Below are 115343 nucleotides of genomic sequence, written 5' to 3'. Positions count from 1 at the left end.
TCGACCCCCGCGTAAAGCTGGGGTAGCTGTGGGAAGGTGATAGGAATGTGGGAAGTCGTCAGAACGTCATGCTGAGCTTGTCGAAGCATCTCTACCGCTTCGTTGGATTACGACTGCAACGAAGCGGTAGAGATGCTTCGACAAGCTCAGCATGACGTTCTGACGACTTTAGGTATTTCCCAAACAGCTCCACATTTCGCCCACATTCCTATCACATTTCCCACATTCCAAGACCATGCGGCTATATCTGATTGGCATGCCCGGGGCGGGCAAGACCACCCTGGGCCGGGCACTGGCTACGGCCTACGAGGTGCCGTTTCTGGATCTGGATGAGGAAATTGTGCGCCGGGAGCAGCGGAGCGTATCGGAAATATTCGCGCAGGACGGGGAGGAGTATTTCCGCCAGCGCGAGGCCGATGTGCTGCGCGACGTGGTGGCTCAATACCCGCGCGTGGTACTGGCTACCGGCGGCGGCACGCCCTGCTTTCACCACAACCTGGAAGTTTTGCTTGAAACCGGCCTGACGCTTTACCTGGCCGTGCCGGTGGCGGAGCTGGTGCGCCGCTTACTGGCCGTGGCCGCCAGTCGGCCCCTGCTAGCCGCCCTGCCCGATGCTGCCGCGCTAGAAAGCCGTCTGCGTGAAACCTTAGCGGCCCGCCAGCAGTTCTACGACCGCGCGCCGCTGTGCTGCGCGGCCCCTACCTGTTCCCTGGAAGCCGTGCAGCAGCTGGTGGCCCGCTACCACCTCACCGCGTAATATATGAGGCTGCTGGCCCGGCATTTGCGCAAGCATCCGTATTTTTGCGCCTTCATCATCCCTGTATTGGTATGAATACCACTTCTGAAGCTCTGGAACCTGCCGTTAAAGTGACGGCGGTCAAAACCCCTGATGCCATCAAACCCAAGCATAAGGGCTCGGCCCGCCTGTTCGAAAACCCCGTGCTGGAGCGCCTTACGCACACGCACATTGCGGCCCCGCTGACCATCTTTTTTGCCGTGGCCGGCGTGAGTCTGTATTACGGTTTGAGCCAGGGTCTGCTTACCGGCCTCTCCGCCTTTGGCCTGTTTTTGGGCGGCTGGCTACTGTTTACGCTGGCCGAGTACCTGATGCACCGCTTCGTGTACCACATGGATGCTGATACGCCGCGCAAGGCCAAGTTCCAGTACACCATGCACGGCGTCCACCACGAGTTTCCGAAGGACGAAACCCGACTGGCTATGCCGCCCATCCTGACGGTGTTCGTCACGTCCCTGCTGTTTTTCATCTTCCGCTTCACGCTGGGCAATGCCGGCCTGGGCGTGCTGGCGGGCTTCGTATTCGGCTACGCGCTGTACCTGTTCGTGCATTACGCCATTCACGTATACGCGCCGCCGAAGAACTTCCTGAAGTTCTGGTGGCACCACCACGCCCAGCACCACTACCGCCAGGATGAAATTGCCTTCGGCGTGAGCACCACCCTCTGGGACCACATTGTAGGCACCATGCCGAAGAAAAAATAGTCGGCCCCGGTCTTCCTGAAAGTGAAAAAGCCTGCTTCGGATATCCGGAGCAGGCTTTTTATATGGTTTGAACCGGGCTAGGGCCGGCGGAAGCGGTTCACTACAAACCAGATCAGCAGCACCAGCAGGAACACGCCCACGATACCCGTCCAGGCTCCGGCTTTGAAGATGGTACCAATGGCGTCGCAGCTGCTCAGCGAGAAGGTCAGCAGCACCAGCAGGGCCGCGAAGAGGGGAAAACGGACGGTATTCATGGCGGGGAGAGAGTGTAAAATCGGGGCTCCCGGTTATTCGGGGCTTATTGGCGTGTACTGTGCCCGTTCGGAAAAGGTTGACAGGCGGCGTTTTTCACGCGCATACCACAAACGTTTACAGAGTTTATTTTCGGGAATAGTTCCGGAAAAGCGTGCCGGCCGGGCCGGGAGGAATCTATATTTGGTGCCGTCAGGGCCGCCATTCAGCGGCCATTCGGGTTCTGCCGAAACTGGAGCGGCCCTGTCGAACTACTGCCGTTTCCGGTTGCGGCCGGTGCCTGCCCGGACCGGCCGCCTGTCTGCCCACCTTCTAACTTCCCACCCTTGCTATTCCCCAAAAACGCCTCCGCTTTTTCCCGGCTGTCGGCCGTGGCCATGTTGCCCGCCGTTCTGTTCAGTGCCTGCCAGAGCAAGGCTCCCGCAACGGAAACTGCCGCTACCGAAGCTGCCGCGCCAGCCGCCGATTCTACCGGCCGCAAGTACCTGGCCCAGCCGCTGGTTAAGGACATCTATACCGCCGACCCCTCGGCCCATGTCTTCAACGGCAAAATCTACATCTACCCCTCCCACGACATTGAGACGGGGATGCCGGAGAATGACAACGGTGACCATTTCGCCATGCGCGACTACCATATCCTGTCGATGGACAGCATCGGCGGCAAGGTCACGGACCACGGCGTGGCCCTCGATACCAAGGATATTCCCTGGGCCGGCCGCCAGCTCTGGGCCCCGGACGCGGCCTACAAAAACGGCACCTACTACCTGTATTTCCCCCTCAAGGATAAGCAGGACGTATTCCGCATCGGGGTAGCCACCAGCAAGTCGCCCACCGGTCCGTTCAAGGCCGAGGCCAAGCCGATGGAAGGCAGCCTCAGCATCGACCCGGCCGTGTTTACCGATACCGACGGCAAAACGTACATGTACATGGGCGGCATCTGGGGCGGGCAGCTGCAGCGCTGGCGCACCGGTAAGTACGACGCCAGCAACCCCAAAATGCAGGAACCCGGCGCGCAAAAAACGGCCCTGGGACCCAAAATGGCCCGCCTCAGCGACAATATGCTGAGCTTCGCGGAGCCCGTGAAGGAAGTGCAGATTCTGGGTCAGGACGGCAAGCCCTTCCTCTCCGGCGACAACACCCACCGCTTCTTCGAGGGTGGCTGGCTGCACAAGTACAACGGCAAGTACTACTTCTCCTATTCCACCGGCGACACCCATTTGCTGGTGTACGCCACCGGCACGTCGCCCTACGGCCCCTTCACCTACCAGGGCGTCATCATGAACCCGGTGGAAGGCTGGACCACCCACCACTCCATTGTGGAAGTCGGCGGCAAGTGGTACATCTTCTACCACGACACCCAGCTTTCGGGCAAAACCTGGCTGCGCAACGTGAAGGTCACCGAGCTCAAGCGCACCCCCGACGGCCGCATCGAAACCATCAATCCGTAGGTTAGCGGCTATTTCTTCGTAACTACTGACGCGGTCCTTCCGGTCCGGCGGCTGCAAGCCGTCGGGCCGGTTGTCGTTCGGGCCTTACGCCCGATGACGCAACAACGTCAGCCAGCACTCAAATGTCCAGCTTGAAGAACTCGGCGTGGGCGAGCTGGGACTTGCCTTTCAGGGATGATTGGCGAATAACCAGGTCGCCGGTAATGACGAAGGTGCGGGGCTGGAAGGCTTCCTTTTGCTGCACCTGCTCCAGAAACAGCCGCGCCGCCTGCTGCCCGATGCGGTAGGGGTGGAGGTTCACGGTAGTCAGGCCGGGCTCAATCATGGAAGCCATGAATTCGTCGCCGAACCCGACCACGGCCACGTCCTCGGGCACCCGGATGTGGCGGGCTTTCAGGGCTACCAGCAGGTCGAAAGCGTTGGTATAGTTGACGGCAAAAATGGCGTCGGGCGGCTCGGGTAGGGCCAGCCAGGCATCCAGGGCCGCCACCGCCGACTCGGGCCGGAAGTTGATGTGGGCGCGCAGCTCGTTGCGCAGCGGCAGGTTGTGCTTGAGCAAGGCACTGCGGTAGCCCGCCAGTCGGTTCTGGCTGATGAGCAGCCCCTCGGGGCCGGCCAGGATGGCAATGCGCTGCGCGCCCTGCTCGATGAGGTGCTCGGTTACGTTGAAGGCCCCGTTCCAGTCGTCGAGAATTACCTTGGCCGAATCCACTTCGTTGCACACCCGATCAAAGTGGACGATGGGAATGCCGCGCGTGGCGGCCGGTTTTACGTGGTCGAAGTTCTCGGTTTCGCGGGAGTGGCAGATCAGCAGGCCATCCACCCGACTCCCGATGAGGGCCTGCACATTGCTGACTTCGATTTCGTAGGATTCCTTCGATTGGCAGATCATTACCCGGTAACCGGCCTCGCCCACCACCTGCTGAATGCCGCTGACGGCAGTGGCAAAAAACGGCCGCTCAATGTCCGGAATCACCACCCCGATGGTTTTGGTTTCGCTGCTTTTCAGGCTCTGGGCCAGCAGGTTGGGCTGGTAATCGAGCTGGCGCGCCACCTCCATAATGGCCCGGCGGGTGTTGATATTGATATCGGAATGGCCGTTGAGCGCCCTTGATACGGTAGAAGGAGCCACGCCCAGTTCCCGCGCCACGTCGCTGATGGTGGTTTGCCGCCGCTTTTTCTCCGGCACTACCACGCCCTTATCGTCGGTGAAATGGTAGTTGCAGGCTTTGCAGTGGTAGCGCTGACGCCCCCGGATGAAGCCCGCCCGCATGACCGAATCGGCCAGGTGGCATTTGGTGCATTTGATCATAACCAGGAATTGAATTATTCCAAAGGTGAGCACATACTCGCTAAAACCCAAGGCCCTACCGGTTTTTTGTTCTACTGGATAATCTACGGAAAATATTTTGCTGAAACTACCGCTGTACTGACCTACCGGAAACGTTTTCGAAAACGTTTCCGGTATTTTTTCTTGTAATGCAATGATTTGAAGGCCTTTTTTGGCTTTCACCTATCGGGTAGGTTCTGCTATCTTCGGGAGTAAGTACTTGCTAACCGCCGCTAGGCCCTGCGCAACGAAAACGACGGGCCAGCTAATAGAGTTGGTTAGGTAATTGAACTTTTACAATCCAAACTCCTGCGTTTGCCATGCTGCACACCATGCGCTGGTTCGGGCCCCACGACCCGGTTTCGCTTCACTCCCTCCGCCAGGCCGGCTGCGCCGGCGTGGTTACGGCTTTGCACCAGCTGCCCGTGGGCGCGGTGTGGCCCCAGGAGGAAATCCGGGCGCGCCAGCAGCTGATTGAGGCCGATAACGCGCAGTACGCGCCCCTGCACTGGGCCGTGGTGGAAAGCCTGCCGGTGCACGAGGATATCAAAAAGGGCCGCCCCGAACGGGCGCAGTACATTGCCAACTATAAGGAGTCGGTGCGCAATCTGGCGGCCTGCGGGATTCGCACGGTGTGCTACAATTTTATGCCGGTGCTGGATTGGTCGCGCACCAACCTGAGCTACCAGCTGCCCGACGGCTCCCGCGCGTTGCGCTTCGTGTGGCAGGATTTCGCGGTGTTCGACCTGTGCATTCTGCGCCGCCCCGGTGCGGAGGCCGATTATGAGACCGACGTAGCTACCGCTGCCCGCGCCCAGTTCGCGGCCATGTCGGCGGAAGAAGTGGCCTGCCTCACCAATAACGTGCTGCTGGGGTTGCCTGGCTCAGAGGAAACCTTTGCGCTGGCCGATTTTCAGCGGGTGCTGGACGAGTACGCCACCATCGATGCCGAGGCGTTGCGCGAAAACCTCTACCACTTCCTGCGGGAAGTGGGGCCGGTGGCCGAGGAAGTGGGCGTGAACCTGTGCATCCACCCCGATGACCCGCCGTTTCCGCTGCTGGGCCTGCCCCGCATCGTGAGCACCGAGGCCGATCTGCTGGGCCTGCTCCAAGCCTACGACTCGCCCGCCAACGGCCTCACGTTCTGCACCGGTTCGTTGGGCGTGCGCCCCGATAACGACCTGGCCGGCATTGTGCGGCGGCTGGGCCACCGCATCCACTTTGTGCACCTGCGGGCCACCAAGCGCGAGGAAAACCCGCGCAACTTCCATGAGGCCGACCACCTGACCGGCGACGTGGATATGTACGCCGTGGTGCAGGCGCTGGTGCAGGAAGAGCTGCGCCGGGCTGCCAGTGGCGAGGGCCACGCTAGCCTGCCCATGCGCCCCGACCACGGCCACCAGATGCTCGACGACCTCGAAAAACGCACTTATCCCGGCTACTCTGCCATCGGAAGGCTGCGGGGTCTGGCCGAGCTGCGGGGCCTGGAGCTGGGCATCCGCCGGGCCTTGGCCGAAGCGCCAACCGCCGCCGCCGACTACCGGGATATGACCGCCACCCGCTTCGTTTAATTGCTCCTTCCGCTCCGCCCTCTGCCTTTCCCACCCATGCTGCTTCGGTCCTTGCTCTTGCTATTGCTGGTTATCGGGCTCCATAACGGGGCGCGGGCTGATGATGGCTACCGCCTGTGGCTGAAGTATGACCAGCTGCCGGAAGCGGGACTGCGCAAGGCGTGGCTGGCGCGGGCCAAAAACATCAACGTCGATAAAAATGGGGGACCCACCCTGCAAACCGCCGCCAAGGAGCTGCAACTCGGGCTGCAAGGTTTGCTGGGACGCCCGGTGCCGTTAGGGGCGGCACCGGGCGGCAGGGGTTCCATTAGTCTGCGCGTAACCGCCGCGCCCGAGCTGGGCCGGGAAGGCTACCGCATCAGCAGCCAGAACGGCAAGCTGGAAATTACCGGCGCTAGTGAGGTGGGCGTGCTCTACGGCTGCTTTGCGTTGCTGCGGCAGGTGCAAACTGGCCAGCTGCCCGATCAACTCAACCTCAGCAGCCAGCCCCGCATTCAGTACCGGATGCTGAATCACTGGGACAACCCCAACGGCACCGTGGAACGCGGCTATGCGGGCTCCAGCATCTGGAAGTGGCTGGAACTGCCCGAACGCATCGACCCGCGCTACCAGGATTACGCCCGCGCCAACGCCTCCATCGGCCTCAATGGGGTGGTGCTCAACAACGTCAACGCTTCGGCCCGCTACCTCACGCCCGAGTACCTGCGCAAGGTAGCGGCCGTGGCCGGCGTGCTGCGCCCCTACGGCCAGCGGGTATACCTCTCGGTGCTCTGGGCCGCGCCCAAGGTGATTGGGGGCCTGAAAACCTCCGACCCGCTCGACCCGCAGGTGAAAGCCTGGTGGCAGGCCCGTACCGGCGAAATCTATAAAGCCATTCCCGACTTCGGCGGCTTTCTGGTGAAGGCCAACTCCGAGGGCGAGCCCGGCCCCCAGGACTACGGCCGCAACCACGCCGACGGGGCCAACATGCTGGCCCAGGCCCTGGGCGGGCACGACGGCATTGTGATGTGGCGCGCCTTCGTGTACAAAGCCGGCAGCGGCGACCGGTTCCGGCAGGCCTACGAGGAGTTCCAGCCGCTGGATGGCAAGTTTGCCGATAAAGTGCTGGTGCAAGTGAAAAACGGCCCGATTGACTTTCAGGCCCGGGAGCCGTTTCACCCGCTGTTCGGGGCCATGCCGCGCACCCCGCTGGTGCTGGAAGTGCAGCTCACCCAGGAGTACCTGGGCTTTGCCACCCACCTCGTGTACCTCGGCCCGCTCATCAAGGAGTGCCTGGAAGCCGACACGCACAGCCAGGGCCCCGGCTCCACGGTGGCGAAAGTGGTGGATGGCTCCCTCGAAAAGCATAGCCTCAGCGGCATTGCGGGCGTGGCCAACATCGGCTCCGACCGCAACTGGACCGGCCACCTCGTGGGGCAGGCCAACTGGTACGCCTTCGGGCGGCTGGCCTGGGACCACTCGCTGCGCTCCGAGGACGTTGCCCGGGAGTGGGCCAGTATGACCCTCACCCGGGAGCCCGCCGCGCTGGCCGCCGTGCTGCCGGTGCTCAATCAGTCGCGCAGCATTTACGTGCGCTACACCACGCCGCTGGGCCTACACCATATCATGGGCCAGGATATTCACTACGGCCCCGAGCCCTGGCTGGCCCGCAGCGCCCGCCCCGACTGGACGGCCGTGTACTACCACAAGGCCGATGCCGCCGGTCTGGGTTTCGACCGCACCGCCGCCGGCTCCGATGCCCTGGCGCTGTACGCGCCCGGCGCGCGGCAGCGCTGGGCCAACCCCGCCACCTGCCCGCCCGACTACCTGCTCTGGTTTCATCACGTGGGCTGGGGGCAGCAGTTGAGCACCGGCCGCACCCTCTGGGACGAGCTGACCACCCGCTACTACACCGGCACCGACTCGGTGCAGTGGATGCAGCGGCAGTGGGAGCAGGCCAAACCGGCCCTCGACCCAGCCCTGCACGCCGACGTGGCCGCCCGCCTGTGCATCCAGCACCGTGAGGCCCAGTGGTGGCGCGACGCCTGCGTGCTCTACTTCCAGACGTTTGCCCGGCGCCCGTTGCCGCCCGGGCTGGCCCCGCCCACCCGCACCCTCCCCGAAATCAAAACCCTGGTGGATATCTACCAGCTCCGCTAACTCCCCGCCGCTTTTCCGCTTTCCGCATGGCTTCCTCTGATTCCCTTCTTTCCGCTGCTCACCCGCAGGCCGCGCTGTCTGCGGCCAACCCGTTTTCCCTGGAAGGCAAGCTGGCCCTGGTCACGGGCGGCGGCACCGGCATCGGCCTCGAAATTGCCCGCTGCCTGAGCGTGGCCGGCGCGACGGTGGTTATCACCGGCCGCCGCGAGGCCGTGCTGCAGGAAGCCGTAGCCGACCTCGGTCCCTCGGTACACTACCTCACCAACGACGTGGGCGACCTGGCCCAGCTGGAGGAGCTGGTGGCCCATATCGAAACCACGTTTGGGCCGCTGGATATTCTGGTGAACAACGCCGGCATCAACATGAAGAAACCAGCGCTGGAAGTGACGGATGAGGACTTCAGCCGCATTCTGCACACCAATCTGAACGCCGTGTTTGCCCTCACCCGCGCCTGCGCCCGGCGCATGGTGGCCCGCAAAAGCGGCGTGATTCTGATGATTTCCTCGATGGCGGCCTACTATGGCATCGATAGGGTAGTGGCCTACGCCGCGTCCAAGTCGGCGGTGGAGGGCATGGTGAAGGTGCTGGCCTCGGAGTTTTCCAAGGACAACGTGCGCATCAACGCTATTGCCCCCGGCTTCATTGAAACGGAGATGAGCCGCACGGCCATGAACTCCGACCCCGAGCGGCGCGACCGGGCCATGCGCCGCACGCCCATGGGCCGGTTTGGCCAGCCCCAGGACATCGGCCACGCCGCCGTGTTCCTGGCCTCCGACGCGGCCCGCTACGTCACCGGGGCGTCGCTGCCCGTGGATGGCGGCAACTCGATTGGCTTTTAAGGTCCGCTCCCACCGGGCCACCTGCATACTTCCCACAGTTCCAATTCCCCATCTCCATGTTCACACCACTACGCAAAACGGCCCTGGGCCTGAGCTGGCCGCTCCTGACGGCCGTTGGCTTTTCCCTCGCCAGCTCGCTGCTGCCCACCAGCAGTGCGTTTGCCCAAACGGGGCAGACGATTTCCGGTAAGATCACCAGTCTGGATACCGGAGAAGGTCTGCCGGGCGTGACCATTATTCAGAAGGGAACTACCAATGGCGTTTCTACCGGAGCCGACGGCAGCTTCACGCTGACCGCGCCCCAGGGCAGCACGCTGGTGATTAGTGCCATCGGCTTCAACAGCCAGGAAGTGCAGGTGTCGGGTAGCTCGCTGAATGTCCGGCTGGCTACCAATACCACGGCGCTCAGCGAGGTGCAGGTGGTGGGCTATGGCACGCAGAAGAAAAGCCAGGTAACGGGCGCTATTTCCTCAGTGAATGAGCAGGCCCTGCGCGACGTGCCGGTGGCCAACATCGGGCAGGCCCTGCAGGGCCGCGCGGCCGGTGTTAACATCAGCAGCGCCAACACCACGCCCGGGCAGGCCCCGGTTATCCGCATACGGGGCAACCGCTCCTTTGCCGGCTCCAACGACCCGCTGCTGGTGGTGGACGGCGTGCCCTTCGACGGCAGTCTGAACGACCTGAACCCCGATGATATTACCTCGCTGGAAGTACTGAAAGACGCTTCCTCGACGGCCATTTACGGTGCCCGCGGCGCCAACGGCGTTATCCTCATTACCACCAAGCGCGGCAAGGCCGGTGCCCCGCGCGCTACGTACAGCGCCTACTACGGTACCAAGCGCGCCTACGGCCAGTACGACCTGCAGAACGGGCAGGAGTACTTCAACTTCCGCTCGGAGGCCTACCGGGCCGCCGGTCTGGACCCAAACACGGCCGCCGGCTTCCTCACCGACGACGAGAAGGCCAACCTCGCCGCGGGCCGCGACTTCGACTATCAGGACTTGCTGTACCAGAACGGCCGCATCCAGAACCACGCGCTGGGCCTGAGCGGCGGCACCGAGCAGACCCAGTACTCGGCTTCGCTGGGCTACTACGATGAAACGGCTATTGTGCCGGTGCAGGGCATTAAGCGCTACTCGTTGCGCGGCACCCTGGACCAGCAGATTGGCAAGCGGGTGAAGGCGGGCCTGAACACGCTCAATACCTTCACCCAGCAGAAAGACCCGGGTCTGAACAATATGTACAACATATTGACCTCGAGCCCGCTGGCTACGCCTTACAATGCCGACGGTACGCCCAAGCTTTACCCGGTAGACGGCGAAACCGCATATGCGAACCCGCTGACCAACTACATTCCCAACGGCCGCCTGGACCAGCGTCGGCGCATCCGCACGTTCAATAGCCTGTACGCGCAGGTGAACCTGCTCAAGGGCCTCGACTACCGCTTCAACCTGGGCCTGGACGCCCGCGCCGAGTTCAATGAGAACTTTGGCGCTAACGGCACCACCATCCGTGGCAACCAGCAAAGCGCCGCAGGGCGCTCCACCAATACGGCCTTCAACCTGCTGGCCGAAAACCTGCTGCTCTACAACCGCACGTTTGCCGAAAAGCACGACGTGAGCTTCACCGGTCTCTACAGCTGGCAGGGTTTCCGCAACGATGGTTTCGGCACCGGCGCTCAGAACCTGCTGGCCAACTACCAGCTGGCCTCTAACCTGGGTACCGGTACGCCCACTTCGGCCACCAGCTTTGAGGGGAAATGGGACATCATTTCCTACATGGGCCGCCTGAACTACGCCTACGACAACCGCTACTCCATCACGGCCACGGTGCGCGTGGATGGCTCCTCGCGCCTGTCGAGCAACATTTACCGGGCTTTCCCCTCGGCGGCCGTGGCCTGGAATCTGGCCAATGAGTCGTTTATGCAAAGCCAGAGCTGGATCAGCGGCCTGAAGCTGCGCGCCAGCTACGGCCGCACCGGCAGCACCGCCGTGAACCCCTACCAGACGCTGGGCTCCCTTGGCACCGGCCTGGGCAACGGCTACTACAACTTCGGGGCTACCGGGGTGGCGGGCGTGCGCCCGGCCAGCATTCCGAACCCCAACCTGGGCTGGGAATACACCGGCACCACCAACTTTGGCCTCGATTTCGGCTTCTTTGACAACCGCGTGAGCGGCTCGATTGAAGCGTATCAGCAGCGCACCAACGACCTGCTGCTGCCCGACGCGCTGCCTACTGCCAGCGGCTACGGCTCGTTTACGCGCAACATCGGCAAAACCCAGAACCGCGGCCTGGAAATAAGCCTGACCACGGTGAACGTGCGCACGGCCAGCGGCTTCGAGTGGTCGTCGGATTGGAACTTCACCCGCAACCGCGAGGAAGTGCTGGACCTGGGCCTGGGCAAGGATGAGAACGGCAACCAGCGCAGCGACATCAGCAACCAGCGCTTTATCGGGGAGCCCCTCTACGTGTTCTACGACTACAAGTACGACGGCATCTGGCAGGCCAACGAGGCTGCCGGAGCTACCAAAGCCGGCACCAAAGTCGGGCAGGTGAAGATTCAGGACCTGAACGGCAACGGCTTGGTAGACGCCGGCGACCGGCAGATTATCGGCTCGCGCCAGCCTAAGTTTGAGGCCGGTACCACGCAACGCTTCCGCTTCAAGGGCTTCGATCTGAACGCCGTGGCCCTCACCCGGGTGGGCGCTACCATCATCGACCCGGTGCTGTACTCGCCCGCCTACTTCACCACCTACAGTGGCCGCCGCAACCAGGTGAACCTGCCGTACTGGACGCCCGCTACGCCGGGCAACCGCTACCCGCAGCCCAACCAGAGCTATTTCGGTGACTTTGTGCCCAACGCGCAGTCGTTGGCCTACCTGAGCGGCACCTTCATCAAGGTGCGCAGCATCGACTTGGGCTACACCCTGCCGAAGAGCCTCGTGAGCCGTGCCAAGATGAGCACGGCCCGCATTTACGTGCAGGTGCAGAACCCGCTGATCTGGTCGCCGGAAGAGTACTTCAAAAACAACAAAGCCATCGACCCCGATGCACTGTCGTACTCCACGCGCTTCAGCGGCAGCACTTCCGTCAACAACGGCGTAGCCTTCGCCGAGGGCGACCTGAACAGCGGCGTGAACAACGGCCTGGCTGGCCGGGGCGTGAACTACCCCACCACCCGCGCCTTCATTGTGGGCGTCAACGTGGGCTTCTAATTTCTTCCCTTAACTCTTCCGGCGCTCCGGCGCCTCTTTTCCTATGAAAAAGCTACTACTTACCGGTACGGCCCTGGCGTTGCTGCTGGCGGCTACCAGCTGCGACAAGGACACCCTGGTGGAAGACCCCCGCTCGGTACTGGTACCCGGCTTCTTTGGCACCCCCGACGGCATTCAGGCCGGTCTGATAGGCGTGTACTCGGGTTTGCGCAACGTCACCGCCGACCAGGGCGGCTCGAACTTCATGTCGCAGGGCACCGATGAGTTCATGCGCGGCTTCGGTGCTTCCGATGGCTACGAGGACTACAACGCGGGCCAGATGAGCTCCACCAACGGTACGGCTACCAACCTCTGGAACGCCTTCTACGGCAACATCAACACGGCCAATGGCGTGCTGCAGTACGCCGGTACGGTGCAGGGTCTGGCCCCCGCCGCCGTGAACCAGATTGTGGCCGAAACCAAGGTGCTGCGCGCCTGGAACTACTTCTACCTGGTGCAGTCTTTCGGTGATGTGCCGCTGATGCTCAAGTTTGTGGATACGCCCACCAAGGACATTGCGCGGGTCCCGTTGGCCGATGTGTACAGCGCCATTATCACAGACCTGAACGATGCCCTGAACCCCACCACCGGCATTTCCAACACGGCGGCCCAGCCCGGCCGCGTGACGCGCGCCACGGCCCTGCACCTGCTGGCCAAAGTGCACCTGACCCGCGCCACCTCCACGGCCCGCGCCGCCGACGACTACGCCAAGGCCGCCCAGTTTGCTGAGGAGCTGATCCGGGACGCCTCTAAGTACGGCAAGGGCCTGGAAACCGATCCGGCCCTGGTATTCGCTGAAGGCAACGAGAACGGCAAGGAGGTACTGATGAACGTGCAATTCAACGCCGACCCCGTGTTCACGGGCATTTCCGACAACGGGGCGGGCGGTGCCGGCCAGAACCAGACCAACTTCCTGTTCCGCGTCCGCTACGACCTGCTGCCGAACATGACCCGCAGCATCCTGTACGGCCGTCCTTTCGGCCGCCTGGGCTCCACGCCCTACCTGCTCGACTCCTACAAGCTGGCCTCGGAAACTACCCCGCGCCAGTGGCGCACCACCGATACCCGCTACGCCAAGTGGTTTTCCACGCTGTGGCTGGTAAACTCGCCCGGTGGCAACGGCGGCACGGCTTTTAACCCCCGCGCCGTGGTAGGGGATACGGCCGCCTGGTACGCTGGCCGCGAGCTGACGGCCGCCGAGCAGGCCCGCATCAACAGCCGCCCCAACGGCCGCTACGTGGTGGGTACGCCCAGCACCTACACCACCAACTTCTCGCCCTACATCAACAAGTACGACGACGCCACCCGCCCGGCTCTCAACAATAGCTCCGACCGCCCGCTGATTTTCTACCGCTTGTCCGAAACCTACCTGATTGCGGCCGAAGCCAACATGTACCTGGGCCGGACGACCGAGGCGGCTAACCAAATCAACGTTATCCGCCGCCGCGCCGCCGCCCCCGGTCGCACCGCCCAGATGGAAATTACGGCCGCGCAGCTGAACATCGACTTCATTCTGGAAGAGCGTACCCGCGAGCTGGCCGGCGAGTTTACCCGCTGGTACGACCTGGTACGCACCGGCAAGCTGGTGGAGCGCGTAAAGCGCTACGTACCGGCCTACGTGGGCTCCAAACCCTCGCCCATCCCCGGCGGCACCGACCAGTACGGCTCGAACGCGGCCCTCAACATCCAGGCCTTCCACGTGCTGCGCCCCATTCCGCAGCAGGAAATTGACCGCACCAGCGGCAAAATCACCCAGAATACCGGCTACTAAATCCGGTCCGGAAGGGGCCTCCTTTCCGCCGGGAAGGAGGCCCCAGGCCGTACCACGGCTGTTGCTTCTTCGTTTTACCTGCTTCCCGCCCTCCGATGCCCCACCCGCTCCTGCTTCCCACCTTGTTCCGTTCCGCGCTGCTGACGGCGGGCCTCTTGGTCGCTGTCAATGGGGCCACGGCCCAGGTGCGCCTGCCGCGCTTGGTAAGCAGTGGCATGGTGCTTCAGCGCGACCAACCGGTGCGCGTGTGGGGCTGGGCCAAGCCCGCGGAGGCCGTTACGGTGAGCTTTCTGGGCAACACCTACCGCGCCACCACCGGCCCCGATGGCCAGTGGCGCGTGACGCTGCCCGCTACGAAGGCGGGCGGCCCGTTCACGATGAGCATCAAGGCCAGTAACCAGTTGGAGCTGACCGATATTCTGGTGGGTGACGTGTGGCTGCTCTCGGGCCAGTCGAACATGGAAACGCCCATGAGCCGGCTGCGCGACAAGTACCCGGCCGTTATTGCCGGGGCCGCCAACCCACAGATCCGCCAGTTTGAGGTGCCCCTGACCTACGCCTTCCAGAAGCCCCGCGCCGATGTGACGGGCGGCAAGTGGGTGGCAGCCGACCCGCAGACGGTGCTGCAATTCTCGGGCGTGGGCTACTTTTTCGCCAAGGAAATCAATGCCAAGTACCAGGTGCCGGTGGGCCTGATCAAGGACGCCGTGGGCGGCTCGCCCGCCGAAGCCTGGCTGAGCGCCGCCGCCCTGCGCCAGTTCCCGACCTACGAGCAGCAGGGCGCGAAATACAAAGACAGCCTGTTGGTAGCCAGCACCAAGCAGCGCGAAAACGCCGCCGTGGCCGACTGGTACAAGAAGCTTTACCAAACCGACCAGGGCGAGGCCCCGGGCCAGCCGAAATGGTCGGCTCCCGGCTACGATGCCAGCGCCTGGGCCACCATGAACGTGCCCGGCTACTGGGCCGGCCAGACGCCCCTCGGCCCCGTGAACGGCGTGGTGTGGTTCCGCAAGGAAGTGGACGTGCCCGCCGCTATGGTGGGCCAGCCCACCCGCCTGGAGTTGGGTACGCTGGTCGATGCCGATTCTACCTACATCAACGGGCAGCTGGTGGGCACTACCGGCTACCAGTATCCGCCCCGCAAGTATGAGGTGAAGCCCGGCGTGCTGAAAGCCGGCAAAAACGTAGTTATGGTGCGCCTCATCAGCAACGGCGGGCGCGGCGGCTTCACGATGGATAAGAGCTACCAGCTCACGGCCGGCGGCCAGACCCTGGATCTGCGCGGCCCCTGGCAGTACAAGCTGGGCGCTACCATGCCACCCACGCCCGGCACCACCACGTTTCAGTACCAGCCCGGCGGCCTCTTCAACGGCATGATTGCACCCGTGCTGCCCTACGCCATCAAGGGCGTGCTCTGGTACCAGGGCGAAAGCAACACCGGCCGGCCCCAGGACTACCAGGCCCTCATGACCAGCCTGATTGCCGATTGGCGCACTCATTTCCAGCAGCCCAAGTTGCCCTTCCTGTACGTGCAGCTGGCCAACTTCATGGCCACAAAGCCGGAGCCCGGCGAGAGTGGCTGGGCCGCCGTGCGCGACGCCCAGCGCCGCACCCTGGCCGTGCCCCACACTGGCATGGCCGTAATTACCGACGCCGGCGAGTGGAACGACATTCACCCCCTGGATAAGCAGACGCCCGGCCACCGTTTGGCCCTGGCCGCCCAGAAAGTAGCCTACGGCGACGCCAAAGTGGTTTCCTCGGGGCCGTTATATCAGGAAATGCAGGTAACCGGCAACAAAGCCACGCTTAGCTTCGGCAGCCTCGGAGGCGGTTTGGTAGCCCGGGGCGGCGGCCCGCTCAAGGGTTTCGCCGTGGCCGGTCCCGACAAGAAATTCGTGTGGGCCGAGGCCCGGATCGAGGGTAAAAAAGTGGTGGTCTGGAGTGACAAAGTGCCCGTGCCCGCCGTGGTGCGCTACGCCTGGGCCGACAACCCCGAGGGAGCCAACCTCTACAACCAAGAAGGTCTGCCGGCCTCACCTTTCTCCACCGAGCCCGACGCGGCAGCCGGAGCTACCGGCCGCCGGTAAGCCCGTCCCGATTCACAACCGCTACTTCTCACCGAACATGCAATACCTTCTCGGCTACGATATCGGTAGCTCTTCCATCAAAGCCTCTTTGCTCGACGCGGCCACCGGCCGCTGCGTGGCGGCGGCTACCACGCCCACCACCGAAATGGGCATGGACGTGCCCCAGCCGGGCTGGGCCGAGCAGCGCCCCGAGCGGTGGTGGCAGGAAATCATCAACGCCACCCGCCAGCTCCAGGATACCTACGGTTTCGAGGGGGCGCAGGTGGCCGCCATCGGCATCACCTACCAAATGCACGGTTTGGTGCTGATAGATGCCCAGGGCCAGGTGCTGCGCCCGGCCATCATCTGGTGCGACAGCCGGGCCGTGGAGCTGGGCAACCAGGCCTTTGCCGAGCTGGGCGAAGCGCACTGCCTGGAGAATTTCCTGAACTCGCCCGGCAACTTCACGGCCTCCAAGCTCAAGTGGGTGCAGGACAACGAGCCGGCGGTGTACGCCCAGATCCACAAAATTCAGCTGCCCGGCGACTACATTGCCTTCAAGCTGACTGGTGAGCTGCAAACTACCGTGTCGGGGCTGTCGGAGGGTGTGTTCTGGGACTTTAAGAACCAGGCCCTGGCCCAGGAGCTGCTCGATTACTACGGCATCAGCCCCGAGCTGCTGCCCGAGGTGGTGGACACGTTTTCGGTGCAGGGCCGCCTGAGCGAGGACGCGGCCCGCACGCTGGGCCTGGCGGCCGGTACGCCCATCAGCTACCGCGCCGGCGACCAGCCCAACAACGCCTTTTCCCTGAACGTGCTGCAGCCCGGCGAAATAGCCGCTACGGCCGGCACCTCGGGCGTCATCTACGGCATTACGGAAGCCCCGGCGTCCGATGCCCAGTCGCGGGTGAATGCCTTTGTGCACGTGAACAGCACCCCCGGGCAGCCCCGCAACGGCGTGCTCATGTGCATGAACGGCACCGGCATCCTCAACAGCTGGCTGCGCCGCATGGTGGGCGAGCTGCCCTACGACGAAATGAACCGGCTGGCCGCCGAAGCGCCGGTAGGAGCGGAGGGGCTGGTGTTCCTGCCCTTTGGCAACGGGGCCGAGCGGATTCTAGCCAACCAGCCCGCCGAGGCCGCCCTGCTGGGCCTGAACCTGAACGTGCATTCCCGCGCCCACCTGCTGCGCGCCGCCCAGGAGGGCATCGTGTTTGCCCTCATGTACGGCCTGGGCATTATGCGCGACATGGGCGTGGCGGTGCACACCGTACGCGCCGGCAACGCCAACATGTTCCTGAGCCCGGTGTTCCGCGAAGCTTTCGTGAATACCGGCAACCTCACCCTGGAACTCTACAACACCGACGCGGCCCAGGGCGCGGCCCGCGGGGCCGGCGTGGGCGCGGGCATCTACGCCTCGGTAGCCGAAGCCTTCGGCGGGCTCGAATGCCTGCTCACCGAAACGCCCGACCCGGCCCTGCAGCCGCAGTACGAGGCCGCCTACGCCCGCTGGCAGCAGGCGCTCCGGCACTAACTCAACGCAATATCTACTTCACCCTCAAGCATCCCGACGCATGTCACGCAACACGCTTTCTAAAACCGAATTCTTCACCGGTATCAGCCCTATTCAGTACGAAGGCCGCGAATCGGACAACCCACTGGCGTTTAAGTGGTACGACAAGAACCGCGTGGTAGCCGGCAAAACCATGGAGGAGCATTTGCGCTTCGCCGTGTCGTACTGGCACACGTTCACCGGCACTGGCGGCGACCCGTTCGGCCCCGGCACCAAGCAGTTTGCCTGGGATGCCCAGGGCGACATTCTGGGCCGCGCCCAGGACAAAATGGACGCCGCCTTCGAGTTCTTCACCAAGCTGGGCACGCCCTACTACTGCTTCCACGACATCGATTTGGTGGACGAAGGCAGCTCTTTGAATGAGTACGAGCGTAACCTGCGCTCTATTGTGGAATACGCTAAGCAGCACCAGCAGGAAAGCGGCGTGAAGCTGCTCTGGGGTACGGCCAACGTGTTTTCGAACCCGCGCTACATGAACGGCGCCAGCACCAACCCCGACTTCCAGGTACTGGCCCACGCCGGCACCCAGGTGCTGAACGCCATGGACGCCACCATTGCCCTGAACGGCGAGAACTACGTGTTCTGGGGTGGCCGGGAAGGCTACATGACCCTGCTCAACACCAACATGAAGCGCGAGCTGGAGCACATGGGCCGCTTCCTGACGATGGCCCGCGACTACGCCCGCAAGCAGGGCTTCACGGGCAAGTTCTTCATCGAGCCCAAGCCCGCCGAGCCCACCAAGCACCAGTACGATTTCGACGCGGCCACCGTCATCGGCTTCCTGAAGGAATACGGCCTGCAGGACGACTTCATGCTGAACCTGGAAGTAAACCACGCCACTTTGGCCGGCCACACCTTCCAGCACGAGCTGCAGGTAGCCGCCGACGCCAACATGCTGGGCTCCATGGACGCCAACCGCGGCGACTACCAGAACGGCTGGGACACCGACCAGTTCCCCAACAACCTCAACGAGCTGACCGAGTCGATGCTCATCATCCTGGAGCACGGCGGCATCAAGCCCGGCGGCATCAACTTCGACGCCAAAACCCGCCGCAACTCCACCGACCTGGAGGACATCTTCATTGCCCACATTGCCGGCATGGACACCTTCGCCCGCGCCCTGGTAACGGCCGATAACATCCTGGAGAAATCCGCCTACCGCAAGTTCCGCACCGAGCGCTACGCCTCCTTCGACAGCGGCGCGGGCGCGGCCTTCGAGAAGGGCCAGCTCACCCTGGAAGATCTGCGCCGCCTGGCCCACGAAGCCGGCGAGCCAACCCAGCGCAGCGGTAAGCAAGAGTGGCTGGAGGCTATTATCAACCAGTACATCTAGGGGAAATCAAGAACGTCATGCTTCGGCAAGCGGAAGCCAGATCAAGCATGACGTTCTTGATTTCGCCCAACTGATACAAACAAACCCGGCTGGTCTGGCGAAGGGCGTGGGAACCCGGGGCGAAAGATCAGTCGGGAATGTTTGTTGGCTGTTTCTCAGGCCGTAGCTTGGAGGCAGTATTTCCCCCGTTTCCCACTTGTGGCCCTCGGGCCAGTCTGCAACCCGTTTCAATGGAACACCAACTCGCGACTCTCGATTACGTCGTCTTTTTCACCTATTTCCTGATTGTCTCAGGATATGGTATCTGGATTTATCGCCGCAAAACCGGCCACGACGGCACGGCCGAGGGCGACTCCAAAGACTATTTCCTGGCCGAAGGCTCGCTCACGTGGTGGGCCATCGGCTCCTCGCTGATTGCCTCCAACATCTCGGCCGAGCAGTTCGTGGGCATGTCGGGCTCGGGCTTCAAGATGGGACTGGCCATTGCTACCTACGAGTGGATGGCGGCTCTGACGCTCATCATCGTGGCCGTGTTCTTCATTCCGGTGTATTTGAAGAACAAAATCTTCACGATGCCGCAGTTTCTGAGTCAGCGCTACAACGGCACCGTGGCCATGATTATGGCCGTGTTCTGGCTGGCCTTGTACATCGTCGTCAACCTGACTTCCATTCTCTACCTCGGGGCCATTGCCATCAGCAGCATTGCCGGCCTCAACCTGGAGTTCTGCCTCTACGCCCTGGCCTTGTTCGCGGTGATTATCACGCTGGGCGGCATGAAGGTAATCGGCTTCACCGACGTAATTCAGGTTTTTTTCCTGATTCTGGGCGGTTTGGCTACCACATATCTGGCCCTGAACATGGTGGCCGACCACTACGGCCAATCGGGCGTGCTGGCGGGCTTCAACCTGATGACCGACCAGGCCGGGGACCATTTTCAGATGATTTTTAAGCGCGACAACGAGAACTACATCGACCTGCCCGGCCTCACGGTGCTGCTGGGCGGCATGTGGATTGTGAACCTGAACTACTGGGGCTGCAACCAGTACATCACCCAGCGCGCCCTCGGGGCCGATTTGCCCACCGCCCGCGGCGGGCTGCTGTTTGCTGCCTTCCTCAAATTGCTGATGCCCCTTATCGTAGTGTTGCCCGGCATTGCGGCCTACGTGCTTTTCAAGGCTGATGTGTTCGGGGCCGCCGAGTTCGGCTCGGGCGCTGATCTGAACCCTGACCGCGCTTACCCCGTGCTGCTCAACATTCTGCCAGTGGGCCTGAAAGGTTTATCGTTTGCCGCCCTCACGGCGGCCGTGGTGGCCTCGCTGGCCGGTAAGGCCAACAGCATTGCCACCATCTTCACCCTCGATATCTACCAGAAAGTCCTGAACCCCGGGGCTTCGGAGAAGAAGCTGGTGAACGTGGGCAAGCTGGCCGTGGTAGTGGCCATGATTCTGGGCGTGCTGATTGCGCCCCACCTGGGCATCGACAAAAAAGGCGGCTTCCAGTACATTCAAGAGTACACCGGTTTTGTGTCGCCGGGCATTTTTGCCATGTTCATTCTGGGCTTCTTCTGGAAGAAAACGACCTCCACGGCGGCCCTGTTCGCCACCATCGGCGGCTTCTTGCTGTCGGTGCTGCTCAAGTTCCTGCCCACTTTCGCCAACCTTGCGTTCCTGGCTCCCTTCGGGTTTGCCGTGCCCAATGCGGCCGGCGTCTACGAAATCCCCTTCCTCGACCGGATGGGCTTCGTGTTCATCATCTGCGTAGCCATGATGGTGCTGATTAGTCTGTTCGAAACCAGCCGCGGGGTAAAAACCAACGGCTTGGAAGTAGACCGGAGTATGTTCAAAACCACCCGCGGCTTTGCCATCGGGGCCATGACCATCATGGTTCTACTCACTGTGCTGTATACCGTGTACTGGTAGCCGGTACGGGATCTGGGCCCAGCGGGCTAACTCCTTTCCATTGTGAATATTTTCTTTGCTTCCCGGCACAGACTGGCTACGGCCGGTTTGTTGCTGGCGGGCGTTGCCGTGCTCAGCAGCCAGCAAACCGCCGCGCCCAAAAAAGGCCTTAAAGACTACTATAAGGACTATTTTCCGATAGGTGTGGCCGTAGGCCGGGCCCAGCTACAAGGCCCCGAGGCCACGCTGATTAAGCAGCAGTTCAACAGCGTGACGCCGGAAAACGCCATGAAAATGGGCCCGATTCATCCGGAAGAAAACCGCTACTTCTGGGCCGATGCCGACGCCATTGTGAACTTCGCCCAGGCCAATAAGCTGCGCGTGCGGGGCCACAACCTGCTCTGGCACGAGCAGACGCCCAAGTGGCTGTTCAAAAACGCCGACGGCACCACCGTGAGCAAGGACGTGCTGCTCAAGCGCCTGCACGACCATATTTTCACGGTGGTGAAGCGCTACCAGGGCAAGATTTACGCCTGGGACGTAGTGAACGAAGCCATTGCCGATAACCCCCAGGAGTTTCTGCGCAACTCGGAGTGGTACCAGATCTGCGGTGACGAGTTTATTGCCAAAGCCTTCGAGTACGCCCACGAGGCCGACCCGAAAGCCCAGCTGTTCTACAACGACTACAACACCGAGCGGCCCGAAAAGCGGGAGCGAATCTACAAGTTGCTCAAGCAGCTCAAGGATGCCAAGGTGCCGATTGATGGCGTGGGCTTGCAGGGCCACTGGTCGTTGCAGGAGCCCACCGAGCCGGAGCTGCGCGCCGCCCTCGACCAGTACGCCTCCTTGGGCCTGAAAGTGCAGATTACCGAGCTGGACGTGTCCATCTACCCCTGGGAAAAGGACCGCCGCGCCAAGCGCCCCGACGAGTCGGATGCCTACACGCCGGAGTTGGCCCGGCAGCAGGCGGCCCAGTACAAGATGTTCTTCCGCGTGTTCCGCGACTACAAGAAAGTGCTTACCGGCGTCACGTTCTGGAATGTGTCGGACAAGTACTCCTGGCTGGATACCTACCCCGTGGCCGGCCGCAAAAACTACCCGTTGCTCTTCGACCAGAACCAGCAGCCCAAGCAGGCTTTTTGGGAAGTCGTGCAGTTCTAGTCGCCTCATCTACCTGTCATCCTGAGCTTGCGAAGGACCTTATAGTAATCGACCGATAGTCGTCAGTACGGCTAGTTCCAGCGTGATAAGGTCCTTCGCAAGCTCAGGATGACAAGCTGAACCCACCCGCCCCATGCCCATTCCCTTCCACCGTTCCGCGCTGCTGAGCCTGTTGCTGCTTCTGCTGCTGACGGGCACCGTTGCCGCCCAGCCCGCCGCCTACATTTCCGCCAAAAAGAGCAGCGGGAGCTTTCCGCTGGCCGGGGCCGGCAAAGCGGCCTCGCTCTACGCCAGCGCCCAGGACTGGCCCGGCGTGCTGCGCGCCGCCCGGGATTTGCAGGCCGATATCAACCGCGTAACCCAACTTACGCCCACGCTCACAATCGATAAAGTGCCCTCCGGCCAAGAGGTCGTGCTGATAGGTACCATCGGCAAAAGCCCGCTGATTGATGGGCTGGTGCAGGCCGGCAAGCTGGATGCAGCGGGCGTGGCCGGCAAGTGGGAAACCTTCGTGGTGCAGGTGGTGGAAAAGCCGCTGCCGGGCGTGACGAGGGCCTTGGTTATTGCGGGCAGCGACAAGAGGGGCACTATCTACGGCATCTACGATGTGTCGCAGCAGATGGGGGTGTCGCCGTGGTACTGGTGGGCCGATGTGCCGGTGAAGCCGCAAACGGCGCTGCACGTGGCCGCTGGTCGCCACAGCCAGGGTGAGCCGCAGGTGAAATACCGCGGCATCTTCCTCAACGATGAGGCCCCGGCCCTCAGCGGCTGGGCTAAGGAGAAGTTCGGTGGCATCAACTCCAAGATGTACGTGCATGTGTTTGAGCTGCTGCTGCGGCTCAAGGGCAACTACCTCTGGCCCGCCATGTGGGGCAACGCCTTCAACGACGACGACAAGCAAAGCCCGGTGCTGGCCGACGAGTACGGCATCGTGATGGGGACTTCCCACCACGAGCCCATGCTGCGCGCCCAGCAGGAGTGGAAGCGCTTCGGCAAAGGCCCCTGGAACTACCAGACCAACGAAAAAACGCTCCAGGACTTCTGGCGGCAGGGCATCGTGAACATGGGCACCCACGAAAGCATCGTGACGGTGGGCATGCGCGGCGACGGTGACGAGCCCATGAGCGAGGACAGCAACATTGCCCTGCTGGAAAAGATTGTGGCCGACCAGCGCCGCATCATCGGGGAAGTAACCGGCCAGCCCGCCGCCCAGACGCCTCAGCTCTGGGCCCTCTACAAGGAAGTGCAGGACTACTACGACCGGGGCATGCGCGTGCCCGACGACGTGACCCTGCTGCTCTGCGACGACAACTGGGGCAACCTGCGCAAGCTGCCCAAAGTGGGGGAGAAGCCCCGGGCCGGCGGCTACGGCATCTACTACCACTTCGACTACGTGGGCGGGCCGCGCAACTATAAGTGGCTTAACACCAATCCGCTGCCCCGCATCTGGGAGCAGATGCACCTGGCCCACGAGTACGGGGCCAACCAGATCTGGATTGTGAACGTGGGCGACCTGAAGCCAATGGAGCTGCCCATCAGCTTCTTCCTCGATTACGCCTGGAACCCCGGCCGCATCAGCGCCGACCAGGTGGCCTCCTACACCCGGCAGTGGGCCGCCCGGCAGTTTGGTGAGAAGCACGCCTCGGATATTGCCGACATTCTGGCTAAATACGCCAAGTACAACGCCCGGCGCAAGCCCGAGCTACTCGACGCTACTACCTACAGCCTCACCACCGGCGAGTGGGCTGCCGTGGTGGCCGAGTACAACGCGTTGCGCACCCGTGCCGAGGCCATTGAGAAGCAGCTGCCGGCTGCTTACCAGGATGCCTACTTTCAGCTGGTGCTGCACCCGGTGCTGGCCTGCGCCAACCTAAACGAGCTATACTACACCGTGGCTCTGAACCGGGAAGCCGCCAAAACCGGCCAACCCACCACCAACGAGCTGGCCGCCAAAGCCAAGCTACTCTACGACCAGGACGCCGCCCTCACGCGCCGCTACCACGCCCTGGCCGGCGGCAAGTGGAATCACATGATGGACCAGACCCACATCGGCTACACCTACTGGCAGCAGCCCGAGCAGAACGCCATGCCCGCCGTGCAGACGCTCCCGCAACCGGCCCCGCCGGCCGCTGCTCCACCCGCCGCGCCGGCTCCGGTCGCGTACGTGTCGGTGGAGGCGGAAAACTACAGCCGGGCCGTGAGTGCCGGGGGCATCAGCTGGCAGCACCTGCCCGACCTGGGCCGCACGGCCGGGGCCGTTACCACGTTTCCGGTGACGGCCGCCGCCACGGCCGCGCCGGGCGGCAGCAGTCCGCACCTGGAGTACCGCTTCACGCTAACCCAAACCGGCCCCGTAACGGTGCACGCCTACCTGGCCCCCACGCTCAACTTCCTTGGTGGACCGGGCCTGCGCTACGCCGTATCCATCGACGACGAAGCGCCCCAGCTCATCAACCTGCACACCGGCCTAATAGCCGACAACGGCAACCGTCCCTGGGAAAAAGCCGTGGCCGACAATATCCTGCTCAAAACCTCCGCCCACACTCTAAACCGGCCCGGCGAGCATGTGCTGAAATTCTGGCGCGTGGACCCCGGCGTGGTGCTGGAAAAGCTGGTCATCAGCACCGGCCCGCTGCCCGCCACCTACCTCGGCCCGCCACCTACCGGCAAGCGGTAATGCCCGGTCCGACGGCTGGAAGCCGTCGGGCCGGTTGCCGGTAGCTGACGTTGGTGCATCGTTGTGCTGACGACCCGCCCGACAGCCGGTCCGACGGCTGCAGCCGCCGGACCGGACCCAAGCCTGAACCCTCCATCCATCTGAAACCCGAATGAAGGTGAACAACACAAAACGTAATCTGTGGCTGACGGCCGTTTTGGCGTGGGCGTTGCTGGGGAGTCCGGCCGCCTCGGCCCAGTCGATTACCCTGACTAACCCCATCCTGAACGGCTTCTACCCTGACCCCAGCGTGGTGAAGGTGGGGCCGGACTACTACCTGGTGACTTCCACGTTTTCCTATTTCCCGGGCATTCCGGTGTTCCACAGCCGGGACCTCAAAAACTGGCAACAGGTAGGCAACGTCATCAGCCGGCCTTCCCAGATGAACTTCCTGGGTGACCGGATGACGCGCGGCCTGTTCGCTCCCGCCATCGACAACCACAACGGCACCTACTACCTCACCTGCACCCTCATCGACCACAAGGGCAACTTCGTGGTGACGGCCAAAAACCCCGCCGGCCCCTGGAGTGAACCCATCTGGCTGCCCGAGGTGAAGGGCATCGACCCCTCGCTGTTCTTCGATAACGACAAGGTCTACGCCGTGTACAACAGCGACCCGCCCGACAACAAGCCGCTCTACGACGGCCACCGCTCCATCAAAATCATGGAACTGGACCCAGTGAAGCTCCAAAGCATCGGGGAGGCCCGCATGCTGGTGAACGGGGGCGTGGACCTGAGCAAAAAGCCGGTCTGGATTGAGGCCCCGCACCTGATGAAGCGCAACGGCTGGTACTACCTGTATGCGGCCGAGGGCGGCACCTCCGTCAACCACACCGAAGTGGTGTTCCGCGCCAAATCGGTGCAGGGGCCGTTTGTGCCCTACGAGCACAACCCCATCCTCACCCAGCGCACCCTGCCCGCCGACCGGAAGAACCCCATCACCTCGGCCGGGCACGCGCAGTTCGTGGAAGGCCCCGACGGGCAGACCTACGCCTTGTTTCTGGCCGTGCGGCCCTACGAGGGCAACCATTACAACACCGGCCGCGAAACGTTCATTGCCCCTGTCGTCTGGAAAGATGACTGGCCCATTGTGAATCCCGGCCCCCAGGGCGTGCAGTACAGCTACCAAGCCAACATCCGGGAGGTGAAGCAGCCCGGCGCCCGGCCCCAGAGCGGCAACTTCCGCTACACGCTCACCTTCGAGCGGCAGCTGGACCCGGCCCTGCTGTTCCTGCGCACCCAAGACAGCACGATGTATGCGCTGAACAAAGCCGCCGGCCTCACCCTGAAGCTCCGGCCCGAAACCTGCGCCGGACTGGGCAACCCGGCCTTCATTGGCAAGCGGCAGCAGCACCAGTTCTGCACCACCGAAACCGAGCTGAACTTCACTCCGAAATCGGCCAGCGAGAAGGCCGGGCTGGTGGTGTTTCAGGACGAGAAGCACTACTACTACCTCTGCAAATCCCTGGCCGATGGCAAGCCAGTGCTGCAGCTGCTCCGCAGCCAACCCGAGGCCGCCGAGCCGGATCTGCTGGCCCAGGCTCCCCTGAAATCGGCCACCGGCAAGGTGCAGCTCCGCGTCACGGCCGCCGCCGACACCTACGGCTTCCAGTTCTCAGAAGACGCCAAAACCTGGACCTCGCTGAAGGAAAAAGTGGATGCGCGCTTCCTGAGCACGCAGACGGCGGGCGGCTTTATCGGCTGCCTGATTGGCATGTACGCCACCTCCTCGGGCCAGCCCACCACCAACACGGCTGCTTTCCAGTGGCTGAAGTACGCCGGCTCCGACCCGGTGTACGCCCCTGCCAAGTAGGGCGTGCGCGGCAGGATAGAAAGGTTCGAATACATGGTTGCCGCTTCGCAGCCGAGCAGTGTAACTCCTCAAAAGCGAAACAGGCCGTGCGGTACCGCACGGCCTGTTTCGCTTTTGAGTTTGTAGCGGACCAATTCTCTACTCCACTACCAGTTTGCGGGAGGTGATGCCTTGGGCTTCCTGCACCTGCACCAGGTACATGCCGGGTGCTACACTCAGGGCCACCTCGACCGTTGCACGGTTGGCTCCCGGTATTTCCTGCACCAGCCGGCCGTTCAAATCAAACACCCGGATAGCCTGGACTCTCTCGCCGCCCTGCACTTGGAAGCGGCCGTGGCTGGCCGGGTTGGGCGCGAGCGTGAGGGCCGCATTGGCCTGATTGGCGCGGGTGCCGAGTACCGTGGAGCGCACATAGTTCTTGAGCCACACCAGCGCCGGACGTTCCGTGTTGTCGCCGTTGGCGAGGTAGGCGCCCTGGGCCGTGCGCCAGTGGCCGGGCCGGTAGCCCCACAGCGTGATGCCCTTCACGGCCGGATGCTCCCACAGCGTGGGGAAAATACGCTGGTATTCAGCCAGCTGAATGGCATCGTCCAGGACCGGCGGGTTAGCTGCATTTACTCCGTCAATATCCAGTTCCGTGATGTAGAGCGGCTTACCGGCCGAGGCCAGCGTCGTGAGGTTGGCCGCAAAGTTGGCTGCCGACACGTTGCGCGTCTCGAAGGCGTGTCCCTGAATGCCCACGCCGTCCACCAGATTGCGCGCCACCAGCAGGTTCATGATGCCCAGGTACCGTTGGGCGTTGGCCGTGGAGCTGGCCACGCCGTAGTCGTTGAGCAGCAGCTGGGTGGTGGGGAAATACTGCCGCGCCAGCTGAAACGAGGTAATCACCCAGTCCCAGCCGGTGGTGCCGGCCCCGCCCAGCGCGTTGTAGTAGTTGCCGGCCCCGCTGCCGGGCGTGTTGGGACCGTTGTTGCCCGTCGAGCCGTTGAGGGGCAGGTCGTTGGTGGGCTCGTTCACCACCTCAATCTGCGCGATGTTGGGGTAGCGCTGGGCCACGGCCGCAAACCACTCGTTGATTTCCCTTAACTGCTCCGAGGCCGGCAGATCCTCAATCCAGATGGGCTGCTGCGCGCCCCAGATCAGGGTGTGCATCTTGAACGGGTAGCCTTTGCGCTGGGCCAGGGCGTACGCCGAGTCTAGCTCCGTCCAGTTCATCACGTTGCGAACGGCCTCCACGCTGCCCCATTTGCCCGCGTTTTCGGGCGTCACCTGGTTGAAATAGTTGTTGAAAAACGGCTTCTGCGGATTGCTGTACACCCCGCCCAGAAACTTGGGTTTGCCCGCCGCCATCGGCAGACCCGTGGGCGTGAACACCACGGGCGGCGTGGTGGAACCCTGCGCGCCGGCATCGAGGTTGGCCACCGTGAAAAAGCGGCCGGTTTCCCCGAACACGAACTTATCAATGTCCAGCCCGTCCTCGCGCGCCCCGATCTGGAAGGTCTGGGTGAGGCCGCCGGCCGGTACCGTGAAGCTGATGGGCGGCTCGCCCCCGTTGAAGGCCGAGAGGTTCAGCCACTTCCACACCTGCTGCTGGCCGCCGCCGGCCCCGGTCACCACCTCCGTGGCCCCGGTGTAGCCCACGCCGTTCAGCTGGTTGACGGTAATCCAGTTTGTGTCGTCGGCCGGGAGCTTACTGCCAAAACCGTTGCCGTAGTAGAAACTGTCGTCGTTGGCCCCGCCGCTGCCGATGCGCACGCGGGCGTACAAATCGTAGCTGCCGGCCCCTGGAAACGTCACGGAATAGGTGATAATGCGGGCCGCTGTGCCCGGGCTCTGGCCGTTGATGGTGGCCGTGGGCACCACCGTCACGTACTGCACGCCGGCCTGCGTGGGGCTGGTCCAGTCGGCCCCGAGAGTACCGGTTTCGGCTTGTTGGGGAACGGGCGCGTTCTGGGCCCGGAGTTCGGCCGCCAGCAGCGAAAGAGGCAGCAGCAGCACAGGGAGTCTACGTCGGAACATAGCAGGATGGGATTGGTGGGAAGGAAAAAAGAACAGATTGCCAGAGCGGTCAAGATCCCTCAGAGGTCTGAATTTATTTCAATCAAGACGCATATAATTAGCTGAAAAACCGGGTGTTATAGAATAATCTCCGCAACCGATTTCGGTAGTTCATCGGCATCGATTGTGGTAGGCGGGAGGCCAAAATCCTGTTGGTGGCGGTTAAGAAACTGGCGGGCCGGGACGTACACTGCCCGCTGCCTGACCACTTCCTGCTTGCTTACGCAAACGTTTGTTTTAACTTGCGTTGTATCTTCGGCGGGCTAGGCATTCCGGGGCTGGTGGCCAGCCCGGCAAACCGGTTACAACTTCCGCTTGTTGGTAGTCTGTCAGACCTTTGCTGCTTTCCACCTACAATTCATCTACTTCCTGAAAATGAAGAACTTTCTACTTGTTGCGGGCTGTCTGTCGCCCTGGCTGCGTAGCATTGGCCTGGGGGTGGTGCTGCTTCTGAGCAGCCTCACGGCGTCGGCGCAAACGTTTGCTAAAGGGGCCGATACGGGTTGGCTCCAGCAGATGGAGGCCAATAACTACTACTTCTACAACGACCAGGGCGTCCGCCAGGACTGCTTCCAGATTCTCAAGGATAAGGGCATCAACTCCATCCGGCTGCGGGTGTGGGTGAACCCCTCGATGGTGGACTGGGTGAACGGCCACTGCAGCCCGGCCGAAGTGGTGACGATGGCCACCCGGGCCAAAAACATGGGTTTCCGCCTCATGATTGACTTTCATTACAGCGACAGTTGGGCCGACCCGGGCAAGCAGACCAAGCCGGCTGCCTGGGCCGGCCACAGCTTTGCCCAGCTCCAGGCCGACGTGTACGACCATACGGCCAGCGTGCTGACGGCCCTGAAAAACAACGGCGTAACGCCCGAGTGGGTGCAGGTGGGCAACGAAATTCCCGGTGGAATGCTCTGGCCCGAAGGGCGGTCCACCAACTTCGGCCAGCTCACCCAGCTCCTTAACAAAGGCTATGACGCCGTGAAAGCCGTAAGCCCCACCTCCAAAGTGGTGATTCACCTCGACAAGGGCAACGACAACGCCCAGTTCCGCTGGTTCTTCGACCAGCTCACCACCAACGGCGGCAAGTATGACGTCATTGGCATGTCGTACTACCCGTTCTGGCTGAACCAGGACTACACCGCGTCCATCAGCAGCCTGCAATACAACCTCAACGACATGGCCAGCCGCTACGGCAAGGAAGTAATCGTGGCGGAAGTAGGCGGCGACGCCGTGGCCGCCCCCCAGAACGTATACGACATGCTGGTGGCCGTGCAGAACGCAGTATACGGCGTGCCCGACGGCAAGGGCCTGGGCGTGTTCTACTGGGAGCCGCAGGGCTACCGCAGCTTCAGCGGCTACCAGCTCAGCGCCTGGGGCAACGACGGCAAGCCCACCGCCGCTATGAACGCCTTTCTGGTGACGCCTACCGCCCCCGTCCCGCCGGCCACTGGCACCAACGTGCTGACCAACCCCGGCTTCGAAGCCAACAACGCCGCCACCCAGACGCCCATCGGCTGGACCAGCTGGGCCAACACTACCGCCAACTACGCCGCCGACAAAACCGAGGCCGGCGGTCAGGCCAGCACCTACCGCCTCACGCACTGGCTGAACTCGGCCTACCAGGTAAGCACCTACCAGCTGAAAACCGGCCTCCCGAACGGCACCTACACGCTGCGGGCCTGGGTGCAGAGCAGCGGCGGCCAGACGGCCTGCCAGCTCTACGCTAAAAACTACGGCGGCGCGGAGCGCAATGTGAACCTGCCCGCTACCAGCACCTGGACCCAGGTGCAGCTTACCGGCATTCAGGTGACTAACGGCCAGTGCGAAATCGGGCTGTGGTCAGATGCCAATGCCAACAACTGGTGCAACCTCGACAACGTGGAACTGTTCTCGACTACCGTCACTTCCACCCGGGCCAAGGCCGGCCCCGTTGCCCGGACGCCCTATCCCAACCCCGCCACCGACCGCCTAACGCTGCTGCTGCCCCCCGGCGTTACGGAGGCCACGGCCACCGTCTACTCGCTCACGGGTCAGTTGCTACTCCGCCAAGCAGTACAGCCAGCGGCTTCCGGCCTAGATATCACGCGCCTACCCGCCGGGCTCTATCAGGTGCATTTAGAAAGCAAGGGGCATTCCGAGATGCAGAAGTTCGTCAAGCAGTAAGTTCAGGCTCAACCTCTAGGAAAAAAGTACTACCTGATTTTTCTTCAACGGGCTGTTCTGCCTCCTTCTTAGAGCAGGGCAGCCCGGTTTCGGTTATGGGCTCGCCAAGAGGTGCCACTGAAACTGTGTAACTCAGATGGGAAATGATATAAACGAAGAAAGTCCGCCTTGTGGGGCGGACTTTCTAAGCTGTGGCGCTCCCTCCTGGGCTCGAACCAGGGACCCTCTGATTAACAGTCAGATGCTCTAACCGGCTGAGCTAAGGAAGCGGTTATGGCGGCGGTGTTTTGCCGTTGCTGGTGCAATATTAGAGCAAACTTTCGGAAGCTGCAAATATGTGTTCTGAAAAATTCAAGACTATTTTTCTAGTTCGTGATTGTCAGGAGGTTGCCGGACAGGGCAGTGCTGTACCGGCGTAACGGAAGGGTGGCCGGCCCGGCTTCGGGCTGCCCGGTGAAGCTGAACTGCGACTTGCAGCACGGGTCGTAGAGGCGTAGAAACGGCTCCACTTTCACCCGCGAGCAGGTATCCAGCGGCTGGTAGGGGCAGTTGCGCTCAAAGGCTAAGTAGGAACTGGCATTCTGCCGCACCACGATGATGCCCCGAACGCCCCCTTTCACGTACACGGCACCATTATCAAACCGTAGGTTGCTGTTTTGCTGATCCGTCAGCACCAACTGCTCATTCACGGCTGCCAGCGGAATCTGGGGTTGCACATTGCCGCTGCCAGAGTTACAGGCCGCCAGCAGGGCCGGGCCAGCCAGCAGCCACAGGCTGGTAAGGCGGCTTGAGAACAGAGAGAAAGGCATGACGGGGTTCCGGTAGGGGTGAGAAGTTCCAAACGCACAGTTCGGCAAAACAGATACGCAGCAAGTCTGCCGGGCTGCCAGGATCTGCCAACAAAAACTCCCGCTGGTACGGCAAAGCACGCAGCGGGAGTGTACACTCAGGTCAGCCGCCGCGGGCTACTGGGCGCTTTCGAACTGGCGCAGGAAGCGGGCGTCGTTTTCTGTGAACAGGCGCAGGTCCTTGATCTGGTACTTGAGCATGGTGATGCGCTCAATGCCCATGCCCCAGGCGTAGCCGGAGTAGCGCTCCGGGTCGATGCCCGACTGCTCCAGCACGGCGGGGTCCACCATGCCGCAGCCGCCAATTTCCACCCAGCCGGTGCCCTTGCAGATGTTGCAGCCCTTGCCCTTGCAGATCAGGCAGGTGATGTCGATTTCGGCGGAAGGCTCGGTGAACGGGAAGAACGAGGGCCGGAACCGCACCTCCATATCACTTCCGAACAGCTCCTGCACGAAGTAGTACACGGTCTGCTTCAGATCGGCGAAGCTCACGTTTTCGTCAATGAATAAGGCCTCCACCTGATGGAACATCATGTGGGCGCGGGCCGAAATGGCTTCGTTGCGGTACACCCGGCCCGGCATGATGCTGCGGATGGGCGGCTGCTGCGACTTCATCACCCGCACCTGCACCGGGCTGGTGTGCGTGCGCAGCACCCACTCCGGTTCCCCAGCCTCGCGGCGCACGAAAAACGTATCCTGCATGTCGCGGGCGGGGTGGTTTTCGGGGAAGTTGAGGGCCGTGAAGTTGTGCCAGTCGTCCTCAATTTCCGGCCCTTCGGCCACGTTGAAGCCGATGCGGGCCAGGATGCGCACAATTTCCTCACGCACCAAGCTCAACGGGTGGCGGGTGCCCAGGGCCTGGGGCACGGTGGGTAGGGTGTAGTCGAAGGTGGGGTCGGCGGGGGCGTTGGCGCTGGTGGCTTCCAGCTCCTGCTGCCGCTGCTCGAAGCGAGCCTGGGCGGCCTGCTTGAGCTGGTTCAGCTCTTGGCCCACGGCCCGGCGGTCCTCCTGCGGCACCGTTTTAAGCTGGTCGAACAGGTCGGCGAGCTGGCCTTTGCGGCCGGTATAGGCAATGCGGAACTGGTCAAGCTGTTCCGCCGAAGTCAGGTCGTAAGCCTCAATTTCTGCCCGTACGCGGGCAATGGTATCCTGCATCATACCGCAAAGGTAAGTTGATTGCGCTTTGTTGATAACGGATTGCGCAGTGGGGTGAAAAAACAGCGTTGATCGGCCTGGGAAGGCTCAATTGTACTGGATAACGCCGCCTGAAATAAAATTGGTACGGTTGCTGCAAAGCGTCAGAACACAAGCGGCACTAAGCACTGGACGTGGGGCGCCACCCGTCAGTCGGCCGCTGTGCAAAGCCCGGCCTGTACCGGGCATAGTATCTACTTCTCGACTTTCCTTCCGATGAAACGGTTTTTCTTTGCCGCAGCCGTAGCTGCCGCCTTCTTCAGTGCGCCCCAGGCCCAGGCCCAAACCAACAAAAAAGCACCGGCTGCCAAAACGGCCAGGGCCGCCAACACCAGCGTGGCCCCGGCTGCTGCGCAACCCAATGATGACTGGGGCTGGGGAGATGTGCAGGCCGAGCGCGCCGTGCCCGAAGTATCAGGTTGGGACCTGCCCGCCGCCCAGGCGGCTACCGCTACGCCCGAGACCGACCCCATGATGCAGTCGTCAGGAGTACTGGTGGCCCCCGGCATGAGCTCTTCGCCCTACCGGGGCACCAGCACCGACTACAATGGTCGGCCCGTTGTTAAAACCAAATCCAAGCGTCCTCGCTCCGTGGAAGTAGCCCAGACCGACCCCATGATGCAGTCGTCGGGCGTGATGCTGGCCCCGGGCATGAACACGGCTCCGTACCGAAGCGTGAGCACCGACTATAACGGCCGCCCCCTGCGCAAAGCCTCCACCAACAACACCGTCACCGCCCAGGAGCCGGCACCAACGGATAACTCCACGATGGCTTCGGGCTGGTAAGCCGCCCCGTTCATAAGCGGAAAAACTGTCCGTTCACCTTGGTCGTGAGCGGGCAGTTGCTGTATAGTGAAATAGGTTCCGGACAGCCCTTATGCGGCCCGCCTGGGCCGCCTGCCAGACCAGCGGCGTCGCCCTGCTAGTGCCGCTGGCTGCGGAACGGCCAGACAGTTTTGGTAGCAATAAAAAACAGGTCGTTATGGCTTCTCACGCGCACTGTTAAGTAACAGGCGGCGTTTAGGTTATTGAATTTTGCCTGCCCCGGGAACTTCCTCTCCCGGGCTACGTTTGGCCAAAATGTGTGGCGGGGGTTTTAAGGCCCGCGCGGGGTGCCGTACCTTTGCGGTAAGAAGCTGCTTACTATTCTGTTCTATGACTCGACAAATCCTCCCGCTCCTCTTGTTAGGCAGCGTACTGATAGCCGCTCCGGCAATGGCCCAGAAGAAAAAAGCCGATGATGGCTGGGGTTCTTCGGATGGCTGGGGTGCCCCGGCCGCCAAGCCGGCCGCTAAAAAAGCAGCGGCTCCCAAGGCGGCCGTAGCCCCAACTCCCGCGCCAATGGCTGCTCCGGTAGCTGCTCCCGCTGCCGCCCCAGCGGGTGGCGAGTGGGGTGCCAGCGGCGGCTCGGCTGGTGGCGGTGCTGCCGTTGGTGGCGGTGCCGCTTCGGCGCCGGAGCAACCCATCGGAGCCAGCCTGGCCCCGGGTTTTTCGGCCGCTCCTTCGCGCCGGGTAACCACTGACTACCGGGGCCGCCCCCTGGCACCGTATATCCGCCGCTCGGTGCGCGCCTCCGATCCGGTGCCGCCTACGCCGGCTCCGGCTCCCATCGTAGCCCCTGAGCCCGAGCCCGCTCCGGTAGCCGTGGAGCCCACGCCCGCGCCCAAAGTAGCCAGCGCCGCTGGGGCTTCGGCCGGCACGAAAGCAGGTGGTGCTACGGCGACCAAGAAAGCTGCCGCGCCAGTGAAGAAAGCGGCTGCCCCCAAGAAAAAAGCCGATGATGGCTGGGGTGGCGGTGGCAGCGGCTGGTAAGTTCCTGGCAACGTGAAAATAATACAAGAAAGCCCGTCTGGTGGAAACCAGACGGGCTTTCTTGTGACTGCCAGAATCCGTTACGCTTCGGCTGCTTCCTCCGCTACTACGGGTTCCGCCACGGGCTGGGCGCGGTAGTAGAGGGTGCTGCAATTGGTGGGGCGCAGCACTTCCCGGGCAGCGTCCAGCACCTGGGCGGGCGTTACGGCCTGCACTTTAGCGCTTTCCTGGTTCACCAGGTTGGCGTCGCCGAGGAGCTTGCTGAAGGCCAGGTTCATGGCCCGGTTCAGCAGTTCAATCTCGCTGAACACGATGCTGACCTCGGCCTGGTTTTTTACCTTTTCCAGCTCCTCGGTCGGAATTTCGGCGGCGCTGATGTCGGCCAGCACAGCTTCGATGGCGGCATCGGCTTCTTCCAGCGTGACGCCCGCGTTCAGCTTGCCGCTCACCACCAGCAAACCCGGCTGAAACGACCCCATCACGGAGGCCGACAGCGAGTTGAATAAGGGCTGCTCCTTCACCAGCTGCTGGTAGAGGCGGCTCGATTTGCCCCGGCCCAGCACATCCGACAGCAAATCGGCGGCGTAGTAGGCGTCCTCACCTCGGCCGGGCATGTGGTACACCTTGTAGAGGGCCGACATGGGCACCTCGGCGCTGATTTCCAGGAAGCGGGCTTCCTGCTGGCGGGGCTCCGGGGTGAGGTTTCTCTCGTAGCGGGTGCCGCCGGCAATGGGACCGAACCACTTTTCGGCCAGGCGTTGGGCTTCGGCCACGGTCACGTCGCCGGCTACTACCAGAATGGCGTTGGCGGGGGAGTAGTGCTTGGCAAAAAAGTCGCGCACCTGCTGCATGGTGGCGTCTTCGATGTGCGCTACCTCCTTGCCGATGGTGGCCCACTGGTAGGGGTGATGCTGGTAAGCTAAGGGGCGCAGCTTCAGCCAGACGTCGCCGTAGGGCTGGTTCAGGTAGTTCTGCTTGAACTCCTCCACCACCACTTTGCGCTGCACTTCCAGCCCGTTCTCGGAGAAAGCTAGGTTCAGCATCCTATCCGATTCCAGCCAGAAGCCGGTTTCCAGATTGGCGGCCGGCAAGGTGAGGTAGTAGTTGGTGATGTCGGGGGAGGTGAAGGCGTTGTTTTCGCCGCCCACCAGCTGCAGGGGCTCGTCGTAGCTGGGGATATTCACGGAGCCCGAGAACATCAGGTGCTCGAACAGGTGAGCAAAGCCGGTGTGGGCCGGGTCTTCGTCGCGGGAGCCCACGTTGTAGAGCACGTTGAGCACGGCCATCGGCGTGCTGTGGTCTTCGTGAACGATGCAGCGCAGGCCGTTGGCGAGGGTGAATTCTTCGAAATGAATCATGCAGGAAATATCGGGGAGGAAACGGCCGAATGGGCCGGCAAAGTACACAACCGGCCACCTAAAACAGAAGTTTCCGGCGGCCGGCAGCTACTATACGCAACCGGGCTACAACGTGGCCCGCACGCCCACCAGAAACGTGCGCGCCACCGGGTACGCCCCCACATCCAGGCCAGCCTGCTGGTTGTCGGAGCCGGCGGAGCTGACGTTGGGGTCGTAGCCTCGGTACCCGGAGAGCACCAGCAGGTTCTGGCCGCCCAGCCACACCTGCACGCTGCGGGCCTCTTTCTCCCACACCTTATAGCTGAGCGTGAGGGCTGACAGCCGCACATGGTTGCCGGATTGCAAAGTGGAAGAGCTGGACAGCGGCAGTTGGGTGCCGGCCGCTGGTACATCGGTGCCCGTGTTGGTGGGCGTCCAGCGGTCCAGCACCCGGCGGGAGGCGTTGGTGCGGCCGTTGGGCGCGTCCAGCAACCGCAGCACGGTATTGTTCATCTGGTAGCCGAACATCCCGTCGGCCTGGAGCTGCGCCTCAAACCGGTCCAGCGTAAGCTGCTGACTGAAGCTGAGCAGCTGCCGGGGCAACCCGCTGCCCAAGGGCTGCTGGTCCTCCATGTTAATCCGCCCGTCGCTGTTCACATCCTCGTAGCGCGGGGTGCCGGTGGCATCCAGGCCCTGGGCACGGAGCCCGTAAAACGTGCTGATGGACTGCCCGTCGGGGCTGCGGTGGTAGGGGAAGAAGTAGCCGAGGGTGCGGTCCGCCTCCTCAAACCGGTTGCGGTTGGCGGCGGCGGCCAGCCGGCTCGTGCCCTGCAGCTGGCCGGCCTGCCAGCTGCTTTGCAGCGTCAGCTCCAGGCCGGTGTTGCGCACGTAGTTTTGCACTGTCGGGTCTGTCGTTGCCGGCAGGCCCAGCAGGTACAGGGTGCGGGCGGTGCGGCGGGCGTAGGCCTGGGCCGTTACGGTCAGGTGGCCGTTGAACAGGCCCGCTTCGATGCCCGCATCTACCTGCCGGGTCAGCTCGGGCACGAAAACGTCGATCTGACTACCCGGCCCGCCCGGTCCCGCTACTGGCAGCTGGAAGAAGTTGCGCGCGCCGTTGCCCGCCCCCGAGGTCCGGCCCCAGCCCACCCACACGTCCAGCATGCCGGGGGCCGAGGTCCAGAAGTTCTCTTTGGCCGCGTGCCAGCGCACCTGCGCGCCCGGCAGCCAGCTCCACCGGTCATCTGTCGTGAACACGCTGTTGGCGTCGTGGCGCACCGTGGCCTGCACCTGGTACCGCTCGGCGAAGGTGTAGCCGGCCGTGAGCTGGTAGAAATTCCGCTGGGCCAGGCTTGCGGACCTACTGAAACCCGCGAAATCCGGCTGCCCAGGCACGTAGCGGCGCTGCTCCGTAGTGCTTTCCTGCTTCTGGTACTGCGCTTCCAAACTGGCCGTTACCGCGTGCCGCTCCCCATCAAAGCTACGGGCGTAGCGCAACGCCGGGTGCAGCACCAGCTGCCGGTAAGTGGCCGTGAGGGTGCCGCTTTCCCCGGACGGGAAGCCCACAAACCCCAGCCGGTAGGAGCGGCTGCGCAGCGTGGCCCGTTCCAGGTTACCGCGCACGTCCAGCGTGAGGCCGGTCGTCAGCTCGTAGCGCGCCCCCAGCTGAGCCAGGAGCCGCTGCTGCTGCGGGGTCTGGTAATCCTGTTGCACCTGGTCGAGGGGGTTTACCTCGTAGCCGGTGGGCGTATCCGTGGGCCTCAGGGTGGGCGCGGCAAGCACGGCATTCGACAAGGCGTAGTGCGCGGGCACCCGCTGCTCGGTCTGGCTGAAGCTGCCGGTGGCGTCCAGGTGTAGGTGCTGGCCGATTTGCTGGTTGAGGGCGGCGCGGGCGGCGTAGCGGCGCAGCCGCGAGGTCAGCACCACGCCCTGCTGGTTTAGGTAGTCGGCGGCGGCGTAGTAGCGGGTGGTGGCCGTGCCGCCGCCCAGACTCAGGTGGTGCTCCTGCACGGCGGCCGTGCGCACTAGCTCATCCTGCCAGTCGGTGCCCCGGCCCAGGGCCGCCAGCTGGGCCGGGCTGAACGGGGCCGGCTGCCCGAAGCGCAGCGCGGCTTCGTTGCGCAGGTCGGCGTACTGGCGGGCATCCAGCAGCTCGTAGCGGGTACGGGCCTGCTGCACCCCGCCGTAGCCGGCATAGCGCAGGCGCGGCTTGCCGACGGTGCCCCGCTTGGTGGTGATTTTGATAACGCCATTGATTCCCTGGGAGCCGTAGAGCGCGGTTTCGTAGGCTCCTTTCAGCACTTCCACGCTGGCAATATCCTCGCTCGGGATGCTCAGCAGCGGGTTCACGTCCAGCTCCTGCCGCTCGGCCGGCACCACGTCTATCAGCTGGCCGTCCCGGTCTTCCCCGCGAAACGTGTGCTGAAACACCGGCACCCCATCCACCACGTACAGCGGCTGCGCGTTGCCCGACAGGCTGGCCGCCCCCCGCAGCCGCACCGCCACCTGCGCCCCCGGTGCCCCCGAGTACGGCGTGGCCTGCAACCCGGCTATCTGACGCAGCTGCTCCTGAAGGGGGAGGAATGGGAGGATGCGGTAGCCGATAACTTGTATAACCTGCGCAGTTGGGCAAGAATGCACGATGCGCAGCACAGAATCCTGCACAGCTACTTCAGGCAATCGAACGGTATCCGGCTGCTGGGCCAGGGCGGGGATGGATAGCGGCAGCAACAGGCCGAGGGCGTATAATTGATTCATACAGCGGGATAGGGGAGGAATGCGGCCCCGAAGATAGATGCCCCCTGCCCCCCGATTCCATATTCCGCCCCGAAAAAAACACCGCCGCCCCGTTACCACAACGGCCTGCCCCGGTCCCCGGCAGGGGGAGGGCAGGCCGCAGGGAAACAGCGCCGGAACCGGCCGCTACGCCACCGTGGGCAACGGCGTGGGGCCGGGCAAGGGCCGCGTGGGCTGGTCGTAGAGCACGCACTGCTCGTACTCGGTCACGTCGGTTTGCACGTAGAGGGCCTTGCCTAGTTCGCAGAGGTAGCTAACCCAAGTTACGGGCTATAGGCCAGCTTGTTAAAGGGTATGAGCTAAAATGAAGAGGGCAATTTTCAGGGCAAATCCGGCGATAGTCACCGCATGAATCTGTTTGGGAAGGCGGGCGGTGAGTTGACTGAAGCAGGTTTTGATGCCTTTGCGAAAATGCTGAAGCAGAAAGTCTTGCGCTGGGTGCAGCGGGCGTTTGCCGACCACAGCCTGCACTTCGGCACACGCCGGTTGCGGGCCGAAGTGCAGGCTGGTTGCGGGCTGGTTGCGGGCCGAAGTGTAGGCCCAGGGCCATGCGGTCGGCCGCTGGCGCATCCGCCGCGTGCGCAAAGCGCACGGCCTGCGGGCCCGGCAGCCCCGAACCATGTGTGGGTAGGTGACATCCCGCCGCCTGCCCCGGCAAGGCGGCGGCGGGCTCTACCGGGCCGTGTGGCTGGACCGCTGTTCGCGCAAAACTGTCGGCTGGGACGTGCCCGAGTCCGCGCCCACGCCTTGGACGTGCTGCAGCCTCCGGCTGGGCTCATCGTGCATTCCGACCAGGGCAGTCAGTACACGGCCACCTGATTCAAAGACCTGGTGGTCCCACACGGTGCCGGGCAGAGCATGAGCCGGCGCGGCAACTGCTACGACAATGCCCACGCGGAATCTTCTTGGAGCTGCTTCAAAGCCGAACTGCTCGACGGCGGCCGCTTTCCCGGCCTGACCGAAGCCCGGCTCGAAATCAGCCACCACATCGCCTAGTACAATGCCGAACGCCGGCATTCCGCGCTCGGCTACTGCTCACCCAACCACTGCGAAACCCAGCTGCAAACCACATCCCAACGCTGTCCGCCTTCGCTAGACCACCGCACAGCCGGCGGTGAACCGACGCAGCTCCGGTGCTTATCACTGGCTTGGGCTCTTGGCGGAAGCTGGTCACGGCAAGGTGCCCAAAACTTCATCCGCCAATTGCCTGAATAGCGTGACTACCTAGGGTAGTCGGCAGTACAGAAAAGGTATCCGGAAACAGGTTATGTACTGAAAAGCCCTTGCTACTTACAAGTAGCAAGGGCTTTTCAGTCAAGATACCCGAACCCCGATTAGGGGTTAACGTGCTTGAGTTTGAGGCGACGACGCTCCTGGGCCTGCTTAACGCGACGGTGGATAGTCTCACGGGTGATTTCCGACTGCTGAGCAGCGGCGGGAGTGTTTTCGGTCTTGGTGGGCTTGTTCGACATACAAGAGAAAGTTATTGACTACGCAAATATACCCATCCCCGGCACATTGGGTTCTACGCTATTTTCACAAAATGGGCTGGGTCTGAAAAGTAGTGCTGCAAAATGCGCCGAATGCAGGCTACCTGGACGAGTCCACCAGTCACGTGTTTAGGTTTCGCTGCATATCGTGGTATAGGGGGAGGGTAGCACAAGAGTAGGAACAGAAAGTAACGGTAGGGGAAAGCTGCGCGGGCGGGTATCTCATAATATGGCCTTCTGGTAGGCGTTTGCCCCACGGGGAGCAGACTCCCAGCACTTGGCGTACGAGGAGGATACCTGCTGACCGAAAGCCCCCCGCGTAATCCAGGCCTATGGCCGCAGCCATCAGTGCCCACTATTCCGTCAGCTGATCGGGCGTTGATCAACGAAAAAGGGCAGTTCATCACTCGGAGTTCGTCCGACGAAGTAGCGTGACTTGATTTGGGCTTTCCAACAGGCATCTGCTACTACTTCTTATCCATGAGACACTTCCTGACTTTCTTGCTGGTCCTGCTCAGCGCCCACATCCTGCCGGCCCAATCCCGTAGCTCGGCGGCCCCATTGCCAGCCAACCGAATTACCGTGACCGTGCATCCCGGCATTGAGGTGTTTACGATAGTGCAGCTGCTGGCCGGCAAGTACCCGATGCCCAACAAATCAGCTTACGCCAAGGAAACCGAGGCCTATTTTGTTCCGTTCGTGAACCATCCGGCGGTGCAATATGCCCGCCAGTTGAAAAAGGTATACCCTGACCTGACGGAGCTGGGCTACTGCCTCGACAACTTCCCCAAAGTGCGCATGCACTATCCGGAGCATTCCGTCTGGTACAGCCTCAACGGCAAGGATTCGGTGCAGACCTACATGCGCCTCTGCCAGCAGTTTTTTGAGGACAGTCATTTCTGGGCTTTTTACCAGCAGCACCAGGCCGACTACGCCGCCTGGGCCAAGCCCGTGCAGGCCCGCTTGGCCCAGGAGGGCCTGGTCAACAAGCTTGACTCACTCTACCGATTTCCCACCAAAGCCGCCCGCTGGGCCGTTTACCTCGACCCGCTTAACGGCTGGGGCGCCCACGCCATTTCGGCCCCGGAGCTTAACCCGCGCTACGCCGATCAGGTAGCCTACACCGTCGGCTTCCTCAACCGCGAATCGACCGATACGAGCAGCCCGAGCTTTAGCCTAGGTACCGAAGCGGTGGTGCTGGTCTGGCACGAGGGGAGCCATAACTACACCAGAGCCCTGCAACGCCGCTACCAGAACGATATCAGCAAGCTGGCTTACCTGTTCAACCCGACCGACGCGGGCATGCAGCGCAACAACATCCACAGCTGGGCCCACTGCTTCGATGAGAACCTGGTGCGCGGCGTGGTCATTGCCCTGTTCCGACAGTATCACTCCCCGAAAGAAGCCCGCAAACAGGCCGCCCAGGAGGTAGTTGGGGACTTTCAGTACGCCGGCGACATTGCCGACGTGATTACCGCCGAATACAGCGGGCGGCCAGCCAGCCAGGATTTCGCGCAGTTCTTTCCCCGAATTCTGACGTACTTGGCGCAGAAATACCCCACCGCCGAATCGACTACCCGATGACCGTTGCCCGGCCGCGCGCCTTTCCCGAGTGGCCCATCCACCTGCTGATCTGGGGGTTGCTGCTAACCAAAGACCTGGTGGTAATTTATACCACGCCCGCCGACCGCCCCCCCGCCCTGGCGGGCGCCACGGCCGGGTTGGTAACGCTGGGCTACCTGCTCATCAATGCCACGGCCTTTTACCTGCCCGTGGGGCTGGTAGCCCGGCCGCTGCTGACGGGCGCGCTGAACTGGCCGCGTTTTGGCCGGGCCGCCGGGGGCCTGCTGCTGACGTTGCTGCTCATTACGGGGGTGCGCTACGGGCTGGAGTTTCTGGTATTCAAGCCCCTGCTCGGCTTCGATAACTACGAGCACAACCCGACGTTTACCGCGCGATGGTTTGTGGAGAACAGCGTCCGGTTTTATTTCGATTACGTGCTCTACGGGCTGCTCTACGCGTTTATCCGGCACCAGCTGCTGACCGAGCGGCGGCGGCGCGAAACCCAGCAGGCCCACACCGCCGCCGAGCTGACCTTTCTCCGCTCGCAGCTGAATCCGCACTTTCTCTTCAACACCATCAACGACATCTACGCCCTGGTGTATCAGCAGTCGGAGGCGGCGCCGCGGGCGTTGCTCAAGCTGGCCGAGCTGCTGCGCTACATGCTGCACGATGCCCACCACGACCAAGTGCTGCTGTCCCGCGAGCTGGACTACCTAAACGGCTTGATTGAGCTCCAGCGGATCGGCTCGAAGGACAACCTGCACCTCGACTACCAGCTCCGGGGCCCGCTCAACGGGCAGCTGATTGCGCCCATGCTACTGGTTTCCTTCGTGGAAAACGCCTTCAAGCACGGGCTGCTGACTGACGCGGCCCGGCCGGTTACGCTCCACCTGGACCTGACAGCTACCACCCTGGATTTGCGCCTGCACAACGCCCGCAACGAGCAGCAGAAAGACCAGGTCGGCGGTATCGGGCTGGCCAACGTGCGGCGGCGGCTGGCGCTGCTCTACCCGGACCGGCACACGCTGACCATTGCCGATTCGCCCACCGATTTTCAGGTAACGCTCCGCCTTGCCCTATGACTGAGCCCATGCATTGCCTGGTGATTGACGATAAGCCCTTGGCAATCGATATCCTGACCGATTACGTGGGCAAGGTGCCGTTCCTACACCTGGCCGGCAGCAGCCAAAACCCGCTGGAGGCCCTGCAGTGGGTGGGCGAGCGGCGCGTCGATTTAATCTTCCTCGACATTCAGATGCCCCAGCTCACGGGGCTGCAATTCCTGCAGGCCCTGGACCGGCGCGCCCCGGTGGTACTGACCACCGCCTACCCCGATTACGCGCTGGCGGGCTTCGAGCACGATGTAATTGATTACCTGCTCAAGCCCATCCCGTTCGAACGCTTCTACCAGGCCGTGCAGAAAGCCCAGCGGCGCCTGCGCCCGGCGGTGGAGGAAACCTCCCGCCCGTACGTGTTTGTCAAAACTGAACATCGGCTGCAGCGGATTGATCTGGATGAGGTGCTCTACGCGGAGGGCTTGCAGAACTACGTCATTGTGCACACGCTAACCGGGAAAGTAATTGCCCGGCAAACCCTCAACAGCCTGGAAACGAGCCTGCCCGCTTCGGCCTTTGTGCGCGTCCACAAGTCGTTTATTGTGGCCCTGGCTCACGTGCATAGTGTAGAGCGTAGCCGGATTTTCATTCAGGCCACCGCAGATGAGCCCCGGTGCATTCCCGTCGGCGATGCCTACCGCCGTACTTTCTACGAACGGCTGTAGTCTACATGTCTCAACCCGTAGGGCCGCTAGTGGCGCGCTTCCCCAGACCAATAGTAATCGGGAAACCTCGCTCGGTAAATTAGTAAGGCTTCGGCCACTGCAGGCGGCAGCTGGTGCTGCGGCCACCGGCACTGATCTGGTGCAGGATGCCCTTGAAAACCAAATCAGTCGTGTCCCGACCGGCCGTGTCCTGGGAGCACCTGGCCATGCGAGCCCATTTTGAAGAAGTCAGCCCGCCACTGGCGGTGGTGCTTATTGACCAGTAGGTTGTTAGCAGCTTTCAGCATAGCATGCAAATCCGCCTTTTTGAAAGAAGGCTCCTAAGTACCGGAGTGGTGGTAGCAAGCGGGCCGAAACGGGTATTAAGGGTATGTTGAACGCCCCCACCGGCAGCCCTTTGCGTGACCAAGAAGTAGCGGTCAACTAAGCTTGTCAGCCATTTCTTGGTTACTTAAAGGAGGCCCTGAACTCCAACGGCGACAGGTTCGTCTTGGCTTTGAACAGCTTGTTGAACGAGGGCACATGCTCGAATCCCAGTTCGTAAGCAATTTCGCTGACCGTCCGGGTGGTGGTCGAGAGTTTTTCCTTGGCTTTGGCGATGAGCAGGGCATGAATGTGCTGCTGGGTGCTTTGCCCCGTGACCACGCGCAACAGATTGCCTAAATATTTGGGCGACAGGTGGAGATAGTCGGCCACGTACTGCACGGTCGGCAAGCCTCTTTCTGGTAAATTGTCGTAGTTAAAATACGCTTGCAGCAGGGTTTCTACCCGTTCGAGCACCTCGTGGTTGGCCTTTTCGCGGGTCAGGAACTGACGGTGATAAAACCGGTCGGCGTAGTGCAGCAGGCTTTCCAGGTGCGAGACGATAATCTGCTTGCTGAAGCGGTCCAAGTTGGCGCTGCATTCCTGCTCCATCGTGGCAATGAGGCCCGTGACGGTCATTTCCTCCTTGGCCGACAGGAACAGCGCCTCCTTGAGCGCGTAATCCCAGAAATCGTACTGCTGGATGGTTTTGGCCAGCGGCGTGTTCCATAGGAAATCCGGGTGGAGGTAGACCACCCACCCGGTTTTTTCCACGGCCTCGGCCGGATCGGCCACCCCGATGCTAAACACCTGGTTGGGCGCCATAAACGACATGACGCCGTCGTTGAAGTCGAACGAATGCTGCCCGTACTGCACGCGCACATTGCGCATTCGCTTGACGGAAATGGCGTAAAAATCCAGGACCATGCTCGTCGCCTGTTCGTTTCTGTGCGGCACGGCACTCACGTCCACGACGCTGAGCAGCGGGTGCTGGGGCGGGGGCAACCCCACAAACTTGTGAAACTCGCTTAGCGTCTGAAAGCGTCTCATGCTGACTCGTCTTCGGGGCGTATTTCCAGCACCAGCTTGCCCCGCACGCGCAGGGTTTGGCTGTCGCGGTGGGCGTCGGCCACCTGCGCCAATGGATACACTTGGCTAACAAGTACTTTTACTTTGCCCGCGTCAATGAGTTGCGCAATTTCCTGCAACCACTCCTGCCGGGGCTGGTTGGCCGATAGCTCGCTTTTTGCCTGTTTCTGGGCCAGGGCGGCGAGCACGGCCTCGTCAAACGGCGCATCTACATTGACCGTGACGAAGATGCCGCCGGCCTTCAGGGCCGGGACCACTTTCAGCCGCTCGGCGTTGTCGCGCAGGGGCGAGGCTTCCAGTAGCACATCCACATCGTGCACCAGCTCCGCTACCTGCTGGCTGCGGTAATCAATGACCTCGTCGGCCCCCAGTTGCTTGACGTAGTCCAGGTTGCTGGCCGACGCGGTGCCGATGACGTACGCGCCCCTAGCTTTGGCAAATTGCACGGCGAAGCCGCCCACGCCTCCCGAGGCTCCCTGAATCAGGATGCGCTGGCCGGGTTGTAGCTTACCTTGCTCGAAGAGAGCCGTCCAGGCCGTGAGGCCGGCCAGTGGCACGCCCGCTGCCTCCACGAAGCTGAGGCTCTTTGGTTTGAGGGCAAACTGCGTGGCTTTTGACGTGCAAAACTCGGCGTAGCTGCCCGCCCCGGGAAAGTTGGGCTCGCCGTACACGGCATCGCCTTTCTGAAACCCGGTAACCTCGCTGCCCACTTCTTCCACCACGCCGGCCGCATCCCAGCCCAGGGTCATCGGCAGGGTCAAATAGGGCCGCAGCACCTCATTGCCGCCTTCCCGAATGCCCCAATCTACCGGGTTTACACCACTGGCGTACACCTTGATCAGGAGTTCATCGGCCGCCGGCACGGGCCGCACGACGTCTTCTAGTTGCAGGACCTCGGGGCCCCCAAATGCGTGGATTCTGACCGCTTTCATAACCTGTTATTTTTGGTTTGTTAACGATACAAAGTTCCTCACTGCTTGAGAAGCAGGTTTAACCAAAATGCCTTTTGTGTTAGCCAAAGTGACGCCGCGTTCCAACTACTGCCATCCTGCATGTGTAGCTGACCAGCTATTCACGCGCGCTGCGTCCCGACTTTATTCATGGTCAACTGCTGCACCGAGTCGGCGGGGTTGCTCTATTCGTGTAACAACACCCTAAAGTGCTTAGCGTGTAAATCTGCCCTTTCGGAAGAACAACCCCGAAAACGGCGAACATAGCCAGTTCAAGAAACAGATCGAAAGACAGACTGCTTAGCGCCCATGCTGGTTAGCTGACTCGCTTTCAGATCTTCTCGGATTTGAATCGTAGCAGCTTGTAGCTTTCAACCCCGAGAGCAGTGGCAGGCCATATCAGTTTATCAGTACATGCCGTTTAGTGACCGGTCTTCTGCGGTTCATCGAATCAGGGCTTGTACGTGCTTCATCTCACGGCCAAGCTACTTTCCGCTTCCCGGCTGAAACAGGACCGGCCGGATTATTCGGCCACACTCAACTTGTCAGGCAGTGTAGTACACCCGTTGCCCCTGGCAGTATACCCGACACGCAAGCAACGCTAACAGGCCGTATCCGACTCGCTACCCGTCTCCTGCCAGTCCCGAATATGTTCCTACGCGTTGCCGGCACCTGGTTGCGAACTGCTTCAGCTGAGCTGTCAACCGTTGCCCCCTACGGATATCGTATTACCTTCTGCGCCGGAACACAAAAGTGCCCCGTAATCGTCTGTTGCCTGCTGGATAAGTCAGGCAACAGACGATTACGGGGCACTTTCTTCAAGGGCAGGTGCTTACTGGTCGGCGGATGCCGGTTGCCCGGCCGAAGCCTGATCCTCAGTGTTCGTCAGATCGGCCAGCGTCAGCTCGCTCGCGAATTCCTCCATGGGCGTGCGCACCTTTTTCATCTTTACCAGCCAGTCTTCCGACTCCTGCCGGTAGCCGAGCGGCAAAAGCACCGCGCTGCGGTAGCCACTGCCTTTCAGCTGCAGCAGGGTATCCAACTGGTCGGCGCTGAAGCCTTCAATGGGCGTAGCGTCCACGCGCTGTTCCGCCGCCGCCGCAATGGCCATAGCAAAGGCAATATAGCTCTGCTTGGCCGCGTGTTGGGCGTGCCACTCCGGGCCCAGCGGCTCGTACATGGCCCACAGATTCTGCTTGTAGTCCGCCATGGTCTGGTACGGCAGGCCGCGCTGGTCCATGGTGTAGTTGAAGACGCGCGTGATGCGCTCCTCGCTGTAGCCGTCCCAGGCCACAAACACCAGCAGATGCGAGCAGTCCGTGACCTGACTCTGGTTGAAGGACACCTCCCGGATCTTGGCCAGCAGCGCCGGGTCCGAGATAACCAGGATCTTGTAGGGCTGCAGTCCCGACGAGGATGGGGCCAGGCGCGCCGCTTCCAGGATGTAGTTCAGCTTATCGGCGGAGATACGCTCCCCATTCATTTTTTTGGTGGCGTAGCGCCACGTCAGGTCTTCGAGTAATGACATGATGAAAGGTGTTTTTCTGGAATTGTTCCGGCGCAAAGGTAAAACCCCTTGCTGACAAGCCGTACCTTTGGGACAAAAGGTAACCGGGACATCCGCGTCCGTCTGGTGACAATCAGGTAACCACTTCTTCACATGCAGCAAGATTCGGTAGATCATTCCTTCACGGGCGCCTGTGCCCATCGTATGCGTGCCATCGACGATACGCTCGACATCCTGAGCGGCAAGTGGAAGCTCGCCATCATTGCCCGCCTCTGCCACCAGCCGATGCGCTACTCGGCCCTGTTGCGCGAGGTAACGGGCATCTCCGGCAAAGTGCTGAGCCGGGAGCTACAGGATCTGGAAACCAACGGGCTCATCGTGCGGCACGTGGCCACGAGCAAACCTTTGACGGTCACTTACAGCCTCTCCGAAACTGGTCGCTCACTGACCGTCCTGACCGACAGCCTGGCGGAATGGGGCCTGGCCCACCGCGCCCGCATGATGCAGACGGGCGAGTAAGCCTCGCACGCTTTTATCGAAACCGCCGACGGTTTCGCCCGCGCGTACCCGTCCTTTCGGGTGCCGGCAATCGGACGTTTCGGGCAGGTTATACATCCACACGGCCGCAACGCGCAGCCCCAGCGTATCCAGTCGCTGGCCGTTACCCATACCGCCCTCTGAAGTGCCGCGTGCCGGTGCCAAGTAGTAGTGATAGTGGTACACAAAACCAGGTACTTATGCGGCGGGGTAGCTCTCCCTGCTACCGATTCCAGCTCACAAGTACAACGCGCTAAGCAACGACGCAGGACCGCCGAAGCGCTGGGCAGCAGAAGCTCATTCCCTGTCCTCCCTAGACAGCGCAGGGGCTTCGCAACACGCTCACAGGATCAGCCAAGGACGCGTCCGCAACCGAGTGGATAGCTCTGCGACGGCGCGATGTCAGGTCATCAACTCTGCGGTTTCACTAGCCACTTCCCGCGTTCGGCTTCCTCTACCAAAGCCACGCCTTGGCTCAGGTATACCTGCTGCAGGTGCTCGTCAAAGGAGCAGCCCTTGGGAAGCTTTTTAACGACCACGGTTTGGTATATGACTTCCATTTTATGCAGCCGGTATCGCACGGCCTCGAGAGCATCAAAAAGTGCGGGGCAATCAGGTTTTGAGTTAAGCAACTACTAGCCCTCTGGTAACCCAGACCGCCCACATAAGGATAACTGCCCCACACTTTTTGATACTCTCTTGCCATCGAGGCGGGTGTGCGCTCCGCGCTGGATTACGTGCTGCTGCATGAAGCCACGCACGTGGTGGATGCCGCGCTGAAACTGAACCCGGCGTATGCGGCAACGGGCCAGCAGCTCGACAGCGCGGCCGCCAAGCCTTTCACCGCCGGAATCTGGAAAAGCCGCACCCTGCCGGTTGCTGGCTGGCACCATGCGCTGCTGCTGCAGATTCCGTTCCGGCGGGGCGGGCGGGCGCTGCCCATTTCCGACGCAGCCCAGGTGTACTCACTATTGCAGCAAAAACCGTTCGTTTCCCTCTACGGCAGCAGCTGGAGCGAGGACTTGGCCGAATTAGTGACCGTCGCCTACTTCACCCGTAAGCAGCAGCCATTTCGCATCGTGCTGCGCCGGAGCGACCAGCAAATCTGGGCCTATGAATCCATGTAATTGGTGCTGGTGCCGCGTACGGCCCCTAAGACGCCTGCGCGCCTGAGTACGCCGATGGGTAAACGCTCGCGCCGGCCCCTGGCCCGGGGGAAACCGCAACGCTGGTGCGCGGGGCCTGTTCTGCCTGCGCATGAGTTGACGCGAAAAGCTTCCCTGACCACGTAAGCAACCGGAGCAGCTCTGGCGGCTCCATCGGTGCGGCATCAGGCAACGCAGGCTGCCCGGAGCCGGCTATCAGCGTTACAATGCGGTTTGCTGCGCTACTCCGGTAATCACACGCCGGAGCTGGCCCTGGTAGGCATGGCCCCATTCGCCCAAGGAGGTGAGGTGGTATTCCACGTGGCGGGTCTGCTGCGAGAAGTCCTCTTTGCGCAGTAGCTCGTGGTCGACCAGCTACCGGAGCTGCAGCGTCAGCACGCGGCGCGTGGCCTAGGGCAGTCGGCGGTGCAGTTGGCTGGGGCGCCGCAGGCCCTGGGTCACGAAATAGAGCAGGCCCATCTTCCATTTGCCGCCCAGCACCTCCCGCAGCAGGTCGAGGCCGCGGTCTAGGTTAGGGACAATTTTGTGTTCGTACATGGGGCAGTGGGAAGTAAGGAGGATGAAAAGACTTAGAGCGTGTTTGGGAATTAGGGGAGACGATTTAGGCACATGGTGATGTTGGCCAGCAAGAGCCAGCAGGCATGACTGGCGGGGGTATATTCATAGTCCACGGCCAGCCGCCGGAAGCAGGCCAGCCAGGCAAATGTGCGCTCCACCACCCAGCGCCGGGCCACGGGCACAAAGCCGCGTTGGGTGGATGGGCGACTGACCACTTGGTTGGGCAGGCCGAGGCTGCGCAGGTGGTCGGCAAAGCGGCCCTGGTAAGCCGCGTCGGTCAGCACCAGTGCACCCGGGCCGCCCGCCAGGGCCGGTGGGGCAGCAAGCCCAGGGCTCCGCAGCTGTCGTGGCCGTTGGCCGCGTGTACGTGCGTGGCCCAGATGTGCCCACCCGAGTCGGTGAGAATCTGTCGTTTCCGCCCGTTGACACGCTTGCCCCCGTCCAGGCCCCGGTGCTCGAAAATGCGGGGCGCCAGTTTCACGCTCTGGCTATCCACGCAGACCAGCGACGGCAACGCCTCCCGCCCGTCGTGGAGCCGATCCAGCGCATTGAGCACCGTGTTCAGGCGTGCCCAGAGGCCTGTTTGCTGCCAGCGGTAGAAATAGCAATAGACCGCCGTCCAAGCGGGAAACTCGGCCGGTAAGGCCCGCCACTGGCCACCGGTGCGGCAAACATAGAGCAGGGCATCGACTACTTGGTGCAAACACAGCCGGCGGCGCCCTTGCGCCGGCAGCAGGCAGGCCATAACTTGCCACTGCGAGTCAGTAAGGGATTGATAACCGTCAACCATAAGCAGAAGGGAGCTTAGGAACTCCGCCTGCAACTTACTAGCTCATTTATATTTACGCACTAGCCAAATTCCTAAACGCGCTCTAAGTCTCACTGAATGGGCCCGAAATATTTTTCGGGCCCATTCAGTGCAGAATCAAGTCAAGTTCACTTTTCCCAGCAGCTTATCCAAGGTAATAGGGTAGTGGCGAACCCGCACGCCGGTGGCATTGTATACCGCGTTGGCAACGGCCGCAGCTACGCCCACTAGGCCCAGCTCGCCAATGCCTTTGGCTTTCATCGGTGACATGGTGGGGTCGAGGTCCTCTAGCAGGATTACCTCTTGGTGCGGAATGTCGGCGTGAACGGGCACTTCGTACCCCGCCAGGTCGTGGTTTACGAAAAAGCCGACCTGCTTGTCCACCACCAACTCTTCCAGCAAGGCGGCGCCTACCCCCATCGTCATCGCGCCGATGACCTGGCTGCGGGCGGTTTTGGGGTTCAGGATACGTCCGGCGTGGCACACGGCCAGCATGCGCCGTACCCGTATCTCGTGGGTGTACCGGTGCACCCCTACCTCTACGAAGTGCGCCCCGAACGTGTCTTGGGCATACTGTTTGGCGAGCGTGCCATAGGTCATGGTATCTTCAGCCACCAGTTCGGCCGCCTTGGCGGCATCCCCCAGCGCGTAGCTGCGCTTGCCGGCCAGCACCTGCCCGTTCGCAAATTGGGTTTCTGCGGGGTTGAGGCCGAGAGCTTTGGCCACGGCTTCGCGCAGTTTCAGGCAGGCCGCGTACACGCCCGAGGTGGACGAGGCCGCGCCCCACTGCCCCCCGGAACCCGGTGACTGCGGGAAAGCCGAATCACCCAGTTTGACGACGACCCTATCTAGCCCGACGCCCAGCATCTCGGCCGCGGTTTGCCCGATAATGGTGTAACTGCCGGTGCCGATGTCGGTCATGTCCGTTTCGACCGTAACGATTCCGTCCCGGTTCAGCCGCACCCGCGCGGCCGACGTAGTGATGGGCGCGCCCCGGATGGCCGCCGCCACGCCCACCCCGATGAGCCACTGCCCGTCCCGCACGCTGCCGGGTGTGGCCACCCGCTTGCTCCAGCCAAACCGGTCGGCTCCCGTTTGCAGGCACTCCACTAATTTCCGGGTTGAGAAGGGACGTTCCGGTTTTTCGGGGTCCACCTGCGTATCGTTCTTGATACGGAGCGCAATGGGGTCCATGTGCAGCTTCTCGGCCAGTTCGTCCATCGCAATTTCCAGGGCCATCATGCCGGTGGCTTCGCCTGGCGCGCGCATAGCATTACCTTCCGCCAGGTTGAGCACGGCCAGCCGCAGCTCGGTGAAGCGGTTGGCCCCCGCGTACAGCAGCTTGGTCGACGCGGTGGCCGCTTCGGTGCGCCCGCCGGGAAGGTTGCCCGACCAGCTTTCATGCCCGATGGCGGTGAGGATGCCGTCGGGCGTGGCCCCCAGGCGAATGCGCTGAATGGTGGCGGGCCGGTGGGTGGTGTTGTTGAAAATCTGGGGCCTGGTCAGGGCTACTTTCACGGGCCGGCCGGCGGCGCGGGCGGCTAACGAGGCCATCACGAGGTCGGACAGCGCCGTGCCTTTCCCGCCAAACCCTCCGCCGATATAAGCCGAAATCAGCCGGATGTTTTCCTGCGGAATCCCCAGAATGGTGCCCAGGTCCCGCGCCCCCCAGTTGAGTTGCTGTACCGAGCACCAGCATGTGAGCTTGTCGCCTTGCCAGTGGGCCATCGTGGCGTGCGGCTCCATCATGGCGTGGGTCTGGTCGGGGGTGGTGTAGGTGGCGTCCAGCTGGACGGGGGCAGCCGCGAAGGCGCCCTCGAAGTCCCCGACCTTTGTTTGCGGGGCGCCGCCAAACTCCCCTTGCTTGGGTACGATAGCCGTGTCTTTAGCTGCCGTGAGGTCGAAGGCTCCCTTGGTTTGGGTGTACGTGACCTTTAGCAGGGCCGCGGCGGCCCGCGCCTGCTCGAAGGTTTCGGCTACTACCACCGCCACGGCCTGGTGGTAATGGTCCACGGCCGGCCCCGCCAGCAGGCGGTCGGCGTAGAACTTGCCCGGCGGCAGTTGCCCGACATCGGCCGCCGTCACGATGGCCAGCACGCCGGGCGCGGCCTGCGCTTTGCGCCGGTCAATGCGTCTGATTTGTCCCTTAGCAATAGCAGCCCCGACCACGTACCCGTAGGCGGGGTTCGGCGCGGCCTGGTGGTACTCGTAGGCGTAGGGTGCCGTGCCAGTCGTTTTCAGCGGGCCTTCGAGGCGGCTAGCCGGCTGGCCAATAACCTTCTGCTGGTCAATGGGATTGATGCCGGCGGGGGTTTCAAATTTCATATCAGTGTCTTGCCTCGTTTAGAACGGCGGCTACCGTGTTTTCCACCAGTGCCAGCTTGAATGCATTTTCCTTCGTGGGCCGGGCCCCTTGCAGCAGCTGCGCGGTAAATTCCTTCGCGCCGGCCGGCAGCAGCTGCTCAGCGGTTTCTACGCGCCAGGGCTGGGGGGCTACCCCGCCCACGGCAATCCGGCCGGTGCCGTCTTTCTGTACAATGGCCCCGACCGAGATGAGCGCAAACGCGTAGGAAGCCCGGTCGCGCACTTTCTGGTAGATATGCACCCCGCCCACGGGAGGCGGCAGCAGCACCGCCGTGATGAGTTCGTTTTTCTCCAGGATCGTCTCCAGGTGGGGAGTTTGGCCCGGCAGCCGGTAGAACTGGGCTAGGGGAATGGTGCGGGTAGTCCCGTTAGCTTTCACGGTTTCTACCCCCGCGTCGAGGGCGCGCATGGCCACGGCCATGTCGCTGGGGTGGGTGGCGATGCAGGCATTGCTGGTCCCGATGACGCCTAACTGGCGACTGAAGCCGGCAATGGCCGCGCACCCACTGCCGGGTACCCGTTTGTTGCAGCGCTGGTTGGTATCATAAAAGTAGGGGCACCGGGTGCGCTGCAAGAGGTTGCCGGCGGTGGTGGCTTTGTTGCGGAGCTGCCCCGTAGCCCCCGCCAGCAACGCCCTGGACAACAGGCCGTAGTCCCGCCGCACGGGGAGGTGGTTGGCTAGGTCGGTGTTGGTTACCAGCGCCCCGATGCGCAGGCCCCCGGCCGGAGTGGGTTCGATTTTGTCGAGCCCCACTTTCCCCACGTCGATGATATGGGCCGGGGTTTCGATTTCGAGTTTCATTAAATCGAGCAGGTTGGTGCCCCCGGCCAGAAACTTCGACCCCGGCGTGCGGGCGGCGGCGGCGGCGGCTTCGGCGGGCGTGCGCACGCGCTCGTAGGTGAAAGTCTTCATAATTCGCTGTTTCTAGGAGTCTTTGCCGGCCACTTCGCTCATCGCTTCGGCAATATTGGAGTAGGCCCCGCAGCGGCAGATGTTGCCGCTCATGCGCTCGCGCAGCTCCATGTTCGTGGCCTGGGGCTGCTCCAAGAGGCTGGCACTGACGTGGCTGGGCATGCCGGCCTTGATTTCGGCCAGCACGGCCACCGCCGAGCAAATCTGGCCGGGGGTGCAGTAGCCGCACTGGTAGCCATCGTGCTTGATAAAGGCGGCCTGCATGGGGTGCAGCTTGTCCGGGGTGCCTAGGCCTTCGATGGTCGTGATGGCATCGTCCTGGTGTTGCAGGGCCAGCGACAGGCACGAGTTGATGCGCTGGCCGTTGACCAGTACCGTGCAGGCGCCGCACTGGCCGTGGTCGCAGCCTTTTTTGGTACCCGTCAGGTGCAGGTGTTCCCGTAGGGTGTCGAGCAGGGTGGTGCGGGTATCCATTTCCAGCTGGTGCGGTTGGCCGTTGACGGTAAACGACACCTTTGCCTGCGAAACTGGTACCGGGGCGGCTTCTGCGCCCGTCACGTTCAGCAGGGCCAGTCCCGTAACAGCTAAGGTCGTGCTAACCAGCATTTCCCGCCGGCTAAACAGATAGTCGTTTGATTCGTCCATGGTGGGTGTTTTCGTTGCGTCTTTGGCCGAAGCGGCCTGCTTTATAAAGGGGCGAGTCGTCGTCGGGTGGCGGCGCGTCGGATGCGGGAAACGGCTGGTCGGGCATAGCGTTCTGGATTAGGTTGGTAAAACGCAGGCAACGCCACTGCCGGGCACGTCAACGGGTAGTTACAAAAGTACTGGCCTCTCCCCGCGCTTTTTTGAAGGTTTCAAACAGTAATCTATACTTTTCAAACAGTTGCCCTTTGCCGGGGCCGGCTTTCGGGCGCTACTCGCACCACGGTAGCAGGCACTTGGGCCGGGCACCTCCGCACGCTGGCTTTACCCCAGCGGATGCGCCGAGCCGCCGGCCATGACGGGCACGGGAGCGGGTGGGCCGTTATGCAGCCACCGCTCGCGCTGCCACTCCCCAAACCGGCCGTAGGGGTAGCCGGCGGCTTGGGGCGCACTCACGGCCTCCAGGGCCTGGGTGGCTTCTGCGGGCAAAACGAGCGCCGGAGCGCCCAGGTTTTCGCGCAGCTGGGCAAGGGTGCGCGCCCCGAAAATGGGGGCCGCTACCCCCGGCCGGTCGGAAAGCCACTTCAGGGCCACCTGGGTCGGCGTTGCGCCGATTTCCCGAGCGATGCGCACCACCGCGTCGATGGTGTCCCAGTTGCGGTCAGAGGCCGCGTAGTCGGCCGATACCCACTGGTACAGGTCTTTTGGCGACCCGGCGCGTGTATCCGCGGCCGGCGTGGTGCCCCGCTCGTATTTGCCGGCCAGGAAGCCCCCCGCCAGCGGCGACCACGGCAGCAGGCTCAGGCCGTTGTGTAGGGCGGCGGGCACGATTTCCCACTCAATCTCCCGCGAAAGCAGGCTGTACTGCGCCTGGATGCTCACCGGCACGGTAAGGCCCTGGGCCTGCGCCGTCGAAACCATCAACTGGAGCTGCCAGCCGGTGAAGTTGGACAGCCCGATGTAGTGAATCTTACCGGCCCGCACGGCATCGTTCAGGAAGGCGAGCGTTTCGGCCACGGGCGTTTGCATATCCGAGGCGTGCAGCTGGTAGAGGTCGATGGTTTCGACCCCGAGGCGCTGGAGCGAGGCATCGAGCGCCCGGCTCAAGTGGCGGCGGGACAGGCCCTGGTCGTTGGGGTCGGGGCTGGCGCTGAACCGGCCTTTGGTGGCCTGCACCACCCGGTCGGTGATGTCGCGGGGCCGGGCGGCCCGCCAGCGGCCCAGCACCTGCTCAGCCACGCCACCCACGTACACGTCCGAGGTGTCGAGCAGCGTGCCACCCGCCTCCACAAAGCCGTCGAGAATGGCGAAGGCATCAGCCTCCGGGGTTTCGTCGCCAAAGTACATGGTGCCCAGGGCGAGTTCCGAGACGACCATTCCGGTCGTCCCCAATTTGCGGTAGTTCAGCATAGGTTTCGTTTTTAGGTGTTACTTCGGGCTGGTCGCCAGCCACTGCGCAATGGGGAGCACCTCGGCCTGCGAGGGAAATACCTTGGTAGTGAGCACCCGGTGGACTTCAGCGTCCACATCCGCGCACCCATCCGAGAGCACCGTGAGTTGAAAGTCCTTATCGGCCGCCTCGCGCACGGTGGTCAGCACCACGCCGCTGGTGGCAAAGCCGCAGAGTATCAGTCGCTGGATGTGGTGGGCACGCAGCAGCATTTCCAGGTCGCTGCCGGTGAAAGCGCCAATGCGGTGCTTGTCGACGACAATATCCTTAGCGAGCGGAGCCAGGGCCGGCGTGAGTTTCAGGGCCTGCGCGGCGTTGCCCATGGCGTATTTTTCGCGGTGAGCGGCAAGGAACTTGTTGTTGTCGCTAATCTCGGGTGCTCCTTGCCGGAACCCGGCCCGGACGTAGATAACCAGGACGCCCTTTTGCCGCGCGCCCGCCACCGCTTTCGCCACTTGGCTGGTCAGTTCTTGGGCCCTGGCACTGGGCAAAAAGCTTAAAATGGAATCCTGCATGTCCATGACCAACAGAGCTTCAGTGTTAGCCGTCGGGGCTTGGGCACGGCCGCCGAAGCTGCTGATTAGCAGCAGCACCAGGAGCAGCGTTTTTATCCTTTTTGCTTGTAGCAGCATACTACCGAATTGGAGGGTTGAACTGGCATGAGCTCGCCGCTCGGCCAATGAGCTAGTGGCAAATCAGTTCACCTGCCTGTACTTGGCCTCATCGACTCTGCAAAAGTCCATCCTTACCGGTCTTAGCAACATGCACGATTCAAACTAAAAAGTAAGAATATCACCCAGCGCCGCCTGTTTCTGGGGTAGAGCGTCCACCATTTAAAAACCGCGAGAAAGCAGATGATTCTTCACTGATGTTACGCACAGAAGCAGTAGCGGCATTTTCAGCCGGAACCAGCAACTCAGGTTGCTGTCAGCTGCCCACAATTCCTATCTCCGTTACTTCAGGTCACTTATCCCTTTCCGGCAGGCCAGGGGCGTGCGGCCGGTGTGCTTCTTGAAGAAGTTGTTGAAGTAGGTCGGGTACTCAAAGCCCAGGCTGTAGGCAATGTCGCCCACGCTCCAATCGGTGTGCAGCAGCAGGGCTTTGGCCTCGCTCACGAGCCGGTCGGCGATGTGCGTGCTGGTCGGTTTGCCAGTTATTTCCTTCACGGCCCGGTTGAGATGGTTGGTGTGAATGGAGAGCCGGTCGGCAAAGTCCTGGGCCGTTTTCAGCGGCAGCATTTGCCGCGGGCTTTCCACCGGAAACAGCCGTTCCAGCAATTCCAGAAAGAGGGTGGCAATGCGGGAGGAGGCATTTTTGGGCGTCTGGAAGCTCTCCGACGGCTCCATGCGCATGGCTTCATGCAGGAGCAGCTGAATATAGGTGCGAACCAGGTCGTTTTTGAAGGAGTAGTCGGCGCTTTGCTCGGCCAGCATCTTCTGGAAGATGCCCGTGAGAAACTCATTCTGCGCGGCCGTCAGCTTAAACACCGGCGACTGGCCGATTTTGAACAAGGGCGACTGGGGCAGACTGTCAGACCGGTCGCTGGCCTTGATAAATGCCTCGGTAAACAGGCAGGCGTAGCCGCGGTGCTCCTCGGAGAGGATTTCCGAGGAATACGGCACGTGCGGGTTGCCAAAGAACAGGGTGGGGCCATTGAGTTCCACGCTCCGGTCGGCGTAGTGAATCAGGATATGGCCCGTCGTCAGGCAAATCTTATAAAAGTCGCGGCGGCTGTACGTCGGCACCGGGTCTACCTTGGTGAATATCTCGTAGGCCTTGAAGCCTTTGAGCTTCAGGTCGGTTACGTTGAACTGGGAAATTTGCGAGACAATTTCGTGGGCCATGCCGCAAATGTAAGAATATCAAACAGCACCCACACGGTGGCGCGCATACCGCGCCAGGGAACTGACCGTCGTTTGCGCAGTACCTAGTAGCCCTGGCCAGCGGTTATTTGATTTGTATAAAAAGCTGTTTGATTTCTCTAGTCTGCTGCGCGGCACTGCTGCCCGCGCCTTGCGTATAACAGAGACCATTCACTGTTTTCGGGAGCCGGCCGGTAGTGTCGCTTGGCGGCTACCACGCCCTCCTGACCCTGCCCATGCAACGACTTTTTTTCCTGGTAGCTCTGGCTGCCTTTTTCCTGTTTTCCACCTCTTCTATGAACGCCCAATCATCTGCGTCGCTCGACCAGCGGCAACAATCCATTGCCACCATCTCGGCCCTGACGGCCCAAGGCAATCTGCCTAAACTACATGATGCATTGAGCCAGGGCCTCGATAACGGCCTGACTATTAACGAAGAAAAAGAGGTACTGGCGCAGCTCTACGCCTATTGCGGCTTCCCACGCAGCCTGAACGGCATCAACACCCTGATGAAGGTAGTGGACGAGCGCAAAGCCCAGGGCAAGCACGACGCGGTGGGCAAGGAAGCCACGCCCGTTACCAGTACCAAATCAAAGTACGAGCGCGGCAAAAAGAACCTGGAAACCCTCACCGGCAAGCCCCAGGACAAGCTTAGCGGCGCCAACGCCTTTTGCCCCGAAATTGACGTGTTTCTGAAAGAGCACCTGTTCGCCGACATTTTTGAGCGCGACGTGCTCACGTTTCAGGAGCGGGAGCTGGCCACCGTGTCGGCCCTGGCGGCCATGCCCGGCGTGGAGCCGATGCTGCAGGCCCACCTCGGCATGAGCATGAACACCGGCCTGACCGAGGCGCAGCTGCGGCAGGTGCTGGCCCTGCAAGAGCCACTCGTGGACAAGAAACAGGCGGAAACCAGCCGCGAGGTACTGCGCAAAGCCTTGGCCGACAAGAAGTAACCCCCGCCTGCTGAAGGGCGGCCGGTTCGGCCGCCCCCTTCTTACTTTTCCACTATTTCCTTCTGCATATGCTCCTTATTAACCCAGCGCCTGACAACGCCCGCCGCGCCTTCCTGCGTAGCAGCGCCGTGCTTGGCTCGGCGCTGCTGGCCGCTCCGGCGCTGCTGACCGGCCCGGCGGCCCAGGCGGCCAGCCCGGTGGCCGCGCCGCCTACCTTCGCCCGCCGCACGCTGGGGCAGGGCAAAGCCGCTATGGAAGTGACGGCCCTGGGCTTCGGCTGCATGGGCATGAGCTACCACCGCGGGCCAGTGCCCGACCGCCAGACCATGGTGCGGCTGCTGCGAAAAGTGGCCGAGTCGGGCGTGACGCTCTTCGACACGGCCGAAGTATACGGGCCGTTTATCAACGAGGAGCTGGTAGGCGAGGCGCTGGCGCCGTTCAAGGGCAAGCTGCACATTACCACCAAGTTCGGTTTCGACATCCGCGACGGTAAAGACCGGGGCCTCAACAGTCGGCCCGAAAATATCCGCAAGGTGGCTGAAGCGTCGCTCAAGCGCCTGCGCGTGGACAGTATCGACCTGTTTTACCAGCATCGACCCGACCCCAAGGTGCCCATGGAAGACGTGGCGGGCACCGTGCGCGACCTCATTAAGGCGGGCAAGGTGAAGCGCTTCGGGCTGAGCGAAGCCAGTGCCGACGACATCCGCAAGGCCCACGCCGTGCAGCCCGTCACGGCCCTGCAAAGCGAGTATTCGCTGATGTGGCGCGAGCCGGAAACCAAGGTTTTCCCGACGCTCAAAGAGTTGGGCATCGGCTTTGTTCCCTACAGCCCGGTGGGCCGGGGCTACCTCACGGGGATGCTCAACGCGCAAACCAACCTCTACCCCGGCAACGACAACCGCCTGGGGCTGCCGCGCTTCACCCCCGAAGCCCTGCGGGCCAACTACCCGCTGGTGCAGGCCCTGCTCGACTTCGGCCAGGCCCGGGGCCTGACCCCGGCGCAGCTTTCGTTGGCTTGGCTGCTGGCCCGCCCCGAGCAAGTGGTGTCCATTCCGGGCACTACTAAGGAGGCGCACTTCCACGAAAACATGGCCGCGCTGGCTGCCAATATCGCCCCCGGCGCGTGGAAGCAGCTCGAAGCCAGCCTGGACGCCATCACCATTGTGGGCGGCCGTTACCCCCCGGAGCAGCAAGACCACTCAGGCGACTAATAAAGCAGGCAGTATGCACTATATGAACAAGATAACCCTGGTGGGTGCCGGTATGATAGTGGCGCTCGGTGGCTGCCAGATGCCCCAGACCCGGCCCTCCGTCACCCGCCTACCCGTCGACCTGCACACGTATCAGCGGCTCGATACTGTGCACTACACGGGCACGGGCTACCTGCGTTTGTTGGCCGGGCGTCCGCACTACAGTTTGGTGAGTTTCGTATTTGAGCCGGGTGGGCGCAACCGCTGGCACCTGCATCCGGGGGCCGAGCAAGTGATGTATGTAACCCAGGGCGAGGGCTACTACCAGCAGAAGGGGCAGCCCAAGCGCCTACTGCGGGCCGGCGACGTGGTGGTAGTGCCCCCCGATACCCGACACTGGAACGGGGCCACGCCCACCAGCCGCGTGGTGCTCATGACCATATCCGACCACGTGGAGCAAGACCACGTCACGTGGTTTGAGCAAGTGTCGGAAGAAGAATTTAGGAGGTGATTATCAGTTCATCAAACAGAAAATCACGAACTGTGGGCCGACCTGCCCCACTTCCCTCAACGCCCTTTCAACTGTTTACACCCATGAAAAAAAATATCCTGACCGCTGCCGCGCTGGCTGCCCTGGTGGGCCTGGCCGGCTGCTCGCAACCCGCGCCGCCGGCCGCCACGGAAGCCGTGGCCACGCCGGCCGCTGGCGCCGTTTTCCCGCAGGGCGACCGTGCCCCGGCCGAGAATTTCACCGGCACAGTGTACCTCCACCCGCTGGTAAAGGAAGATTCCGTTTTCAACTGCGTGAGCGGCAGCGTCACGTTTACGCCGGGGGCGCGCTCGAACTGGCACACCCACCCGGACGGCCAGATTCTGATGATTATCAATGGTCTGGGCTACTACCAGGAAAAGGGCCAGCCGGTGCGGCTGCTGCGCGAAGGCGAGGTGGTGCAATGCCAGCCCGGCGTGGAGCACTGGCACGGCGCGTCGCCGAAGCAGGCCATGACGCACATTTCTCTGAACGTGAACACGGAGAAGGGCATCATCAACTGGCTCAAGCCCGTGACCGACCAAGAGTACAACGCCTATAAGCCCTAGCCCTGAAAAACGGTCATGCTGAGCTTGCCGCAGCATGACCGTGTATATACTCCGTCCAGTTTCTTACAATAAATTCTCAGCCAAGTAAATTTTTATCATGACAACGAATCAAGTAGGGCAATTTGCGGGGAAGGTGGCCTTCGTCACCGGAGCTGGTACAGGAATCGGGCGGGCTGCGGCGCTGGCCTTCGCCCGCGAGGGGGCGCAGGTAGCCGTGGTGGGCCGTACGCTGGCCGACAACGACGAAACCGTGCGCCTGGTGACCGAGCAGGGCGGCCAGGCCGTGGCCGTAGTCTGCGACATCACCGACGAGGCGCAGGTGCAGGCCGCGCTAGCCAAGACCATTGACACCTATGGTCGTCTCGATTTCGCCTTCAACAACGCGGGCGTGGAGCAGCACAAAGCGCCCGCCGCCGAGCTGGCCATGGCCGAGTGGGACCGGATTGTGAATATCGACCTGCGCGGCACCTTCCTGTGCATGAAACACGAGATTCCACTGATTCTGGCGCAAGGCGGCGGGGCCATCGTCAACACGTCGTCGGGGGCGGGCCTCATCGGCATCAAGCAGAACGCGGCCTACTGCGCCGCCAAGCACGGCATCATCGGCATGACCCGCTCGGCGGCCCTCGACTACGCCGACCAGAACCTGCGCATCAACGCCGTGTGCCCTGGCTTCATCGACACACCCATGATGGACCGCTTCACCCACAACTCGGAGCAGGAGCGCGAGAAAGTAATTGAGCAGGAGCCGATTGGGCGGGCGGGCATGCCCGAGGAAATTGCCAACGCGGCTGTGTGGCTGTGCTCGGCGAGTTCGTCGTTCGTGGTGGGTCATGCCCTAGCCGTGGACGGCGGGCAGGTGATTCTGTAGTCATGATCTTAGAAGCAGGTTGCCGACCCTGCCTGCGGGTGGGGCCGGTAGCCCATTTAAGAAGTCCGGACTTGCCTATGTCAGTCGCTACATTATTAACCTACACGCTGGCAAACGCGTTGTATCTACGTCGTCCTTATTCCAAGACGCTGCCCTGCCAGATGCCCGATAATCTTACTACGGCCACCAAAGCCGCCCTGAACCGCCGGCCGCTAAACCCGCCCATCAGTGATATAGAGGTCATGACCATTGCCGAAGCGCACTGCAACATGACGTTGTTTGACCGGCGCGACCTGTTTAAGGTGCTGTTAGTGACCGAAGGGGCCAACGAGCTGCACTATGCCACCCGCAGCTACTATATTGACCGGCCGGCGCTGGTATTCACCAACAAGCTGGTGCCCTACTCCTGGGAGCCGGTGGAAAGCTCGGGCGAGCAAAAGGGCTACCTGTGCGCCTTCACCGAAGACTTCCTGCACTCAGCCATGCGCGGCATTAGCTTGCAGGAATCGGTATTGTACCGCGTCAACGGCAACCCGGTGTATTTTCTGGATGACACGCAGCTGCGCTACCTCACCGATACGTTTCAGCGGATGCGGCAGGAAATCGACACCGACTACCCGCACAAGCACGATTTGCTGCGCAACCAGCTCTCCATCACGATTCACGAGGCCACGCGGCTGCAACCGGCCAGCTCGCAGTCCATTGCACCTGTGAATGCGGCCGAGCGCATCACGACCCTGTTTCTAACCCTGCTAGACGTGCAGTTTCCGGTCACGACTCAGATTCATCAGCCCATTCTGCGCCACGCCCAGGACTACGCCGACCGGCTGGCGGTGCACGTCAACCACCTCAACCGCTCGGTGAAGGAAACCACCGGCAAATCGACCACCACCCACATTGCCGAGCGCCTCGTAGGCGAAGCCAAAGTGCTCCTCCACCACACTGACTGGAGCATCGGCGACATTGCCAACAGCCTGAACTTTGAGTACGCCACGTACTTCACGAACTTCTTCAAGAAGCACACCGGCCGCACGCCGCTGGCCTACCGGCAGGCGGGGTAGCGCTTCTCGTGCAACAACTGATTTTTCAGAAACCGCCCGACGGCGAGTGGGGAAACAACGGTATTGCTGATTTGGCGGTGGCCTTCGCCGCCTTCGGTGCCGTGCTGACGCTGGAAAACCCGAAGGGCAAGCAGCACCGCGTGCCCGTGACGGGTTCTACCTGCTGCCTGGCACCAACACTCTCCTTATGCCCTATCCCCGCTTCTTAGCCGCCGGCCTGTTGTTGGCTGGGCTAGCAACTGCCGCCATGCCTCCCGAAAGCCGCCTCACCCCCGACCTACCCACGCAGGGCAACTTCTTCGCCCCTACCACTCGGCCCACCGCCGTCTTCACGGGCGGGATAGGCACGGTATGCGAAGGGCCTGCCGTGGCTCCCGACGGCCGCGTGTTCTTCACTGACGTTACCGCCGACGACATGGGCGGACTGCTCTGGGTGTACGAACCGGCCACTGGCCAGACGCGCCAAGGTCGCCAGCCCAGCGGCAACGCCAGCGGGCTAGCCTTCGATGCAGCGGGCCACCTGGTAGTGGCCGAGGGACCGAACCGGGGCGGCGGCAAGCGCCTCAGTCGCCTCGATGTAGCCACCGGCCAGGCTACCCTACTGGCCGACCACTTCGAAGGCCGCCCCCTCAACGGTCCCAACGACCTCGCCCTCGACGCGCAGGGCCGGGTGTACTTCACCGACTCGCGCTACGGCAGCACCGAGCCGCTCACCCTACCCTGGATGGGCGTGTACCGCGTAGCGCCGGGTGGCCCCGTGGAGCTACTGGCGGCTGACCTGACCCGCCCCAACGGGCTGGTGTTCTCGCCCGACCGGCGCACGCTCTACGTGGGCAGCTACGACGCGCCCGGCGTGGGTATCTACGGCCCGCTGCCTGCCGATTACGCCGGCCCGGCTCCGCAGTCAGGCGGCGAGCTGCGGGCCTACGAGGTGTTGCCCGATGGCCGGCTGGCGGCCGGCCGCACGCTGGTGCGCTTCACGGGCGAAGGGCCGGACGGCCTAACAGTAGACGCGGCGGGCAACCTCTACGCCGCCGTAGCTAGCCGCCTCGTGGTGTACTCGCCGCAGGGCACGCGGCTGGCCGAGATGCCGATGCCCGTAAAAACCACCAACGTGTGTTTCGGCCACGGCCCCTACCGCCATACGCTTTACATCACGGCCGCCAAAGGGCTGTACACACTGCCCACCGTGCAGGCGGGCGAGTAGTAGCCGATGAGATTAGGGGCTGTTTGAAAAGTGTAAAAAGCCGTTTGAAAACTATGCGTTGACGCTCTTGGCTGGCGAGTAATTTTGTTGCCATACGCTACTGTTGATGCCCCTACTCACTTCCGGTTTTAGCCCGCGTTCGGCGCGGCCCCTAACTACTCGCCAACGCATCACCTTGGGAACCATCCTGGCAGCCCTGTCGCTGCTGCTACCCGGCTGCGTCCTGGCCCAAACCACGCAGGCCGACGGCACGCGCACCCAGGTGGCCACCATTATCGTGGAGGCCGCGCAGCTTGACCAGTACCGGATAGCCCTGCGAGAGGAGGTCGAAACCTCGCTACGCGTTGAGCCAGGCGTGCTGCTCTTCGCCGTGACCGACCAGCGGCACCCGACCCACATGACCATTCTGGAGCGCTGCGCCAGCGAGGCGGCCTGCATCCCTATGCAGGCCGTCCGAAGCCGCCAAGCACATGACCGGCTGGCAAGAACGTTCGGAAACAATGGCCTGCCCTGGCAGTATTTGCTGCCGCGAGGGCAAGCTGTTTTAAGCTAGTCATTTATTAGTCAACCCATTCACCTTTCGCCATGTCATTTCCGACACCTGACCCAACGACAACTACTACCAACTGCAGCTCGCTACGTGGGAGTACCAAGCTATTTGCCAGGGAGTTGCTGCTGGGAATAGGGTTGCTGCTGGCCAGTGCCATGGAAGTGCGAGGCCAGAATCCCCCCGGCCCGCCTAAAAAATATCAGGCCACGGCGGCTAAAACGCAGCCCTTCGGGGCGGCAGCGTTTAAGTCTTCCAACAAGACTACTCTGCGCTGGCTGGGAATGGGCGGCTTTTTCATCAACAGCCGGGGCACCAACCTCATGATTGACCCGGTGCTGGAAGGCTTTGATATGCCGCTGCTCATCAGCTACCCCATCCAGTCAAAGGAGGTGCCGCACTTGGCTGCCGTGCTGCTGACGCACGCCGACAATGACCATTACAGCGTGCCTACTACCGCCGGCCTGGCCCCCGTGACCAAGGTTTTCCATTCCACCGTATACGTGGACTCCCTACTGCAAAACCGCCGCCTGCCCGCCGAGGGACACGACATCGGCGACACGTTTAGCGTGGGCCGGGTGCAGGTGCGTCTCACCCCAGCCGACCACGCCTACCAGAATGCTTACCCCGGCATGAGCAAGCGGCGCTTCAAGAACGAAGATGCCTGCGGCTTCCTGCTGTCTACCCCCGACGGCACAGTGTGGGCTCCCGGCGACTCACGCCTGCTGGCCGAGCACCTGAGTATGCCCGCCCCGGATGCTATCCTATTTGACTTCTCCGACAGCGAGTGGCATTTCACGCTGGCCGGGGCGGTCAAAATCGCCAATGCCTACCCCAACACGCCCCTGCTGCTCAACCACTGGGGCTCGGTAGACGCGCCCGACTTCGCGCCCTTCAACGCTGACCCCGCCGTGCTGGCTAAGCTGGTGGTGAATCCGGGCCGTATCAAGGTGTTGGCCCCCGGCGAAGCCTATGTGCTGAAGCGAGTGAAGAGGTAATCAGGAACGGATACGGTAATAAAAGTGAGATGGTCTAACTAAGGCGAACAGAGTTAGGACGTTGTCTGAAGCTGGGTTTCGAAGTGGTTGGGTGAGCAGTAACCGAGGGCGGAATGCCGGCGTTCAGCATTGTAATAGGCGTTGCCCTGCCGGGCGTGGGTACGGAATGCCACCTACCCACAGCGGGTTCGGGGCTGTTGGGCCCGCAGGCCGTGCGCTTTGAGCACGCGGCGGATGCGCCAGCGGCCCACCGCATGGCTGGGCCTGCACTTCGGCCCGCAAGTGGCCCGCACTTCGGCCCGTGGCGGCGCTGGCGTATCGGGGCCTTCCCAACTCGCTGGGCGATGTAACGGGGGCTCACCAGGCCCCGAACTGGCCGAAGATGACCACGGCTTTTTTTAAAATACCCAGCTCCTGGGCCAGCCGTTTAGTGGCCACGCGCAGGGCCCGGACCTCTGGGGCGCGGGCCACTTCTACGTGGCCGACTTCGGCCACTACCTGAGCCTGCTGCCAGTGATAGAGCAGCTTCCGGCTGATGCCCAGATGCCGGGCGGGCGCCTGCGTACTGCGGCTCTCACTGGCCAGGCGCAGCGCTTCCTCTTTAAACGCTTCGCCCTATTTACACCGTTTGTCGGGCGACGTCCCGCTGGATTTTGCTGCCATCGACAGAAGAAATATACGTCCTTCTTCTGACCGCCTTGCCTAGAACAACTCGGGCGGACGTGTCGCCGAAATCAAGCAGGATATTGTTGAGGGTGGGCACCTGCTTTTCCAGCCGGTACAGGTGCCGGTCGATGAAGCCAAACAGCTGGCTGGCCGTGTCGGGGGTGAGCGTGAAGGATTCGGTTTCCTTGAGCTTTACCTCCTCCGGCGTGATGCTGGTTTTGTTGAGGTAGCTCTCGGGTAGGGCCCGTACACCTTCCAGCGGGTGCCGTCGGTGGCCAGCACGCGGAAATCCTCAGTCTGGTGGGAGTACCAGTTGCCGGCGAAATACTCCTGCAACTGGTACTCGGCGTGGCGCAGCTTGGCTGGAGCCTTTATATCCGATTCAAACTCGATGATGACCTTTTGGTACTGCGTTTCAGTGAAACCTGCCTTGTTTTTACTCGCTACAATTTATTTGCATTCAATACTTTATGCTCGGTCCTGTCGGTAAAATCGTTGATAATCGTGCGGGCTTCCTCGTCCTGGCCGAAGACCTGGTTGAGGTAATCGACAAACTGGAGTTTCTTGGCTTCCTCGATATTGGTGGCGGAGACGTGCTGGAAATAGTCGTTGGCAACGGATAGTGAGGTGGTAAGAAATCGGGAAAGCGGGAAAAACAGGCTGCTTTCAAAGGTACAGGGTGGCGATATTTTACAGCAGAACTTTATTTTCGGGAAAGCAGGATGCTGAGCGGGTGCTGTTTCCATCCCAACCAAACGTGTACTTTTGGCCCCACCCATCCAACTCAGCCGATTCCCGATGCACTTCGACCGGAAAGACTACTCGAACGAAACCCTGCTCCACCTCTACCAGCACCTGCTCAAGCCGCGCATGATTGAGGAGAAAATGCTCATTCTGCTCCGTCAGGGCAAAGTCAGTAAGTGGTTTTCGGGCATCGGGCAGGAGGCCATTTCGGTGGGCAGCACCCTGGCCCTGGATGCGGATGAGTACATTCTGCCGTTGCACCGCAACCTGGGCGTGTTTACGGGGCGCGATATTCCGCTGCACCAGCTGTTTGCGCAGTGGCAGGGCAAAATCAGCGGCTTCAGCAAGGGCCGCGACCGGTCGTTCCACTTCGGTACCAACGAGCACCACATCGTGGGCATGATTTCGCACCTGGGGCCGCAGCTGGCCGTGGCCGGCGGCATTGCCCTGGCCGATACGCTGGAAAACCGCCCCAAAGTAACCGTGACGTACAGCGGCGACGGCGGGGCTTCGGAAGGCGACTTCCACGAGGCCCTGAACGTGGCGGCCGTGTGGCAGCTGCCGGTCATCTTCATCATCGAAAACAACGGCTACGGCCTCAGCACCCCCAGCAACGAGCAGTTCCGCTTCCGCTATTTCGTGGACAAAGGCCCGGCCTACGGCATGGAAGCCGTGCAGGTAGACGGCAACAACGTGCTGGAAGTGTACGACACGGTGCGCCGCCTGACCGAGGATTTGCGCCAGAACCCGCGCCCCGTGCTGCTGGAGGCCCTCACCTTCCGGATGCGCGGCCACGAGGAGGCCAGCGGCACCAAGTACGTGCCCCAGGAGCTGTTCGAGCAGTGGGCCCAGAAAGACCCGGTGGAGAACTACGAAAAGTGGCTGCTGGCCGAGGGCATCCTCGACGAGGAAGCCCGCATGCGCTTCCGCGAAACCATCAAGCGCGAAATCGAGGAAGGCCTGCGCCTGGCTGACGCCGAACCCATGCCCACGGCTTCATTGGAGCAGGAAGTGGGCGACATGTACCGCGCCTTCGAGCCGGATTCGGCCCTGAATCTGCCAACTGACAACCCGCAACCGACAACCGATAAGCGCTACGTGGATGCCATCAGTGACGGGATGCGCCAGAGCATGGAGCGCTACCCCGAGCTGGTGCTTATGGGCCAGGATATTGCCGAGTACGGCGGCGTATTCAAGATTACCGACGGCTTCGTGGCCCAGTTTGGCAAGGGCCGGGTGCGCAACACGCCCCTGTGCGAGTCGGCCATTGTGGGCGCGGCGCTGGGCCTGAGCATCAAGGGCCGGAAGGCCATGGTGGAAATGCAGTTTGCCGATTTCGTGACCTGCGGCTTCAACCAGATTGTAAACAACCTGGCCAAAAGTCACTACCGCTGGGGCCAGAACGCCGACGTGGTAGTGCGCATGCCCACCGGGGCCGGCACCGCCGCCGGGCCGTTCCACTCGCAAAGCAACGAGGCCTGGTTCACCCACACGCCCGGCCTGAAAGTGGTGTACCCCAGCAACCCCGTGGATGCCAAGGGCCTGCTCTGCGCCGCCTTCGAGGACCCCAACCCCGTCATGTACTTCGAACACAAGCTGCTCTACCGCAGCATCTCGGCCCCCGTGCCCGATGCCTACTACACCACGCCCATCGGCAAGGCCGCGCTGGTGCGCGAGGGCGAGGAAATGAGCATCATTACCTACGGGGCGGGCGTGCATTGGGCGCTGGCGCTGGCCGAGGAAATCGGGCTGTCGGCGGATATTCTGGACCTGCGCACCCTGCTGCCCTGGGATGAAGAAGCCGTGCGCCGGACGGTGGAAAAAAACGGCCGCGTGATTCTGCTGCACGAGGACACCCTGACCGGCGGCCTGGCCGGCGAAATCGGGGCTTGGATTGCCGAGCACTGCTTCCGCAGCCTCGACGCACCCATCCTGCGCGTAGCTTCTCTGGATACAGCCGTGCCCTTCGCGCCCCCGCTGGAAAAGCAGTTCCTGCCCCAGCAGCGCCTCCGCGAAGCCGTGGCCAAGCTGCGCAGCTACTAGCCCGTGCCGGTCCGGCGGCCGCAGGCCGTCGGGCCGGTTGCCGTTCGGGTTGTTGAATGTCATTGGAGTTGCCGTCCGCTCACGTTGAACCGGCCCCGCCCGAATGGCCCGAACGACAACCGGCCCGACAGCCTGCGGCTGCCAGACCGGAGCATTCCGTAATTTGCCGCGCTAATCCGCTGCCCGGCAGAACTCTTACCTAACATGAAATCATCCGGTCCTTTTCGTCGTCTGAGTGTAGGTCTGCTGGCTGCTTCGTTGCTGCTGGCCGCGCCGGCCTGCCACAGCTACCGGATTCCGAACCCCCAAGGCCCGCCCCAGCCCAAGTCGAAAAAGGCCAAGAATCCCGACAACGAATCGGCCGACGGCCGGGCGCTGGACGTAGAGAAGGAGGCCGTGAAAACCCAGAAGAACAGCTACGATAAACAGGGCCTGCTCAAGAAGCCCAAAATGGAGCGCCGCCGCCTGAAGCGTAAAGTGGGCCAGCGCAAATTCCTGGGGATTACGCTGCCGTTTTAAACAAATCGGCCGTTTCCCGCTCTCATTACCGCAGCCGGTACCGGCTGCGCCCGTGTCGCCACTTCTCCCACCGTTCTACGCTACTGTATGCGCTACTTCCTGTTCAACACGTTGCTGCTGCTGGGTCTCGCCAGCACGCCGGCCTGGGCCCAGTTGGAATCTACCAGTCCGGCCCAGCAACGCGCCGCCAACCGCAAGGCCCTGCGCGACGCCGACAAGTTTAACGCCAAGTACAAAGACTCGCACCTGACCGTGACCAAGGAGGAACTCAAACACCAGGGCGCGGGCAAGCAGGAGGTGCTGGCCCCGCCGCCCGGGCAGGCTAGCTACCAGTTCGACCGGGACGGCACGCCCCGCGTAAGCGAACCATCCCGCATCAGTTTGCGTCTGCGGAAGAAGCGCGACGTGACCCGGGTGCAATAACCCCGGCGCAATACATCATTCAGTGACTTTCCTTTTCCTATGACCCCCTGGCAACCCCTCACCCAATCCGAGCAGCTCACCGACATCGTCCGCGAATCGTTTGAGCAGCCGGTTATCATCTTCAAGCACAGCACCACCTGCTCCATTAGCGCGGCAGCCAAGGGCAAGGTAGAGCGGCAGTGGGCCGATGCCGGCCTCGGCAACGCTAAAATCTATTACCTCGATCTGCTGCGCTTCCGCCCCATTTCCCAGGAAATAGCCCAGAAGTTCAGCGTTCAGCACGAGTCGCCCCAGCTGCTGCTCATCCAGAACGGCGAATGCACCCTCGACTCCTCGCACATGGCCATCAAGCTCAGCGAGGTGAAGGAACTGGTGAAATAGTGAGATGGGGATTTAGCAAGTTAGTGACTTAGCGAGTTTGATGTTCTGGCGGCTCAGTTTATACAGCTGGCACATGCAGAACGTCAAACTCGTTAAGTCACTAACTTGCTAAATCACTACTCATAAAGGAACCGAACTTCCTGGCGGATTTCCGGGTTCAGACTCAGAGCTACCGGACAGGTGCGGGCGGCGTTTTCGAGGATGGTGCGCTCCTTTTCCGGGAGCGAGGCCGGCAACCGGAACGTCACGTCAAGCTGCCCGATGCGGCGGGGTTCGGCCAGCATGTGCTTGGTCACGTCCCAGCTCACGCCCGTCAGGTCCACGCCGTGCCGTTCGGCCACGATGCCCATAATGGTCATCATGCAGGAGCCCAGTGCGGCACTCACGAGGTCGGTGGGGGAGAAGGCCTCACCCCGGCCGTGGTTATCCACGGGCGCATCGGTGAGAATAGTATTGCCCGAGGCTACGTGGGTAGCTTCGGTGCGCAGGTGGCCGGCGTAGCGGGCAGTGGCTGTGCTCATGGTATGGTGAAATTAGAACCTAAGTATGCACGCAAATTTACGTACTTTCGATAGGGTTGGCGGCCGGAAGCTGCTGAGCCGGCATTCTTCCCACCGCTTTTCTATTTCCCTGCAACCCGTGCGTATTTCGCTTGTTTTCGGCAGCAGCCTGCTGCTGGCTATGTTGGGAGCCGGGACTACGGTTCAGGCTCAGCAAACCCAAACTTCGGCTTCCAGCAACGATGAGCCATCCTACCGCAAGGAGTTTACCTACGGCATCAACTTCAACACCCGGGGTGGCCTGATTGGCGGGGCCTCCGTGCGGTCCACGCGTCTGCTCAATCAGGACTGGCTGCGGTTCTGGAGCATCGAAGCGGTGGAGATAAAGCACCCCAAGGAGCAGAAAGTAGGCACCCAGTACGGTGGCACCATTGTGTATGGCAAGAGCAACTACATGTTTGCTATTCGCCCTTCGGTGGGTATTCAGCGGGTTATTTTTCGTAAAGCGCCCGACTCGGGTGTGCAGGTCAACGGACTGCTGAGCGGCGGGCCTTCCATTGGCCTAGTGATGCCCTATTACATCAGCTACGATTACTCCGACCGGACCAGTAACCCCACTGCGCCGGCCACCGACATCCGCAATGAGCAGTACGACCCCATGATTCATCGTAACGAAGGCGCCATTGTGGACCGCGCCCCGCTGTTTTCGGGTGTGGGTGAAACCAAGGCGCTGATAGGGGCGCACATCCGGGGCGCGTTAAGCTTCGAATATGGCCGCTACCGCGACGCCGTGGCGGGAGTAGAAGTGGGTGCCTTGGTAGAGGCTTACTCCAAAGCCCCGCCCATCATTCGGGTAGCAGGTGTGTCGGATGAGTCGCTCAACGACCGGTTTTTGCCCTCTGTGTATCTAACAGTTTACCTCGGCAGTCGAAACTAAGGACTGCCAGGAGTATCGGCCCCGGCCTTATCAGGGCCGGGGCCGATGCTTTTACCGCCGCGCCGAAACCCCCGGCCCGGTGGAATTGTCTTACCAGTGGAATTTTCCGCTACTCATTCCTCTTACCTTTGCAACATGGATGAACTGTTGCTGACTCTGCCCATCATTCAGCCCGAGGCGGCTGCCCCCGCCAAGTCGCGCAAACCCGATTGGTTGCGCGTGAAGCTACCCGTGGGACCCGCCTACGCCAATGTCCGCCGTTTGGTGGATGAACATAAGCTGCATACCATCTGCGAAAGCGGCAACTGCCCCAACATGGGCGAGTGCTGGGGCGCGGGTACGGCCACGTTCATGATTCTGGGCAACGTGTGTACGCGTTCCTGCTCCTTCTGCGCCGTGGCTACCGGCCGCCCCAACGAGTACGACCTGGACGAGCCGCGCCGTGTGGCCGAAGCTATTCAGCTAATGGGCGTGAAACACGCCGTGCTAACCAGCGTGAACCGCGACGAGCTGAAGGATCGGGGTGCTAGCGTATGGTACGAAACCGTAGTGCAAACCAAGCAGCTCAGCCCTGCCACCACCATCGAAACCCTGATTCCGGACGTGAAGGCCAACTGGGCCGCGCTGGAAACCATGATTGCCGGTGGCCAGGAAGTAGTGTCGCACAACATGGAAACCGTGGGCAGCCTCTACCGCCTCGTACGCCCCCAGGCCAAATACGACCGGAGCCTGGAGCAGATCCGGCGCACTAAGGAAGCCGGCAAGCGCACCAAATCGGGCATTATGCTGGGCCTGGGCGAAAAGCAGGACGAAATGTACCAGGCCATGGACGACCTCGTAGCTAATGGCCTCGACATCCTAACGCTGGGCCAGTACCTGCAGCCGACCAAGCGCCACATTGAAGTAGCCGAGTTTATTCATCCCGACCTTTTCGCGCATTACAAGGAAGAAGGCTTACGCCGGGGCCTGAAGTATGTGGAAAGCGGCCCGCTGGTGCGGTCCAGCTACCACGCCGAGCGCCACGTTAACGTGCCAATTTAAGCCTTCACTTCCTCTGCAAGTTCTTACCCCGCTTCTGTCGTGCAGAGGCGGGTTTTTTTGTGTGGGTATCATGCTTGCATCAGACGTAGGAAAACGGGTAGCTTTGGCAGCGGCAGCAGGTATCGGCTGGTTTTCAGCGGCTGCAGAAGTAAAGTGTATTCTATCCAGCTATTGGTAAGTCGAAAAGTGAAAGAGTTTTTTCTGTTCCGGGGGCGGTTGCGCCGACGGGCCTTTTGGGGTAGAGTAAGCGGCATTTATGCCGTGGCGGTTGGTTTGTACGCTACACTATGCTACCTGGTACTACAACATGCCGCCGACCCGGACCTGGCAGAACTGCTAAGCTACCTGCTGGTGCTGCTGGCCAGTGTTCTGGTAATTGTGCAGACGGTAAAGCGGCTGCATGATACCGGTTTATCGGGCTGGTGGTGGTGGCTGCTGATAGTGCCGTGGGTGGGAAATGCCTTCGGCATTGGGATTCCGCTGGTTGATGGTACTTCCGGTGCTAACCGTTTCGGACCCGACCCCAAAGGCCGGCCCGGGGCATCCCTACCTGGCGCTGTTGGGGTAGCAATGCAAGATACTGAGACGTAAAAAGGGCAGTTGCGCTACCGCAACTGCCCTTTTCATTCTTCATGCTAACAGTATCGGTTTACCGGCTGGCCTGGGAAGGCTGCCCATCCTGAGGCGGATAGTTCCCCAGAATACTGGTGACAATGCGCTGCACTTCAGCTTCTGAAATGGTCTGCTGATCTACCTGAGCCTGACCCTGGCCGCGCCAGGCCAACTCTTTGCGCTTGGCATCCACGAAGTCCAGAATAACGGTGCCGGCTTTATAATCGGTGACGTAGCCGCCGCGGTTGTACAGGCTGCCGTACCCGTAGCCATACCCGTAGTAAGGGAAGCCGTATGGCCCGTATGCCCCACCGGTAGCCCGCTGTTTCTCCTCCACGCGGGCACTATAGGCTACGTATACATCCGGATTTTTCTCCACCATCGCCAAGCCCTTCTGAGCCAGCTGCTGCTCTACTGCCATGCGGATGCGCTTATCCAGAAACGATTCGTAGCCTTTGGCCGGGCCGCCTTCTGTGTCAGTGGGCTGCTGCGGATACCAGGCCCAGGTTCTGTAAGCGCGGAAGTTTACGGAATGGTCAAAATCGGAAGTGACGCCTACGCGCGCAGTCGTGGTGCAGCTGCTGACGCCCAGCAGCAGACTCAGGCCAAAAGCTGAAAGGGCCAGCGGCCGGGCTAAAAAACGGGAAATGCGGTTCATATGGGAAAGGAAATCAGTGGGTTGAAGAGCACTGGCAACATATGCGGTAGCATCGGCAAGCGGCTCTGTCTGGTAAACGCTGTAGCATATACGGTCGTTCCCGGTTGGAATGCTGCTTACCGAATAATTATCAGCGGATTACCCTCGGTATATTCCTTTTCATCTCGAAATATCTCTATCTTTTGCAAAGCAAATCTTTCTCGCGTTCTGTATTTATGAAAAAACTCCTACTCTGTTGCGGTAGCTTGGCTTTGTTGGCGTCCTGCAGTGCCTCCAAAGACGAATCCCGCTCCAACCGCACCTCTACCACTCCGGTCGCCCACAATACCGTGGTCGAGTGTATTCTGTATGATGGCATGACCAAAGATTCGCCGCAGCTGACCACCATCGGTTCCGGTAATGAAGTGCAGGTGATGGATACCGTGGATGCGTACTTCCTGAAAGTGCGCGTAACAGCCAACGGCAAAACGCAGAACGGCTACATGTACCGCACCTGCTTCAGCAAGTAAGTTTAGTGCCTACTTCTTAGAAAATGCACAAATGCAAAGAGGCCCCGCCGTAACCCGGCGGGGCCTCTTTTATACACGTTAAGCACTAAGCATTAAGCACTAATACGACGGGCCTTTGTCGGTTTCCACCAACTTTTCCTCCGCATCGGTGTATTGCTCGATGGGGGTGCAGGAGCAGATCAGGTTCCGGTCGCCGTAGGCCGAGTCGATGCGGGACACGGTGGGCCAGAACTTGTAGGTGCGGGCGTAGTCGGTGGGATACACGGCCTGCTCGCGGGAGTACGGACGCTCCCATTCGTGCACCAGCACGGTGGCGGCGGTGTGCGGGGCGTGCTTGAGCACGTTGTCCTTAGCATCGGCGCGGCCGGCTTCTACCTCGGCAATTTCCTTGCGGATGCTGATCATGGCCTCAATGAAGCGGTCCAGCTCCTCCTTACTTTCCGATTCGGTCGGCTCGATCATCAGGGTGCCGGCTACCGGGAAGCTCACCGTGGGCGCGTGGAAACCGTAGTCCATCAGGCGCTTGGCAATGTCTTCCACCTCGATGCCGGCCTTTTTGAAATGGCGGCACTCCAGAATCATCTCGTGGGCACAGCGGCCGTTCGAGCCGGTGTAGAGCACGGGGTAGTGCTCCTCCAGACGGGCCTTAATGTAATTGGCGTTCAGGATGGCGATGCGCGTGGCCTGCGTCAGCCCTTCGCCGCCCATCATGTTGATGTAAGCGTAAGAAATCGGCAAGATGCTGGCCGAGCCCCAGGGAGCCGAGGTAACGGCACCGGCCGTGCGGCCGTCGGCGTTTACCAGCACGTGGCCCGACAAGTAAGGAGCCAAATCAGCTACTACGCCGATGGGGCCTACGCCGGGTCCGCCGCCGCCGTGCGGGATGCAGAACGTTTTATGCAGGTTCAGGTGGCACACGTCGGCCCCGATGGTGGCGGGCGAGGTCAGGCCCACCTGGGCGTTCATGTTGGCGCCGTCCATGTACACGCGGCCGCCGTGCTGGTGAATGGTGGCGCAGATGTCGATGATGGTTTCCTCGTACACGCCGTGCGTGCTCGGGTAGGTCACCATCAGGCAGCTCAGACGGTCGGCGTACTGCTCGGCCTTGGCCTTCAGGTCAGCTACGTCAATGTTGCCTTCCTCGGTGCTTTTCACCACCACTACCGTCATGCCGGCCATAACGGCCGAGGCGGGGTTGGTGCCGTGGGCCGAAGCCGGAATCAGGGCCACATTGCGGTGTTGGTCGCCGCGGGCATCGTGGTAGCCTTTGATGGCCAGCAGGCCGGCGTACTCGCCCTGGGCACCCGAGTTGGGCTGCAGCGAAACGGCGTCGAAGCCCGTCACCTCACACAGCCACTTCTCCAGGTCGTGGAAGATTTCGGTGTAGCCGGCGGCCTGCTCGCGCGGGGCGAAGGGGTGCAAGCCACCAATTTCGGGCCAGGTCACCGGAATCATCTCGGCGGTGGCGTTGAGCTTCATGGTGCACGAGCCGAGCGAAATCATGGAGTGAGCCAGGCTCAGGTCCTTGTTTTCCAGTTGCTTCATGTAGCGCAGCATCTCGTGCTCGGAGTGGTGCGAGTTGAAGATGGGGTGCGTAAGGTACTCGCTCTTGCGGATCAGGTTGTCGGTCCAGGTCACCTCCACCTCGTCGGCCTGGGCTACTTGGCGCACGTCGCGGCCCAGCACTTTGCTGAACACAGCCACGATATCCTGCACGTCCTCAATTTCGGTGTTCTGGTTGAGCGAGATGCCCACGCGGGCCGTGCCGTCCTGCTCGAAGTAGCGGAAGTTGATGCCTGCCGACTCGGCTTCCGTGCGGATGGCCGTCTGCAGCTCCTTGCTTTCCAGCTGGATATCGAGCGTGTCGAAGTAGAATTCGTTGGCCTGCTCCAGACCCAGGGCGTGCAGCTCGGCGTCGAGGGTGCGGGCGAGGGCGTGGACGTTGGAGGCAAACTGGCGGATGCGCTGCGGGCCGTGGTACACGGCGTACATGCCGGCCAGCACCGACAGCAGCACCTGGGCGGTGCAGATGTTGCTGGTAGCTTTTTCGCGGCGGATGTGCTGCTCGCGGGTTTGCAGGGCCATGCGGTAGGCCTTGTTGCCGGCCGCGTCGATGCTCTGGCCGATGATGCGGCCGGGAATTACGCGCTTGAAAGCGTCTTTGGTAGCCAGGAAGCCGGCGTGCGGTCCACCGTAGCCCATCGGCACGCCGAAGCGCTGGGAGTTGCCCACCACGGCGTCGGCACCCATCTCGCCAGGAGGCGTGAGCAGCGTCAGGGACAGCAAATCGGCGGCCACGGTCACGAACAGGTTGTTGTCGTGGGCTTTCGATATGAAGTCGGTGTAGTCGTACACGGCGCCGTCGGCGGCGGGATACTGCAGGATAGCGCCGAACAGGGTTTCGTCGGTGAGGTCGGCGGTGCGGTGGTCACCTACTACCAGCTCAATGCCGATGGGCGTGGCGCGGGTGCGCAGCACGTCGATGGTCTGGGGCAGCACCTGCTCCGACACGAAGTAGCGGGTGGCGTTTTTCTTCTTGCTCAGCGAGTGGAACATGTGCAGCGTTTCGGCGGCGGCGGTTCCTTCGTCGAGCAGGGAGGCGTTGGCAATTTCCAGGCCCGTGAGGTCAATTATCATCGTCTGATAATTGATCAGGGCTTCGAGGCGGCCCTGGGCAATTTCGGCCTGGTAGGGCGTGTAGGCGGTGTACCAGCCCGGGTTTTCCAGAATGTTGCGCTGAATCACGGCCGGCAGCTGGGTATCGTGGTAGCCCAGGCCGATGTAGTTTTTGAACAGCTTATTCTTGCCGGCAATGCCTTTGAACTTCGCCAAAAAAGCCCGCTCCGTGAGGGCAGCGGGCAGGTTCAGCGGCTTCTTGAGGCGGATGGCGGCCGGCACGGTTTCGTCGATGAGCTGGTCAATCGACTCCACGCCGATAACGCGCAGCATCTCGGCTACGGCAGCTTCGTCGGGGCCGTTGTGACGGTCCACGAACACATCGGCGGGCTTGGTCTTCAGCAACATAAAAAGATGGGTGAGGGTGGCAACAAACAGCCCCGGGAAGGAGCCCTGACAAAGGTAGCGCGAAAAGGCTTCACCCTTAAACCGATAAACCGGCAAATGTTTCGGGCCGCCGTTCCCCGGTCCGACGCGCAGCGTCTGACCGGTTGGCTGCGTGCTTACCGGGCAACGAGGCCAACCGGGCGGCCTCACTCCACATGAGAAGCGCGGCAGTCAGCGGGCGGCAACCGGTCGGACGCTGCGCGTCGGACCGGGACTCAACAATTTTCCGCAGATTTAGCCCCCGAACTTCCCATCCCCACTCCGTATGCGTCCCATTACCATTGGCCTGATCCGCGAAGGCAAAACCCCGCCCGACAAGCGCGTGCCGCTCACGCCCAAAAAATGCACCGAGGCCGAAGCCCGCTTCCCTGACCTGCGCATCGTAGCCCAGGAAAGCCCCATCCGCTGCTTTTCCGACGACGAGTACCGCGCCGCCGGCATTGCGGTGCGCCCCGATGTAGCGGACTGCGACATTCTGATGGGCGTGAAGGAAGTGCCCGTGGCGCAGCTCATTCCTAATAAAACCTACCTGTTCTTCTCGCACACCGTCAAGAAGCAGCCCGCGAACCGGGAGCTGCTGCGGCAGGTGCTGGCCAAGAACATCACGCTGATTGACTACGAGCTGCTCACCAATGAAAACGGGGAGCGGATTGTGGCCTTTGGGCGCTGGGCCGGCATTGTGGGGGCCTACAATGGCCTGCTCACCTACGGCCGCAAGCACGGCCTCTACGAGCTGAAACCGGCCTACGAGTGCGTGGACATGGAGGACATGCAGGAGGAGTTTTTCAAGGTGAAGAAGCTGCCGCCCATTAAGATGGTCGTGACCGGCTCGGGCCGGGTGGCCCAGGGCGCGGTGGAGGTGCTGAACCTGATGGGCATCCGGCGCGTGAGCGTGTACGACTACTTGTACCTCGACTTCAACGAGCCGGTGTACACTCAGCTGCGCTCATCCGACTACAACCGCCGCCGCGACGGCCGCGTGTGGGATACGCCCGATTTCCACCGCAACCCGCAGGAGTACGAAAGCACGTTCCGCAACTTCCTGCCCGTTACCAATCTGCTCATTGCCTGCGCCTACTGGCACCCGGCTGCCCCGCGTCTGTTCGAGGAAGCCGACACCTGCCGCGCCCACTTCCGCATCGACACCATTGCCGACGTGACCTGCGACGTGGACGGCTCCATTCCGGTCACCAAGCGCAGCAGCACCATCCAGGAGCCCGCCTTCGACTACAACTGCCAGACCGGCGAGCTGGAGCCGGCCTACTCGCGGCCTGGCAACCTCACCATCATGGCCGTGGACAACCTGCCCTGCGAGCTGCCCCGCAACGCCTCCCGCGACTTCGGTCGCCAGCTCCTCGACAACGTGCTGCCCCACCTCATCCACGAAGGCACCGACGCCGTTATCGAGCGCGCCACCATTGCCCGCAACGGCCAGCTCACCGAGCGATACCAATACCTGCAGGATTACGTGGCGTGAGGCTTAGTAGTCAGTTGCTGGATGAGTGGCGGAGAGTTCTTCGTTCTGGCGGGCGCCTCACCCCCTGACTCCCTCTCCGAAAAGGAGAGGGGGCACCGGTTACGCTTCGGGCATCTGCTGCTTCCTTCCTTTTCAAAGAGAAGAGGAAGTGGCGCCCGGTAGAAAGATCTGCTTGTCAACAAACAACCGGACACCAAAAAGCCAGTGGCACGCCACTGGCTTTTTGGTGAAATCGGAATGAGCCAAGCCCCATTGATAGGCTACTCCGTTTGTGTTCTTAGATCCGGCGTAGCACGGGGTATTTGGCTTGTACCAGCATGTAGAGGCCGTAGGCCATCAAACCCAGCGCCACAATGCCGAGTACAACCGGGCCCATGCTGGCCAGCAGGTCAAACGCCTCGTCGGTGCTGCCCACGGCGGCGGCACGCGATTGGCGGCCGGCCTGCACGAAGAAGTAGCCGATAATGGCCATCACAACGCCCCGGGCCGTGTAGCCGAGCTGGCCCAAGCGGTACACCGTGTTCTGCTGCCCGCCGGGGATGTCGGAGCCGTTTACGTCTTTGTGGAACTTGCCCGAGTAGGCCTTATAAATCTGGTAGATGCCGCTGCCGATGATGGCCACGCCGACTAGGATGATGATCCAGTCGCCGCCAGGCCAGCCAAGGACGCGGGCCGTGAGGGTTTGCTGGGTGTTGCCGCCCGCGTCGGCCGAGCCATTCATGGCCAGCTTGGCGGCGTACCAGGCCAGACTGGCGTACAGCAGCCCACTGGCCGCAAACCCGATGCGCCGGCCGATGCCCTTGGCGTCGCCGCCCTTGCTCTCGGTATCAGCCACGGCCTGCGTAAAGCGCCACACAATGTAGCCCAGCAGCCCGAAGGCAATGAGGCCCAGCAGCACCGGCCCGCCGGGCAGGCTCTGGACGGTCAGGACGGCCTGCTTTTTATCGGCCGTCTGGCCACCCTGCTGGCCAGTGGCGGCCAGTAGCGCCAGTACGCCCATCAGCAGGTATACGGTGCCTTTGGCGGCAAACCCGAAGCGGGCCAGTGCCCGGATGCCGCCCGAGGGCGAAGTGGGCACGGCGGCCCGTAGGGTATCGGAAGTTGACATAGGAAAAGAAAAAGGGTGCAGCAGGAGAATGGCCACTGGCCACCCGCTGCCATACGTAAAACGCTCTTTAAAGGCTGGCCCGCCGGCCGCCCAGCAGCCCCGGCGGGTGATAAATACGCGCCCCGAGCCGCAGTAGCGCCCTGTTTTCCGGCAGATTGAGCGTCAGCAACGGTTTGCCCCGGGCGGCCTCACTTTGCAGCAGCCGTTCCACGTTGCCGCCGGGCCGCATGTAGGGCACAAAGAACCGGTCGGCCAGATCGGTGATAAGCAGGTTACGGATATTAGCCGTTTCCTGCGTAACGGTGGTTACGTCCGGCTCAAAAGGTGTGAGGAACAGCAGCCGGCCCAGCTGTAAGTCTCGCTCATAGTCCAGCGGCATGGAGGGCTGAATACCACGGCCCAGCGCATATACGATAGGCTGTTGCATATCCCGCCGCAAAAACCGGAAGATGGCCTGCTCCAGCCGCGAGTGAAATCCCGACAGTACGCAGTAGCCCAGTTGCCGCTGTTCCATTGCCCACAGATATGCTACCCGCTCAATACTGATCGGGTAATCACGGGAACAGAAAAAAGCCGTTTTCGGTAATCTGAGCAGGGCCGTGTTTCCCAGGGTGCGCAACTCCTCTACTGCTGTGACCATACTGCTCTGAAGTAATTAAAGCTATAAATAATATTGAATAGTTAATATTATTTATAAAAAGTAAGGGCAAAAAATAACCCGGCACCACGCGGGTGTCGGGTTATTTTATATCAGAAAAGCACCGAGTGCCTTGCCTTAGAAAGTGCGCTGGAACCAGTGCTTGATATCGTCAATGGTTTCGCCGGTTTTCTGCTGCAGACGGCCATACCACTCATCCTGCTTACCTTCTTCGTAATGCAGGTCGTCGTCGGTGAGGTTGCTCCACTTTTGTTTGGCTTCTCCTTTGATTTCGTTCCAGTTGCCGCGTGCGCGCAGCTCGGTAGCGTCGTCGATGCCGTTGTTATTAGCGTCCATGGTGGTAGGGTTTTGGATGAGAATGTACCCGTTGTACGGTGGGGTTTGGTGGGAGGTTGTGGGCCGGCTCAGTTAAATCCCAACGAGGCTATCAGTACCGCCGCCAACACGACTATCGTGCCCACGCCGGCCCCAAAGCCCCCGGCCGCACTCCCGATTTTCTTGTTCTGTGCCTGCCGCCGGTAGCCCTGCACGTAGTCGGGATTCTTGAGCAAGTCCGCGTCGGGCACGATGAAATTTCGGGGATTCGGCTGCACTAGGCTCACAGCCAAACCGGTGGCCACGCCTCCGTAACCCGTTACTACAGTGGCAGCATACGTACCCCAAAAAACTCCCGACGCTCTGAAATGGGTGCGGGCATCGCGCCGGCCCTGGGCGTAGGCAGCCTCTTTCGTCAGGCCGGGTGCCGGAGCGGCTGTTGGAGCGGCTGCCGGATGGTTCAATACTTCTTTGGTGCCATTGGCATACCGGATCAGAAACACTTGGATGGCGGCCAGGCGGAGCGTATCGGCCGTGGGGGTTACGTACGTGACCAGTTCGGGCGTGATGGCCAGCACTTTGCCGGTCCGCTCCTCGCCGTTGGTTTGCAGAATTACGTCCTGAGCGGCGGCGCGCAGGGTCAGGAGCAGACTCCCGAAGAGCAGTAGAAAAAAGCGCATAAAGCAAAGAAGGAAAGGCAGAAGGATTATCGGGTGCGGGAGTTGAAGCCGAACAGCAGACTGAACCGGGCTCCACCATCACCGGGTACCACCGCGAAATTGACCGGGAAGTTGATGCCGTTGCTGCGGAAGGAAGTGCCCACCGCCAGCGCAATGTGCGCCCCGGCCGGCGACACGTTCGGCCCCAGCCCAAACTCCAGGCCCTTCGGCCCCCGGATACCAATCAGTGCGTTCAGGCTGGGCAGGAACTTACCCTGCTCCAGCCCCCCGATAAGCGGCACGATTTCCAGCAGCCCGGAAGTGCCGTTGGGCATCCGGAAAATGCGGGTTTCAAACTGCCAGCCAAACTGCGTCAGGAACGGATTAACGCCCAGTTCCCGGTCAGCTTTGGTAGCCACACCGCCTGCCAGTACCGTAATGCCCAGGCGGGGGCCGTTGAGGTGAATGTCCTCGTAGGCCGGAGGCTCGTCGCCCGGTACCAGGCTGCCCGTGGCCGGCATGGCCGCCGCCGGTGCTGCCGTGGAAGCCGATGCCGGCCGCGCCGACAACATGCTGGCTCCCAGCAGTTCTTTGGTGCCATTGGCGTAACGAATCATGAACACATCATACCGGCGGATGGTAATCATCGGGCCGTCGGGGTTATCGGTACGCTTGTAGCGTACATCGGTGGGCGTAATTTCCAGCACCTTCACCTGCAGCTCTTCGCCGGTGGTTTTGGTGAGCAAATCCTGCGCGTGTGCCCCAACGCTCAGCAGCAGTAGTATCAGGAGTAAAAACAGACGTGGCATAATGAACAGAAACAGGGGTGAGGAGTATGTCCCGAATGTTGCCTGTTTATTGATTGAACCCTAACCAACTCTTGCAAGCCTCAGACTAATTGTCTGGGGTTTTGTGAGAGGTAAATAACTGGTAATTAAATAATTGTGTTTAATTGATCAGACTTGTCAGACTCGGGATTTGGGTTCTGCAAACCGGGCCTCTATATTACCGGTATGGATGATTTGCGTACCACGCTCAGCACATTTTCCCCGGATGACCGCAAGGAATTTCGGCAGTTCATTCAGCGGCAGCGGCGCAAGCAGAAGGGCCGCATGGATGTGCGCCTCTGCGACCTGCTGCTACACCAGAAAGAGTATGCTACTGAGGAGCTGCTGGCCCGCCTCTATCCCGAGGAGCCCAACGCCGTGGCCTACTATGCCCTGCGCAAGCGGCTCATGCGCCACCTCACCGATTTTCTGCTGCTGCGCCAGCGCCAGCAGGACCCTACAGCGGCTTCTTCGGTGCGCGGCTTGCTCACGCTGGCCCAATACCTGTTTGAGGTAGGCGTGGGCCGGCTGGCCTGGAATATGTTGCGCAAAGCCGAAAAGCTGGCCCAGCAGAATGAGCAGTATGAACTGCTCAATACGGTGTACAACCTCCAGATTGCCCGTGCCGGCAGTCAGCACGCCGACGACCTGCTGGACATCATCCGCCGCCGCCACCTTAACAAAAAAGCTGCCGACGAGGAAGAGCGTGCCAATATTGCCGACAGCCTCATCCGGCAGCGCCTGCGCGAGGCCCGCGTGAAGGGCCGGGCCGGCGAGTCGTTTGATGGGATTCTGCAGGAAGTATTGCGGGAGTATGATCTGCAGGAAGCCTTTGCCCGGCGGCCGGCGCTGCTCTACCGGCTCATGTCGCTGGCCCGGGCGGCTATGTTGGTGCGCCGCGACTACCTCACGTTTGCGCCCTTCGTGATGCGCTGCTACCACCTGATGGAAAAGCGCCACGGCTTTCAGCCCGCCCACCGCGAGGCTCAGTTGGGCTTGCTCTACATGATTGCCCACGCCCTGTACCGCACCCGCCGGTTTACTGAGTCGGTGGAGTATCTGGAGCTGCTGCGGGTGCTGCTGGAGGAAGGGCCGCGGCTGCGTGGGGTGGCTTTCCGGGGCCGCTACACGTTTTTGCTGGCCGCCAACTACGCCTTTCTGCGGCGCAATGCCGACAGTATCCGGCTGCTGGAAGAAGTGCTGAAAACCGTGCTGCCGCCCCGCGAGCAGCTCACGGCCCGCCTGGGGCTGGGCTTCCACTACTTCGCCGAAGGACAGTTTCAGAAAGCCAATCAGGTGCTGCTGGCCATTGGCCGCACAGATCATTGGTGCGAGCAGGAAATGGGCGTGGAATGGGTGCTCAACCGCAACATGGGCGAAATGCTGATTCAGCTGGAGCTGGGCAACCACGACCTGGCCCAGAACCGCCTGCGAGCCATTGAGCGCCTGATCAAGGAACGCTTCGGCAACGACGGCGGCGGTTATGCGGCCGTGCTGGGCTACCTGCAGCTGGTGCGCGACATCATTGAGGACCCATCGGTGGTGAAATCGGCTGGGTTTGCGGCGCGGTCTAGCACGCTGCCCTCGTTTGTCCCGCTGGAACAGGAAGATTTGCAGGCGTTGAGCTTTTACAGCTGGCTCTATGCCCGCGTGCAGGGCCGCCCCTACTACAGCGTACTGCTGGAGCTGGCGGGCGTTTCGGAACCGGAGCCGGCCAAAGTTCCGGTGAAAGTATCGGCATAGAAAAAGCCCGAACCAGTACTTGGTTCGGGCTTTTCAGGAATAGCGCACCGGCTTAAGGCCGGTAGCTACTTAGTTTTTCAGCTCAGCTTTGGCGTCGCCGGCAGCTTTTTCGGTAGCGGCGGCGGCGTTGGCGGCGGCTTCTTTGGTTTCGGCGGCGGCTTTGTCGGCGGCTACTTCCGTTTTGGCAGCGGCATTTTCAGCCGTGTTTTCGATGGCCTGGCCGGCATTTTCGGCAGCGGCTTCAGTGGTGTTGGCGGCGTTGGTGGCTTCGGCAGCGGCAGCATCACCGGCGTTTTCGGCGGCAGCTTCGGTATTGGCGGCAGCGGCGTCGGCGTTTTCTTTGCCCTCCTGGGTGCAGGAAGTAGCGGAGAAGGCAACGGCGGCGGCAACGAACAGGGATTTGAAGATGGTTTTCATGGCAAATTTTTAAAAGACGAAAGTGATGACCTGCCCGGCAGATACCGGCCGGTCGAAGCTTAATAGGCCACTGCCGGGAAGGTAACCCGCCGGCCCTCGTAGAATTTTGGCTGGCCTCTGCCGCTGAACCCGCGCTCCGGCTGCGCGTAAGCAAGCGGCCCATCGGCTTCGGCTTTCAGTTTGTTTTCCTGCTTTTATGCGCTTGCTCACTCATCTGTTTTTTCTCCTGTTGCTGTTTCGTAGCGCATCGGTTTTCGCCCAGGCCAACGACGGCTTTCAGCGGCGCGACGGTACGATGTACGTGGTACGCAACGGCGAAATCCGGCCCATGCCCCACGATGTGCATCTACCCAACGGCCGCCTTATCACCCGCGACGGATTTGTGGTGCAGCGCGACGGCCGCCGCACCGAGCTGCGCGATGGGCAGGCCTGTACGCTGCTTGGGGAGGCTACCACAGTCAGCCGCGCCCCTAATGGCCGCCTGCAACTGGCCGGGGCGGCGCCGGTGCCCGCAACGCGCTACCAAGGCACGGAACCGCAGGGCTGGGAGAAATGGCTGCGCGGCCGGGGCAAGGCGAAAGGCAAGCACAAGCGCAAAAAGCACGGCGACTAGCGCCCGGTCTTATTCCTTTACTTCCGCGCCGGTGCGGTCAATGAAAAAGGTGCGGCCTTGCTGCACTACCCGGGCTCGGCCCTGGGCATCAAAATCGGTAGCACTGGTGTAGCGGCCGAACGGAGCGGTTCCGGCGGTGGTGTCAGCCAGGTAGTCGGGGCTGATGAAGGTGAACTGCCCTTTGGTTTTCACTCGGGCCAGTTCCTGCTCAAACGAGTAGGCTTCCTGAAAAATAACCGGGTCGGTAGGTTCCTCGGGGCCGCTGATGTAGTGCCAGCCCCGGTAGTCGAGCACGGCAGCCCGGCCTTCCGTGAAGTTGCGGGCGGCGAAATAATAGGTGCTGAATTCTTCGCCCTGCTCCGTGAGGAAAGTGTAGAGCCCGCCCACCCTGGCCCGGGCGTAGCCGTCGGCATACGGATACAGCGCGTCGTAGGCCGGCTTGACTACTTCCTGACCATCAATCTGCACAAACCCGAATACGCCCTCCTGCTCCACCACGCTGCGGCCTTCCCGAAATTCCCCGATGCTGGTGTAGCGGGCGGGTAGCAGCGTATCACCATTGGCCGCCAAGAGCCCAACCCGGCCCTGCTGTTCAAACGTGGTGGGGGCATCCTGCCTGCTGCAGCGCGCAACGGCTACCGCCAGTACCAACGCGGCCGTGCCGCCCGTCACGTAACCTGACCATTTGGGCAGCGCCGGTAGCCGGTTGAGGTGTGGGCTCTGCTGAATGCGGGCTTGTTGCTGCGCTACCCACCGCTGGGCCACGGGCCACCATCGCGCCCAGGTTCCGCCCAAAGACTGCCGGGCACTGGCCGGCCGGCCGAACTGGGCGCGTTGAGCAGATTCGTTGGCGGAGGAAGAGGGGGCTTCGTCAGGAGCCGGGGCGGCAGCTGCGGTGGCAATTGGCAAACCGGCTGATGGAAGCGGCATAGCTGGCGGCAGCGGGGATGCCGCCGCAGTCGGGGCCGATGGGGGTGAGGTAACCGGCGAATTGGCCAGCCGCTCGATCAGGTTTTCGAGTTGCTGAATTTTGGCTCCCAACTCCTGATTACGCGTTTCCAGGTCCGTACGATAGGTTTGCACCGAGGTTTCCAGTACCTGCTTCTCCCTTTTTTCGGCGGCTAGCTGAGCCTGTAAGTCGGGGGCTTCCGGTGCTACCGGTGCGGCCGTGAGCTGCTGCTGCAGCTGGGCAATGCGCTGCTCCCGCTCGGTTTCCCGGTCTTCGAGGGCCCGAAGCTGCTGCTGCATATCCTGCTGCAGCTGGGCCCGCAGGTTTTCCAGCTCCTCCTTTTCCCTATTGCGGGCATCCAGGTCAATTTCATAGCCGGTTGAAGTGCGGTCCAGGTCGGCCATGTCTTCCGCCCCCAGCCACCGCCAGAGCTGCCCGGCTTTTTGCCGCAACAGGTTGTTGGCCGTACCCGGCGGCGGCGTAGCCGTCGAAGCCGTGGACTCGGCATCGAGCCCCAACAAGGCGGGGAGCTGCTCCAGTTCGGCTTCGGTCAGGTCAATTTCGGGAGTAGCCAGCTGGGCCAGGCGGCGGGTAAAGCGGCTGGGGTCGGGCAGCAGGTGAAATGTAGAAGCGGAGGGAACGGCCGCCATGCGGGCCTCTACCCCAGGGCCAAACTGCACCGGTGCTCCAAATAGTACTAACCCCGTGATAAACTGCAGATTAGCCGCCTCCGGGGGTAGCTGCTCTGCCAGCCACCTCGCCAAGGAAGTGCGTTGCTGCTCAAACCGCACGAACGGATTGAGGGCTTCGTCGGGAAGCTCCAGCACGGCCCCATCCAGATACCAGGCATCCTGCCGTAGGTCCGGAATGTGCAGTTCTCCGCCGCCGGGCACCAGCTGCACAATGGTAAGGCTGCGTGGCCGCAGCAGTACCGCATCAATAGCGGGGGCCCCGGCCAGGCTCAGGTTGCCGAGTAGTAGCGTAAACGGAGTGCCGGGCTCGGCGGTGAGGGCCGCCGCAACGGCTTCAAATTGCTGCTGGCGGGTGGGGGAGGCAAAGGGAGCGGTAAGGTAGGTGTGCAACATAAGCGGGCGGCGGGGGCCGCAACTTTCCGGCCAAACAGGGCCGCCGGGGGTGTACGCAGAAGTGGATAGCAGGATGTGCCAACTTTTCCGGGTTGTGGTAAGTATAGCCTTTTGCGCGTTTGCGTAACCTCCTTTCGCCTCTTCTTTTGTACCTGCTCATGGATTCTACTGCCCCCACGCCCCAAAATCAAATTCTGCCTACCGTTCCGCTGGAGGTAACTGATCAGCAGAATTCGGCCCTGCTCGACGATACGTTGACCCTGCTCAACTCCGGAGCCCCCGATAGTAACAGCCAGCACGGCCTCACTGAAATTGAGCGGTGGACGGAAGTGCTACGTGCCTCCGAGCGGCCGGGCCTGGCTAAAATCATCCAGGAGCTAAAAACCCTGCACCAGCAGCTGTCGGCCACTGATACCCAGTCGCATGACCTGGCCGAAACGCTGGCTTCCCTGGGCAACGAAACATCCAAGGTGGCCGAAGAAACAATTGGTGACTATGGTGCGCCGTTGGCGCGCCTGGGCAAGCTGCTCATCAAACTTGGCTCGTCGTTGTCGCGCTAACTGCTGGTTGCGTCATCAAACACAGCGCGCCCTGACCAGCTAAAGTGGTCAGGGCGCGCTGTGTTTTGGCAGGAGGCCAGGGGCCGGTAAGGTCGGCTTCGGCCGGCTGTTTTCAGGCCGAAGCTGCGCCGCCGTCGGTGCGGTCCGTACTTTTGCCTGCCTAACGCTCCGTTTTATCATGTCCGAATTTCAGCCGCTCGCCCCGCTTGCTCTCTACGACCCGTTCGAAAACATGCGCTTCAGTATGCGGAGCTGTTTCCTATGCGGCACGCCCACCTCACCCCCGCAGGATACGGTGCCGGTGTTTGCCGAGTGGCTGATGACGCGCTACGGCCTGCACGAGCGGCAGATCAAGCTGTTGGATATGAGCATTGCCGCTTATCAGGACCTACGGATTGCCTGCTGCCCCAGCTGCCGGACTCAGCACGTGGAGCCGCTGGAGGCGCGGGTGGAACTGGCTTCCCGGGCCGGCACGCGCGGCTTCCGCGACCTGGATGAGCAGACGCTGTTCCTGTGGCTGGGCAAAATGTTCTACGGTGTGCTGGTCACGGAGCTACTGACGGAAATGGATCCGCTGGCTAAACCGCAATATCCCCTGGCCGAAAACGCCCAGCTGCTTCGTCGGTTCCAGGCGTTCTACCAGCCGCTGCAAGCCTTACGGGTGCCTATGGAGTTTGAGGATTTCGTGGCCGGCTCCGTGTTCGTGCTGGAAACCGACCCCGCCCAGGATGATATGCCCTTCGAGTACGATGATGACCTGAGCACCATTGCCTTCAGCATCAAGCTCAACGAAACCGTGCTGGTGGCCTGTCTGGTCGATAATGGCATTATCCGCCAGGCCATGAGCCGGGTGTATCAGGATGCGTACCGGCCGCTGCACCCGGTGCAAGTAGCCGAGTTCAAAGCCCGCGTGTACTACGCCGCCTACCTGCTCAACGTGGTGCCCGACTACTACCCCCGCCCCGTAAAGCCCGGCGACGTGGAAGTGGTCATGGATACGCTCATCGACGATGTGACCGGGGATATTTTCAATCCCTGGGATAACAGCGCCTACGGGCAGTCGTTGCTGGAAATGTGGAAACGGTGGCAGATTCCGCTCACGGAAATTCTGCGCGACCCGGCTGCTCCGCTCACCTTCCTGTATGATGCGGACGGCCAACCCCGATACCTGTCGCAGTATCCGGAGGCCTGAAAGAAGCCGGAAATAAATGCTTGATTACGTGGTAGTCAGCGAGTCTAGCTGGCTTCCCAAACGGGTTCGGGGGCAATTTTGCTGAGCCGGATATCGGACCAGAGGCCTTCGAGGCCATTTTTGCATTCCCGCTCATTCACCAGCACGTCCACGCAATGGCGGTGGCGGCGGTTCATGGTGTCATGGATAATGTAGACGCCATCCAGGGCGTCGGAAATACCGCTCACGCGTACTTTCTCACCGAAGTGGAACGGGCCGCCCCATTTATCGAGCATGTCGCGGGAAACGGCGAGCCAGCGGGTTTTGCTGGAGTGACGAGCCGGGATGATGGAACCATCGGCGGTTTCCATCGGGGCATCATCGGTCTGGCCCACTTCGGGCCAGTAGGTGGTAGCCGTCACGCGGTACGACAACGTTTTAGGAGCCTTTTTCAAGGCAATGACCGGTATGGCGACAGATACCGGACGGGGGCTCAGGCTGGCAACGGTGGAAGGCAAAGCCAGAGCCGGGACAGAAATAGTGCGGGGGGGGAAGAGGAAGGTTAGTAAGAATAACGCAATGGACATGACGTTTGGGTTCGTGGACTCTCGCTTATTGTCCGGAGAGAATGGACAGCCGGCCCGACTCGGCTAGTGGGATAGAGCGCCATCTGCGTTAGCAGACTATTTGAGGCTCTTTTGAGATATAGTCAGCGGCCCGAAAGGCCGAAACAAGCGTGGAAAAGAAGAAATAATAGCTAAATATAGATAAAATAGATAATTAATTGCACTTATAATATGTTGTCATTTTCGAGGGCTCAAAGGTACAGCTTTTTTTTAAATCGACTTTTCGGGTACTTGCTAATCAGATTAGTCGAATAAAAGCGCGTTTTGGCTATAGTCTGGCCGCATACGTAGGTTGGAACCGGGAGGTTGTAGGGTGCGGGTAGCCGGGCAGGAACTATGTGTTTGCCCAGCCGTATGGGCTATATAGGCGGCGCGACTTGCCGTCATTCCTTCTGTGCCGTTCCTCCTCAACCAACTCCCTCATGTCAACTAGTTCCTGGCCCTTCACCTCCGGTCCTTTACGCGCTACCGGCCTGTTGGCCGCCGTGGTGCTCACGCAGGCCTGCTCCTCGCCCTCCACGCCTGCTACCGATGCTACCGGCACGGCCGCCACTACGGATTCCGCCCAGACGGCCGCGCCCGTAGCGCCGGCTAACTCGCCGCTACAAGTAGTGGCCCAGTTCCGGGAGCCGCAGATGGTGGGCGTGGCCGTGCTGCCCGACGGCCGCGTGTTTGCCGACTTCCCCCGCTGGGACAATAACCCCGTAAACCCGATTGCCGAAGTAATGCCCGATGGCTCCGTGAAAGGCTACCCCGACGCCGACTGGTGCGCCTGGAATGAAACCGTGAAAAACGAGCCCCAGAAACACTGGATTTGCCCCCAGAGCGTGCACGCCGACAAAACCGGAATGCTGTGGGTACTCGATCCGGCCTCGCCCGGCATCAAGGGCACCGTGCCCGGCGGCCCCAAGCTGGTGAAGATTGACCCCAAAACTGACAAGGTGGTGCAGAATATCAGCATCCCGGAAAGCGTGGCCTCACGCAAATCATACCTCAACGATGTGCGCATCGACACCCAGAACCAGTACGCCTACATCACAGAGTCGGGCGTGGGCAGCTTGGTGGTCGTGGATCTGAAGTCGGGGAAGGCACGCAAGCTGCTGGCGGGCCACTCGACGATGATGGGCGACACCACGCTCAACATCAAGGCCGACGGCAAGGAACTGCTGGACCCCACCGGCAAGCGCGCTCAGTTCAACGCCGACGGCATTGCTCTGAGCCAGGATATGCAGTATCTGTACTGGAAGCCCCTGACCAGCTACACCCTGTTCCGCATCAAGACGGAAGCCCTGCGCAACCCCGCCCTCACCGATGCCCAACTGGCCGCCCAGATTGAGGACTTGGGCAAAGTACCTGCCTCCGACGGTATGGAAATCGACGCTCAGAACAATCTGTACCTGAGTGCTTTCGAGGATCATTCCATCAAGCGCCGCACGCCAGCCGGCAAAATCGAGACGGTGGTGCAGGACCCGCGCCTGGAGTGGCCCGATACATTTGCCTTCTCCGGCGACGGCAAAACGCTATACGTAACCACCTCGGCCATCCACAAAACGCCCACCTGGAACAAAGGCATTGGCCAGCAGGACCAGCCCTATTACATCTTCAAAATGGCGCTGAAGTAGCACCGCAGCCAGTAGCGCGAACTTTGCAGTTCGCGCTAGTGCTTTACCAAAAGCCGTTCCTGTACTACAGGAGCGGCTTCTGTATTTATTTGATAGATTGGACGTCGGTACTACTGAGAGAAAATCGAATTGAATTATCTGGTTGATTATAAGGTTTATTTGCACATGCGCATATCAGTTTTTACTTCCTGATCAGGCTATTTACCTTTACCCCCTGACACCACCAGCTCCCACCGCATGGACGCCAACTCTTATATCGCCAACGCCCACGGCGACTACCTCGACAACATGTACCAGTCTTACAAAACTGACCCGCAGTCGGTGGATGCGAGCTGGCAGAAATTCTTTGAAGGCTTCGACTTCGCCCAGCAGTACCCCGAAGGCGGTATTCCGCAGGCCGATGGCGAAGGCGTACTGACCACGCCTGCCAGCACCAACCAGGCCGGCGCCATCCGGGCCGTGGACACAGTGGCGGCCGACAAGGAAACGCAGGTGCGCAACCTTATTCACGCCTACCGCAGCCGCGGCCATCTGGTGGCCAAAACCAACCCGGTGCGCGAGAGGAAGGACCGTAAGGCCCGCCTCAGCATTGCCGATTTCGGGCTGAGCGACGCTGACCTCGATACCAAATTCAAGAACGGCGAAGTGCTGGGTTTGGGCACGGAAGCCACGTTGCGCGAGATTGTGGCCGCTTTGCAGAAGGTGTACACCCGCACCATCGGCTTCGAGTACATGTTTATCCGCGACCCGCAGGTGCTCGACTGGTTCCGCGAGAAAGTGGAAAAGGACTCGCTGAGCTTCAACCCCGGCGTGGAGTACAAGAAGCGCATCCTCAAGAAGCTGAACGAGGCCGTAGTATTCGAGAACTTCCTGCATACGAAGTTCCTGGGCCAGAAGCGCTTCTCGCTGGAAGGCGGCGAATCGACTATTCCGGCCCTCGATGCTATTATTAATAAGTCGTCGGAATTGGGCGTGCAGGAGGTGATGATCGGGATGGCCCACCGCGGCCGCCTGAACGTGCTGGCCAACATCATGGGCAAAACCTACGAGCAGATCTTCTCGGAATTCGAGGGGACGGCCGTACCGGACCTGACCATGGGTGACGGCGACGTGAAGTATCACATGGGCTACTCGTCGGAGGTGGAAACGGAGGGTGGCCGCAAGGTGAACCTGAAGCTGGCCCCCAACCCCTCCCACCTGGAGGCCGTGAACCCCGTGGTGGAAGGCTTCGTGCGCGCCAAGATTGAGCACCAGTACGGTGGCGACTACCACCAGATTCTGCCCATCCTCATCCACGGCGACGCGGCTTTGGCCGGCCAGGGCATCGGCTACGAGTTGACCCAGATGTCGTTGCTGGAAGGCTACAAGACGGGCGGCACCATCCACTTCGTCATCAACAATCAGGTGGGCTTCACCACCGATTTTGAGGACGCTCGCTCCTCCATTTACAGCACCGACCTCGCGAAGATTATCGACGCGCCGGTGCTGCACGTAAACGGCGACGACCCCGAGGCCGTGGTGTTTGCCGTGCGCCTCGCCACCGAGTACCGCCAGCAGTTCCACGCCGATATCTTCATTGATATGGTGTGCTACCGCCGCCACGGCCACAACGAGTCGGACGAGCCCAAGTTCACCCAGCCCACGCTCTACAACCTCATCAGCAAGCACCAGAACCCCCGCGAGGTGTACAACGCCATGCTGGTGCAGCGCGGCGACGTGGACGAGCAGCTGGCCCAGCAGATGGACAAGGAGTTCCGCGACACCCTGCAGGCCCGCCTGGATATGGTGAAGCAGAAGCCGCTGCCCTACAACTACCAGGCCCTCGAAAACGAGTGGCGCAGCCTACGTCGCAGCAAGCCCGAGGACTTCGAGAAGTCGCCGGAAACGGGCATCAGCGAGGAAGTGGTGGCCAAAGTAGGCAAGGCCCTGACCACGCTGCCCGAAGGCTTCCGCCCCCTGAAGCAGATTGAAAAGCTGATGGAGGAGCGCAAGAAGATGTTCTTCGAAACGCGCGTGCTGAACTGGGCCGCCGGCGAGCTGCTGGCCTACGGTTCCTTGCTCGACGAGAAGCACATTGTGCGCGTAAGCGGCCAGGACGTGCAGCGCGGCACGTTCTCGCACCGCCACGCCGTCCTGCACGACGCCGAAACCTCGGCCCCGTACAACTCGCTGAACTACATCGGCGAAGGTCAGGAGAAGCTGAGCATCTACAACTCGCTGCTGAGCGAGTACGCGGTGCTGGGTTTTGAATTCGGCTACGCCATGGCCAACCCCACGGCGCTGGTGATTTGGGAAGCCCAGTTCGGCGACTTCGCCAACGGTGCCCAGACCATGATTGACCAGTTCATCGTATCGTCGGAAAGCAAGTGGCAGCGCATGAACGGCGTGGTGCTGCAACTGCCCCACGGCTACGAAGGCCAAGGCCCGGAGCACTCCAACGCCCGCCCCGAGCGGTTCCTGCAGCTGGCTGCCGAGAACAACATCATCGTGGCCAACATGACCACGCCGGCCAACTTCTTCCACGCGCTGCGCCGTCAGCTGACCTGGGAGTTCCGCAAGCCGCTGGTGGTGATGTCGCCGAAGTCGATGCTGCGCCACCCGCTGTGCGTGTCGCCGGTGGAGGAGTTCACCTCTGGCCACTTCCGCGAGGTGCTCGGCGACGTGTACGCCGATGCCAAGAAGGTAAAGCGCGTGCTGCTGTGCTCGGGCAAAGTCTACTTCGATTTGCTAGACGAACAGCAGCAGTCGGGCCGCACCGACGTGGCCATTGTGCGCCTGGAGCAACTGCACCCCTTCCCCAAAAAGCAGCTCGACGCCGAGCTGGCCAAGTACTCCAAAGCCAAGGTGTACTGGGTGCAGGAAGAGCCCGAAAACATGGGTTACTGGAACTACCTGCTGCGCTTCATGCGCCGCGAGCTGGAAGACGTGTATTCGCGCAAGCCTTCGGCCTCGCCGGCTACCGGCTACAACAAGGTGCACGTGAAGGAGCAGAAGGACCTCGTGGCCCGCGCCTTCGACAAGCCCAAGGAAGCCGTGGCCGACGACAACATCAAAGCCACCGCCGAAGTAGCCAAGAAGCAGGACTAGTCCTGTGTCATTCCGACGCGGGAGGAATCTGAGTGAAAACGGACAACGGCTTCCCCCAGATTCCTCCTGCTTCGGAATGACAACTTCCCCGACATTCCCCACCGAAACCCTTCAAAACTCCCACTTATGGGTCTGGAAATTAAAATCCCCGCCGTCGGCGAGTCTATCACCGAAGTAACCATTGCCAAGTGGCTGAAAGCCGACGGTGACACCGTGAAGCGCGACGAGATTCTGGCCGAGCTGGAATCCGACAAAGCCACGTTCGAGCTGCCCGCCGAGGCCGACGGCGTGCTGAAAATCCGCGTTGCCGAGGGCGAAACCATCGGTATCGGCACCACCATTGCCGAAATCGACGGCGACGGTGCTGCGGCCGCGCCAGTTGCTTCAGCTCCGGCCGCTGAGGCCCCGGCGGCTGAGGCCCCGGCGGCTCCCGCTGCCGCAGCCCCTGCCAACGACCCGGTGAGCAAAGGCGAAGAAAACCCCAAAGCCAGCGACCAGGCCGGCTACGGCGGCCAGCCCGAAGGCGGTGCTGCTTCCGGCGCCCCAGCTGCTGCCGCTCCGGCTGCCGGCAACGGCGGCGGTGCTACCGTGGAAATGACGATTCCGGCTGTGGGCGAATCCATCACGGAAGTAACGGTAGCCAAGTGGCTGAAGGAAGACGGTGCCCAGGTACAGCGCGACGAAATCATTGCCGAGCTGGAATCCGACAAAGCCACGTTTGAGCTGCCCGCCGAAGGCACCGGCATCCTGCGCCACGCCGCCAAGGAAGGCGAAACCATCGGCATCGGCGCTACCATTGCCCGCATTGAAGGCGGTAGCGGTGCTGCCGCTCCGGCTCCCGCAGCCGCCGCTGCTCCGGCTGCTGCTCAAGCTACTCCGGCCGCTGCTGCTCCGGCGGCGTCGGCAACCACCAGCTACGCTACCGGAACGCCTTCGCCAGCGGCCGGCAAAATCCTCGGTGAAAAAGGCATCAGCCCCGCCGATGTGCAGGGCTCGGGCCGTGATGGTCGCATTACCAAAGACGATGCTCAGAATGCTCAGGCCAAGCCCGCTGCGCCGGCTCCAGCTGCTGCTCCCGCTGCTGCCAAACCGGCTGCTCCAGCTGCTGCTGCCCCGGCCGCTAGCGGCAACCGCAACCAGCGCCGTGAGCGGATGAGCAACCTACGCAAGACGGTCGCCCGCCGTCTGGTGTCGGTGAAGAACGAGACGGCCATGCTCACCACCTTCAACGAGGTGAACATGCAGCCCATCATGGACCTGCGCAACAAGTTCAAGGACAAGTTCAAGGAGAAGCACAGCGTGGGCCTCGGCTTCATGTCGTTCTTCACCAAGGCCGTGTGCGTGGCCCTGAAAGAGTGGCCCGCCGTGAATGCCCAGATTGATGGCACCGACATCGTGTACAACGACTTCTGCGACATCAGCATTGCCGTATCGGCCCCCAAAGGCCTCGTGGTACCGGTAATCCGCAACGCCGAGGAGCTGTCGTTTGATGGTATCGAGAAGGAAATCCAGCGCCTCGCCGGCCTGGCCCGCGACAACAAGCTCACCATCGAGCAGATGACCGGCGGCACGTTCACCATCACCAACGGCGGCGTGTTCGGCTCTATGATGAGCACCCCCATTATCAACGCGCCGCAGTCGGCCATTCTGGGCATGCACAACATCGTGCAGCGCCCGATTGCCGAAAACGGCCAGGTGGTAATCCGCCCCATGATGTACCTGGCCCTGAGCTACGACCACCGCATCATCGACGGCCGCGAGTCAGTGTCGTTCCTGGTGCGCGTGAAGGAACTGCTCGAAGACCCAACCCGTCTGCTGCTAGGCGTGTAACCGTCCGGAATTATACTTTTGAAAGCCGTGCCTCTCATATGGAGGCATGGTTTTTCATTTATTAGCTATGCAGAAAGACACTATTGAGGTTGAGTCAAACCACTTTACTGCCAAAGCAGCATGCTATGCGGTCATTGCTGTCAGCTGTATTATTTGTCTCGCCATCATAATGGACGCTAACCGGCAGCACGTATATGATTCGCTGGGAGGTCGTTTGCTGTTAGTGGTATTCATAGGAGTACTCCTGCCGTGGTATCATCAATCCACTGTAAAACGCTCCACGCTTACAATTAGCCAACAAGTGTTCCACATGGAGCAGGAACCTGACAAAGTGCTGTATCATCTGTCCATGAAAACCCTGGTCGGCTGGTGGATTGGAGAGGATCCGAGAAGGAAGAGTGCAGGTAGGGGGCTACATTTTGACTGTAAAGACAGTGGGCACATCTGTTTACTTAGCTATGAATACAGTCAGTTCGCAGCCGTAGAGCGTTACCTGGAAGTTCATTTTGCTCACAAGAAGCGGCACGATTTCTCATAGTTTGGTCTGGTGCGCAAATAAAAAGCCCCTCGGATTCAAGTCCGAGGGGCTTTTTGTATGGGTGGATGGGTGAATGTGTGAGGAGAACGGGGTGGGAATTGGGGGTGGGTGAACCGATAAAAAATTAGGCAGCGCGGGAGTTGGAGGCCAGCGTGGCTACTTTATGAATAGCTTCTTCGGCTTTGGAGCCGGCAAATTTTTCTTCCACTGTACGCTGCAGTACTTCGGCCCACCGCTGAAAGTGCGGACCTTTCACAGGCAGGGCCGAATGCAGTGGCACCAACTGTCCTTCCTGGTACCGGGTGGTGCCAAGCAAGGCATTGCTCCAGTAGTCATAGAGAGAAGTAAGGTGGCGGGGCCAGTGTACCCGCGCTACCGCGTGGCAGAGCGGGGCCAGCAACTCGTCGTCGTTGGCTTTGCTAAAGGCGGTATCCACCAGCGTCTTGATGTCGCCCTCGGTACGCAGATCAGGAAGAGTAGTCAGAGTAACCATACAGAGGAGAGTAGTTACGGGTGGATACGCAGCGAATTTACGCAGGTTTTGGAATTTTCGCGCATTAGCGAAAAATCTTTTTGGCTTTATCCAGCAAATAATTGTCGGAGGTGGGGCTTGTACGACTAAAAAACGGGAAAGGATACCAATTAAGGCCGATTTTATTACAGGATGTGCAACGGGTTGCGGGCCTGGGCCATACGGTGCTCGAACACGGCGGCAATGGTTCCTGCCCGATAAATGGCCTCATCAGCCACGGTACCGGCGAAATGCGCTTCCACAGTTTCCACAAACAGCGTGAGCCAGCGGTGGAAGTGGCGGCTATCAATTGGCAACGCCAGATGCTTGGGAAACGGACGACCCCGGTAACGGCTGCTGCCCAGTAGCAAGCCACTCCAGAAATCGTACATCGTGGCTAAGTGGCGGGGCCAATGGCCCTGCACTACTTCTTCGAAAATAGGGCCGATAAGGTCATCAGCCCGCACACGCTGGTAGAAGGCATCTACCAGCCGGCGCACATCGGCCTCCGTCTGGATATCGGGCGGAGGAACGTAAGAAGCAGTATCTGCCATGCGGTAGCCGGTAAGAAAGTGAGGTTCTGAAGATACGATGGGAGTGACGGCCACCCCTGCAGAAGCTACGCCGGGGGGAGTAGAAACAGTTGCGCCAGTCACCCCGAAACTCAGGTAAAGAAACGGCCCTGCGCCTATTGCGGGCGGGTAACCGGGTGCTGGCTTAACGGCAGTGGCTGCGCGAAGGGCAGGTTCGCCAATGTCTGGTCATTCTGTTGCTGCCGGGCCAGTCGGGCGGCCGATGGCGTGGCGGTCTGGCGTGTGAGCTCTAGGTCTTTTGCATCCAGTAGCACCGCCGTGAGCTGCTGGGGCGTCACGGAAATTTTCAGCGTCGTGTTGGCTGGGGTATCTATCCGGATGGGCTCGAAGGGAGTAATATCCACTGTAACAGTGGTGGGCTCGGGTCCCAGGTGGTAGGTGTGGGTGGGGTGCGGGGTAGCTTGGTATTCGGCAGTAATCAGGCTTTGACCCACCGTGAAATTATAACGAAGCTGCCGCACGGCCAGTGGTAACTGGGGTGCGAGAACAAGCTGGTGGTTGGCCGCGTCGGGACGGATGCCGAGGAAATACTGGTGCCACACCCGCAGTTGCTCGGCATTCGACCACGCCTGCAAATAGGCTCCCGTAAGCTTCGGCAACCGTTGGCCGGGCCGGGGGTAGGCATCAAGGTTTTCGCTCAGGCCTCCTACTACACCCCTGGTCAGGGCCTGACGGTTAGAGCTGGCAAACAGCATCCAGGCGGTTTCGGGCTGGCCGGCTTCCAGCATGCGTTGCATGGCAATGCCGTTAAGCCAGGGCCAGATGGTGCCCCGGTGGTAAGCCGCATCCTTATGGTATAACTCAGGGGCCAGGTGATAGGGATGAAACTGCGGGTCGTGCCGGTCAAGCGTGGCTACGCCCCACGGATACACCAACTCCGTCCAGTTTTTGCGCAGAGCCTGGCGGGCAAAGGCCGGGTCGGGCACCATATCCAGCGCAAATAGCTGGTTGGGACGCAGCGTGAAGTCGGGATGGTTCTGGTGGTCAAGCCGGTCGGCGAGGTAGTCGTATCCGGGGCGGCGGAAGTCCTGGGCAAACCGGCTTGTCACCTGCTCCGCCAGCTGCTCCCACCGCGTCTGGCTGGCCGCATCCTGAACGAAAGCGGCAAAGTAGGCCCCGGCTTTCAGCTGCTGATACCATAGCGCCTGAATGTCGTTGGCGCGGCTGCCCCGGGGCGTGAAGGCCACCAACTGCGCGTCGCGGGCATCCATCCAGGTTTCATTGTCGGCGTGCAGCAGATAGCCTTGCTTATCAACCCAGTACGTGAGGGCACCCGCAATGCTGGCCTGCACATTGGGGTAAAGCTGCCGTACCAGTGAGGTGTCGCCGGAATAGCGCACGTAGTCCCGGAGCGCAATGACGAAGCGCGGCGTGCCATCGGTGGTGTGGTAATCGATGTTGCTTGGGTTCACGATGTTGGGTACCCGGCCGAAGAATCGGGAAGCGGGGTCGAGCTGCTGATAGCGGGCAAACGAAAGCAGAATCCGGCGGGCGGCGGCAAACTGGCCGCTGATCAGCATGGTACCGGGGAAGGAAATGAACTCGTCGCGGCCCCAGTACTCATTGAACCACGGCAGGCCGGCGTAAATCCCATCGCCCTGCTGGCGACTTACCAGTTGGTCGGTGGTAGTGGTCAGCCAGCGCAGGGCCAGGGTCAGCGAGTCATTATCGGCGGCCACGTAGGCACTGGTTTGCAGCGGCTGACGGATACGCTGCTCCCGGGCCAGCTTCAGGGCCGGCCCGTTGCGCTGGCCCTCCCGAAGCAGAGCGGTTGCATCGGCCTCATCAGTCCCGCAGGCAATCAGGAAGCCCCCGGCCCCGGCCGCCACTACGCGCTGGCCGGCCACGGTAATAGGCTGCGGCCGGCGGGCTGCCACGGCCAGCACGAAACGGCCCTCCCGCGCCGAGAAAAAAGCCAAGTCATCCTGCTGCCGGAGCAGGAGCACCTTCTCGCCTTTCAGCTCTATGCCAATGGGTTGCGTGGTGCCGGTCAGGTCGATTTCCAGCAGGTTCTTCTCATCAAACAGCCACAGCTCTTCCTGTACTGCCGGGCCGTGGCGGCGCACCAGCTTGTGCGGATACACTGTTACTTCGGCCACGCGGTTATCGAGCGGCTTACCGGCCACAAACAACTCATAGCCCGCAAATACCCGGTTTTTGGCCACGTTCAGGCCCTCAAACCAGCTGTACTCGGGGTGGTTGACCTCGTGAGTCTGGGCGCAGTAGTAGGCGGCGGCTTTGTTGGTGAAGGAGGCCACGCGGTTGGCTGACCGGGGCACCGTGATTTTCATCGTTTCCAGCACATCCGGCTGTCCGGTCACGGAGTTTGGCATGGCCGTAGTACGCGCAGGGCGGATTTGGGTGCAGCCGGCAACCAGCAGAGCGGCGGGCAGCAGCCGGCAGAGAAAGGAGCGGAGCATAATGGAGTGACAGAAGAGAGGAGCAGACTAGTAGCCAGCAGAACCGATTCCGGAGCCTGGGGCCAGCAGAAATTCCAGCGGAAGCGCCAGCCGCTGACTCCGGGTACCGCCCCACAGCGTGGGCACCCTCCATCCCGCCGGTTTGCAGGAAGCAAAAGCCCGTGGTTGGCAGGAAACGGAGTCAGCAGATAACGAGCGGAAAGAAACAGCCATGGGTAGAAGTCAAATGGAAATTTTGGTTGCATAAATAGCCCGGCCGAGTCCGGGCATATGCTGCTGTTAGATGGGAATCCTGCGGCCCCGCTGCTTGGCCAGCCGGCTACTTTTTACTGCGCCCACCCAAAACTACCAGCGCCACGGCCAGCACAATGAGGGCCGCGCCCCCGAGCATTTGTGGGTCGGGAACTTCGTGCAGAAACAACCAGCCCAGCAATACCGCCACCACGGGGTTCACGAAGGCATAGGTGCCCGCCAGCGCCGGCTCTACCACCCGCAGCAGCCAGATGTAGGCCGTAAAGCCCACAATACTGCCAAATGTGACCAGGTAGGCGTAGGCCAGCCAGGAAGTAGCCGTAACCTGCGCCAGGCTGAAACCGGCCGCTTCGCCGCGCACCGCGCCGACCACCAGCATGGCCACGCCGCCGCACAGCATCTGCATCCCGCCCGAAAGAAACGGGGAGGGAGTAGGCTGATGATTTTTGGAATACAGCGAGCCAATGGCCCACACCAGGGCCGCCACCAGCACCAGCCCGATACCCAGCCCCTCGTGCCCCGGTTTGGCAACGTGGCTGGCTCCTGGTGTGCGGGCCAGCAGATACACCCCCGCCAGACCTGCTGCCAGGCCCGCCGCCACTACCGGCCGGGGCCGGGCGGCCACGCCGCTCCACCAGCCCAGCACCGCCAGAAACATGGGCACCGTGGCTACCAGCAGTGCCGTCAGGCCCGTAGGAATATACTGTTCGCCCAGCGTTACGCCCCCATTACCGAAGCCCAGCAGGCACACCCCGATTACGGCCGCCGTCAGCCAGCCTTTGCGGGTAGGAGCGGGCTCGCCCCGCCACCGCATAAAGCCGTACAGCAGCGCCCCGGCCAGCGTGTAGCGGGAGCCGGCCATCAGCAGCGGCGGGATGGAGTCAATGGCGAAGCGGATGCCCAGGTAGGTGGAGCCCCAGATGATATACACGGCCGCGAAGGCCAGCAGTAGGGCCGCGCGGGTGGGGGCAGGTGGTTGCGTCATGTGAAAAGCGGACTGGAGAAGCACAAACCTACGGGAGTTTGCCGGGCCTATCGGTGAAAGGGCCGCCGTACGCAGCGTTCAGCCTTCTTTCCCGTTCTTTAGCCTGACTTCAACTTAATATCTGCCGCCGTGCGTTTCCTTCCTTTCCTGTTCCTGGCCGCGCTGTGCGGTTTCGTTCGTCCCGTGGCGGGGCAGCTGCTGCAAGCCAAACCGGCCTTCACCCGCGCCGATTCTTTGCGGGGCTACCTCTCGCCGCTGCGCACCTGCTACGATATCACCTACTACCACCTCGATGTGCGGCTGGACGTGGCCCGCAAGGCTATTAGCGGCTCCAATGAGTTTCACTTCAAAGCTACCCGCGACTTTACTCGTCTGCAATTCGATCTGTTTGCTAACCTGACGGTAGAGAAAGTGGAGTACCAGGGCAAGACCGTGCCATTTACCCGGGAGGCCAACGCGGTGTTCGTCACCTTTCCCGAACCTATTCGCCAGGGCAGTCAGAACCACTTCACGGTGTTGTATGGTGGGCAGCCCACCGAAGCCAAAAATGCGCCCTGGGATGGTGGAGTCGTGTTCACGCAGGATGCCAAGGGTAAGCCGTGGGTGGCCACGGCCTGCCAGGGAGTAGGAGCCAGCATCTGGTGGCCGAATAAAGACCAGCAGGCCGATGAAGTGGACAGTATGCTCATCAGCGTGACCGTACCGAAGGGCCTCAAGGATGTATCCAACGGCCGCCTGCGCCGCACCGTGCTCCTGAAAGGCGGGGCCACCCGCTTCGACTGGTTCGTGAGCAACCCCATCAATAATTACGACGTGGCCCTGAACGTGGCCGACTACACCCACTTCAGCGACGAGTACGCCGGCGAAAAAGGCCCCCTGACGCTGGATTACTGGGTGCTGCCCGAAAGCCTGAGCAAAGCCAGAACCCAGTTCGCCGCCAACGTGAAACCCATGCTCAAGTCGCTGGAGTCGTGGTTTGGGCCGTACCCGTTCTATGAAGATGGCTACAAGCTAATTGAAACCCCGCACCTCGGCATGGAGCACCAGAGCGCCGTGGCCTACGGCAATAAGTACCAGAACGGCTACCTGGGCCGTGACCGGTCAGGCACGGGCTGGGGCCTGAAGTGGGATTTTATTATCATTCATGAAAGCGGCCACGAGTGGTTCGGTAACAGCCTCACCAGCCAGGATATTGCCGATATGTGGATTCACGAGGCGTTTACCACCTACTCCGAGGCCTTGTTCGTGGAAAGCCAGTTCGGCCAGGAAGCCGCCCGGCAGTACATCCACGGCCAGCGGCGCAACATTCAGAACGACGCGCCCATCATCGGACCCTACGGCGTGAACCGGGAAGGCTCTTCCGATATGTACGACAAAGGCAGCAACCTGCTGAACATGCTCCGCACGGCCTACGTGCCCGATGATGCCCAATGGCGGGAGCTGCTGCGTGGCCTCAACCAGCGGTTTTTCCACCAGACGATTACTACCGGGCAGGTCATCGGCTACTTCAACCAGCAGCTGGGCCAGGACCTCACGCCCGTGTTCAACCAGTACCTGCGCCACCCGGGCCTGCCGGTGCTGGAGGTGCGCTTCCCCACCGACGGTCCGCCCCAGGCCCGCTGGATTGCCGCCGAGCCCGGCTTTGCCCTGCCCATTCGGCTGCGCCCGCGTGGCGGCATCTACCAGCTAGTGCCGCTGACCACGGTCTTTCAGCCAGTAGAGATTCCCAATTTGAAAAGAGAGAATCTGGAGGTAGATACCGAAAATTACTACGTAGGAACGTTATTAGAATAGAGGTTAGTGAAATTGTCTTATTCTGCTATGCTGGAATCCATAATTGGGAAGGCCTGATGCAGGTTATTTTATATATATAAAGTGGAATGTTGGAATCTTTTACCGGTGAAACGTGTAAATTCGGCTGCTTACAGCTTCCGCTGGAGTTGGTAGCTTCTGTTTTGATCTTTTCTTCAGTATCCTGTAGAAAAGATTAGCGATAAGAAGATGAGTTGTTGAATAGTATTTTTTATAAGAAAAAGTATCTTCTGGCTTCGTCTGCCGGGATGTTTTTTTGCTGAGAGTAAAGCGTATGGTAGCTTCTTCTGTTCCCCTCACTTGTCAGGCCTGCCCGCACGTTGAACGCTCTCTGTTGGGCAACTGCCAGCACGCCGAGCTGTCGTTGATAGCCGGCGGCAAGTTGCACCAGTCGTACAGCAAAGGGCAGGTGATTTTTCAGCAGGGTAGCCGGGCGGCTGGCCTGTACTGCGTATACCAGGGCAAGGTGAAGATTTCCAAGCTCAGCGGCGACGGTAAAGAGCAGATCATCCGGCTGGCCCGGGAGGGCGACGTGCTGTGCTACCGCTCCCTTATGATCGGGCAGTTCTGCACCACCGCCGCCACCGCCCTCACCGACTGCGTGGTGTGCCTCATTCCGCGCCCCGATTTTTTCAGCCTGCTGGAGCAGAATCCGCAGTTCTCCCACTCCCTGCTCCGCCTGATGGCCCGCAACCTCGGCGACGCCGAAGAGCGGCTGTTGCACACGGCTTACAAGCCCGTGCGTGAGCGGCTGGCCGAGGCCTTGCTGCTGCTGCACCAAGCCTTTCAGCCCGTTACCGATGAGCCGTTTAGCATTCCCATTTCCCGGGAGGATCTGGCCGCCCTCACCGGTACCACCAAGGAAACGGCCAGCCGACTACTCTCCGAGTTTCGCGACGAGGGGCTGGTGCTTACTCAGGGAAGCCGCATCACGGTGCTGGAGCGCGAGAAAATAAGCCAGTTGGCTAGTCTGTATGATTAAAATAGTGCAATTGTAAAACCACTGGTGGTATACCGTTCGTATCTCCTCGGGCAGCATCTGCTGGCCGGGGATTTTGCTTTTTGATGGATTGTGCGTAAGCTTGTTGTAATAGTATTATATATATCCCAATATGGGCTCCCAAAGTGATTGAGGTGGGAAAAGTTTAATTACAATCATTTTTGTAGTTGATGCTGCTCATTTTATCGGGTGGGTAAATGTGAGAGTTTTGTAGAGCAAGTCAGCAGGCTACCGACTGTTATCCGGCAGTTGTATCAAGTAGCTGTCTATTGTGCTTCTAAGTAAATTGCCAAAATGAATTTTGCTGGCCAACGCGTGGGTCAATGGAATTCGGGTGATGATATAGGGACACTGGGCGGCTGACTCTTCACTTCCACACATTTTCATTTCCTCCCTGTATCATGGCTTACTCTACGAACAACGCCGCCGGCAAAGTAATACAAGAAATCCTCAACGACTTGCCCCAGCTGGTAGCCGTGGCCGTTGTTGATACGAATTCCGGCATGAGCTTGGCTTCGCACACCAACTCACCCAGCATCAACCCCGATACCGCTGCGGCTTACAATACGGAAGTAGTAAAACAGAAGCAGAAGGCTATGGCCGCCCTCAAGCTGACGGGTGAAGTAATCGAGGACATCCTCATTACCCTCTCCAACCAGATCCACCTGCTCAAGCTGGCCGAGAATAATAAGTTCATCTATCTGGTAGTGAACTCGCGGGATACCAACCTGGCTATTGCCCGGGAAGTACTGCGCAACCACGCGGCGGCCCTGAACTAAGTCAGCAGCTGCGGCTCCCGTAGCCGGGGCAGCCCCACCCCTGGTGGCTGTCCCGGCCGAGCCGGCCCCGGGCTCCCTGGTCCGGGCAGCCGGTAACCCGGCCACATCTACCGGCCCGGCCGGGAGCAAGCGGCTGGTACGCACTGCTTTTGGTGGCCCCTGCTATGCAAATACCCTTTCTGAGTCAACTCCAGACCCTTACCGGGCCGCCCGTCAATAAAATCGTGGGCGTGGCTTCGGCCGGTCCGGCCCGCCTCGCCGCTGAGCAGATTCTGCAACACGTTTTGCACGGCCTGCCTGAGCTGCTGGCGGCGGCTGTGGGGCAGATAGCCTCCGGCCAGCTCCTGGCTTCTTACACTACCTCGCGCGACTTTAATCCCGCCAAAATCATTGGGTTTAACGCCGAGGTTATTCGGCAGCAGCGACAGGCCATGCAGGCACTGCATCTGCCCCCCGACGAGCAGCTCACCGAACTGCTGATTACGCTACGCACCCAGCTGCACCTGCTGCGGCTGTTGCCCGATGGGCAGCGGTTTCTGTACGTGGCCGTGGATTGTCGTGATACCAACTTAGGCATTGCCCGAGAGGTGATGCGCACCTGCGAAACCTGAAGGATCTGAGGGAGTAGCGGTGACGTCAGTGCTCGGGCAGTTCATTCTTTTTCTCATCCTTTTAGCCCCACTGCTTGCATGAAACTTACTGCCTCTCCCTTCAACCCTGCCACCGGCGAACTGCTGCCGGTGTACCGCGACGCCTACCTGCGTGGTGACCTGAGCAAAGCCTCCGCCCAGGCCGTGGAAACCTACCTCCACCACGACGCCGACAAGGCCCACGAAACCCTCAGCCGCTGGCAGCACCTGCGCGCCGCCGATGAAGCCGAAGCCGCCCCCACCTGGGTGCAGAAGCAGCTGCTTTACATCCGCACCGAGCCCGTGCGCTTCCGCCGCCGGGCTACCGGCTTGGTGGCCTCGGCTGTACTGGTGGGCACGATGGTATTTGCCGGTACCCGTCTGCCCTCCGAGCGTACTCCCGTGAGCGACAGCACGCCCACCGAACTGACGCCATTGGTAGCCGATGCCGGTACCATTGCCGAAGCCGGTATGCTAACCAGCGCCGAAGCCAGTAGCTCCCGCGCCATGCTCACGGTCCGGGGCCGCATCCTGGATGAAAATGGCGCGCCGCTGATTGGGGCCACTGTGTTGCAGCCCGGCAGCTACCGGGGTACTTCCACTAACGCCCAGGGCGAATACGTACTGCAGGTGCCGGCCGGTACCACGGCGTTGCAATACGGCTACGGCGGCTACCAAGATGCTGAAATGCGCGTGCAAACCACCGGCTCCGCCGACGTGACGCTGCAGCCTCGCACCAAAGTTGGCAAACGCCATTGGTGGCAGTTCTAGCGCACCGCCTGGCTGGTCGGTACGGACTGTCTGCACTACGGAAATGTACCGGCCGGCCTGGCTGCTTTATCTGATTATTTAGTTCTCAAGTTGCGTGAAACCGAAGTCGTATCGAAAGAAAGCCACCCGCCAGCCCGCCGTGCACAAACGGCAGTTGGAACTGATGCGGCGTGCCAGTGAGGTAGTGGAACAGCTCCGCCTCGAGCTGCCGCAGTTGCTGGCCGTGGCCGTGGTCGATGTGGCCTCGGGCACCAGTCTGGCCGCGCATACGTCTTCGCCCGCGCTGGATTTACTTACGGCCGCGAAGTTTCAGGCCGGCCTAGTGCAGCGCAAACACGAGGCCTTGGCTGCCCTGGACCTGCCCGGTGAGCAACTGGAGGACATCATGATAACCCTGTCCAGCCAGCTTCACTTGCTCCGGCTCAGCAGCACGGGCGCGCGGCTGATTTCGTTGGTAGTGGATGCCCGGACCACGAACCTGGCACTGGCCCGGGATATTCTGCGCACGCGGGCCGAGCAGCTGGACGCAGCTCCGGCCCTGCGGGCGGCGTAACGCGAAGTGCTGCTGCATCGCCGCCTGGGTAGCTGCAGGGGAGCCGTTCGGGCGGCCCGGAAGTGAGGCGGCGCTTCGCTCTTTTTTCCAGGGGCCCCGGCCCACCGGAAATAACGACGGAGAAACCTCCTAGGAGTTTTCAGTCAGCCGGCGCTTTACCCGGCGGCCGGCATTGCGGTACCGAATCACCGGCCTTTCCGCCCGAAAGGAAAACCACCAGGTTCCGTTTCCATCCTGTCGTTTAGCGGCTCCTCCGCTGGCCCCGGCCGGCAGGGGAGCCGTGTGGCGTTTTGGCGGGCGGGCAAGAGGGAGGGTTGAAGAATGGCCCCGGTCCGGCGGCGGCAAGCCGTGGGGCCGGTTGAAGCAAGCTGACAGGGATACGGTACCGCGCTGATGGCCCTGATGACAACCGGTCCGACGGCTTCCCGCCGCCGGACCGGAACTACTTCATAATTTCACTACTTCCCAACTTCACCGTCCGTACCTTCGCGCTTAGTTGATTCTCACCGAATTTACCCTAGCATGAACCAATACGACGTTACCGTTATCGGCTCCGGCCCCGGCGGTTATGTGGCGGCCATCCGCTGCTCCCAGTTAGGCCTCAAAACGGCCCTCATCGAGAAGTACGACACCCTGGGCGGCACCTGCCTCAACGTGGGCTGCATCCCCAGCAAGGCCCTGCTCGACAGCACCGAGCACTACCACAACGCGGCCCACACCTTCAAGGAGCACGGCATTGAGCTGAGCGACCTGCAGATCAACATGAACCAGCTCATCGACCGTAAAAACGGTGTTGTGAAGGCCAATACCGATGGGATTCAGTTCCTGATGAAGAAAAACAAAATCGACGTCATCCACGGCGTCGGTTCGTTTGTCGATAAGAACCACATCAGCATTGCGCCCACCGGCGGCGGCGAGGCCCAGCAGATTGAGACGAAGAACGTCATCATTGCCACCGGCTCCAAGCCCACCGTGCTGCCCTTCATCGGCCAGGACAAGGAGCGCATCATCACCAGCACCGAGGCCCTGAACATCCGCGAAGTGCCCAAGCACATGATTGTGATTGGCGGCGGCGTTATCGGGCTGGAAATGGCCTCCGTGTACGCCCGCCTCGGCGCGAAAGTATCGGTGGTGGAGTTCCTGGATTCGCTGGTTCCCACCATGGACCGCGGCCTGGGCAAGGAACTCAAGCGCGTGCTGGGCAAAATCGGCATCGAGTTTTTCCTGAGCCACAAGGTAACCGGCGCCACCCGCGAGGGTGATGCCGTGACCGTAACCGCAACCAACCCCAAGGGCGAGGAAGTGAAGTTTGAGGGCGACTACTGCTTGGTGGCCGTGGGCCGCTCGCCCTTCACGGCGGGCCTCAACTTGGAAGCCGCCGGCGTGCAGATGGAAGAGCGCGGCCGCATCAAGGTCGATGAGCACCTGCAAACCTCCGTGCCCGGCATCTACGCCATCGGCGACGTGATTCGGGGTGCCATGCTGGCCCACAAGGCCGAGGAAGAAGGCGTGTTCGTGGCCGAAACCATTGCCGGCCAGAAGCCGCACATCAACTACCTGCTCATCCCCGGCGTGGTGTACACCTGGCCCGAAGTGGCCGCCGTGGGCTACACCGAGGAGCAGCTCAAGGAGCAGGGCAAGGCCTACAAAACCGGCTCGTTCCCGTTCCGCGCCTCGGGCCGCGCCCGCGCCTCCATGGACCTCGACGGCTTCGTGAAAGTGCTGGCCGACAAGGAAACCGACGAAATCCTGGGCGTCCACATGATTGGCCCCCGCATCGCCGACCTCATTGCCGAAGCCGTAACGGCCATGGAGTTCCGCGCCTCCGCCGAGGACGTGGCCCGCATGAGCCACGCCCACCCCACCTACGCCGAAGCCATGAAAGAAGCCTGCCTCGCCGCTACCGAGAACCGCGCGATTCATATGTAGAAGGGCGTATAACGCTGTAACCTGAAAATGGCTGTTGGTCCTTCCCGGATTAACAGCCATTTTTATTGGCGCGAATCCAAGGTTGATTCGGCTTAACTCTTTCAGCAGTTATGGCAGCCCCGATAGTACAGGAATTTACGTTTGCGCGTCAGGCACCTGCTATAGATGAAGTAGTCAACGACTTGATAACAGTATCAGGACTGCTCATTGAATTTGATACCCATCCTGGAGGCAGCGAGGGTTCTACCATGTGGCAGATTAGGGCACTGTCTGTACCAATGAAGTTGGTAATTGTATCTACAGACAAGGATGTGCCAGCTTACATCATCGGGTATGATCCTTTCAGCAAACGGGCGCCCTATCTCGCTGGTACACTTCAATGGGTGTTTTCCCAAAAAGGTGGCTTTTGCGAAGGGGAAATGCCTGAGTGGGCTGGCTTGCGTTGGACGGATGTCCGGAAAACCTGGAATTTGGGTTAATGCCAAAATTTTGACGGAAAATAAATCGGCGGCAGCTCCCGGGAGCTGCCGCCGATTTTGCGTTACAGATACAACCGGCCGGGCCTCAGCTGCCGCGGTAGGTGGAGTAGCCGTAGGGCGAAAGGGTGATGGGTACGTGGTAGTGCGCGCCATCCTTAATCTCGAATACCACCTCAATGAAGGGGTAGAACGACTGTTGCTTCTTGCTCTCGAAATAGGGCTGGGTGAGGAAGGTGAGCCTGTAGGTGCCGGGCGTGCCGGCGGCACTGGCTGAAGGCAGAAAATCGGGGATGCGGCCGGCGGCGTCGGTTTTCTTCTCGGCCACGGTGGTCCAGGTTTTCTGGGCGGCGTTGTAGCGGTGCAACGTCACCGTGACGCCGGGGGCCGGCTGGCCGGTGCTGATGTCGAGAATGTGGGTGCTGAGCTGGTTTTTATTCGGTGTGGCTTGGGCCAGACCCAGCAGGGGCAACAGACTCAGCAAGCAAATGAGGAGGGTTTTCATGGATTGGAAAAGGTGAGAAAGAAAGTGATGCAAGCTCCGCACGATGCGCCGGGTATGTGCCTGGTTGCATATCCTAACCCGGCGTGTAGGTGAAATCCTGGTTGAGGGTGCCGGTGGCCTGGCTGCAGGTTTCCTTGTAGAGCGTGTCGATGGCTAGGCCGGCGGCCAGCAGCAGGGCGGCAGTGGCGGGCTGCTGAGTGCCCCGGTCGGAGAGGGAAATCAGGTAGTTGTCGGCGGTGGTGAACAGCTCCCGGCCCACGCCGGCCCACTTCTTGGTCACCAGCCCCAACTCCTGGCCGGCCGCATTCAGAAAGCGGAAGTCCCAGCCAATCCAGTTGCCTTTGATGTCGGCCACCCGCACACCGTGGGCGTTATACACGTGAAATCCGCCACCCAGGGTCAGAATCTTGCTTTCGAAGTACCCAAGCAGCTCGTTTTCGCTGCCGAATACCTCAATGCGGGAGCGAAAAAAGCGCCAGCCCCGCTTCAGGCGCAGCAGTACGACGTTGTCGGAAAGGCGTCGCACCACTACCGTGGTGGGCATGCGGTGTTTTTGCAGCAGCAAGCGGGTCCAGTTAATCCAGGCCGGGTTTTCCTCGGTGGCGTAGCCCAGATGTTCCTGTGTTTCGGCGTCGAGGATGTCGAAGGTGTCCTTGAGCTTCAGGAAGCCAATGTGTTCCCGAATGAAGTACGCATGGCGGTTAAGCAACTGGGAAGAATCCATACAGTTGGTTGAATGGTACGGAGTCTTTTACGGGCTGGTGCAGGCTGAGGATATTTTAAGAGAGAATACCAGCCGCGAAAAATTCCTTCTCAGCCTTTTCCCGCTCCAAAAAGGGAGGGCCAGACGGCTACTACAGCTCCCGAAGCCTCAGCCGCTGGTGTAGGCGAGAAAGAACCAACGGTAGAAACGCATATTTGCGTCTCCGCCTTAGCTTAGCGTTGCTGGTAGGTAGCATTCGGCAACGGGCTGCCACTATACTTCTTTGCATATCCCTAGCTCAAACAGCCACTGGCGTCTATTTCTATGACTAGACTAGTCCGTTTCATGTGCTGGCTGCTGTTGCTGTTGCTGCCCGGCGCGCTATGTGCGCAGGCCACGCTCACGCCTACCCTTACCCCCGCGCAGTGCTGGCAGGATTTCGATTACTTCTGGACCACCATCAACGAGAACTATTGCTACTTTGATAAAAAGCAGACCGACTGGGCCCGGGTGCGGGAGCTGTACGGTGCCCAGGTGGCTGGTGTGAGCACCCGGGCGCAGTTTGTGCGGCTGCTGGAAAACGCCCTCAACGAGCTCTACGACAATCACGCCGGCCTATCCACCAACCTGCCCGATTCCCGCCGCCTGGTTCCCACTGGCACCGATGTGTGGGCGCAGTTCGAGCAGGGAAAACCCGTGGTGGTAGCCGTGCGTCCGGGCTTCGGGGCTGAGCGGGTAGGGCTGCGGCCGGGCATGGAAATAGTGCGCATCAACGAGGTGCCCGTGGCCCAGGCTCTGCTGCCCCTGCTGGGTCGCAGCCTGAAAACCGTGGATGATGCCGCCCGTACCCTGGCCCTGAATCTGGCCCTGGCCGGTGACCACCGCACTCCGCGCCAGCTTACCGTGCGCGCCCAGGGCCGGCTGCGGCAACTGTATCCGGATGCGCCCACCGCCCAGCTGGAGCATATACAGTACGCGGGGCTGCTGGAAAGCCGGCAGCTAGGCACCGTAGGCTACATCCGCATCAACAACAGCCTGGGCAATAACCGCCTCATTGCCGCCTTCGACAGTACGCTCGACGCGCTGGCGGGCACCACCGGCCTCATCCTGGATTTGCGCGATACACCCAGCGGCGGCAACACCACCGTGGCCCGCGCCATCATGGGCCGCTTTATCACGCAGGAGCAGCCTTACCAGCGCCACGAGTTTCCGGCCGAGGAACGGCAGTTCGGCATCCGGCGCAGCACCTTGGAAATCGTTTCACCCCGCCCCCGGCCGTACACGCGGCCCTTAGTGGTATTGGTAGGCCCCTGGACGAGCAGCATGGGTGAAGGCATCACCATCGGGTTCGATGCGTTGGGGCGCGCTACCATTATGGGCACTGAAATGGCCCGTCTCAACGGGGCCATCAACTCATTTCGGCTGCCTAATTCCACTTTCGGCTTCAACATCCCCACCGAGCGGCTCTACCACGTAAACGGGCAGCCACGGGAAAACTTCGTGCCCACTGAACGTATTGCGCCAGACACCCAGGGTACTACCGATACAGCACTGGCAAGCTCACTGCAACGGTTACAAGCGCCGGCCCGCCGATGACGGCACCAGGTGAGAAAGCTGCTTCTGCGCTAACAGAGGTTACCATTCCCGCCATTCCGACGCCAGCCCTTCGCCGTCGCTGTATTTCTCGGGCTGCAGGCCGCAAGCAAGCGTGATGGTGTTGGTCAGTTCGCACAGCTGTTCCCGTTCGCCGGTTTCTATCATGTCTTCCGGAAGCTCATTCGTCGCCTCAATGGCCTTCTGGAATAAGGCGACTTTCTGTTTCTCGGAGGCCTGCTCACCACCCGCTATGAGGTCGGTAATGAGGGTATCGAAGATGTGCTGGGCCGCGTCGCAGTTCTCCTGTGTATACTGCTCTAGGCCATCGTGGTAGGAGGCGCGCCAGGCAGCGAACGGATAAGCGTTTTTAATGGCGTTCAGGTTTTCGGCGTAGGTAGGCATGTGTGCAGGAAGTGACTTGGGCAGTGAAGGGCGATTATCCGGGCCCGGAAGATTTGCAGAGGCAGTAGAGTCGTCTTGCGGCGAGCAGGCGCCAATGCAAAGCAGCAATAATAGAAATGGTAGTTTCATAGGTTGTTAAATTCATTCCGTCCCTCGCCCTCGCTCGGCTGTGCCCTACGCCCCAGCAGCTATGCTGCGCGCGTCTGCTAACTCTGCGCCGGTAGCGTGGACGGATTCGGGGCATAGCCCTTTAGGCGTAAGGCTCACTCGGCACAGCCGAGCGAGGGCGCGGGTACGTGGCGGCAACCCTCAGGAGCTGCCGTCGCTTTTTCATTATTGGAGCGCGTGGCCAGCTACCATAAACCCAAGAAACCTTTCTTCTTGGCCACGTTGGGACGGGCTACGTCTATCACGTCGGAAATACCGACTTCATCGAACTTGTCGAGCAACGCATCGACGCCCTTCTTCATTTTTAGCTCCATCTCTTCCTTGTAAATGGGGTACAAGCAGTAGAAGTGGATGGTTTTTTCGTCTGTCACGCGCAGTTCCCGGAACTCCTCCGGTAAGCTGATAGAAGGCAGTAGCAGCATGCATCCCAGCTTCGTGTCAGCGGCGTAAGGCTCGGCTTGTTCCCCGTTCGGGATGGTGTGGCCGGACCCCAGCCACGTGTGGTATTCGTGCGGAAAACGGGCAATAAACTTCATCCAGCCAATGGGCCAGTACGCTTCGTCCGTTGGGGTAGAGTCTGCCTGCCCAACATCTGACAGAGGCCAGGTACTGGGAAGGAGAATGCACAGTTCCGCGTACGCGGAGCTTTCTGCATCAGCGGGCACAGTCATAGGCAAGTCGCTCATGCCGGACGTAACCAAGGTGTAAAAGGGAAAATCCTTGGTAGGAGCCACGATATGCACGTCGAGGTGCACTTTGTCTGAGATAAGCTCGTGGAATACCCCGGTAACAGGGCCAATGTGCTGTTCGATGTGCCTCGAAATAGCCTCAATTGATTGATCGTCGCCGGATGCTAGGCTGAACGGCTCAGGTTCTACATTTTCATAGCGGTAAATGGGTGCCCCAGAAGACGAATTCTCTGGTTCGATTTCCTGCTCTGACATAGTGGGTAGCGTAAAGTGAAAAGAGAAGAAAGGAAAGCACGTTGCCCGGTTGCTGGTAGCAAGATGCCCGGGAAGGGTAATCAAATGCGTTGGAATGCAAAAAAGGAGGGCGGTCAATCAGGTCTTCTGCACCAGCTTAAACCCATCCTTCGTCACCTGGTACTGCTGGCCCTGGATGGTGATGGTTTCGCCTTCCAGCAGCTTGCTCAGGTCCATGATGTCGCCCTCGATGGTGTGGAGGCTGAAGCCGTGCTTACGGGCCAGGGCGAGGTACTTGGGGTTGATGTAGTCGCGCACGCCGCAGAGAATGATGCGGACGTGGGCGGTGGTGTTTTTGAGGAGTTTGGCGTCGCGAGGGAAGGTGTAGTTGTCGGCTATCAGGATGAGCTCGGCCGAGTCGGGGGCGGCGGCCAGCTTTTGGGCGTAGAGCAGGGCTTCGGCGTCGTTTTCGGGCGCGTCGCCGCCGCCGCCGGCTTTCATGGTTTCGATGAGCTTGTTCTTGATGGCCTCGTAGCTGTCGGTTTTCACGTGGTAGAGGCCGCCGGTTTTGCCCGCGCGCTTGTCTTTGTCAGGCTGGTCGTTGCCGTCGTTGAAGAACACGAAGGTTTTCTCGTCTTCGAGGGCGCTGAGCTGCAGCCAGGCCAGCAGATCGTAGGTGTAGGGGAACATGCTGCCCGTCACGTCGGTCACCACCACTTCCTTGCTCCACTCGGGGTGGCGCTGCAGTACGCGGCTGACCACGTTAGCATCGGCGGGTAGGGGCATTTCCTCAGTGTCGGCGGTATCGGCGGCGGCCAGCAGCTCGCCTTTCTTGGTGATGCGAGCCTCGCAGTAGTCGTTTTTATGCTGCTTGTTCTTCTTTTTCAGAAACACCCGGTACAGCCGGGCCGCCGAATCGGGCAGGGCGAAGCTGGTGAAGCCCATATCGGCCTCGCCCAGCAGCTGCAGTGGCCCAATAGGTAGCCGGATGGCCCCTTTGGCAATGAACGGAAACATCTTCCGGTCGATGGGGAAGCCGGAGGTGAAGGCTACGCTTTTGCGGATGGCCTCTTCCAGCTCCGCCACGCACACGGGCCGGGCGGTGGGTAGCACCTTCACCGTCCGGATGGTGCCGCGGGCATCCACCGTCAGCTGAAACTTCACCAGCTGCGCTTC

104 protein-coding genes, 1 tRNA gene and 2 pseudogenes (2 of these 107 cut by a window edge) are annotated in these 115343 nt (G+C 61.4%); 62 read left to right on the top strand and 45 right to left on the bottom strand.

All coding sequences use genetic code 11. The annotated features are described in order from the left end of the window. From EI293_RS04435 to EI293_RS04425, 3 genes are all read left to right on the top strand, one after another. Positions 1-26, top strand: partial view of an ABC transporter permease gene (locus EI293_RS04435; protein WP_125435922.1) — the 3' end only. Its footprint begins 1033 nt before the window's first position; the window shows 26 of its 1059 coding nt (coding positions 1034-1059); its start codon lies beyond the left edge, outside the window; its stop codon occupies positions 24-26. Positions 27-235: 209 nt separating this feature from the next. Continuing rightward, positions 236-757, top strand: coding sequence for a shikimate kinase (locus EI293_RS04430; RefSeq protein ID WP_125435921.1), 522 nt, complete (start codon positions 236-238; stop codon positions 755-757). A 71-nt stretch (positions 758-828) separates the two neighbouring features. Beyond that, entirely contained in the window at positions 829-1500 is a 672-nt protein-coding gene (locus tag EI293_RS04425; protein WP_125435920.1) for a sterol desaturase family protein, read from the top strand. A 77-nt stretch (positions 1501-1577) separates the two neighbouring features. On the opposite strand, the gene EI293_RS22035 is transcribed toward EI293_RS04425, so the two are convergent. Beyond that, positions 1578-1754, bottom strand: a complete 177-nt coding sequence (locus EI293_RS22035; RefSeq protein ID WP_170170237.1) for a hypothetical protein — start codon at positions 1752-1754, stop codon at positions 1578-1580. A 324-nt stretch (positions 1755-2078) separates the two neighbouring features. On the opposite strand from EI293_RS22035, the gene EI293_RS04420 reads away from it, so the two are divergent. Next, entirely contained in the window at positions 2079-3200 is a 1122-nt protein-coding gene (locus EI293_RS04420) for a glycoside hydrolase family 43 protein (protein ID WP_246010524.1), read from the top strand. A 118-nt stretch (positions 3201-3318) separates the two neighbouring features. Here EI293_RS04420 and EI293_RS04415 read toward each other — a convergent pair whose 3' ends face one another. Then, on the bottom strand, positions 3319-4512 hold the full coding sequence (locus EI293_RS04415; RefSeq protein WP_125435919.1) for a substrate-binding domain-containing protein: 1194 nt from the start codon (positions 4510-4512) through the stop codon (positions 3319-3321). A gap of 338 nt (positions 4513-4850) precedes the next feature. On the opposite strand from EI293_RS04415, the gene uxuA reads away from it, so the two are divergent. The 12 genes from uxuA to EI293_RS04355 all read left to right on the top strand — a co-directional run bounded on the left by uxuA (position 4851) and on the right by EI293_RS04355 (position 26664). Next, entirely contained in the window at positions 4851-6101 is a 1251-nt protein-coding gene (gene uxuA / locus EI293_RS04410) for a mannonate dehydratase (RefSeq protein ID WP_125435918.1), read from the top strand. A gap of 36 nt (positions 6102-6137) precedes the next feature. After that, positions 6138-8240 carry an alpha-glucuronidase family glycosyl hydrolase gene (locus EI293_RS04405; protein WP_125435917.1) on the top strand — a complete coding sequence of 701 codons (2103 nt, stop codon included), beginning with the start codon at positions 6138-6140 and terminating at the stop codon, positions 8238-8240. A gap of 26 nt (positions 8241-8266) precedes the next feature. After that, positions 8267-9079, top strand: coding sequence for an SDR family NAD(P)-dependent oxidoreductase (locus tag EI293_RS04400; RefSeq protein ID WP_125435916.1), 813 nt, complete (start codon positions 8267-8269; stop codon positions 9077-9079). A gap of 56 nt (positions 9080-9135) precedes the next feature. After that, complete coding sequence (locus EI293_RS04395) at positions 9136-12294, top strand: SusC/RagA family TonB-linked outer membrane protein (protein WP_125435915.1); 3159 nt, start codon at positions 9136-9138, stop codon at positions 12292-12294. A 43-nt stretch (positions 12295-12337) separates the two neighbouring features. Further along, on the top strand, positions 12338-14104 hold the full coding sequence (locus tag EI293_RS04390) for a RagB/SusD family nutrient uptake outer membrane protein (protein ID WP_125435914.1): 1767 nt from the start codon (positions 12338-12340) through the stop codon (positions 14102-14104). A gap of 95 nt (positions 14105-14199) precedes the next feature. After that, a complete protein-coding gene (locus EI293_RS04385) occupies positions 14200-16191 on the top strand; it encodes a sialate O-acetylesterase (protein ID WP_125435913.1) in 1992 nt (663 codons plus the stop codon). Positions 16192-16228: 37 nt separating this feature from the next. Beyond that, positions 16229-17704: a xylulokinase gene (locus EI293_RS04380; RefSeq protein WP_125435912.1), complete on the top strand. Its 1476-nt coding sequence runs from the start codon at positions 16229-16231 to the stop codon at positions 17702-17704. Positions 17705-17744: 40 nt separating this feature from the next. Then, complete coding sequence (gene xylA / locus EI293_RS04375; protein ID WP_125435911.1) at positions 17745-19076, top strand: xylose isomerase; 1332 nt, start codon at positions 17745-17747, stop codon at positions 19074-19076. A 230-nt stretch (positions 19077-19306) separates the two neighbouring features. Continuing rightward, positions 19307-20995: a sodium/sugar symporter gene (locus EI293_RS04370; protein WP_125435910.1), complete on the top strand. Its 1689-nt coding sequence runs from the start codon at positions 19307-19309 to the stop codon at positions 20993-20995. A gap of 48 nt (positions 20996-21043) precedes the next feature. Then, positions 21044-22135 carry an endo-1,4-beta-xylanase gene (locus EI293_RS04365; protein WP_125436257.1) on the top strand — a complete coding sequence of 364 codons (1092 nt, stop codon included), beginning with the start codon at positions 21044-21046 and terminating at the stop codon, positions 22133-22135. Positions 22136-22268: 133 nt separating this feature from the next. Beyond that, a complete protein-coding gene (locus EI293_RS04360; protein ID WP_125435909.1) occupies positions 22269-24812 on the top strand; it encodes a glycosyl hydrolase 115 family protein in 2544 nt (847 codons plus the stop codon). Between the two features lie 157 nt (positions 24813-24969). Then, entirely contained in the window at positions 24970-26664 is a 1695-nt protein-coding gene (locus tag EI293_RS04355) for a glycoside hydrolase family 43 protein (protein ID WP_246010523.1), read from the top strand. Positions 26665-26802: 138 nt separating this feature from the next. On the opposite strand, the gene EI293_RS04350 is transcribed toward EI293_RS04355, so the two are convergent. Next, positions 26803-28683, bottom strand: a complete 1881-nt coding sequence (locus EI293_RS04350) for an endo-1,4-beta-xylanase (RefSeq protein WP_125435907.1) — start codon at positions 28681-28683, stop codon at positions 26803-26805. 414 nt (positions 28684-29097) lie between these two features. On the opposite strand from EI293_RS04350, the gene EI293_RS04345 reads away from it, so the two are divergent. Further along, positions 29098-30888 (top strand): glycosyl hydrolase 53 family protein, encoded by a 1791-nt coding sequence (locus EI293_RS04345; protein WP_125435906.1) that lies wholly within the window; start codon positions 29098-29100, stop codon positions 30886-30888. A gap of 192 nt (positions 30889-31080) precedes the next feature. On the opposite strand, the gene EI293_RS04340 is transcribed toward EI293_RS04345, so the two are convergent. From EI293_RS04340 to pheS, 3 genes are all read right to left on the bottom strand, one after another. After that, positions 31081-31157 (bottom strand) — tRNA-Asn (locus EI293_RS04340). A gap of 96 nt (positions 31158-31253) precedes the next feature. Then, a complete protein-coding gene (locus tag EI293_RS04335) occupies positions 31254-31697 on the bottom strand; it encodes a Rieske (2Fe-2S) protein (protein ID WP_246010522.1) in 444 nt (147 codons plus the stop codon). A 156-nt stretch (positions 31698-31853) separates the two neighbouring features. Next, a complete protein-coding gene (gene pheS / locus EI293_RS04330) occupies positions 31854-32891 on the bottom strand; it encodes a phenylalanine--tRNA ligase subunit alpha (protein ID WP_125436255.1) in 1038 nt (345 codons plus the stop codon). A 255-nt stretch (positions 32892-33146) separates the two neighbouring features. Between pheS and EI293_RS04325 the strand changes: the two genes are divergently transcribed. After that, a complete protein-coding gene (locus tag EI293_RS04325) occupies positions 33147-33716 on the top strand; it encodes a hypothetical protein (RefSeq protein ID WP_125435905.1) in 570 nt (189 codons plus the stop codon). Between the two features lie 369 nt (positions 33717-34085). Then, positions 34086-34742, top strand: a complete 657-nt coding sequence (locus tag EI293_RS04320; protein ID WP_125435904.1) for a hypothetical protein — start codon at positions 34086-34088, stop codon at positions 34740-34742. An 80-nt stretch (positions 34743-34822) separates the two neighbouring features. On the opposite strand, the gene EI293_RS04315 is transcribed toward EI293_RS04320, so the two are convergent. The 3 genes and pseudogenes from EI293_RS04315 to EI293_RS22715 form a co-directional block, all read right to left on the bottom strand. Then, a complete protein-coding gene (locus tag EI293_RS04315; protein WP_125435903.1) occupies positions 34823-36100 on the bottom strand; it encodes a M16 family metallopeptidase in 1278 nt (425 codons plus the stop codon). Between the two features lie 105 nt (positions 36101-36205). After that, complete coding sequence (locus tag EI293_RS04310) at positions 36206-38833, bottom strand: SusC/RagA family TonB-linked outer membrane protein (protein ID WP_125435902.1); 2628 nt, start codon at positions 38831-38833, stop codon at positions 36206-36208. A 324-nt stretch (positions 38834-39157) separates the two neighbouring features. Then, positions 39158-39304, bottom strand: a pseudogene (locus tag EI293_RS22715) (IS982 family transposase); the annotation flags it as partial. 399 nt (positions 39305-39703) lie between these two features. Between EI293_RS22715 and EI293_RS04300 the strand changes: the two are divergent. Further along, a complete protein-coding gene (locus EI293_RS04300) occupies positions 39704-39868 on the top strand; it encodes an integrase core domain-containing protein (RefSeq protein ID WP_125435900.1) in 165 nt (54 codons plus the stop codon). 338 nt (positions 39869-40206) lie between these two features. On the opposite strand, the gene EI293_RS22030 is transcribed toward EI293_RS04300, so the two are convergent. Then, a complete protein-coding gene (locus EI293_RS22030) occupies positions 40207-40344 on the bottom strand; it encodes a hypothetical protein (protein ID WP_170170236.1) in 138 nt (45 codons plus the stop codon). Between the two features lie 498 nt (positions 40345-40842). Between EI293_RS22030 and EI293_RS04295 the strand changes: the two genes are divergently transcribed. Genes EI293_RS04295 through EI293_RS04285 form a run of 3 tightly spaced genes read left to right on the top strand, consistent with a single transcriptional unit; the run spans position 40843 to position 43705 of the window. Then, positions 40843-41946: a DUF4932 domain-containing protein gene (locus EI293_RS04295; RefSeq protein ID WP_125435899.1), complete on the top strand. Its 1104-nt coding sequence runs from the start codon at positions 40843-40845 to the stop codon at positions 41944-41946. Further along, positions 41943-43007 (top strand): sensor histidine kinase, encoded by a 1065-nt coding sequence (locus tag EI293_RS04290; protein ID WP_125435898.1) that lies wholly within the window; start codon positions 41943-41945, stop codon positions 43005-43007. The genes EI293_RS04295 and EI293_RS04290 overlap by 4 nt, the downstream gene beginning before the upstream one ends. Continuing rightward, a complete protein-coding gene (locus EI293_RS04285; protein WP_125435897.1) occupies positions 43004-43705 on the top strand; it encodes a LytR/AlgR family response regulator transcription factor in 702 nt (233 codons plus the stop codon). The genes EI293_RS04290 and EI293_RS04285 overlap by 4 nt, the downstream gene beginning before the upstream one ends. Before the next feature lie 79 nt (positions 43706-43784). On the opposite strand, the gene EI293_RS22470 is transcribed toward EI293_RS04285, so the two are convergent. The 4 genes from EI293_RS22470 to EI293_RS04265 all read right to left on the bottom strand — a co-directional run bounded on the left by EI293_RS22470 (position 43785) and on the right by EI293_RS04265 (position 47575). Beyond that, positions 43785-43913, bottom strand: coding sequence for a hypothetical protein (locus EI293_RS22470; RefSeq protein ID WP_262706496.1), 129 nt, complete (start codon positions 43911-43913; stop codon positions 43785-43787). Positions 43914-44152: 239 nt separating this feature from the next. Beyond that, positions 44153-45058: a helix-turn-helix domain-containing protein gene (locus tag EI293_RS04275; RefSeq protein ID WP_125435896.1), complete on the bottom strand. Its 906-nt coding sequence runs from the start codon at positions 45056-45058 to the stop codon at positions 44153-44155. Beyond that, a complete protein-coding gene (locus EI293_RS04270; RefSeq protein ID WP_125435895.1) occupies positions 45055-46029 on the bottom strand; it encodes an NADP-dependent oxidoreductase in 975 nt (324 codons plus the stop codon). Before EI293_RS04270 ends, EI293_RS04275 begins: the two co-directional genes overlap by 4 nt. Before the next feature lie 850 nt (positions 46030-46879). Continuing rightward, positions 46880-47575: a nitroreductase family protein gene (locus tag EI293_RS04265; RefSeq protein ID WP_125435894.1), complete on the bottom strand. Its 696-nt coding sequence runs from the start codon at positions 47573-47575 to the stop codon at positions 46880-46882. Between the two features lie 132 nt (positions 47576-47707). Here EI293_RS04265 and EI293_RS04260 point away from each other — a divergent pair, with 132 nt between their 5' ends. The 3 genes from EI293_RS04260 (at position 47708) to EI293_RS22465 (ending at position 49596) form a co-directional block, all read left to right on the top strand. Beyond that, complete coding sequence (locus tag EI293_RS04260) at positions 47708-48073, top strand: winged helix-turn-helix transcriptional regulator (protein ID WP_125435893.1); 366 nt, start codon at positions 47708-47710, stop codon at positions 48071-48073. 734 nt (positions 48074-48807) lie between these two features. After that, on the top strand, positions 48808-49218 hold the full coding sequence (locus tag EI293_RS04250; protein WP_125435892.1) for a hypothetical protein: 411 nt from the start codon (positions 48808-48810) through the stop codon (positions 49216-49218). A 252-nt stretch (positions 49219-49470) separates the two neighbouring features. Continuing rightward, the gene (locus tag EI293_RS22465) at positions 49471-49596 is read left to right on the top strand and encodes a hypothetical protein (protein ID WP_262706495.1); all 126 of its coding nucleotides are present in this window, start codon (positions 49471-49473) and stop codon (positions 49594-49596) included. A gap of 51 nt (positions 49597-49647) precedes the next feature. On the opposite strand, the gene EI293_RS22330 is transcribed toward EI293_RS22465, so the two are convergent. From EI293_RS22330 to EI293_RS04205, 9 genes are all read right to left on the bottom strand, one after another. Beyond that, positions 49648-49794, bottom strand: coding sequence for a winged helix-turn-helix transcriptional regulator (locus EI293_RS22330; protein WP_246010521.1), 147 nt, complete (start codon positions 49792-49794; stop codon positions 49648-49650). A 50-nt stretch (positions 49795-49844) separates the two neighbouring features. Then, complete coding sequence (locus EI293_RS04240; protein WP_170170235.1) at positions 49845-50099, bottom strand: transposase; 255 nt, start codon at positions 50097-50099, stop codon at positions 49845-49847. Beyond that, positions 50093-50605: an IS5 family transposase gene (locus EI293_RS04235; RefSeq protein WP_125435890.1), complete on the bottom strand. Its 513-nt coding sequence runs from the start codon at positions 50603-50605 to the stop codon at positions 50093-50095. Before EI293_RS04235 ends, EI293_RS04240 begins: the two co-directional genes overlap by 7 nt. Positions 50606-50740: 135 nt before the next feature. Then, positions 50741-52948 (bottom strand): aldehyde oxidoreductase molybdenum-binding subunit PaoC, encoded by a 2208-nt coding sequence (gene paoC, locus EI293_RS04230; protein WP_125435889.1) that lies wholly within the window; start codon positions 52946-52948, stop codon positions 50741-50743. A gap of 1 nt (position 52949) precedes the next feature. Beyond that, complete coding sequence (locus tag EI293_RS04225) at positions 52950-53900, bottom strand: FAD binding domain-containing protein (protein ID WP_125435888.1); 951 nt, start codon at positions 53898-53900, stop codon at positions 52950-52952. A gap of 12 nt (positions 53901-53912) precedes the next feature. Then, positions 53913-54545, bottom strand: a complete 633-nt coding sequence (gene paoA, locus EI293_RS04220; protein WP_125435887.1) for an aldehyde dehydrogenase iron-sulfur subunit PaoA — start codon at positions 54543-54545, stop codon at positions 53913-53915. A gap of 321 nt (positions 54546-54866) precedes the next feature. Further along, a complete protein-coding gene (locus EI293_RS04215) occupies positions 54867-55952 on the bottom strand; it encodes an aldo/keto reductase (RefSeq protein ID WP_125435886.1) in 1086 nt (361 codons plus the stop codon). A gap of 18 nt (positions 55953-55970) precedes the next feature. Then, a complete protein-coding gene (locus tag EI293_RS04210) occupies positions 55971-56624 on the bottom strand; it encodes a cysteine hydrolase family protein (protein WP_125435885.1) in 654 nt (217 codons plus the stop codon). Positions 56625-56945: 321 nt separating this feature from the next. Then, the gene (locus tag EI293_RS04205) at positions 56946-57836 is read right to left on the bottom strand and encodes a helix-turn-helix domain-containing protein (RefSeq protein WP_125435884.1); all 891 of its coding nucleotides are present in this window, start codon (positions 57834-57836) and stop codon (positions 56946-56948) included. Positions 57837-58090: 254 nt separating this feature from the next. Here EI293_RS04205 and EI293_RS04200 point away from each other — a divergent pair, with 254 nt between their 5' ends. The 10 genes from EI293_RS04200 to EI293_RS04155 all read left to right on the top strand — a co-directional run bounded on the left by EI293_RS04200 (position 58091) and on the right by EI293_RS04155 (position 65779). Next, positions 58091-58807, top strand: coding sequence for a carboxymuconolactone decarboxylase family protein (locus EI293_RS04200; RefSeq protein ID WP_125435883.1), 717 nt, complete (start codon positions 58091-58093; stop codon positions 58805-58807). Positions 58808-58875: 68 nt separating this feature from the next. Further along, on the top strand, positions 58876-60018 hold the full coding sequence (locus tag EI293_RS04195; RefSeq protein WP_125435882.1) for an aldo/keto reductase: 1143 nt from the start codon (positions 58876-58878) through the stop codon (positions 60016-60018). Positions 60019-60040: 22 nt separating this feature from the next. Further along, positions 60041-60508 (top strand): cupin domain-containing protein, encoded by a 468-nt coding sequence (locus EI293_RS04190; RefSeq protein WP_170170234.1) that lies wholly within the window; start codon positions 60041-60043, stop codon positions 60506-60508. An 83-nt stretch (positions 60509-60591) separates the two neighbouring features. Continuing rightward, positions 60592-61095: a (R)-mandelonitrile lyase gene (locus EI293_RS04185; RefSeq protein WP_125435880.1), complete on the top strand. Its 504-nt coding sequence runs from the start codon at positions 60592-60594 to the stop codon at positions 61093-61095. Positions 61096-61192: 97 nt separating this feature from the next. Next, entirely contained in the window at positions 61193-61966 is a 774-nt protein-coding gene (locus tag EI293_RS04180) for a glucose 1-dehydrogenase (protein WP_125435879.1), read from the top strand. Between the two features lie 161 nt (positions 61967-62127). Further along, the gene (locus EI293_RS04175; protein WP_170170233.1) at positions 62128-63027 is read left to right on the top strand and encodes a helix-turn-helix domain-containing protein; all 900 of its coding nucleotides are present in this window, start codon (positions 62128-62130) and stop codon (positions 63025-63027) included. A gap of 8 nt (positions 63028-63035) precedes the next feature. Further along, the gene (locus EI293_RS04170; protein ID WP_125435877.1) at positions 63036-63236 is read left to right on the top strand and encodes a hypothetical protein; all 201 of its coding nucleotides are present in this window, start codon (positions 63036-63038) and stop codon (positions 63234-63236) included. A 38-nt stretch (positions 63237-63274) separates the two neighbouring features. Then, positions 63275-64234, top strand: coding sequence for an SMP-30/gluconolactonase/LRE family protein (locus EI293_RS04165; protein ID WP_170170232.1), 960 nt, complete (start codon positions 63275-63277; stop codon positions 64232-64234). Positions 64235-64409: 175 nt separating this feature from the next. Further along, positions 64410-64787 (top strand): antibiotic biosynthesis monooxygenase, encoded by a 378-nt coding sequence (locus EI293_RS04160; RefSeq protein ID WP_125435875.1) that lies wholly within the window; start codon positions 64410-64412, stop codon positions 64785-64787. A gap of 32 nt (positions 64788-64819) precedes the next feature. Continuing rightward, positions 64820-65779: an MBL fold metallo-hydrolase gene (locus tag EI293_RS04155; protein ID WP_211339468.1), complete on the top strand. Its 960-nt coding sequence runs from the start codon at positions 64820-64822 to the stop codon at positions 65777-65779. Positions 65780-66136: 357 nt separating this feature from the next. Here EI293_RS04155 and EI293_RS04150 read toward each other — a convergent pair. Together EI293_RS04150 and EI293_RS04145 are read right to left on the bottom strand one after the other, a co-directional pair. Then, positions 66137-66379: pseudogene (locus EI293_RS04150) on the bottom strand (hypothetical protein); the annotation flags it as partial. Positions 66380-66888: 509 nt separating this feature from the next. Then, positions 66889-67191: a hypothetical protein gene (locus tag EI293_RS04145; RefSeq protein WP_125435873.1), complete on the bottom strand. Its 303-nt coding sequence runs from the start codon at positions 67189-67191 to the stop codon at positions 66889-66891. A gap of 52 nt (positions 67192-67243) precedes the next feature. Between EI293_RS04145 and EI293_RS04140 the strand changes: the two genes are divergently transcribed. From EI293_RS04140 to ytxJ, 4 genes are all read left to right on the top strand, one after another. Then, complete coding sequence (locus EI293_RS04140; RefSeq protein ID WP_211339493.1) at positions 67244-69232, top strand: alpha-ketoacid dehydrogenase subunit alpha/beta; 1989 nt, start codon at positions 67244-67246, stop codon at positions 69230-69232. A 204-nt stretch (positions 69233-69436) separates the two neighbouring features. Further along, a complete protein-coding gene (locus tag EI293_RS04135; RefSeq protein ID WP_125435871.1) occupies positions 69437-69751 on the top strand; it encodes a hypothetical protein in 315 nt (104 codons plus the stop codon). Between the two features lie 87 nt (positions 69752-69838). Then, positions 69839-70174 carry a hypothetical protein gene (locus EI293_RS04130; protein WP_125435870.1) on the top strand — a complete coding sequence of 112 codons (336 nt, stop codon included), beginning with the start codon at positions 69839-69841 and terminating at the stop codon, positions 70172-70174. 39 nt (positions 70175-70213) lie between these two features. Beyond that, positions 70214-70555 (top strand): bacillithiol system redox-active protein YtxJ, encoded by a 342-nt coding sequence (ytxJ, locus tag EI293_RS04125; protein WP_125435869.1) that lies wholly within the window; start codon positions 70214-70216, stop codon positions 70553-70555. A gap of 116 nt (positions 70556-70671) precedes the next feature. On the opposite strand, the gene EI293_RS04120 is transcribed toward ytxJ, so the two are convergent. Further along, positions 70672-71076, bottom strand: a complete 405-nt coding sequence (locus tag EI293_RS04120; RefSeq protein ID WP_125435868.1) for an OsmC family protein — start codon at positions 71074-71076, stop codon at positions 70672-70674. 118 nt (positions 71077-71194) lie between these two features. Here EI293_RS04120 and EI293_RS04115 point away from each other — a divergent pair, with 118 nt between their 5' ends. The 3 genes from EI293_RS04115 to EI293_RS04105 all read left to right on the top strand — a co-directional run bounded on the left by EI293_RS04115 (position 71195) and on the right by EI293_RS04105 (position 73624). After that, positions 71195-71992, top strand: coding sequence for a hypothetical protein (locus tag EI293_RS04115; RefSeq protein WP_125435867.1), 798 nt, complete (start codon positions 71195-71197; stop codon positions 71990-71992). Positions 71993-72139: 147 nt separating this feature from the next. Continuing rightward, complete coding sequence (lipA, locus tag EI293_RS04110; RefSeq protein WP_125436253.1) at positions 72140-73033, top strand: lipoyl synthase; 894 nt, start codon at positions 72140-72142, stop codon at positions 73031-73033. Positions 73034-73072: 39 nt separating this feature from the next. Beyond that, positions 73073-73624, top strand: coding sequence for a DUF805 domain-containing protein (locus EI293_RS04105; RefSeq protein WP_125435866.1), 552 nt, complete (start codon positions 73073-73075; stop codon positions 73622-73624). A gap of 58 nt (positions 73625-73682) precedes the next feature. On the opposite strand, the gene EI293_RS04100 is transcribed toward EI293_RS04105, so the two are convergent. Further along, positions 73683-74303, bottom strand: coding sequence for a DUF4136 domain-containing protein (locus EI293_RS04100; RefSeq protein WP_125435865.1), 621 nt, complete (start codon positions 74301-74303; stop codon positions 73683-73685). 215 nt (positions 74304-74518) lie between these two features. On the opposite strand from EI293_RS04100, the gene EI293_RS04095 reads away from it, so the two are divergent. Continuing rightward, a complete protein-coding gene (locus EI293_RS04095; protein WP_125435864.1) occupies positions 74519-74812 on the top strand; it encodes an SH3 domain-containing protein in 294 nt (97 codons plus the stop codon). Between the two features lie 99 nt (positions 74813-74911). Here EI293_RS04095 and gcvP read toward each other — a convergent pair whose 3' ends face one another. Further along, entirely contained in the window at positions 74912-77836 is a 2925-nt protein-coding gene (gene gcvP, locus EI293_RS04090; protein ID WP_125435863.1) for an aminomethyl-transferring glycine dehydrogenase, read from the bottom strand. A 304-nt stretch (positions 77837-78140) separates the two neighbouring features. On the opposite strand from gcvP, the gene EI293_RS04085 reads away from it, so the two are divergent. Then, positions 78141-79352 carry an NAD(P)-dependent oxidoreductase gene (locus tag EI293_RS04085; protein ID WP_125435862.1) on the top strand — a complete coding sequence of 404 codons (1212 nt, stop codon included), beginning with the start codon at positions 78141-78143 and terminating at the stop codon, positions 79350-79352. A gap of 277 nt (positions 79353-79629) precedes the next feature. Here the strand turns inward: EI293_RS04085 and EI293_RS04080 are convergent, their stop codons facing one another. The 5 genes from EI293_RS04080 to EI293_RS04060 all read right to left on the bottom strand — a co-directional run bounded on the left by EI293_RS04080 (position 79630) and on the right by EI293_RS04060 (position 82901). Then, the gene (locus EI293_RS04080; protein WP_125435861.1) at positions 79630-80460 is read right to left on the bottom strand and encodes a DUF1206 domain-containing protein; all 831 of its coding nucleotides are present in this window, start codon (positions 80458-80460) and stop codon (positions 79630-79632) included. A 67-nt stretch (positions 80461-80527) separates the two neighbouring features. After that, on the bottom strand, positions 80528-80974 hold the full coding sequence (locus tag EI293_RS04075; RefSeq protein WP_125435860.1) for a hypothetical protein: 447 nt from the start codon (positions 80972-80974) through the stop codon (positions 80528-80530). A gap of 261 nt (positions 80975-81235) precedes the next feature. Further along, the gene (locus tag EI293_RS04070) at positions 81236-81454 is read right to left on the bottom strand and encodes a CsbD family protein (RefSeq protein WP_125435859.1); all 219 of its coding nucleotides are present in this window, start codon (positions 81452-81454) and stop codon (positions 81236-81238) included. A 68-nt stretch (positions 81455-81522) separates the two neighbouring features. Beyond that, entirely contained in the window at positions 81523-82113 is a 591-nt protein-coding gene (locus EI293_RS04065; protein ID WP_125435858.1) for a hypothetical protein, read from the bottom strand. Positions 82114-82139: 26 nt separating this feature from the next. Beyond that, the gene (locus EI293_RS04060) at positions 82140-82901 is read right to left on the bottom strand and encodes a hypothetical protein (protein WP_170170230.1); all 762 of its coding nucleotides are present in this window, start codon (positions 82899-82901) and stop codon (positions 82140-82142) included. 204 nt (positions 82902-83105) lie between these two features. On the opposite strand from EI293_RS04060, the gene EI293_RS04055 reads away from it, so the two are divergent. Further along, positions 83106-84662, top strand: a complete 1557-nt coding sequence (locus EI293_RS04055; protein WP_125435856.1) for a hypothetical protein — start codon at positions 83106-83108, stop codon at positions 84660-84662. A 69-nt stretch (positions 84663-84731) separates the two neighbouring features. Here the strand turns inward: EI293_RS04055 and EI293_RS04050 are convergent, their stop codons facing one another. Further along, complete coding sequence (locus tag EI293_RS04050; RefSeq protein ID WP_125435855.1) at positions 84732-85079, bottom strand: hypothetical protein; 348 nt, start codon at positions 85077-85079, stop codon at positions 84732-84734. 196 nt (positions 85080-85275) lie between these two features. Between EI293_RS04050 and EI293_RS04045 the strand changes: the two genes are divergently transcribed. Then, positions 85276-85692: a DUF6799 domain-containing protein gene (locus EI293_RS04045; RefSeq protein ID WP_125435854.1), complete on the top strand. Its 417-nt coding sequence runs from the start codon at positions 85276-85278 to the stop codon at positions 85690-85692. A gap of 9 nt (positions 85693-85701) precedes the next feature. On the opposite strand, the gene EI293_RS04040 is transcribed toward EI293_RS04045, so the two are convergent. After that, a complete protein-coding gene (locus tag EI293_RS04040) occupies positions 85702-87726 on the bottom strand; it encodes a WG repeat-containing protein (protein WP_125435853.1) in 2025 nt (674 codons plus the stop codon). 158 nt (positions 87727-87884) lie between these two features. Here EI293_RS04040 and EI293_RS04035 point away from each other — a divergent pair, with 158 nt between their 5' ends. Continuing rightward, positions 87885-88286 carry a hypothetical protein gene (locus tag EI293_RS04035; RefSeq protein WP_125435852.1) on the top strand — a complete coding sequence of 134 codons (402 nt, stop codon included), beginning with the start codon at positions 87885-87887 and terminating at the stop codon, positions 88284-88286. A 178-nt stretch (positions 88287-88464) separates the two neighbouring features. Then, positions 88465-89478, top strand: a complete 1014-nt coding sequence (locus EI293_RS04030; RefSeq protein ID WP_125435851.1) for a hypothetical protein — start codon at positions 88465-88467, stop codon at positions 89476-89478. Positions 89479-89522: 44 nt separating this feature from the next. Here the strand turns inward: EI293_RS04030 and EI293_RS04025 are convergent, their stop codons facing one another. Then, on the bottom strand, positions 89523-89912 hold the full coding sequence (locus EI293_RS04025; RefSeq protein ID WP_170170229.1) for an RlpA-like double-psi beta-barrel domain-containing protein: 390 nt from the start codon (positions 89910-89912) through the stop codon (positions 89523-89525). Between the two features lie 593 nt (positions 89913-90505). Here EI293_RS04025 and EI293_RS04020 point away from each other — a divergent pair. The 4 genes from EI293_RS04020 (at position 90506) to EI293_RS04005 (ending at position 97160) form a co-directional block, all read left to right on the top strand. Next, positions 90506-91705, top strand: a complete 1200-nt coding sequence (locus tag EI293_RS04020; RefSeq protein WP_125435849.1) for an SMP-30/gluconolactonase/LRE family protein — start codon at positions 90506-90508, stop codon at positions 91703-91705. A 237-nt stretch (positions 91706-91942) separates the two neighbouring features. Beyond that, positions 91943-94792 carry a 2-oxoglutarate dehydrogenase E1 component gene (locus EI293_RS04015; protein WP_125435848.1) on the top strand — a complete coding sequence of 950 codons (2850 nt, stop codon included), beginning with the start codon at positions 91943-91945 and terminating at the stop codon, positions 94790-94792. A gap of 126 nt (positions 94793-94918) precedes the next feature. Beyond that, positions 94919-96622 carry a 2-oxoglutarate dehydrogenase complex dihydrolipoyllysine-residue succinyltransferase gene (gene odhB, locus EI293_RS04010; protein ID WP_125435847.1) on the top strand — a complete coding sequence of 568 codons (1704 nt, stop codon included), beginning with the start codon at positions 94919-94921 and terminating at the stop codon, positions 96620-96622. Positions 96623-96689: 67 nt separating this feature from the next. Then, the gene (locus tag EI293_RS04005) at positions 96690-97160 is read left to right on the top strand and encodes a hypothetical protein (protein WP_125435846.1); all 471 of its coding nucleotides are present in this window, start codon (positions 96690-96692) and stop codon (positions 97158-97160) included. A gap of 124 nt (positions 97161-97284) precedes the next feature. Here the strand turns inward: EI293_RS04005 and EI293_RS04000 are convergent, their stop codons facing one another. From EI293_RS04000 to EI293_RS03985, 4 genes are all read right to left on the bottom strand, one after another. Continuing rightward, on the bottom strand, positions 97285-97653 hold the full coding sequence (locus EI293_RS04000) for a group III truncated hemoglobin (RefSeq protein ID WP_125435845.1): 369 nt from the start codon (positions 97651-97653) through the stop codon (positions 97285-97287). A 164-nt stretch (positions 97654-97817) separates the two neighbouring features. Further along, the gene (locus EI293_RS03995; protein ID WP_125435844.1) at positions 97818-98225 is read right to left on the bottom strand and encodes a group III truncated hemoglobin; all 408 of its coding nucleotides are present in this window, start codon (positions 98223-98225) and stop codon (positions 97818-97820) included. 134 nt (positions 98226-98359) lie between these two features. Beyond that, positions 98360-100684, bottom strand: coding sequence for an amylo-alpha-1,6-glucosidase (locus EI293_RS03990; protein ID WP_125435843.1), 2325 nt, complete (start codon positions 100682-100684; stop codon positions 98360-98362). A gap of 319 nt (positions 100685-101003) precedes the next feature. After that, the gene (locus EI293_RS03985) at positions 101004-101921 is read right to left on the bottom strand and encodes an EamA family transporter (RefSeq protein ID WP_125435842.1); all 918 of its coding nucleotides are present in this window, start codon (positions 101919-101921) and stop codon (positions 101004-101006) included. 129 nt (positions 101922-102050) lie between these two features. Here EI293_RS03985 and EI293_RS03980 point away from each other — a divergent pair, with 129 nt between their 5' ends. From EI293_RS03980 to EI293_RS03945, 8 genes are all read left to right on the top strand, one after another. Next, a complete protein-coding gene (locus EI293_RS03980) occupies positions 102051-103715 on the top strand; it encodes a M1 family metallopeptidase (protein ID WP_246010520.1) in 1665 nt (554 codons plus the stop codon). Between the two features lie 292 nt (positions 103716-104007). Beyond that, the gene (locus EI293_RS03975) at positions 104008-104715 is read left to right on the top strand and encodes a Crp/Fnr family transcriptional regulator (protein WP_125435841.1); all 708 of its coding nucleotides are present in this window, start codon (positions 104008-104010) and stop codon (positions 104713-104715) included. A gap of 419 nt (positions 104716-105134) precedes the next feature. After that, positions 105135-105512, top strand: a complete 378-nt coding sequence (locus tag EI293_RS03970) for a hypothetical protein (RefSeq protein WP_125435840.1) — start codon at positions 105135-105137, stop codon at positions 105510-105512. 164 nt (positions 105513-105676) lie between these two features. Next, positions 105677-106123: a hypothetical protein gene (locus EI293_RS03965; protein ID WP_125435839.1), complete on the top strand. Its 447-nt coding sequence runs from the start codon at positions 105677-105679 to the stop codon at positions 106121-106123. A 78-nt stretch (positions 106124-106201) separates the two neighbouring features. Next, positions 106202-106912, top strand: coding sequence for a carboxypeptidase-like regulatory domain-containing protein (locus EI293_RS03960; RefSeq protein WP_125435838.1), 711 nt, complete (start codon positions 106202-106204; stop codon positions 106910-106912). Between the two features lie 94 nt (positions 106913-107006). Then, the gene (locus EI293_RS03955; protein WP_125435837.1) at positions 107007-107465 is read left to right on the top strand and encodes a hypothetical protein; all 459 of its coding nucleotides are present in this window, start codon (positions 107007-107009) and stop codon (positions 107463-107465) included. A 522-nt stretch (positions 107466-107987) separates the two neighbouring features. Beyond that, positions 107988-109394: a dihydrolipoyl dehydrogenase gene (gene lpdA / locus EI293_RS03950; RefSeq protein WP_125435836.1), complete on the top strand. Its 1407-nt coding sequence runs from the start codon at positions 107988-107990 to the stop codon at positions 109392-109394. A 110-nt stretch (positions 109395-109504) separates the two neighbouring features. After that, the gene (locus EI293_RS03945) at positions 109505-109873 is read left to right on the top strand and encodes a hypothetical protein (protein ID WP_125435835.1); all 369 of its coding nucleotides are present in this window, start codon (positions 109505-109507) and stop codon (positions 109871-109873) included. A gap of 85 nt (positions 109874-109958) precedes the next feature. Here EI293_RS03945 and uraH read toward each other — a convergent pair whose 3' ends face one another. Both uraH and EI293_RS03935 read right to left on the bottom strand, forming a co-directional pair. Next, positions 109959-110375 carry a hydroxyisourate hydrolase gene (gene uraH, locus EI293_RS03940; RefSeq protein ID WP_125435834.1) on the bottom strand — a complete coding sequence of 139 codons (417 nt, stop codon included), beginning with the start codon at positions 110373-110375 and terminating at the stop codon, positions 109959-109961. A gap of 73 nt (positions 110376-110448) precedes the next feature. Beyond that, positions 110449-111099, bottom strand: a complete 651-nt coding sequence (locus EI293_RS03935; protein ID WP_246010519.1) for a phospholipid scramblase family protein — start codon at positions 111097-111099, stop codon at positions 110449-110451. A 303-nt stretch (positions 111100-111402) separates the two neighbouring features. On the opposite strand from EI293_RS03935, the gene EI293_RS03930 reads away from it, so the two are divergent. Continuing rightward, on the top strand, positions 111403-112674 hold the full coding sequence (locus tag EI293_RS03930; RefSeq protein WP_125435833.1) for a S41 family peptidase: 1272 nt from the start codon (positions 111403-111405) through the stop codon (positions 112672-112674). Between the two features lie 39 nt (positions 112675-112713). Here EI293_RS03930 and EI293_RS03925 read toward each other — a convergent pair whose 3' ends face one another. From EI293_RS03925 to EI293_RS03915, 3 genes are all read right to left on the bottom strand, one after another. Next, positions 112714-113076: a hypothetical protein gene (locus tag EI293_RS03925; RefSeq protein WP_125435832.1), complete on the bottom strand. Its 363-nt coding sequence runs from the start codon at positions 113074-113076 to the stop codon at positions 112714-112716. A gap of 353 nt (positions 113077-113429) precedes the next feature. Continuing rightward, on the bottom strand, positions 113430-114188 hold the full coding sequence (locus tag EI293_RS03920; protein WP_125435831.1) for a suppressor of fused domain protein: 759 nt from the start codon (positions 114186-114188) through the stop codon (positions 113430-113432). Positions 114189-114305: 117 nt separating this feature from the next. After that, positions 114306-115343: the 3' portion of a hypothetical protein gene (locus EI293_RS03915; RefSeq protein ID WP_125435830.1), read on the bottom strand. 639 nt of this gene lie beyond the right edge of the window; 1038 of the gene's 1677 nt are visible here — the last part of the coding sequence; the start codon falls outside the window, past its right edge; it ends in the stop codon at positions 114306-114308.

It is taken from the genome of Hymenobacter perfusus, assembly GCF_003944765.1.
In the GTDB taxonomy this organism is placed as follows: Bacteria; Bacteroidota; Bacteroidia; order Cytophagales; family Hymenobacteraceae; genus Hymenobacter; species Hymenobacter perfusus.
The sequence above is the reverse complement of the archived record's forward strand: the minus strand, read 5'-3'. Positions and strand labels throughout refer to the sequence as shown.

Excerpts from the sequence above, each read along its gene's own strand:
- EI293_RS04335 (WP_246010522.1), bottom strand. The coding sequence starts at position 31,697 with ATGCCTTTCTCTCTGTTCTCAAGCCGCCTTACCAGCCTGTGGCTGCTG.
- EI293_RS04185 (WP_125435880.1), top strand. The coding sequence starts at position 60,592 with ATGAAAAAAAATATCCTGACCGCTGCCGCGCTGGCTGCCCTGGTGGGC.
- EI293_RS04190 (WP_170170234.1), top strand. The coding sequence starts at position 60,041 with ATGAACAAGATAACCCTGGTGGGTGCCGGTATGATAGTGGCGCTCGGT.
- EI293_RS04430 (WP_125435921.1), top strand. The coding sequence starts at position 236 with ATGCGGCTATATCTGATTGGCATGCCCGGGGCGGGCAAGACCACCCTG.
- EI293_RS04415 (WP_125435919.1), bottom strand. The coding sequence starts at position 4,512 with ATGATCAAATGCACCAAATGCCACCTGGCCGATTCGGTCATGCGGGCG.
- EI293_RS04295 (WP_125435899.1), top strand. The coding sequence starts at position 40,843 with ATGAGACACTTCCTGACTTTCTTGCTGGTCCTGCTCAGCGCCCACATC.
- EI293_RS04075 (WP_125435860.1), bottom strand. The coding sequence starts at position 80,974 with ATGGAACAGCGGCAACTGGGCTACTGCGTACTGTCGGGATTTCACTCG.
- EI293_RS04135 (WP_125435871.1), top strand. The coding sequence starts at position 69,437 with ATGAAATCATCCGGTCCTTTTCGTCGTCTGAGTGTAGGTCTGCTGGCT.
- EI293_RS04175 (WP_170170233.1), top strand. The coding sequence starts at position 62,128 with ATGCCCGATAATCTTACTACGGCCACCAAAGCCGCCCTGAACCGCCGG.
- EI293_RS03945 (WP_125435835.1), top strand. The coding sequence starts at position 109,505 with ATGGCAGCCCCGATAGTACAGGAATTTACGTTTGCGCGTCAGGCACCT.
- EI293_RS03995 (WP_125435844.1), bottom strand. The coding sequence starts at position 98,225 with ATGGCAGATACTGCTTCTTACGTTCCTCCGCCCGATATCCAGACGGAG.
- EI293_RS04040 (WP_125435853.1), bottom strand. The coding sequence starts at position 87,726 with ATGTTGCACACCTACCTTACCGCTCCCTTTGCCTCCCCCACCCGCCAG.
- uxuA (WP_125435918.1), top strand. The coding sequence starts at position 4,851 with ATGCTGCACACCATGCGCTGGTTCGGGCCCCACGACCCGGTTTCGCTT.
- EI293_RS04260 (WP_125435893.1), top strand. The coding sequence starts at position 47,708 with ATGCAGCAAGATTCGGTAGATCATTCCTTCACGGGCGCCTGTGCCCAT.
- EI293_RS04020 (WP_125435849.1), top strand. The coding sequence starts at position 90,506 with ATGTCAACTAGTTCCTGGCCCTTCACCTCCGGTCCTTTACGCGCTACC.
- EI293_RS04290 (WP_125435898.1), top strand. The coding sequence starts at position 41,943 with ATGACCGTTGCCCGGCCGCGCGCCTTTCCCGAGTGGCCCATCCACCTG.
- EI293_RS04385 (WP_125435913.1), top strand. The coding sequence starts at position 14,200 with ATGCCCCACCCGCTCCTGCTTCCCACCTTGTTCCGTTCCGCGCTGCTG.
- EI293_RS04095 (WP_125435864.1), top strand. The coding sequence starts at position 74,519 with ATGAAAAAACTCCTACTCTGTTGCGGTAGCTTGGCTTTGTTGGCGTCC.
- EI293_RS22330 (WP_246010521.1), bottom strand. The coding sequence starts at position 49,794 with ATGTACGAACACAAAATTGTCCCTAACCTAGACCGCGGCCTCGACCTG.
- EI293_RS04180 (WP_125435879.1), top strand. The coding sequence starts at position 61,193 with ATGACAACGAATCAAGTAGGGCAATTTGCGGGGAAGGTGGCCTTCGTC.
- EI293_RS04405 (WP_125435917.1), top strand. The coding sequence starts at position 6,138 with ATGCTGCTTCGGTCCTTGCTCTTGCTATTGCTGGTTATCGGGCTCCAT.
- EI293_RS04395 (WP_125435915.1), top strand. The coding sequence starts at position 9,136 with ATGTTCACACCACTACGCAAAACGGCCCTGGGCCTGAGCTGGCCGCTC.
- EI293_RS03990 (WP_125435843.1), bottom strand. The coding sequence starts at position 100,684 with ATGCTCCGCTCCTTTCTCTGCCGGCTGCTGCCCGCCGCTCTGCTGGTT.
- EI293_RS04285 (WP_125435897.1), top strand. The coding sequence starts at position 43,004 with ATGACTGAGCCCATGCATTGCCTGGTGATTGACGATAAGCCCTTGGCA.
- EI293_RS04165 (WP_170170232.1), top strand. The coding sequence starts at position 63,275 with ATGCCTCCCGAAAGCCGCCTCACCCCCGACCTACCCACGCAGGGCAAC.
- EI293_RS03930 (WP_125435833.1), top strand. The coding sequence starts at position 111,403 with ATGACTAGACTAGTCCGTTTCATGTGCTGGCTGCTGTTGCTGTTGCTG.
- EI293_RS04205 (WP_125435884.1), bottom strand. The coding sequence starts at position 57,836 with ATGGCCCACGAAATTGTCTCGCAAATTTCCCAGTTCAACGTAACCGAC.
- EI293_RS03935 (WP_246010519.1), bottom strand. The coding sequence starts at position 111,099 with ATGGATTCTTCCCAGTTGCTTAACCGCCATGCGTACTTCATTCGGGAA.
- EI293_RS04275 (WP_125435896.1), bottom strand. The coding sequence starts at position 45,058 with ATGAGACGCTTTCAGACGCTAAGCGAGTTTCACAAGTTTGTGGGGTTG.
- EI293_RS04070 (WP_125435859.1), bottom strand. The coding sequence starts at position 81,454 with ATGGACGCTAATAACAACGGCATCGACGACGCTACCGAGCTGCGCGCA.
- EI293_RS04320 (WP_125435904.1), top strand. The coding sequence starts at position 34,086 with ATGACTCGACAAATCCTCCCGCTCCTCTTGTTAGGCAGCGTACTGATA.
- EI293_RS04015 (WP_125435848.1), top strand. The coding sequence starts at position 91,943 with ATGGACGCCAACTCTTATATCGCCAACGCCCACGGCGACTACCTCGAC.
- EI293_RS04210 (WP_125435885.1), bottom strand. The coding sequence starts at position 56,624 with ATGCTGCTACAAGCAAAAAGGATAAAAACGCTGCTCCTGGTGCTGCTG.
- EI293_RS22470 (WP_262706496.1), bottom strand. The coding sequence starts at position 43,913 with ATGGCCAGGTGCTCCCAGGACACGGCCGGTCGGGACACGACTGATTTG.
- EI293_RS04215 (WP_125435886.1), bottom strand. The coding sequence starts at position 55,952 with ATGCTGAACTACCGCAAATTGGGGACGACCGGAATGGTCGTCTCGGAA.
- EI293_RS04005 (WP_125435846.1), top strand. The coding sequence starts at position 96,690 with ATGCAGAAAGACACTATTGAGGTTGAGTCAAACCACTTTACTGCCAAA.
- EI293_RS04370 (WP_125435910.1), top strand. The coding sequence starts at position 19,307 with ATGGAACACCAACTCGCGACTCTCGATTACGTCGTCTTTTTCACCTAT.
- paoA (WP_125435887.1), bottom strand. The coding sequence starts at position 54,545 with ATGGACGAATCAAACGACTATCTGTTTAGCCGGCGGGAAATGCTGGTT.
- EI293_RS03975 (WP_125435841.1), top strand. The coding sequence starts at position 104,008 with ATGGTAGCTTCTTCTGTTCCCCTCACTTGTCAGGCCTGCCCGCACGTT.
- EI293_RS04325 (WP_125435905.1), top strand. The coding sequence starts at position 33,147 with ATGAAACGGTTTTTCTTTGCCGCAGCCGTAGCTGCCGCCTTCTTCAGT.
- pheS (WP_125436255.1), bottom strand. The coding sequence starts at position 32,891 with ATGCAGGATACCATTGCCCGCGTACGGGCAGAAATTGAGGCTTACGAC.
- EI293_RS04390 (WP_125435914.1), top strand. The coding sequence starts at position 12,338 with ATGAAAAAGCTACTACTTACCGGTACGGCCCTGGCGTTGCTGCTGGCG.
- paoC (WP_125435889.1), bottom strand. The coding sequence starts at position 52,948 with ATGAAATTTGAAACCCCCGCCGGCATCAATCCCATTGACCAGCAGAAG.
- EI293_RS04310 (WP_125435902.1), bottom strand. The coding sequence starts at position 38,833 with ATGAATCAATTATACGCCCTCGGCCTGTTGCTGCCGCTATCCATCCCC.
- EI293_RS04380 (WP_125435912.1), top strand. The coding sequence starts at position 16,229 with ATGCAATACCTTCTCGGCTACGATATCGGTAGCTCTTCCATCAAAGCC.
- EI293_RS04265 (WP_125435894.1), bottom strand. The coding sequence starts at position 47,575 with ATGTCATTACTCGAAGACCTGACGTGGCGCTACGCCACCAAAAAAATG.
- EI293_RS04270 (WP_125435895.1), bottom strand. The coding sequence starts at position 46,029 with ATGAAAGCGGTCAGAATCCACGCATTTGGGGGCCCCGAGGTCCTGCAA.
- EI293_RS04030 (WP_125435851.1), top strand. The coding sequence starts at position 88,465 with ATGTCCGAATTTCAGCCGCTCGCCCCGCTTGCTCTCTACGACCCGTTC.
- EI293_RS22035 (WP_170170237.1), bottom strand. The coding sequence starts at position 1,754 with ATGAATACCGTCCGTTTTCCCCTCTTCGCGGCCCTGCTGGTGCTGCTG.
- EI293_RS03925 (WP_125435832.1), bottom strand. The coding sequence starts at position 113,076 with ATGCCTACCTACGCCGAAAACCTGAACGCCATTAAAAACGCTTATCCG.
- odhB (WP_125435847.1), top strand. The coding sequence starts at position 94,919 with ATGGGTCTGGAAATTAAAATCCCCGCCGTCGGCGAGTCTATCACCGAA.
- EI293_RS04315 (WP_125435903.1), bottom strand. The coding sequence starts at position 36,100 with ATGATTCATTTCGAAGAATTCACCCTCGCCAACGGCCTGCGCTGCATC.
- EI293_RS04360 (WP_125435909.1), top strand. The coding sequence starts at position 22,269 with ATGCCCATTCCCTTCCACCGTTCCGCGCTGCTGAGCCTGTTGCTGCTT.
- EI293_RS04140 (WP_211339493.1), top strand. The coding sequence starts at position 67,244 with ATGCACTTCGACCGGAAAGACTACTCGAACGAAACCCTGCTCCACCTC.
- EI293_RS03920 (WP_125435831.1), bottom strand. The coding sequence starts at position 114,188 with ATGTCAGAGCAGGAAATCGAACCAGAGAATTCGTCTTCTGGGGCACCC.
- EI293_RS03960 (WP_125435838.1), top strand. The coding sequence starts at position 106,202 with ATGAAACTTACTGCCTCTCCCTTCAACCCTGCCACCGGCGAACTGCTG.
- EI293_RS04100 (WP_125435865.1), bottom strand. The coding sequence starts at position 74,303 with ATGAACCGCATTTCCCGTTTTTTAGCCCGGCCGCTGGCCCTTTCAGCT.
- EI293_RS04050 (WP_125435855.1), bottom strand. The coding sequence starts at position 85,079 with ATGAAAACCATCTTCAAATCCCTGTTCGTTGCCGCCGCCGTTGCCTTC.
- EI293_RS04195 (WP_125435882.1), top strand. The coding sequence starts at position 58,876 with ATGCTCCTTATTAACCCAGCGCCTGACAACGCCCGCCGCGCCTTCCTG.
- EI293_RS04200 (WP_125435883.1), top strand. The coding sequence starts at position 58,091 with ATGCAACGACTTTTTTTCCTGGTAGCTCTGGCTGCCTTTTTCCTGTTT.
- EI293_RS04130 (WP_125435870.1), top strand. The coding sequence starts at position 69,839 with ATGCGCTACTTCCTGTTCAACACGTTGCTGCTGCTGGGTCTCGCCAGC.
- EI293_RS04065 (WP_125435858.1), bottom strand. The coding sequence starts at position 82,113 with ATGCGCTTTTTTCTACTGCTCTTCGGGAGTCTGCTCCTGACCCTGCGC.
- EI293_RS03965 (WP_125435839.1), top strand. The coding sequence starts at position 105,677 with ATGCAAATACCCTTTCTGAGTCAACTCCAGACCCTTACCGGGCCGCCC.
- EI293_RS04145 (WP_125435873.1), bottom strand. The coding sequence starts at position 67,191 with ATGGAAACAGCACCCGCTCAGCATCCTGCTTTCCCGAAAATAAAGTTC.
- gcvP (WP_125435863.1), bottom strand. The coding sequence starts at position 77,836 with ATGTTGCTGAAGACCAAGCCCGCCGATGTGTTCGTGGACCGTCACAAC.
- uraH (WP_125435834.1), bottom strand. The coding sequence starts at position 110,375 with ATGAAAACCCTCCTCATTTGCTTGCTGAGTCTGTTGCCCCTGCTGGGT.
- lpdA (WP_125435836.1), top strand. The coding sequence starts at position 107,988 with ATGAACCAATACGACGTTACCGTTATCGGCTCCGGCCCCGGCGGTTAT.
- EI293_RS04425 (WP_125435920.1), top strand. The coding sequence starts at position 829 with ATGAATACCACTTCTGAAGCTCTGGAACCTGCCGTTAAAGTGACGGCG.
- EI293_RS04035 (WP_125435852.1), top strand. The coding sequence starts at position 87,885 with ATGGATTCTACTGCCCCCACGCCCCAAAATCAAATTCTGCCTACCGTT.
- ytxJ (WP_125435869.1), top strand. The coding sequence starts at position 70,214 with ATGACCCCCTGGCAACCCCTCACCCAATCCGAGCAGCTCACCGACATC.
- EI293_RS04000 (WP_125435845.1), bottom strand. The coding sequence starts at position 97,653 with ATGGTTACTCTGACTACTCTTCCTGATCTGCGTACCGAGGGCGACATC.
- EI293_RS04400 (WP_125435916.1), top strand. The coding sequence starts at position 8,267 with ATGGCTTCCTCTGATTCCCTTCTTTCCGCTGCTCACCCGCAGGCCGCG.
- EI293_RS04225 (WP_125435888.1), bottom strand. The coding sequence starts at position 53,900 with ATGAAGACTTTCACCTACGAGCGCGTGCGCACGCCCGCCGAAGCCGCC.
- EI293_RS04055 (WP_125435856.1), top strand. The coding sequence starts at position 83,106 with ATGGATGATTTGCGTACCACGCTCAGCACATTTTCCCCGGATGACCGC.
- EI293_RS04155 (WP_211339468.1), top strand. The coding sequence starts at position 64,820 with ATGTCATTTCCGACACCTGACCCAACGACAACTACTACCAACTGCAGC.
- EI293_RS04045 (WP_125435854.1), top strand. The coding sequence starts at position 85,276 with ATGCGCTTGCTCACTCATCTGTTTTTTCTCCTGTTGCTGTTTCGTAGC.
- EI293_RS04060 (WP_170170230.1), bottom strand. The coding sequence starts at position 82,901 with ATGCCACGTCTGTTTTTACTCCTGATACTACTGCTGCTGAGCGTTGGG.
- EI293_RS04080 (WP_125435861.1), bottom strand. The coding sequence starts at position 80,460 with ATGTCAACTTCCGATACCCTACGGGCCGCCGTGCCCACTTCGCCCTCG.
- EI293_RS03970 (WP_125435840.1), top strand. The coding sequence starts at position 105,135 with ATGGCTTACTCTACGAACAACGCCGCCGGCAAAGTAATACAAGAAATC.
- EI293_RS04350 (WP_125435907.1), bottom strand. The coding sequence starts at position 28,683 with ATGTTCCGACGTAGACTCCCTGTGCTGCTGCTGCCTCTTTCGCTGCTG.
- EI293_RS22030 (WP_170170236.1), bottom strand. The coding sequence starts at position 40,344 with ATGTCGAACAAGCCCACCAAGACCGAAAACACTCCCGCCGCTGCTCAG.
- EI293_RS04235 (WP_125435890.1), bottom strand. The coding sequence starts at position 50,605 with ATGGTTGACGGTTATCAATCCCTTACTGACTCGCAGTGGCAAGTTATG.
- EI293_RS04345 (WP_125435906.1), top strand. The coding sequence starts at position 29,098 with ATGAAGAACTTTCTACTTGTTGCGGGCTGTCTGTCGCCCTGGCTGCGT.
- EI293_RS03985 (WP_125435842.1), bottom strand. The coding sequence starts at position 101,921 with ATGACGCAACCACCTGCCCCCACCCGCGCGGCCCTACTGCTGGCCTTC.
- xylA (WP_125435911.1), top strand. The coding sequence starts at position 17,745 with ATGTCACGCAACACGCTTTCTAAAACCGAATTCTTCACCGGTATCAGC.
- EI293_RS04120 (WP_125435868.1), bottom strand. The coding sequence starts at position 71,076 with ATGAGCACAGCCACTGCCCGCTACGCCGGCCACCTGCGCACCGAAGCT.
- EI293_RS04085 (WP_125435862.1), top strand. The coding sequence starts at position 78,141 with ATGCGTCCCATTACCATTGGCCTGATCCGCGAAGGCAAAACCCCGCCC.